This window comes from Sporosarcina sp. P16b, assembly GCF_002743065.1.
Taxonomy (GTDB): domain Bacteria; phylum Bacillota; class Bacilli; order Bacillales_A; family Planococcaceae; genus Sporosarcina.
Genome location: NZ_PDYO01000008.1, coordinates 1 through 115343 on the forward strand (window position 1 = coordinate 1; position 115343 = coordinate 115343).

Below are 115343 nucleotides of genomic sequence, written 5' to 3' on the forward strand. Positions count from 1 at the left end.
CGTTCCCATACCGAACACGGAAGTTAAGCTCTTCAGCGCCGATGGTAGTTGGGGGTTTCCCCCTGTGAGAGTAGGACGTTGCTAGGCATGCGAAGCCATTCCCTTTGGGGAGTGGCTTTTTTGTGTTTAATTATGTAAATGAACTAAGACCGAATTTGCGAGGTCATGGATCTTTGTCAGTCGCTTAATTAATCAGAGCAAGCGCTCTATCGTCTCACTTATCTGCTCCACGAAGCAAATCAAGGGCTCTTTCGCACTGCCAAACCGCCCAATAAAGCACGCGAGGTGCTCTATTGCACCGCTTATCCGCTCAATAAGTCACGACTAGCGGCCATATTAGTCCCAGGCAAAGTAACATCAACCAATTACTATCCACGCGCTCAAACTTTTCACTATTTCTTCTAATAAACAATAAATTTCAATATAAACATTCCATTTAACCTAATAGTCTATAGCTTGTTGGGGTATATTGATAGTAAGACACGTACGATAGCAGAGGAGGGGATTCTATGATCATGACGATAATTAAACGCTTCTTTAAAGAACGCTTTTTTGATCAAGCGGCGCAGAATGCTTATTACTTATTGCTTTCAGTATTACCCTTTTTGCTTGTAGTGCTGTCTATTGTGCAATTCCTGCCTGTGGAAGAGGCTAGTATTTTAGCGTTATTACGTCCATTTGTGCCAGATGAATCTTTTCAACTGATCGAGCAAAGCGTCCAGTCCGTACTCTATAAAAGTCATGGTAAATTGCTTGCACTCAGTGTGCTAGCTGCATTATGGACGACATCGGTCGCGGTACAATCATTTGCCCGTTCATTGGACATTGCGAATCGGAGGCTTCCTCAGCAGCCGCTATGGATGAGTATAATCCGGAATCTTGGCGTAACAATTCTTTTCATGCTAATCGTACCCATGTCGCTATTTTTACCGTTGATTGAAAATCTCATGCATACCGTTATCGCATATTATGATGTACTAGACGCATGGGAAGGTTGGTTGTACATTTGGCCTAATATAAAATGGGGGCTAGGTACATTCTTTTTACTTTTGTTCTTCTTGTTATTTTATCAACTTATGCCGACCGGAAAGATGAAATGGAAAGAAGCGTTGCCGGGTGCATTACTTTCAGCATTTGGCTGGCAGTTCGTGTCCTTATTATTCGGTGAGTATGTATCACGGGTGGATTATTCAAGGCTATATGGACAATTAGCCGGAATTATCATGCTCGTGTTATGGTTTTATTTAACGGCAGTGATTATTATTCTTTCAGGGTTGTTGAATGCAGAGTGTAAAAGAAAGGGACGGTCTAAATGAAGATCTTAGTAGTAGATGACGATATACATATTTTGGAGTTAGTCAGTATTCATTTACGACAGGCAGGGTATACCGTTGTGAAGGCGATGAATGGATTTGAAGCGCTTGAGGTGGTAGATAAGGAATGGCCAGACTTAGCGGTGGTAGATGTGATGATGCCGGGCATGGACGGCTATACGCTAACGAAGAGACTCCGTGAGGATACGGAAATTCCAGTTTTGTTGCTGACGGCTAAAGGTGAGATGGAAGATAAGGAGCGTGGCTTTTTGGCCGGATCGGATGATTATCTTGTGAAGCCGTTTGAGCCGAAAGAGTTATTGTTTCGGATCCATGCCATTTTACGACGGTATGACAAAGCAGTGGATCGGATGATTCAGGTCGGTCCTTTGGTGATCAATCGACAGAGTTATGAAGTGGTGCTTGGTTCGAAGTCATTGCTACTTCCATTGAAGGAGTTTGAATTGTTGTCGGTACTGGCTTCTCGTCATAGTCAGGTGTTTACACGGGAAGTGTTAGTAGAGCGTGTTTGGGGCTTTGATTATGAGGGGGATGAGCAGACGTTGAGTGTGCACATCAAGCGTTTACGCGATAAGCTCGAGAAGCTTACGAATCAAGTGAAAATTGTAACGATACGTGGTGTTGGTTATAAGCTTGAGGTTTCGGAATGAAGTCGCTGTATGGGAAGTTTCTTGTTATAACGGTTGGTACTATGCTGGCGAGTGCGATTGTAGCATTTCTGGCCGTCAATACATACTATCATCGATACTTAAAGGGTGAGAACGATGCGAAGAATGTTAAAGTTGCCGAGGAGATTGCATTGTTCATTGAAGCGAATGATGGTATAGATTTGCCGGCATACTTCGATATGCTGGCTGGAGTGGGTTATAAATTGCTAGTCAAATCGCCCAACGACAACTCGGCTGTCTATGGAGAAGCGTTTCGCGATGATAATCTTGAAGATCAAGCGATTCAGAAGGTCTTTAGTGGTGAAGTCTACCATGGAATGCGGGAGCAGAAGGCAGAGACATTTGTAACGGGTTATTTCTCCAATGAGTCCGCTAATACAGTAGGTGTACCTTTTATGTACAAAGGCCAGACGTATGCACTATTTTTGCGACCGGATATTAAAATGCTTTTTACGGAAATTCACTATTTACTTGGCGGCATGGTCATTGTCATGGCGATTATTAGTATTCTCACGATGCTAGTTGTGGCACGTAAGTTGATTGCACCAATTATCGTGTTGACAAGGGCGACGAAGAAGGTCGGTGAGGAGCAGTTTACGAGCGAGCTGTCGATTGAACGACGTGACGAAATTGGGCAACTGGCAAAAAGTTTTCAACAAATGGTTGATCGTTTGAGTGACAACGACCAGATTCGAAAAGCATTTGTAAGTGATGTGTCACATGATTTTCAGTCACCCCTATTGAATATTAAAGGCTATGCAGACTTATTATCGGACGAAGAGCTGCCAGCTAATGAACGCATACATTATGCAGGAATTATTCAATCAGAAACAGAAAGACTTTCAACTTTGACAAAGCAGTTATTATTGCTGACGTCACTCGATCAACTAGTCTCACCACTGCAGAAAAGAGTATTCCGTGTTGATCAGCAAGTAAAGGAAACAGTTCGTAAGTTCCAGTGGTTATTGCAAGAAAAAGAGATTTCCGTCATGCTCGAAACTGAAGAGGTCACGTGTAAAGGTGATCCTGCCTTTCTTGAGAAAGTATGGGAGAATTTATTGTCGAATGCATTGAAGTATTCACCGGATGGAGAAACAATTGATATCCGACTGACTGAGAAGGCAAACGAAATCTGTTTCACTATTGAAGACACAGGAATCGGCATGTCATCTGAAACAAAGAACCGAATATTTGATCGTTTCTATCGTGCGGATCACTCGAGAACGCGTGAAGTAGAAGGAACAGGCTTGGGATTATCTATAGTTGAACAAGTAGTGCGACTTCATGACGGCCGAATAGAAGTAATCAGTGAGTTAGGTTTAGGTACAACATTTATCGTGTATTTACCTACACTGTAACAGTCCGTTCATCTTCCGTTCATCTTGGAGTGTTAAGATAAATGTAGTAAAAGAATGACAGGAGGAAATATAACATGCAAGAAAAGTGGAGTTTACGATTGATTCGTATTGCGGCGATTTTTGGTTTGATTGGAACAGTACTCGGTTCTCATATGGCGGGGGCGGGTTCATACGCATTCCGGCCGATTCACGCGCATATTTTACTCGTTGGTTGGTTGTCAGTGTTTTCATGGGGTGTGTTTTACAAGATTTACCGAGTCCGTGCTAGAAAGCTACTAACATTGCAAGGCTGGACAGGGATCATCGGTGCAATTGGTTTAACAGCGGGTATGTGGTTGCAGTTCATGCAACCCTTCAATGTTAATGAAGTATTCGCACTTATATTATACATCGTTGGTGGCACTGTATTATTAGTAAGTTTTGCTTTATTCGTAGTTGTAACCTTTATGATCGAGAAAACAACTGCTACACGTCAATAAAAAACCAGGAATCCGGTTAGCGCCGGGTTCTTGGTTTTTTTGTCGAATTATATAGAAATGTTTTTAAAAATAATCAGTTGTTTCAACAAATATTTTATTACTCCTGTGACATAATTGAGCGACCTAACAGATGAAGGAGCGAAAGACTATGACTGCTCGCAATCGGTTTCACCTCATAATGATTTGTTTTACTGTCTTAATCGCTGGGACGTTGTTAATTAAACAAACGGCGAGTTCAGAACAACAGAAGATTGAAACGATAGGAATAGATTATGCGCAGATGAATCAATCTGTAGAAAAAGTGCTAAAAGATATGCCTGAAATAAAAGGAGAGCTGGCGTCTATTCAATCCGGCATCCATACTAGCCAGCTAGACCAATCATTTTCAACAAATAAGACGGAGTTCCGTTTACGCGTGAAAAACAATTTAACTGGACAAGAGCACTCTTCTCCATTTCTAAGGGGGATCGCAGAGAAGCAAACGGATCACTATCAAGATGCTTTGGCAATCGCGGAAGAAGCTTATGGGATTACAGTGACAGAAGATGAAATTGATGCATACATTAAAGAAAATGTTTCAACGATTTGGGATGCGGAAAAAAGAAAGTACGCGAAATCGCTACAATTAACATTAAATGAACTGGACTATCAGTTTGATCGAGACATCTATGTGATGAATGTTCTATGGGAAAGGGTATTACCTATCGTGATGCAAGAGTTTCCGAGGCAGCGTGGTGAAAGTGGACATGCATATGGAAAACGATTGAAAGAAGAATTTTTTAGTGGCACAGAAGATTCCGTGTAGAAATTCAATAGTAATGTCATTCCGTAAAGATAGTTTCTGATTAACTCCCCATACCATTACCATGTCTAATATCAATTGAAAAACATTGGTTATTGCTATATTATTTCTCGGGAAATTTATTTGGGAAAATTACTATCTATGTAACTCAAAGAGAAATAAAACGAAAACTGTATAGATTACCTTCTTTTTTCATATATTATCACACACTAACAGGTTAGAATAACCGGACGACAATTGATCCATGAGTATTTCCTTTACTTTGATCAACATGCAACAATTGCAAGATTCTTTATAATATGTATGATAAATATGAATAGACCTTTAACTTTTATCATTTTTCATTTTTGAAAGTGTTCTGATTGCATGTTGAATTCTCTTCTCGATGAAATTCATAGAAATGACGGTGAGAATTCGGGCTGTATGCTATATTAAAGACTACTTTCAAATGAAATGGAGCGCAAAAAATGATGGGAATGGAAGGGATGTTGATTGGTATACAATTTGGTCATGTCCTTACGCTGCTCTTATCTATTGTTACGATACTCAATATCTTGCTATTATCATGGGTTTTGTTTATCGAAAGAAGAGATGTAGGAAATACATGGGCGTGGATTATGGTTCTAGTATTCATTCCCATCGTCGGTTTCTTTATTTATCTATTCTTTGGACGCAGTTTAAAACAGAAAAATTTCTATAATCTTTCCATTGCAGAAAGAAAGGCTGAGAAAACGGAAGTTGATAAACAATTACTGCCAGAAAACTTAGCTAGACTTGAAAACAACACCTTACTAAGAAAATATGCGGAATTAATCCATATGAATCTGAAGTCATCTCATGCATTGCTTTCTAAAGATAATCATATTGAAATCTTTGATGATGGACATAAAAAGTTTGCTGCATTGTTTGAGGATATTCGGTCGGCTACAAAAGAGGTCAATGTCCAGTATTATATTATTCAATCTGATTCCCTCGGAACCAAGCTGCGTGATCTATTAATTCAAAAGGCGAAAGAGGGAGTTAAGGTCAGACTCTTGTATGATGAAGTAGGCTCCAAGAAAACTCCCCCCAGATTCTATAATGAATTACGTGCAGCAGGAGGTGGGGTGGAGGTATTCTTTCCATCACTGTTTCGTCTGGTAAACTTTCGGGTCAATAATAGAAACCACCGGAAGCTTTGTATCATTGACGGAGAAATCGCGTATATAGGTGGTTTCAATGTCGGAGACGAGTATCTAGGACTTGATAGGAAGTTTGGTTATTGGCGCGATACGCACTTCAGGATTATAGGCGGTGCGGTCAATCATATTCAAGCAAAATTCATTTTAGATTGGCATCAGGCCAGTAAAAAGGAGCCGGGGGATTGGGGAGATTATTTATTTCAAACCGAAAAACATATAGGCACAAGTCCAGTGCAAATTGTTTCAAGCGGTCCGAATTCTGAGACAGAACATCTGAAGAATATGTATATCAAGTTATTATTGTCTGCTAAAAGGAGTGTCTACATTCAGACGCCGTACTTTATTCCAGATACAAGCTTTATGGATGCCTGCAAAATTGCATTGCTGTCAGGCATCGATGTACAGATAATGATTCCATGTAAGCCTGATCATCCGTTTGTCTACTGGGCTACTTGGTCGTATGTCGGTGATTTGCTTGATTATGGAGCAAAGATATTATTATATGAGAATGGTTTCTTGCATGCGAAAACGATTGTAGTTGATGAAGAAGTGGCGGTAGTAGGTACTATGAATATTGATTCACGTAGTTTCCGATTGAACTTTGAAGTGACTGCGATTGTCTATGATGACAAAGTAGCAGCGCACCTGACTGAGCTGTTCCGTCAAGACTCGGAACGTAGTTCTAAGTTGACGAGGGAACGTTATGAAGAGCGGTCCTTACTGATTAAGTTTAAGCAATCGATTTCACGGTTGTTGTCTCCCGTACTCTAAAGCCGTTAGAAATATAATATACGTAATGAGAATATAATAAAAAAGAAGCAGCTTTGTGCTGCTTCTGTATCATGTCAGTATATGATTTACATAAAGACCAAGTTCAGTTTCCCATCTTTTAACTCCAATGAAGCATCAAACTTTTTTCCGTCAGCGGAAGTGAAGCCTTTGATGACATTTGTTTGCCCCTTAGTACATAATAATTTCACTTGAGGCACAGTGAGTTTCTTTTTCAGGAAGAGTCCTGGGAAGGTTTGCTTGCAACCATTTTTATAATTACTACAGCCGTAGAATTTAGGGTGTTCAATAATATTGCCTTTGCCGCATCTTGGACAAGGTGCGACTTCAGTTCGTGTGTACGAGCCTTTGCCTGAAGGAGACCGAGGAGGCAGCACAATATCAATCGTTTGTTTCTCCAGTTGGACAGGTACGTCTTCAATCAGTTTTTGAATAAATTTCGATACACTGCTTAGAAAATGTTGACCTGTCCCTTCACCAGTACCTATTTTCTTCAAGTATGTTTCCCATTTCGCTGTCATGGAAGGGCTGGCAAGCAGACTACCTTCGATGGTCTGACAGAGCACACGACCTTTGTCAGTAATCGATACAATATTTTTTGTCACGGAAATATACCCGTGTTTTTTTATCGTCTCAATAATACCGCTTCGTGTAGCTTCAGTACCGAGCCCTTCAATCTCCTTTAGAATATCCGTTTCGCTTTGATCTTCCACCAACTTCCCGCACGTTTTCATCATAGCGATCAACTGGCCTTCTGTATAAGGTTTTGGTGGCTGTGTCGCACCTTCTTTAATGCCAATTTCACTTTGCACACGTTCCTCTTTTTCAAGTGGTGGTAAAGCCGACTCCTCGGAATCCGTTGCCTTCTTTGGTACAGCAAAAAGTTCTTTCCAGCCTTTGTCGCGTTCTGTTTTGCCCGTTGTGAAGAATGGCAGACCGTTGACGTCGGTCGTTACTTTCGTTTCTGTATATAAGTAATCCCGATGGAACATAGCTAATGTCGTTCGAATGACTTCTTCATAAAGATTGCGCTCAAGCGGTGACAACTTTGTCAGTGCTGCAGGAGTCGGTAGCTTTTTTGTCGGGATGATGGCATAGTGTTCCTGTACTTTTGAGCTGTCAACATATCGTTTTTTCGGTGTGTGTGAAACGATTTCAAATGGATGCTCAATTAGTTTTTGATAGTCTTTCACAGCCGCTATCAAGTAGTTGAATTCACTTGGTGTGATATGACGTGTATCGGTCCGCGGATACGATACAAGCTTCTTTTCGTATAAAGTCTGCATTGTTTTCAATACAGTCGCAGGGCTTGCCTTCCATCGTCTGTTGGCAGTTGCTTGTAATGTTGAAAGTGAATGCAACTGTGGCGGTGGCGTACGTTTATCTGTATGGGTCAGCTCACTAATAACCCCAGGCGTCCGTTTTGTAATATTGCGGCTGTTGAGTGCTTCCGCAATTAATTCACGCTTAGGCTCCTTAAGTTTTGCTTTTCCTTTATACGTACCGCGTTCCGCAGTAAAAATGGCTTCCGCTTCGAAAAAAGGTTCCGATACGAACGTCTCGATTTCGCGCTGACGTTGATAAATCAAATAAACGGTAGGTGATTGCACACGACCGATAGGGAATACTTCTTGAACTCCTTTGGCTTTCAACAGAAGTGTATAGAGCCGAGAACCATTCATCCCAACGAGCCAGTCACTTATTTGTCGCGCCTTGGCTTCTTCATACAGTTGTAGATCTTGTCGATTATCCCGTAGGTTCTCGAAGCCTTTACGTACTTCATCCGATTCCAGCGAATTAATCCATAGTCGCTCAATCTTCTGATTGCGAGCACCCGTCATATAGTAGATGGAATAAAATATATTTGAACCTTCGCGATCCACGTCACATGCGTTGATGACGTGATCGGTTGCGCGAATAAGCTTTTTAACGACCTGAAATTGCTTGTACTTCCCTGGCGCAACTTGAAATTCGTAGCGTTCCGGTAAAATTGGTAAACTGCCGAGTGACCAGCGTTTCCAAGCGGGATTGTATGTATGCGGCTCTTTTAATTCCACGAGATGCCCGACGCCCCATGTGATGAAGGCTCCTTGAGGGAATATGTCGCACGGTTGAATTTCAGTATAGCCGTCGTGTTTACGTGTAGTGAATGCATCTGCATAGGCCTTTGCTTGGCTAGGTTTTTCAGCTAGGATGACCGGTTTCATGCAATCGCCTCCATTTCGTTCGTAGTACGTTCGTTCTGTTAGTCGTATTATCTCATATTTGGGGGTGGGTGGCTATTAGGCATGTAGTGGAAAAGAGAGTTTTGAGATAAACAAAACAGGTAGAAGATCAATATAAGATCTAAAAAGATGTATGTACCTGTAACCTTTTACCGTCTCATACGAACTATTGTATAGAACCCATAGTGAGGAGCGGATTTTTTATGAAAATGAATAAAGTTGTAACCTTTGCGATGTTAGCTTTGCTTATTGGCGGCGTAGCAGTACCTCAAGCGGTTAGTGCGAGTGATGAAGAGAAGGCTGAAGTGACATCTGATGAAAAAGCTTTTATTAAAGTAGAAGGAACAATCGAAGGCATAGAAAAGAACGATGAGTTAACACTTTACACGATTAAAGGAGAAGAAGAATCGCCCGTATTGGCCATTACAGAAGAAACACTGCTATTCGATAATACCGGAAAAAAGATAGAATTGAAGAAAGGTGACAAAGTGTCTGCTTATACCCGTGCGGATAAACCAAGGATTATGATTTACCCACCACAGTACACTCCGGATGCTGTCATTGTGGAAACAGATATAAAGACCACCGCAGTAGTTGGAATATTTGATGACGAATTGGTGGATTCGTACTTGAAGCTACAGTTGAATATAGATGACGATACAGACATTTCCAGCGCTTCAGGTAATAAAGTGAAAGCTGATGACTTGAAGAATAAAGACTTGCTAGTATTCTACAAAGAAACAACGCGAAGTATACCAGCTCAGACAATGCCAGAGAAAGTAGTTGTACTAGACGAAAATCCAGTAGATGAAGATGCTACTGTAGAACAGATCATAGAAGATGATCATTATATGGTTGACGGTGTGAAGATGGTACCGCTTCGTTTGCTTGCCGAGAAACTAGGCTATGTAGTGGATTCAACTGGTGTCGGTGCGATTGTATCAAAAGGTGCTCCATCTTATACGATTACTCGCGGACAAAAGGAATATGACTACAATAAATCATTGATGAAGTTCGAAGCGGCACCGGAGCTACTGGAACCAAGGAAAACCTATGTACCGGTAGGGTTAATTGAAGAAATGATGAAGTAATGAAACTATATAAAAACAAGGCAGGCATCCGTGGACATCTGCCTTGTTTGCCATTTACATCAAGACTTCTTTTTCACTTGTTTCTTTTCTTTCGGATAGAGGTTTGTAAAGTAATCGTTCGTAATGTCCCGTACTTGTCCACTTAAGAATAGGACCGCAATCACGTTAGGAATTACTACGATTGCGAGTAATAGATCAAGGAACTTCCAGACGAACTGCAATCCACCAAGTGCTCCGATGATGATTGCCGCGATATATGCCACGCGTATTACGATGGAGAAGTTGGGTCCGAATAAGAACTCCGCTTGCTTTTCTCCGTAATAAATAATGACTACAATCGTTGTAATCACGAACAAGAATAATACAATGGATATAATAATTCCGCCTAGGGAAGCACCAAATATTGTACTATACGCTTCTGTCACCATGTTCGCCGCGTTGTCTGCGTCAATGACTTTCCAAACGCCTGTAGTTAGTATGACGAGCGCAGTCATAGTACAAACGATCAATGTATCCACGACGACTTCAAAGACGCCCCAGAAACCTTGTTTGGCAGGATGACTATTCACTGCAGCTGCGTGTGCAATCGGTGCTGTACCGATACCGGCTTCATTGGAATATAATCCGCGGGCGAGTCCCCATCGAATAGCCGCTGCGACACCGGCCCCTGCGAAGCCGCCTGCCGCTGATATCGGTTGAAATGCATGTGTGAAAATCAAGCCAAATGCTACGGGCACTGCATCGACATGAGCTCCGATAATAATGAGTGCTGTTAAAATATAGACCACGACCATGGATGGAATTAGACGTTCTGTTACACGCCCAATCGCTTTAATTCCTCCAAATGAAATGAGTGCAACCAGTAACGCGACGAGAATACCTGTTACGATTGGAGATAAACCAAATGAACCTTCAAGGGTCGTAGCGATGGAGTTAGATTGCACCATAGTACTCGCCATAACTTCTAACATGAGGGCGAATGCAAAGATATACGCAACCTTTTTCCAACCAAGTCCCTTTTTTATGTAATACATCGGACCACCGACATAATCACCGGCAGCATTCTTTTCACGATATTTGATACCGAGCACGACTTCGGAATATTTCGTACCGATTCCGATCAGTGCCACAATCCACATCCAGAAGATCGCGCCAGGTCCACCTAGCGCGATGGCTACAGGAACTCCGACGATATTTGCTGCTCCCATCGTAGAGGCAAGTGCAGAGGTTGTTGCTTGAAAAGGGGTTAGCGTACCGTCCCCAGAACCTTTAGACATAATCCTTCCGAAGGTTTGACGAAAAATGTGAGGCATATAACGGAACTGGAAGAATTTCAGACGAATTGTAAGAAACAATCCGCCTCCCAGAAGTAAAATGATGATGGGTAATCCCCATAAAAAATCCGAGACGATTTCTACCCATTTCGTAAACGTATTCATTGGCAACGACTCCTTTTGTAGTTTGATACTATTCAAACATCTAGTTGTTTTGTTTCGGTTTACGAATTAGTTGTCTACTATACTAGTGAATGTATGGAAGAAATGTCAAATGAAATTAGAAATGTGCTCATTTTTAGTACTTGAGTCATTGTTGATAGATACACGATGAAACGTACATTTGAAAGAGATACGATAAGCCATTTTGCCGTATACTACTGTGCAAAATATATAGAATTATTTGAAATCTGTTGACAGACGGCTAAAGACCATGTAGTATTACGTTCAATATTACATTGCAGACTAAGAATGGAACTAGTAAAAATGTTTATGTCTATGCAGAGAGCTGATGGTTGGTGGAAATCAGCAGACGTACATTTTGAACTCATCCATGAGTCACTCCCTGAAAGTTCTACAGTAAGGGAAGTCGGTTTCCTCCGTTAACGGGATAGACAGTAATTGCTGTCGATAAGTGGATTTGCCAAGTATGGTGAATCAATTAGAGTGGTACCGCGAGTATAACCTCGTCTCTATATTTCAATATAGAGATGGGGTTTTTTGTTTTTATTTTTTTAAAAAAAGGAGTGCAAAGGGATGAGCAGAAAAATTTGGGTTTTTGATACAACATTACGTGATGGAGAACAGGTACCAGGCGCTAAACTAAATCTTTATGAAAAAGTAGAGATTGCACAGCAATTAAAGAAGCTTGGCGTCGACATTATCGAAGCAGGTTTTCCTGCTTCATCCCAAGGTGACTTTGAAGCGGTGAAAGCTGTTGCGCAGCGGGTAGGTAACACAAATGACATCATGATCACAGCATTGGCACGCGCGGTTCAGGCTGACATCGATTCAGTTTATCATGCAGTAAAGTATGCAGAAAACCCGATGATTCATATGGTGCTAGGTACTTCTGATATTCACGTGGAGAAAAAGTTCAACAAATCAAAGGACCAGATCCTTCAACTAGGCGTAGAAGCGGTGAAATATGCAAAAACCTTAATGCCTCAAGTTCAGTATTCAACGGAAGATGCATCACGCTCGGAATTCGAGTATTTATGGCATACAATCGAGTCTGTTATGAATGCGGGTGCGACAATGATCAATGTGCCTGACACAGTGGGCTTTTCAGAGCCTGAAGAATTCGGTGCGATGATTTATAAATTAAATGACCGGATGAAAAACTTGAATCCGGATGTCTTATTAAGTGTTCACTGTCATAATGACCTAGGAATGGCGACGGCAAACACTTTAGCAGCGGTCAAGAATGGCGCGGATAAAGTAGAGTGTACAATGAATGGAATCGGAGAACGGGCAGGAAATGCTGCGCTTGAAGAGGTAGTCATGGCATTGAAAACAAGAAGCTCAATTTATAACGTGCGTACGCAAATCAACACAAAAGAAATTATGAATACTTCCCGTCTTGTATCTAGCTTTATGGGATTGGATGTGCAAGTGAACAAGGCGATTACAGGTGATAATGCTTTTGCGCACTCGTCGGGTATACATCAAGATGGCTTATTGAAATCCCGTGATGCGTATGAAATTGTTCATCCGGAAGACGTTGGATTAGATGATATGGAATTGATTTTGACAGCACGGTCAGGACGACATGCTGTGAAAAACGCTCTTGAAAAGCTAGGCTTTACTCATATGAAGCCAGAGGAGTTTGAAGGGGTTTTTGAAGGATTCCTAACATTGGCGGATATGAAAAAGGAAGTATATGACCATGATTTATATATAATTGTGGAAAACTATTATGAAAAGCATGATAAGGAGAACGTGACGAATTACAGCAGTCATTTCTTTGAATTTGAAGACTTACAAGTCGTCAGCAATTCTAGCTTCCCTTCAGCCAGCGTCAAAATTCGCAAAGGGGAAGAAATCTTCCAGTCGAGTGCTGTTGGTACGGGTCCAATCGATGCGCTGTATTCAGCAATTGCAGAAATTACAAAGATACAAGTTAAATTGATTGGCTATGATATTAGCAGTGTTTCTCGAGGGAAAGACGCATTAGGAAAAGTGAAAATTACTATTGCACATGAAGGAGAAAATTATATCGCGAAGGCAGCTGACACTGATATTTTGAAAGCAAGTGCACTGGCGTACATCAATGCAATCAATAGTGTAATCGTAGCGAAAATAAAAGGAACTTCTGCACATAAGTTAGCCGTGAATATTTAATTTAAAATAAAGAGGCAGCTGTTCGTTTTTGAATAGTTGCCTTTTCTTATGTGTAAATTTGAAGTAAACCAAAGAAGAGTCCTAAAATTTTTTAATAGTATGGAATAATTAAACATAGTTCATTAAATCAATCTAACTACATAAATAAGATTTGCGGTATTATATTTATAGACTCTAGTAGATTGTACATAACGAAATAGTAAATACACTACTTTTTTAATAAAACCAATTACTATAACGTAATCTGCACGGCTAACTATTTATCGTTATCAATAAATATATTAATTTTAAGAAATAGAAGTTACAAGTAGACTATTTTACATATTTATTCTTTTGTTTGCTAAATTACTACCTAGTGAAGGACGCCTGAATAGAATATTCTGAAATTGGTGTTGACTTAATGAAAAATATGTATTAATGTATTGCTATATATAACGAATAAAGGCAACGTCGTTCAATACGCGTTATATTCGTATGAAGTAATATGAGAGAAAAGGGAGGATTTATCTATGTACAACCCAGAAATTGAAAGCGCACCCATTTCCGAAAAGCGAGAATTACAGCTTAAAGGATTAAAAAAGACAGTGGAAAACGTATATAAGAATGTAGGGTTTTATAGACAGAAATTTGATGAATTGCAAATTAAGCCTGAAGACATTCAATCGTTGGAGGATATTAAAAAGCTACCATTCACAAAGAAAAAAGATTTCCGTGATCAGTATCCATACGGACTATTTGCTATTCCTGTGGACGATGTTGCAAGAATCCATGGTTCATCTGGAACAAGTGGAAAGCCAACTATTGTCGGCTACTCAGAGCGTGATCTTAAGAACTGGGGAATTTTAGTGGCACGTGCTATCGTTGCTGCTGGCGGTAGAAAATCTGATGTTTTTCATAATGCGTATGGGTATGGATTGTTTACAGGAGGACTTGGTCTTCATCAAGGTGCCGATGAATTAGGTGTAGCTACAATACCGATTTCTGGAGGGAATACAGAACGTCAAATTACAATCATCAATGATCTTAAGCCACGTGGAATATGTGGTACCCCGTCTTACGTCTTGAGTATCATTGAGAAGATGGAAGAACAAGGAATGGATCCACGTGAGACAAATCTTGCTTACGGCATATTTGGAGCAGAGGCTTGGTCTGAAAGCGTGCGTCAAAAGTTAGAACAGAAACTAGGAATAAAAGCTGTAGATATCTATGGATTAAGCGAAATTATGGGACCTGGTGTTGCGTCTGAATGTCATGAAGCGCAGGATGGATTACATATTGCAGATGATCATTTCTTTGTTGAAGTAATTAATCCCGATACACTTGAACCCGTTGCCGATGGAGAATTAGGAGAATTAGTATTTACTAGTTTGCAAAAGGAAGCGCTTCCAGTTATCCGTTACCGTACGGGAGATATTGCATCAATTACTCATGAGAAATGTAAATGTGGAAGAACAACTACTCGTATGTCACGTGTTAAAGGACGAACAGACGACATGATCATTGTTCGAGGAGTAAATGTTTTCCCTTCCGAGATTGAACGGGAATTACTTCAAATAGAAGGATTGTCACCTGTTTATCAAATCCAATTAGTTCGCAAAGGCGTTATGGATGCAATTGAATTACATATTGAGATCGAGATTTCTCTATATGAACAAGTTGGCTGTGACCTACTTCATGAATCCATCACGAGTATGAAGCGGAAGATCCAACATAAGTTGAAGAATTCGTGTTTAATTTCAGTGGATGTTGTGTGTAATGAACCGAAAGCACTTCCAAGATCTGAAGGAAAAGCGACACGTGTTGTAGATAAGCGTGAAAATTCACCTGTAAGCGTATGACAATAACAACTGGATAAGGGCGTGAAGTGAGTGCAAGATTTTTTACAGTTCACATTAACGGGAATTACGATTGGAAGTATTTATGCAATTGTCGCCCTCGGTTTTGTTACCATTTATAGTGTGACGAAAGTTATCAACTTGGCTCAAGGTGAATTCGTCATGCTTGGTGGATTGACCATGTTTTCACTCGTTTCAGTAGGCGTGCCATATTGGCTTTCCTTTATTGCTACGATACTTTTTGTGACATTCATCGGGTGGCTAATGGAGTTCCTTTTGATACGTAGAGCCAAAGGTGCTGACGCGATCAGCTTAATCATTTTGACTATTGGAACTTCGATCTTCATCCGTGGAATCAGTAGTATGGTATGGGGAAAAGATCAACATACAGTAGCACCTTTCATGGATAATACTCCTGTTACAATTGGAGGCGCAGCCATTACCCCCCAATCCATTTGGGTCGTTTTGATTATGCTGTTAGTTGTCGGTCTTATGTATATGTTTATCGACAAAACAATGCTAGGAAAAGCATTCCAAGCATCCTCTGTAAACCCGATGGCTGCAAGATTAATGGGAATAAGTCCAAAAAGAATGTCTTCCTTTTCCTTTGTTTTAAGCGCTTCTCTTGGAGCTATTGCGGGCCTTGCGATCGCGCCAATTATTTTCCCGGCATATGATATGGGTGCTATGTTAGGCATTAAAGGATTTTCAGCAGCAATTCTAGGGGGACTAGGTAGTGCCCCCGGAGCTGTCATTGGTGGTTTGCTAATTGGACTATTTGAATCCATGGGTGCCGGCTATGTTAGTTCAGGAATGAAAGATATTATTACATTTTCAATATTTTTGCTTATATTGATTATTAGACCCAATGGTATTTTGGGTGAAAAAACTATTGGGAAAGGAGGGTTGTAATGAAGTTACAAGGCGTACAGCAGACGAAGTGGTGGGGCGTAGTTGTATTCATTGCTGCCATCCTCATATTTCCATTGGTAGTTACTCAGTCATTTTTTATTACACAGGCAACATTTGCAGGTATATACGCAATTATAGCCATCGGTTTAGGCTTGTTAATGGGTTATGCCGGACAAATATCTTTAGGACAGGCAGCATTTTATGGAGTGGGAGCATATACCACTTCGATTTTGACAGCTACGTGGGGATGGAGTCCTTGGCTTAGCTTGCCTATAGCTTTACTCGTTCCGGCTCTTCTAGCTTTTTTTATGGGATATACGATGTCACGTTTAAGTGGATATTACTTAGCTATGGCAACATTGGCTCTTGGTATAATCGTTCATGGTCTTTTGGTTGAGGGTAAAGGAATCACAATGGGAGCATCAGGATTTTATGGGATCCCCCAGCTGTCATTGTTTGGCATGACAATCAACCAAGGAGTTCCATATTACTTTCTAGTATGGTTTTTTGTTTTAATAGTTTTAATTCTATCACTGAACATTGTTCATTCTCGGGTTGGACGTGCACTCCGTTCTATACACGACTCAGAAATAGCCTCCAGCTCGATGGGGGTTAATACGGGCAGGTATAAAATGCAGGTGTTTATATTGAGCGCTGCATTTGCGGGGCTTGCCGGCTGGTTGTTTGCCCACATGAGTTACAGTATATCTCCATCTGCCTTTACATTTGATGCATCCATTCTTTTCTTAGCAATGGTCGTTCTCGGAGGAAGTGGAAGTGTATGGGGGGCATTAATAGGGGCTTTACTAATTCGTATGATCGGCATTACCGTTCATACACTTGGTGAGCAATTCTCGTTTATCACTAGTGATTCGGAACACGTGATTTATGGATTAATCTTAATATTAGTCGTTATCTTTATGCCAAAAGGTCTGTTTCCAACAGTAATAGACTGGTTTAAAAATACATCCATAAAAAGAGTAGAAAAAAAATCATCTGTACCCGTCACACCGATAGAACGAAGTGTTTCAGAATGAGAGGATGATGACATTGTTGCAAGTAGAATCAATTACAAAAAGATTTGGCGGAGTTGTAGCAAATAGCGATGTCAGCTTCTCTGTCGATGAAGGGCAAATTGTTGGGCTAATAGGACCGAACGGAGCAGGAAAAAGCACAATGTTCAATATGATATCTTCTATATTTCCACCGAGCGAAGGAAATATTTTGTTTTGCGGGAAGAGGATTGATCTCCTCCCTTCATATAAAGTAGCTCCATTAGGCATATCACGGACCTTCCAAAACTTACAAGTGTTTAAAAATATGACAGTGATTGAGAATGTCATGGTAGGCCAGCATATGAGAACGAAGCAAAATCTTTCAGGAGTTGCTTCCATGTTACTTGGCATTGCAAAAAATGAGCGCAAAGTGTATGAAGAGGCAATGGATATCTTACGTTTCTTCAATCTAGAACTACTATACGATCAAAAGGCATCTAGTTTGTCATTAGGTAAATTGCGACTATTGGAATTTGCCCGTGCTTATGCCACAGAACCTAAACTTCTTCTGTTGGATGAAATTGCAGCGGGATTAAATCATAGTGAGACGTCTGAAATGAGTGAGTTGATTAAAAGAGTAAGAGACTCTGGAGTAACCATTCTAGTCGTCGAGCATGATATGGATCTAGTCATGAGCATTTGCGATAAACTCGTTGTTTTGGATCAGGGCATGAAGATTGCAGAAGGAACCCCAAAAGAAATTCAAGCGAATGAAGCGGTCATTGCGGCTTACTTAGGTGCTGAGATCGAGGAGGAAGTCGTATGAGTGAACAAAAGCTACTTGAGGTACTCGACTGTTCTGTAAGCTATGGACCGATTCAAGCATTGAATGGCGTATCACTGTCTGTTAAACAAGGAGAAATTGTCGCTTTGCTAGGTGCAAATGGAGCGGGTAAGACAACTCTTCTACAAACCATGTCTGGACTACTTCGACCGACAAGCGGCCAAGTTATCTATCAAGGCACGGATATTACAGGAATGGAAGCAGAAAAGATTGTTGAGAAACACCTAATTCATGTACCTGAACATCGTCAAATTTTTTCTACAATGACTGTGTTGGATAATTTATATTTAGGTGCTTACCATCATCGTAAAACTACTAACAAGCAGGCAATAGAAGAAAACATCAAAAGAGTTTTCAAATTATTCCCAATATTGAGTGACCGAAAAGATCAAATGGGTGGAACGATGTCTGGCGGTCAGCAACAAATGCTTGCGATTGCAAGAGGTATGATGGCAGAGCCTGACTTATTGTTATTAGACGAACCTACATTAGGACTAGCTCCACTTATAGCGAAGGACGTATTAGAACTAGTCGGTAATTTACGTAAGCAGTTTGGAACAACGATTTTATTAATAGAACAAAATTTACATGCATCCCTTAAAGTTGCTGATCGGGGGTATGTCATTTCTCATGGTGAAATCATTAAGAGCGGCAGTTCAAGTGAATTATTGAATGATCCGGAAGTAAAAGAAGCTTATTTAGGCCACACAGTACATTGATGATGGGGGATGAGAAGATGTTCAAAAAATTAACTATGCTATTTCTAGCAGTTATCATTTCATTGATGCTAGCCGCATGTAGCGACACAGACGCGAAGTCCGAAAGTGGGGAACTGACAGAGTATAAGATCGGTGCCATTTATTCAAAAACGGGTCCAAACAGTCCGTTAGGCGAACCTGAATGGAATGCAGCAAAACTACTAGAAGAGAAAATCAATGCAGATGGTGGAATTAATGGCATTCCGCTAAAGATCATCTTGGCGGATGATGAATCCAGCCAGGAAAAAGCAACACAAGAAGCTAATCGATTAGTGAACGACGAAAAAGTATTAGCGTTACTCGGGTCTTCAGGTAGTGGTGAAAGCCTTGCTATGAAAGGAATCGCCTTGCAACAAAAAGTTGCTATGATCTCGGCTGCAGCGAGTGCGCATGTCGTTGAACCTGTTGAAGATGCAGAATGGGTATTTAAAACACCGCAATCGGATAGACAAGCAGTTGAACGGGTTTATATGTATTTAAAAGAACAAGGAATTAAGAAAATTGGTACGATTAGTGATTCCAATGCGTTTGGCTCAAGTGGCTTGGAGCAATTGGAAGCTTTGGCAGATGACTATGATATTAAAATCGTAGCAAAAGAAAGCTATAATACACAAGATCCTGATATGAGTACGCAAGTGACGAAGATTAATAGTGCAAAAGCAGAAGCAATCGTCGTCTGGGGAACGAATCCCGGACCTGCCGTCATCGCAAAGAATGCGCATGATCTAGGAATTAGTTTACCGGTATTTGGAAGTCATGGCATTGCAAATCAAAACTTTATCTCTTTAGCGGGAGAGGCTGCAGAAGGTGTAGTAATTCCAACTGGAAAGCTATTATTCCCAGACCAGATTCCTAAAGATGATATACAGCACAGTGTATTATCAGAGTTCTACAATGAGTATACAGAAAAGTACGGCAGTGAACCGACTAACTTTGGTTCTTATGGTTATGACAATGTGATGTTGACAGTGGAAGCATTAAAGAATGGTGCTACTGATCGTGAAGCAATTCGAGATTATTTAGAAGAGAATATTAAAGACTGGATTGGTACGACAGGAGTTTATAATTACACAGCTGAAGATCATAATGGGCTTGGACCGGAGAGCTTTGTAATGGCGACTGTGAAGGATGGAAAATGGACATATATTGAATGATGTAAAAAGCACTGCGTCTTAGCAGTGCTTTTTGTATGAAGAGTTTTTAAACAACTACATATCTACTAAGTAAAATACGTCCGTGACGCAATGCTCTAGAATCTCGAAATGAAAATAAATTATTCTGAATATATTCTTGACAACGCTTACACATTGATTTAAGATACTAAGTATAACAAGAAAAGCGAACAACGTATTTTATGCGTTATACTTGAAAGGATCGATTTTCTTTCGATAGAGAGGAGAAGCCAGCATATGAGTAATGAACAGAAAGTTTATGATATAACAATAATTGGTGGCGGCCCTGTGGGTTTGTTTACATCCTTTTATGCAGGTATGCGTCAAATGTCGGTAAATTTGATTGAGAGTCTTCCGCAACTTGGTGGTCAACTAACAGCTTTGTATCCAGAAAAGTATATTTACGATATTGCAGGTTTCCCAAAAATCACTGGACAAAAACTTATTGACAATCTAGTTGAGCAGATGTCTCAGTTTGAACCAACTATCACACTTGAACAAGAGGTACGTGAAGTGACTAAGCAAGAAGACGGGAACTTCAAAATCAAAACGAATAAAGAAACACATTATTCTAAGGCAATTATTATTACTGCAGGAAATGGTGCATTTCAACCTAGAAAGATTGAAATTGAAAACGCTGAACAATACGAGGGTAAAAACTTACATTACTTTATTAAAGATTTACAATACTTCGCAGGAAAGAATGTTCAGGTTTTTGGCGGTGGAGATTCTGCGGTAGATTGGTCTCTAATGCTTGAGCCGATTGCCAACAAAGTAACACTCGTTCACCGCCGCGATAAATTCCGCGCACATGAAGCTAGTGTTGAGAACTTAATGAATTCCAAAGTTGAAGTTAAAACACCATATATTCCATCATTATTTATTGGTGAAGATCATATTGAAAAAATCGTTCTAAGTAAAATGAAGTCAGACGAGGAAGAGGAAATCGCAATTGACGAAGTGATAGTCAACTATGGTTTCGTGTCTTCACTTGGTCCTATCAAGAATTGGGAACTAGAAATAGAAAAGAACAGCATTGTCGTTAATTCGAAAATGGAAACGAATATTGAAGGTATTTATGCTGTAGGCGACATTTGTACGTATCCAGGAAAAGTTAAACTTATAGCTAGCGGGTTTGGAGAAGCACCTACGGCTGTTAGTAATGCCAAGGTCTACATTGATCCAACGGCTAAAGTTCAAGCAACACATAGTACGACATTAATGGAGAAAAAGGAAAAGCAAGATCAGAAAAAAGTCCCGGTCAACTCTTAAACATTTGACTAATTAGAATAAAGGAGGACACCTTTTATGGCTACACATACTATTGTTGATCAATCAACTTGCATAGCGTGCGGTGCTTGCGGAGCAAGTGCACCTGACATTTTTGAATATAATGATGAAGGTTTTGCATTCGTACATCTAGATAATAATGAAGGTTCAGCAGAAGTCGATGAGGATTTATTGGATGATTTGGATGATGCGGTTGAGGGCTGCCCAACTGACTCCATTAAAGTATCAGAATATCCAATCGTTTTGGAAGAGGTCTAGTATTTTTTTGAGACCGAGTATAACAAAATTTATGAAAAGACGTTAAGTTTGTTATATTTGATCGTTTAAATACGTATCTTGTGGTATTAACTTTTCAAAATCTAAAGGAGGAATTAGATAAATGGTAATGATGACAGCGATGACCGCAGATGAAAAGATGGAGTATTTCATGGAACGTATAGAAAGTGGCGAAAAGATCCAGGCAGATGATTGGATGCCCGAAGAGTATCGTCAAACGTTAATTAAACTCATTTCCATGCACGGAATCAGTGAAATTATGGGAGCGCTCCCTGAGAAAGAGTGGGTACCTAAAGCGCCTTCACTATACCGCAAACTTGGAATTATGGCGAAAGTACAAGATGAAATGGGTCACGGACAACTATTATTACGCGTAGCAGAAGATTTAATGAAGCCATATGGTAAAACTCGCGGTGATATCATGCAGGATCTATTCAATGAGGATCTGAAGTTTCATAATGTATTTCATATGGAAACAAAGACTTGGGCAGATGCAGGATTGATAGGTTGGTTAGTAGATGGGGCTGCAATCATTACACAAACGAATATGCTAGATGCATCTTATGGGCCGTATGCAAAGGCCTTACAACGTATTTGTGCAGAAGAAGTATTCCATGCGCAGCACGGAGAGTCGATTATCATGGCACTTGCTGAAGGAACAGAAGAACAGAAAGCAATGGTGCAAGACGCGCTTAACCGCTGGTGGCCAGCACTGCTTATGTTTTTTGGACCTCCAAGTAAAGCTACGACAGGTGCATCAAAGCAAGAAGCTACTATTAAATATCGTATTCGTAAGAACACAAATGAAGAATTACGCCAGAGCTTCTTGGACAAATACATTCCGAGAATTCTATCGCTCAGTTTAACAATCCCGGATGATACATTGCATTTCGATCAGGAGAAGAAACATTGGGTTTATCAGCAACCCGACTGGTCAGAATTCAAAGAAATTATTAAAAATAATGGACCAAAATCACAAGCGCGTCTTAATCTTCGCCGTTCATCATATGAGAACAATGCGTGGGTACGTGAAGCGTTAAGTGCAATTGTTGAATAAAGGAGCGGAAGAGAATATGTCAGAGAAAACATTTTATCAAGAGTTTGAAGTATTTAGTAAACGCACCCATGCTGCGTCATTCCAGCACCAATTCGATTTACTAGCACCAAATGAAGATATGGCACTTATGATGGCACAAGAAAACTTTATGCGTCGTGAGCCAGTCGTTGATATATGGGTCGTAAATAAAAAAAATATCCGAAGTATGGATGAAGAAGAACGTCTTTCTTTGAGTCGTTTAGATAACAAAGATTACCGTACTACAAAAGGTTATGGTTACTTACGTAAAAAATGGCGTAAATACGAACAAGAAATGCTCGATGAGAAGGAAATCCTATCTTGGGCAGGAGGTAAAGAAAAATGAGTAATGTTGAAAAAATGATGAGTACGGAAGAGAAAAAAGCAGTAGAAACGCTTTTGTTTCAGTTAGCAGATGATGATTTCCTGTTTTCATATCGTGGCTCTGAATGGTTGGGTCTAGCTCCGCATATAGAAGAGGATGTTGCATCATCTTCTATCACACAAGATTCTATGGGTCATGCAGCTATGTATTATAAGTTGCTAGAGGACTTAGGATTAGGTAATGCAGATGATCTAGCTCACTTACGTCCTGCAGTAGAACGAAAAAATAGCGTTTTGACTGAACGTATTAATGGTGACGGCTATTATATGGACACACCACAATATGATTGGGCTTATACAGTAGTTAGAAGTTACTTCTATACACAAGCGAAACGAGCGAAGATCAATTCACTCAAAGAAAGCTCATATGAACCACTCCAAGAGATTGCTGTAAAAGTCAGTATGGAACTCTATTATCATGTGATGCATTGGAAGTTATGGTTCAAACAATTACTAAGCTCCACAGAAGAAGCGAAAACTAAAATGATGAGTGCAATTGAATTAGTTGTTGCAGACATAGGAGATCTATTCTCTTATGGAGAACAAAAAGAACTGATTGAACGCTTTGACTTGATAGATTCAGAAGAAAAAATACAAAATGCTTGGCTTGAAGCATTACGTCCAACATTTGAAAAATTGCAATTGGATTTACCGATAATTCCTGAACCTAAGTTGAATGGACGTAATGGACAACACACAGATGAGTTGCAAGCAGCTATCGATACACTTTCTGAAGTGTACAGACTCGATACAGCCACTAACTGGTAATAGATAGAAAGAGGTGTTTTGAAATGGTGGCTCTTATAAAAAACTCACAAAACTTGGAAGTATGGAAGGTGCTTGAAAGCGTCAAGGACCCTGAAATTGATACAGTCAGTATAGTGGATCTTGGAATGGTGGAGAAAGTGGAAGTTGAAGCCGAACAGATCAAGGTAACGTTATTGCCTACGTTTTTAGGTTGCCCGGCACTTGAAATCATCCGAACGAATACTAAGAATGCTGTGATGGGGCTATCTTTTGCCAAAAACGTCGAAGTAGAATTTATTTTCAGTCCTCCTTGGACATCTGATCGTGTGACGGAAAATGGAAAAAGAGGATTGAAAGAGTTTGGAATCGCTGCTCCACCGCGTCATCTGGAAGAAGATGGCTCGTGGCACGTAGATTGCCCGTATTGTAATTCAACCTACGTCACGATGGAAAATATATTTGGACCAACTGCTTGTAGAAGTATTTTATATTGCAAGAGTTGTAAAACGCCGTTCGAAGCAATGAAACCTGTATCAACAATAATGTAATTGGAGGATTTTAAATGGCTAAATTAATCGCACTATACAAACACCCTGAAAACAAAGAGGAATTTGACGAGCATTACTTCAATGTTCATTCACCACTCACAGCGAAGATTCCTGGCTTGCGTGAAATGAAAGTAACGAAATTCACTGGTAACCCAATGGGTGGAGAACCACCGTATTACTTGATGTGTGAAATGATTTACGATGATGCTGCATCATTAAAAGCAGGTTTGAGCTCTGATGAAGGAAAAGCTTCTGGAAAAGACTTGATGGGCTTTGCAGGTAAGCTAGTTACTTTAATGATAGGTGAAGACAGCGAATGACAGCCTTCAAATTCATAGAAACATCGGTTGATCAACAAATCGGCATCATTGAATTGAACAGACCTAAGCAATTGAACTCTTTAAATCGTTGTATGGTAGGTGAAATTCTTGAGGCGCTGCAAGCGTTTGATCGAAATGAGGAAGTACGTGTAATTTTGCTAGTTGGCAAAGGAAAAGCTTTCTCTGCTGGTGCTGATATAGAGGAGATGGCCGGGGCAGATTCAATGAGTCTTGAATTGTTGAATCAGTTTGCTGACTGGGATCAGATTCCTCTTATCAAAAAGCCCATCATCGGTGCAGTTCATGGATTTGTTTTTGGTGGAGGTTTTGAACTTGCCCTTTGCTGCGATGTCCTATTAGTCGCTGATGGCACAGAGTTTGCATTCCCTGAAGTGACGTTAGGTGTTATGCCAGGAGCTGGCGGGACGCAACGCTTAACTAAGTTAGTTGGACGTGCGAAAGCGATAGAGTGGCTGTGGACAGGTGAGCGAATCAAAGCTAATGAATTACAAAAATACGGAGTGATCAATCGAATCGTCTCTCCAGAGCTATTGCGCGAAGAAGCTTTACGGTTTGCAAATAAGATCGCTAGCATGCCGCCACTTGCTATCCGAATGATTAAGGATTCAGTGAACAAGGCGGTTGACTATCCACTGTATGAAGGTATGCAGTATGAGCGAAAGAACTTCTATCTCTTGTTTTCATCGGAGGATCAAAAAGAAGGAATGCAAGCTTTTGTCGAAAAGAGAAAACCGGTATATAAAGGAAGATGAGGAGACGACTTTCTATGTTTGAAACAATTCAATACGAGTTGAAAGATGGTATTGCTTGGCTTACATTGAATCGTCCTGATAAATTAAATGCATTCGTAGCTCAGATGAATCATGAAATTAAAGATGCGTTGCGTATGGCATCAAAGGACGACAATGTAAGATGCATCGTCGTGACGGGTGCAGGTAGAGCGTTCTGTTCAGGCCAAGATCTGTCAGAAGTTGATGAACAAATGGATCATGGGCAAGTACTGAGAGATCACTACGGTCCAATGATTTTGGAAATAAAGAAATCGGAAAAGCCGATTATTGCAGCAGTCAATGGAGTAGCGGCCGGAGCGGGTTTTAGTCTAGCTTTAGCATGTGATTTTCGTTTGATGTCTGAGAAAGCCAGCTACATAAATGCATTCATACATGTAGGACTCATTCCTGACTCTGGCAATCTGTTTTATCTATCGCAATTAGTTGGTTCAGCAAAAGCAGCAGAAATTTCAATTCTAGGTGAGAAAATCTCTGCAGCGCAGGCATTGGATTTGGGTCTAGCAACAAGAGTTTATTCTCAAGAAGATTTTGAGGTAGAAGTGAAAGAGTTCGCAAAAGGTATTGCCACGAAGCCAACTAAGGCTATTGGTCTAATTAAAAGAGGATTGAATGACGTTCAAACACTACCGTTTGAAGAATATCTTCAACGCGAAGCAGAAAGTCAGCGAATTGCTGGCTTAACTGAAGATCATGTAGAAGGTATCGAAGCATTTAAAAACAAAAGAAATCCTGAGTTTATTGGAAAGTAAGAGGAGGAAATAAAATGACAAATGTTCAAGAGCAAGAAGTAGCACAAACGATGAAGCGTGATTTCTATAAATTGTTTATTAACGGAGAGCAAGTAGAGAGCAGCAATGGTGCTCGGACAAAAGTCTATAATCCGGCAACAGGAGAGCTCTTAGCGGAAGTCGCAAAAGCAACTCAAGAAGATGCACAACGCGCTATTGAAGCAGCACGTAATGCATTTGATAACGGAAAATGGAAAATTACTCCGACGGGGAAACGTGCACGTGTACTTAATAAAATTGCAGCGATCATGAGAAGTCGTTTTAGCGAATTAGTAGAACTAGAAGTACTGAATACAGGTAAAACTATTTCGGCAGCACAAGCACAGATTAATCAGGCTGTAGAAGATTTTGAGTTTTATGCAGGGGCACTAGTTTCACACCGCGGCTCTGTAAATAACGTACCTGGCCAATTCCACAACTACACAGAAAAAGAGCCGGTTGGCGTATGTGCGCAAATCATTCCATGGAACTATCCTTTAATGATGGCAGCTTGGAAAGTTGCACCGGCACTTGCGGCAGGGTGTTCTGTAATTATTAAACCTGCATCTCTTACACCGCTGACAGCAATTGTTTTAGGAGAAATTTGCCATGAAGCTGGAGTTCCCGAAGGTGTAGTAAACATCTTACCAGGATCAGGTTCCGAAATTGGAAACTATCTGGTTGAACATGATTTGGTAAACAAAGTAGCTTTCACAGGCTCTACACCGATTGGTAAAGATATTATGGCACGTGCTTCTGGCACATTGAAGCGTGTCACATTAGAGTTAGGCGGAAAATCACCAAGCCTAATCTTTGAAGACGCGGATATTGATCAAGCAGTAGATTGTTCTATCTATGGTATTTACAATAACACTGGACAGTCATGTGACGCACGTTCACGAATTTATATACATGAAGATGTGTATGATGAGTTCGTTAAGAAATTCGTTGAAAAAACTAATCGTATCGTTCTGGGTGATCCGTTCAGTAAAGGGACACATGTGGGAGCAGTAATTGACCAAGGACAATTGGATACTGTAAAAGAATATGTACAATCGGCAATTGATGAAGGGGCAGAAATTTTGGCCGGTGGTGAGCAAATACACCCTGAAGGTTTTGAGAAAGGTTTCTGGTATGCACCGACAGTTATCGGTAACGTGACGCAAGAAATGCGCGTAGTACAAGAAGAAATCTTTGGTCCTGTTGTTGTGCTTTCCAAGTTCTCGAATGAAAAAGAAGCGATAGCATTGGCGAATGACTCGGTGTTCGGTCTTGCATCATCTGTTTGGTCTAAAGATGGCGCACGTGCAACACGTGTTGCAAATCAAATCCAAGCGGGCATCGTCATGATCAACTCACCATTCTCTGCTTTCCCTGGAACACCATTCGGTGGATACAAGCAATCAGGATTTGGACGCGAGTTAGCTATTGAAACATTGGATCTTTACTCCGAGACGAAGAGTATCATGTCTTACTATGGATCTCGCCCATTAAACCCATTCGGACTGTAAAAAACATTACCTTAAAAGGAACAGGGGCTAGTTTGCATGCCTCTGTTCTTTCTTACTATAAATATGAAATAGCTATTTAAAGGGGGAAGTAAAATGATTAAAAATATCGTAGTTGTTGGTTCTGGCGTGATGGGTAGAGGTATTGCTTATGTAAGTGCATTAGGTGGATATTCTGTCACTATCGTAGATATTAATGAACAAGCATTGGTTAACGCAGAGAAAGAAATTGAGTTGATCATTACAAAAGGCGTGGATCGACAAAAAATCACGCAACAGGTAGCGAAAGAGCTTCGTACAAATCTTCATTTCGAAACGGAGTTAGCAATCGCGGCAAAAACAGCGGATCTAGTTATTGAAGCGGTACCTGAAATTGCAGATATAAAAAAACAAGTATTCCAAACGATTGAAGAAAATGCACCTACATCCTGCTATTTTGCAACCAATACGTCAACTATGAGCCCAACTGAAATTGCATCGTACGGTCAACGTCCTGAACGCACTATTGCCATGCACTTTTTCAACCCTGTACATAAAATGCCACTTGTAGAAATTATACGCGGGCTAGAAACAAGTGATGAAACAGCAGAAGTCATTAGAAATGTAGCTGTGAAAATGGGGAAAGAAACAGTTGTCATCAATGAATTCCCTGGTTTTGTCACGAGCCGAATCAGCGCACTAGTCGGGAATGAAGCTTTTTACATGTTGCAAGAAGGCTTAGGCTCACCTGAAGAAATCGATAAAGCAATTAAATTGGGCCTAAACTATCCGATGGGACCATTTGAATTAGTAGACTTAGTCGGACTAGATGCACGCTTGAATAACTTGAAATATCTCCACGAAAAACTGGGTGAAAAATATCGTCCTTCCCCTCTGCTAGAACAGTACGTTAAAGCTGGACGTCTTGGCAGAAAGAGTGGAAAAGGAGTCTATGACTACACGGATAACAAGGAGATGGTGAAATCATGAAGGAAGTTGTAATCGTTGATGCAGTTCGTACACCATTTGGAAGATATAAGGGGGCGCTAAAAGCAGTTCGTCCAGATGATTTGGGTGCAACAGTAATCAAGGCCTTAATTGATAGAAATCCAAATCTTCCAACTGAAGACATTGAAGAAGTGGTCTTTGGAAATGCGAATCAGGCAGGCGAAGATAATCGTAATGTGGCTCGTATGTCAGCCTTACTCGCCGGCTTGCCTATAGAAGTGGGTGGAACAACTATTAACCGCTTATGTGGATCGGGAATCGATGCAGTTATGTATGCAGCTAGAGCAATCATGGCAGGCGAAGGGGACGTCTTCATCGCAGGCGGTACGGAGAGTATGACACGCGCGCCATTTGTGATGGGGAAGCCTGAAGTAGAGTACCCACGTGGAGATATGAAAATGTATGACACGACTATTGGATGGCGCTTTACTAATAAGGAATTAGAAAAAATGTACGGATCTGACACTATGCCGAAAACAGCGGAAAATGTAGCACAACGTTATAACATTTCGCGAGAAGAGCAAGATGCTTTTGCATATGAAAGTCAACGCCGAGCAAAAAAAGCAATTGAGGAAGATGTATTCAGTAAAGAAATAGTACCAGTTGTATATAAAGATCGTAAAGGCAATGAAATCATTGTGGATCGGGATGAACATCCACGTCCAGAATCATCTGTCGAGGCATTGGCAAAACTACGACCGATATTTGAAGGCGGCACAGTTACGGCGGGTAATGCATCAGGGGTAAATGATGGAGCAGCAGCTCTATTATTAATGAGTGCGGAGAAAGCGAAAGAACTCGGACTAAAGCCACTCGCAAAGTATGTTACAGGGGCAGTGGCGGGTCTTGAGCCGGCGGTGATGGGACTAGGTCCAATTGATGCATCGCGCAAGGCTTTAAACCGTGCAGACTTATCAATTGACGACATAGGCCTAGTAGAACTAAATGAAGCATTTGCTTCTCAATCGCTTGAATGTATTCGCCAATTGGAATTGGATACGGAGATAGTAAATGTCAACGGCGGAGCCATTGCGTATGGACATCCACTAGGAGCAAGTGGGGCACGTATTTTGATGACTTTAATATATGAAATGAATAAGCGTGATAAGCAATACGGTCTAGCAACTATGTGTATAGGTGTGGGGCAAGGTATAGCAATGATCGTAGAAAAACCAGAAGTGTAAAATCTATTACGCTTTACGCATAAAGGAGCTTGTATAATGAAACCAGTTTTATTAGAAATTGAAAACCGTATCGCTTATGTAACAATTAATCGGCCGGAATCTTTGAATTGCTTTAATTATCCAGCCTTAAAAGAACTACAAGAAATCGTAGAGACTCTCCATATTGCTCCTGATGTCAGAGTTGTAATCTTCAAAGGGGCAGGGGAAAAGGCATTCAGTGCTGGAGCAGATCTGAAAGAGCGTAAAACTCTTAATGAATCGGAAGTACGCCGTAATGTAAAAGCTATTCGTGATGTGTTCAATAGTATCGCAGAATTACCACAACCTACAATCGCTGCAGTGAATGGCCATGCGCTAGGTGGCGGTTTTGAATTGATGCTAGCTTGTGATTTCTCGATCGCGGTGACACATGCTACGTTAGGTTTGACTGAAACTAGTTGGGCAATCATTCCGGGAGCGGGAGGCACACAACGTCTGCCCCGATTAGTTGGAGTGATGAAAGCGAAAGAACTGATATTTACTGCCAAGCGCCTGACTGCAGCTGAAGCATTGGAGCTGGGTATTATATTAAAAGTAGTTGCATCAGATAATTTAATGGCATCTTGCGAAGAATTGGCAGAAGCTATTATGAAAAATGGTCCTGTTGCAATTAAACAAGCTAAATATGCAATTAATGAAGGTTTAAATACTGATCTTCGTACAGGACTTGCAATCGAGACGAAAGCATACGAATTAGTCATCCCGACCAAAGATCGCGTTGAGGCTTTACAAGCATTCAATGAAAAGCGTGAACCGGAATTCCAAGGCACATAAGCTTGTCATCATTATTGGCCAAAGGTTATAATAGAGAGAAGGAACCGAATAATTTAATTGAAAGAGTGGTTTTTTCTATCTCTAATACAAAGTCTATGATATTTACGATTTTCGGTGATTATGTTCGCCACTATGGCAATAAAATTTGGATCGGTAGCCTGATCCAGTTGATGAAAGAATTTGGCCATAATGAACAAGCTGTACGCGTTGTTCTATCTCGAATGATGAAGCAGGGATGGTTTGAAACAGAGCGTGTAGGAAGAAAGAGTTACTATTACTTAACAAAACGTGGGGTATCTCGTATCGAGGAAGCTGCATCGCGTATTTTTAAATTAGAGCCTCATGAATGGGATGGTCAATGGCGTATGTTGATTTACAACATACCTGAAGATAAACGGCAACTCCGCGATGAATTGCGGAAAGAGCTTTTATGGAGTGGATTCGGTACCTTTACGAATGGTTGTTGGATTACGCCAAATGATTTGGCGAAAGAAGTACGCTTATTAATAGCAAAATATGAGATTGAAGATCACGCCGACTTATTTCTCTCTGAGAACAGAGGACCCAGGTCAAACCAAGAATTGGTTGCCAAAAGCTGGCCTCTTGGAGAAATTGAGAAAAAGTATGAAGAGTTTATTTCGATATACAGTCATAAATTCGTCGTGTCTACAAGTGCAATGGAAAGTGGTTTGTTATCGGATGCCCAATGTTTTGTAGAACGCACCAATTTAGTGCATGAATATCGTAAGTTTTTGTTTGTTGATCCCGGTTTGCCAAAAGAACTTCTTCCTGAGATGTGGAGCGGAACACACTCAGCTCATTTATTTGCACAATATTATAAGTTACTTGCAGAACCCGCTAATCGATTTTTCGAACATATATTTGAAAAAGATAATGATATAAGTAGAAAAGACGCTACGTACGATGCTGAAGACAACCCAATGATTATAAAATGATAGAAAAAAGCCGTGAGCATTTTATTTTACGCTCATGGCTTTTCTTAATGATAACCTATCAAGCATTCAATTCGTTCTGTAAAATCAGGTTGAAGTCTTTTCCTTTCTCAACGTACGTATCTATAGACAGCTGAATCAGTTCAAGATCTTGGTCATTTAATTGTCTAACGACTTTTCCAGGAGATCCAATCACTAAAGAGCGCGGTGGAATAACTTTTCCGGAAGGGATTAAAGTGTTTGCGCCTATAATGCACTCTTCCCCGATGTCTGCATGATCAAGAATGGTTGAACCCATACCAATAATAGAACGTTTTCGGATTCTACAGCCATGTAATACTACATTATGTCCAACAGTTACTTCGTCTTCAATTTCAACAGGTGCATTTTCATATAGATGAATTGTAGAATTATCCTGTATACTGCACCGCTTGCCAATTACAATAGCACCCTCGTCCCCTCGTAATACAGAGTTGAACCATATCGTAGATTCTTCTCCAACTGTTACGTCGCCTATTAGATAAGCACCGGGGGCAATGAAAGCGGATTCATTAATCAAAGGACTTTTGTTATTGTAAGGTATAATCATGAATTTTCTCCTCCTATCGATATAAATATATGATAAAGTATAACATAAAAGGGAGTGCATTGTATGAATAGGTTATGTAAGGAATTGTCTATACGATATCCAGTCATTCATGGTGGGATGGGAAATATCAGTAGCGTAAATTTGGCGGCAGCTATTTCTGAAGCTGGGGGTTTAGGCACAATAGGTTGTGGAACATCCGGATTAGATGAGGTAGAGCAAAAAATTACCGATTTGAAATCTATGACTACACGTCCTTTTGCTGTAAATATTGCTATTAATGTAGCACCTCAAGTCGAAGAATTACTAGCATTAGTTATTAAGCACCGAGTACCTGTTGTATCGTTATCGGCTGGCAATCCGTCGCCATACATTCAAACCTTACATGATAATGAAATAAAAGTTATGGCTATCGTAGCTTCTGTAAAGCATGCATTAAAAGCGGAAGCGGCCGGAGCGGATATTATAGTGGCGGAAGGGTTTGAAGCTGCTGGTATCAACTCGCCTCTTGAATTAACTACGATGACGTTGATTCCGCAAATTACTAAAAGTATTCAAATTCCTGTCGTAGCAGCGGGTGGAATCGGGGACGGAAAAGGTTTAGCTGCAGCACTTGCTCTAGGAGCTGAAGGTGTGCAGATGGGCACTCGCTTTATAGCCACTCAGGAAATGCAAGCGCACGAACTCTATAAGCAACGTCTACTAGATGCATCTGACATAGAAACGAGAATCATTGGTCGTGAAGTGGGTCGTGTGAGAAGAGTACTAACTAACGATTATGTAATGAACCTAGAAAAGCGTGTAAAAGAGGGAATGAAGCTAGAAGAGTTTAATGAAGCGACTACCGAGGTACAGCATGTGTTAGGTGCCATAAAGGGAGATATGCAGAACGGCTATATCAATAGTGGTCAGGTCGCTGGATTAATAGAAGATATTCCAACGGTCCAAGAACTATTGGAACGTATGATGATAGAAGCGAAGGAAGCGTGTAAACGCACTGCAAATTTACTGTGAATCAATAAAGACAGATATAAAGCACTTGCTTATAATTGTTGGATAGCAAGAGCTAGTATATCTATTGGTTATTCAAAGATAGCAAGACAAAATACCTTAGTTATTCTATTCACTTATATGATCTGCGAAGAAGGTATGGTTGTTCGATTGATCACCCCATGAAATAGAAAATAGAATCTCCAGGGAAAATCCTATAAAAACAATAATAAAAGGCTACCGCTCGGCAAAATGTTACTCGTGCCGAGTGATGCCTTTTTATTATTGTCAAATTTATGATAATAGTTTTCTTACTCTTCATCCCGACAATAATCACGAATCAATCGGGATGCTTTCGACTGGCTGATCTGGAGGTCTGATGCCACACCTCTCGTAGAACCAAACTTCTGATAGGATCTTCTAACCATGGTAGCTGTTACATTATCCAATGCCTGGTCGAGAGAATTGGAATAGGCGAGTTCAGGTATATCTTTTACTTTTTCCAAGATTACTTCGGGTAAATCTTCTAAAGTGATGACTGCATCACTTGTAATTACCAGTCGCTCTATCAAGTTTTCTAACTGTCGCACATTGCCTGGCCACGAATAATGATAGAGTACATTCAAACAATCTTCAGAAATTATTTTAGTAGAGTTGTACTTGTTGTTAAAATTATTCAGAAAGCTATAAGTTAAAGGGATAATATCTTCTTTGCGTTCATCCAACCGTGGCAGTTCGATGTCAATGACATTGAGTCGGTAGAATAGATCTTCGCGGAAAGTCTTATTTTCTACCATTTTCGGTAAGTCTTGATTTGTTGCGGCGATAATACGGATATCCACTGTCTTGCTGACGTTGCTGCCAATAGGAATAAACTTTTTGTCTTGTATGACTTGAAGAACTTTTGCCTGAAGGGGCAAAGCCAACTCGCCGATTTCATCCAAAAAAAATTGTGCCGTTATCTGCTGCCTCGAACAAACCAATTTTACCGTCTTTTTTAGCACCAGTAAATGATCCTGCCGTGTAACCAAAAAGCTCCGATTCTAACAGATCTCCGGGAATAGCTGCACAATTTACATTAAGGAAAGGACCATCCTTTCTTTTACTCAATTTATGCAATTGATATGCGATGACCCCTTTTCCAGTTCCCGATTGACCATGGATTAAAATAGTAGAATCTGTAGGTGCCACCTTTTCACAAAAGCGCAGTATTTTTCGCATTTTTGCGTTGTTCGTTATAATCGTACTTGCAAAAACTTCATCTGCCGAGTTTGTAAGGTTAGGTTCCTCCTTTTTGATGAGCCGTTTAAAATCTTGTATTTCGGTTGCTGTGCACACAATGTATTCAATCTCATTGTTCGAGTTCAATATAGGGAAAGCCCTAGTCAGCAATTCAGCACCAATATGAGTTTGTTGGCGTACTGAAACGGGAGTTTTCTTTTCCAGTACGAGTGGAACTACGGAAGGCGTCCAGTATCCATCGTTAAAAAAGTCATCATTATACTTACCGACAACATCATCTTTTGTCATTCCATAATGCTTTTCACAATTTCGATTTACATAGACGATCCTTATCTCTTTGTCCAATACATAGATTTCATCTGATGAATAATCCAGAATTTTAAGCAAGGATTCTAAAGATAAACTCATTTTTTCCTGTTCGTTCTCATAGGACATATTGTTTCACCTTCCTACTAATTATTTTGAGTTAATTTTGAGAATATTTATATTTTACTGAGTCTCCATTGACTCAATTGTGAATCAATTGTAACAGCGTTTTATAAAAAAGACGAGAACAATCGTATTCCCATGCAAATCTCAAAAGTTGGCATGATACTTGCAATAGTATTTAGTAACGCGGCAAAGATAAGGGAATACCCTGATCGCCCCGTAACTATACCTTTAATATAAATGATAATGAGGAGGCACAATATGAACAGATCAGCCGAAGTTAGTGACATAACAATTATTGGAGGTGGACCAGTCGGCCTATTTACTGCATTTTATGCAGGACTTCGACAAATGTCTGTAAAAATTATTGAAAGCTTACCCCAACTAGGCGGTCAACTTTCTGCATTGTATCCTGAAAAATATATTTATGACATTGCAGGGTTTCCTAAAGTCAGAGCTCAGGAGCTAGTAGATAATCTAGTCGAACAAATGAATCAATTTGAGACTACTATCTGCTTAGGTGAGACGGTAATGGAAGTCTTAAAAGAACATGACGGTGTTTTCAAGTTGACTACAAATAGTGGAGTACATTATTCACGAACAATTATTATCACTGCCGGTAACGGTGCTTTTCAAGCAAGGAAGATGGAAATCGAAAGTGAAGAGAAATTCCAAAATCAAAACATTCATTACTTCGTTCAGAACATGAATCAGTTCCAAGGCAAGAAAGTGGCTTTGTTTGGTGGCGGGGATTCTGCAGTAGATTGGGCATTGATGCTTGAGCCGATTGCTGAAAAGGCTTCCATTATTCACCGGAGAGATAAGTTTCGTGCACATGAACACAGTGTAGAATTATTGAAACAATCCAAAGTGAACTGCTTGACGCCATATGTTCCAGTTGAATTGGTGGGAGACGAGAAAGTTGAAAAGGTCATCATCAAGCATTCGAAAACAGGTGAGTTGGAAGAGCTTGAAGTCGATGACGTATTGATCAATTACGGTTTTGTCTCATCGCTCGGTCCTATCAAAGACTGGAGTCTTGAAATAGATAAAAACTCCGTAGTGGTTAATTCAAAAATGGAAACAAATATTGAAGGAATATACGCGGTGGGCGATATTTGTACTTATGAAGGAAAAGTTAAGCTGATTGCATCTGGTTTTGGAGAAGCACCTGTTGCGGTGAGTAGCGTAAAAGTATTAATAGATCCGACTGCAAAAATGCAACCGCTACACAGTACGAGCGTTATGGGTGAAGCGGAAGAAGTGCCAAAGAAAGCGAAGGTTGGAGTCAACTGATTAATTTTTAGATAGGAGGCTAGGAAATGGCGCAATATACAATGGTGGAGCGAAGTACATGTATTGCTTGCGGGGCATGTAATCCTGTTGCCCCCGAACTATTTGACTACACAGCCGATGGATTTGCTTTTGCTTTATTGGATGACAATGAAGGAGTTACGGAAGTTCCAGAAGATCTGATTGAGGATTTGGAAGATGCATTTGAAGGTTGTCCAACCAACTCTATCAAAATGGCAGAGACTCCGTTCTCTTGTCAGAAAATTATAGCTAGTTAATAAAATGATTGATGAATTACAAAATATAACTCTGAAGGAGAATGAAAAATGGCTTATAATAAAGTACAGAACGCAACGAATAGAACTTTTGAAAGAACGATGCCTTACAACCTATTTACGGATCCAGAGGTATTGAAAAGAGAAAGAGAATTGATTTTCGCAAAGAGTTGGCAATTAGTCGGCCATGTTAGCCAAGTTGAGAAAAAAGGTGCATTTTTTACTGCTGAGGTTGGCGATGACCCACTTATCATTATACGTGGAACAGATGAAGTTCTACGCGCGTTTTATAATGTTTGTCCTCACAGAGCGACGAAGCTGGAGAAAAGTGATTCGGGCAAAAAGAAAATTCTACAATGCTCGTATCATGGCTGGACATTCAAAACGGATGGCGCTTTAAACAAAGCACCGAACTTCCGTAGTGAAGAAGATGCTGCTTGCGTTCAAGATGCGTGCTTGCGTTCCGTCAGAATGGAAGTAATCGAATCTTTAATTTTTGTTAACTTGGATGACAACGCAAAGCCATTGGCTGAATCATATGGCGATTTCTTCGATCGTCTAGGGAAATTTGAATTCTTGAAGAACTTGCAGTTTACTCATAAGAAGTCCCGTCATATTAAAGCGAATTGGAAAGCATTTATTGAAAACTACCTCGAATGTGATCATTGTCACGTAGCGCATCCAAGCTTTATTGACACATTAGATATGGATGATTATCAGATCATTACGTGTGAGAACTATTCAATACAAGGTTCCATGGTGAAGCCTGATAAGCAATATGGAGAAGTAAATCTAGATGAAGCAGAAATGCAAGGTGGCTCATTCTTCTGGTTATGGCCGAACTTGATGTTGACAATTTATCCGGGACCTGCAAATATGGCAACTATTCAATTAGTTCCGATCGATGAAGAAAATACTGAAATCGTTTACACATACTACTTCAGCGAAGACAGCTTGGAAAAATTGACTCAGGAAGAAAAAGACTTGATGACGTTCGCGGAGCAAGTTCGCTTTGAAGATATCGAATTGGTTGAATTAGAGCAACTCGGCTTCAAATCACGTGCATTCGAGAAAGGTCGCTACTCACAATCTGAACAAGCAATTGTACAATTCCATGAAATGGTTCTGGAGGCGCTCAATGAATAAATTACTTGATAGAACAACTAATAAACAATTAATGATTAATGGGGAATATGTAGAAGCACCAAACTACGCTCCACTATATTCTCCATATTCTAATGAAAAAATTGCTGACATTGCTATGGCGGATCAAGCACTGACGGAACAAGCGATTGAAGCTGCGTATAATGCCAGAAAAGTTATTGGTAACATGCCAGCATTTCAACGTGCTGAAATATTGGAAAACGTTGCAAGCATACTAGCAGAGAGAACGGAAGAAGCAGCGACAGTCATTTCAAGTGAATCTGCGAAGCCCATCATGTTTGCTAGAGCGGAAGTTTTAAGAACAATTGAGACATATAAATTCGCCGCGGAAGAAGCAAAACGTATCCATGGAGAAACGATTCCATTTGATGCTGCTTCAGGCGGTGTCGGACGCATCGGTTATACATTGCGTGAACCGATTGGCGTAATCGCAGCCATTACGCCATTTAACTTCCCAATGAATTTAGTGGCGCATAAAGTTGGCCCGGCAATTGCTGCAGGGAACCCGATCGTTTTGAAACCGGCTTCCCAAACACCTTTATCTGCTTTATTCATTGCGGAAGTATTTAAAGACGCTGGTCTTCCACCGGGCGTGCTAAATGTCATCACGGGACCGGGCGGTGTGATCGGCGAAGTTCTTGTCTTAGATGAACGTGTTAAAATGGTTACGTTTACTGGAAGTCCAAGTGTCGGAATCGGAATCAGCAATAAAGCTGGATTGAAGAAGACAACATTGGAATTAGGATCCAACTCTGCGTTGATTATAGATAAGGACATCGAAATTGACTCTATTATCGATCGCTGTATTATGGGAGCCTTCTCGAATCAAGGTCAAGTGTGTATTTCAACACAACGAATTTACGTTCACGAAGATCTTTACGAAGAATTCACAACTAAATTTGCTGCTGCTGCTAAACAATTGAAGTTAGGTGATCCGTTTGCGGAAGATACGTATATCTCATCGTTGATTTCAAAGAAAGAATTGGAGCGCACACTTAGCTGGATTGAAGAAACAAAGAATTACGATGCAGAAATTCTTGCAGGTGGCCATGCGCAAAACGGTGTCCTGGAACCTACAATCATTGCAAATGCAGATCATGCGCTAAAAGTTTCTTGCCAGGAAGTGTTTGCACCAATTGTCGTGGTGAATAAAGTAGATTCCGTGCAAACAGCTGTTGAGTTAGTCAATGACTCTCGTTTCGGTTTACAAGCGGGAATCTATACAAATAATGTGCAGCATGCTCTGTATGTTTCGAAAAACTTGGAAGTCGGCGGCGTGATTATTAATGACGTACCTACCTACCGTGTAGACCAAATGCCATACGGCGGTGTAAAAGAGAGCGGAACAGGACGCGAAGGCTTGAAATATGCCATTGAAGAAATGACAGAAATGAAACTCGTAGTCTGGAATCAAGGATGAAAGTGGTGGATCCGAAATTGAAAACATATAAAATTGCAGTTATTGCAGGAGATGGTATCGGTCCCGAAGTTATTGACGAAGGGATTAAGGTATTAAAGAAAACTGCCGAACTAGACGGCGGCTTCGCATTTGATTTCACTTATTTCCCTTGGGGTTGTGAATATTACACGCAACAAGGACGAATGATGGCTGAAGATGGAATTGAACAACTGAAGGAGTTTGACGCGATCTATTTAGGAGCTGTCGGATTCCCGGGTGTTCCGGATCATATCTCGTTATGGGATCTCTTGTTGATCATCCGTAAAAGTTTCGATCAATATGTCAATATTCGTCCTGTGACGTTGCTGGCGGGGGCATATACTCCACTGCAGAATATCGAACGCAAAGATATTGATATGCTGTTCATTCGTGAAAATACAGAAGGTGAATATTCGGGAGCTGGAGATTGGCTGTTTAAAGGTCAGGAGCATGAAGTGGTTCTGCAGAACGGTGTATTCTCCCGCAAAGGTACAGAAAGAATTATTCGCTATGCTTTTGAAACTGCTAAAAAACAAGGCCGTAGCCTGACAAGTATCAGTAAAGCGAATGCATTAAACTATTCGATGGTCTTCTGGGATCAAGTATTCGAAGAAGTAAGTGCAGAATACCCGGAAGTCAAAACTGCATCTTATTTAGTGGATGCTGCTGCGATGCTAATGATCACAGATCCAAAACGTTTTGAAGTAGTAGTTACTTCGAATTTGTTTGGTGATATTTTAACCGATGTCGGCGCAGCAATTGCAGGCGGAATCGGCCTGGCTGCAGGTGCAAACATTAATCCGGAGGGTACATTCCCATCCATGTTTGAACCTGTACATGGGTCGGCTCCCGATATTGCAGGCAAAGGAATCGGTAATCCTTTAGCTACCATCTGGTCTGCGAGTCAAATGCTCGATCACTTCGGTTACGAACAATACGGTAAAATGGTTGTAGATGCTATCGAGCAATTATTGGTGGACGATGAAGTGCTCACGCCTGATATGAAGGGCAGCGCTTCTACTTCTGAAGTGGGAGACCGGATTGTAGATATCATAGGGAATTTGCAGTCAGTTAAAGCTTAAATTCGATTTAATCGGTGTTATGCAAATAACACCGATTAAAATTTAACAAATGCCCGCTCGTTTGGCTGTGTGTGGGGATACTCGACACATCCACACAAGTGGGTCTTTGAAATAGGAGCGGTAATATGAGAGATAAAAAAACAGTGTTTTATTCTTCATTGGCTGTTAGCTTAGTTTTAATAAGTATCGGTATTTTTGCGCCGAAGCAGCTAGAAAACTTCTCAAATTCCTCACTTAGTTTCATCTATAATAATCTAGGTTGGTTCATTTTGGGAAGCGTTTTCATTTTCTTCGTTTTTTGTATTTATATCGGGATGTCCAAATTCGGTCATATCCGGTTGGGAGATGATGATGATCGGCCGGAATATAAGACGGCCACTTGGATCGGTATGCTATTTAGTGCTTCTATAGGAATCAGCCTGGTCTTCTGGGGAGTTGCAGAACCGGTTTCCTACTACATAGACCCTCCGTTTGGAACGGGTTATTCGGAAGAATCTGCAAAAACGGCAATGCAATTCGTTTTCCTGCATTGGGGTGTTTCGGCATGGGCCTGCTATGCGTTGGTCGGTGTATCATTAGCTTTTTTCCAGTACCGGAAAAAACTACCCGCTTCTTTAAGTTCTGTCTTTTATCCGTTGGTCGGCGATAAAATTCGAGGAACTTTCGGCAAAACTATCGACGTCATCGTCATCCTATCCATCGTCATTGGGATTGCGACTTCGCTCGGCTTCGGAACATTGCAAGTCAATAGCGGCATGAATTATCTCTGGGACGTGCCGATCGGTATTTCCACACAAGCGATCATCATCATAGTCGTTAGCATTATTTACGTGGCATCGACAGTTTCCGGTCTTCAAGGGGCTATGAAGCATCTATCCAACTTGAATATGTTACTGGCGTTCGTTTTATTGGGGTTGGTGCTTCTCTTGGGTCCGACACAGATGATTATGAAAATCTTCTTCCAAGGAATAGGTGATTATGCGCAGAACTTCATCAGCATGTCATTCCGTACGGATCCATATGGGGATGGTTCGTGGATTTCAAGTTGGACGTTGTTCTATTTCGGCTGGTGGATTGCATGGGCTCCGTTAGTCGGCAGCTTTGTAGGCAGGATTTCAAAAGGCAGAACGATAAAGGAATTTATGTTCGGTGCGATTTTTATCCCAGTATTGGGATCTTTCATTTGGTTTTCGGCCATGGGTGGCTCGGCGATTACGTTCATCCAGAATGCAGGCGCGACTGCACTTGCAACCGCGGTGGAATCAGATGTTACTTCAGCACTGTTTCAGTTTTTTGAATACTTGCCAATGACAGTATTTTTGAGTATTTTAGCCATGGTGCTAGTCCTAGTTTTCTTTATCACTTCCGCAAACTCAGCAGTATTTGTACTTGGTATGATCAGTGAAAGTGGGAATCCGAATCCATCACATCTGACGAAGATCGTATGGGGAGTGATCATCGCAGCTATCTCTATCGTGTTGATCATGACAGGTGGCTTAGCAGGGCTGCAATCTGCACTCGTTGCCACAGCTATTCCAATCGCAGTCATGATGCTCTTCATGTGCTACTCAACATTTATTGGGTTAAAAGAAGAGGCTGCAATCATTTCTGGAGAAAAAGCGAAGGAGAAGGCGGAACCTTCTGAACCGGGGAAACCGGAACTTTCTAAACCAGTAAAGTCCGGTCTTTCTAAACCGATAAAGCCGGTAGAGACGAAGAAAGAACCAGCACTTTTGGCAGACGTGGAAGGGACACGGGAAGAGGAAATGGTAGTCACGAGTAAATAATTTCTCTAAAAAACAATGGGTGAGCCATAAATGTTGTAAGCAGTAACATCGATTGATAAAGTAAGAGATTAAATGAAAAGGGCTGTTCCGGGTATTCAATACAAGGAACAGCCCTACTTCTGTTGCTTGGGGATCAAGGATAGTTATCGGACATAGCAGCGGTTATTACTGCATTGTCTCTGGTCTTCATCATCTTATCAATGATGGCTTCGTTTATAAAATGGGTGTGTCAGTATGTAAAAAGATGGAATCCATATTTATGAAGGGATACCTTATGACGAACTGGAAGAACAGATGGTGGAGATCACAATTGAAAAAGGAACAAGGAATAAAAAGACGACTACTGTCATGGAGAAAGAAAACTTGATTTAGACGTGCGGTTTTCAGTTTTAAGAATGTAAAAGGCAACTTCCCTTTCAGAGGAAGCTGCCTATTTTTCATGCGTAAATATGAAATATATATTCTTGTCCGTTCTTGACAGGATCTTGTGCAAATTTGTAACCGTGAGCAATTGCTTCTTCGGGTACGTTGCGGAAAGAGCCGGGGCAATCGGTGATGACTTGCAGCAACTCGCCTTTATTCAACCCTTCGAGTGTTTCTAATGTGTAAATAACAGGGTAGGGACAAGACTCACCGCGAAGGTCGAGTGTGAAGTCCGCTTCTAATTTAGCTTGCATGTACCTTCATTCCTCTCTTAACTGCTAATTTCTGATGGTAGCGTTTTTCTCCATATACTGTTAATGCATATAGCCCGCCAAGCATGAGGAGTGTGATGGAAATGGCTCCAATGGTTCCGAGTGTTTCAAGTAGATTGATTTTCGCGCCATTCTTAACTAATACATTATAAACACCGAGGTGATCCCATGCGTAGGCAAGGAACGTAGCACCGATAATATTGCCCAAAAATACCGGCAAAAATAATAATTGACCTTCCATCAAGCGATACATCATACCTGTTTCACAGCCTGATGCCATAACAATACCAAGTCCGAATAATGCGCCGCCGACAAACGTGCTAAGTGCCGCAATTTGTGTGATCGGTGTTACATCATAAATAGAAATGACAATGATCGTCAAAATAGAACTGACGGACATTCCGAGAATAATCGCTTTTGCCATGACACTGCGTCCAACGAGAAATAAATCACGGAATGCAGAAGTAAAACAAATTTGTCCGCGTTCGATTAGAATACCAAATGCGAGACCAAACAGTGCGCCTAAACCAAGCAATTTTTGTCCTGACGCGAAGAAGTATATAATGAGTCCGATATAAAGTACGGCGATCCCTCCGCCGACGTACGGTTGGATAATACGTTTGTTAAGTCGTGTAGGCTTTGCACTCCCTCGAGTCAACGAAGGCTTGCCTTTCCACCAGCGTGTTTTAGTCAGTTTAGCACCGAAGAATGTACCTATACCTGTCGCCACAATGAAGATCCAAGAATGGAAAGAAAATTGCGGAACGCCTGTGAAGAAAGCAGCCAAGTTACAACCGAGTGCCAAACGAGCACCAAATCCTGCGATGATTCCACCAATTAACCCCTGAACATAGCGTCGCTTTTGCTGTGGAAGACGGATCTTGAAGCTATTACTGAGCAACACCATAATGAGCGCGCCTACAAACATCCCCCAGACAATCCAGCCATCCGGTCTATTCCACGTTGCTCCTTGTAGATGTACCATATCAAAGTATTGCCAGTCTGAAATATCTACTCCGAATAACAATAAAATATCGCCACCAAGCCGAGTAAATTCACCGGTAACTGCCCAAACAGTTGATGTTAAACCGAAATATAGTGCACTCAGAATACCCGCCATCAATAAGACAAGATAGGGATTCCAATAGCGTTGAAAAATAGATTGTATGCTTGATTTCATATGATAGCCCCTTAAAAAGTTCTTTTTCTAGTGTAAACCTAAATGACGAGAAATCAAGTGCAATATAAATAAAGTTCATACAAAAACTCGGCATACTAGACATCGGGTATTCGATTAAAAGTCATGATGTGTAGAATATGTACTTCACTTTAAGTAAATAGAAATAAAGGTTATTAACAGATTAATTTGATATATATGTTAAGTTGACAATTTTAAAACAAGGTTATAGTCTGTAACGTAGGTTCTTTTGAGGTAGAGCATAACAAGAAATTGAATGTGTCTGGAATGATGAAATCTACTATAGCACGGGAACTTTTTTCTTTATTACGTTCCGATACTTGAACTAACAATCACTAGATTATGACAGGTAAAGAGGGCTTTAGAAATAGAATGGAGTGGAAGTATAATAGAAGAGTATTGGCAGTTCATACGTAGAAAGATTGATTGGCCGGTGTTTGTATGTAGTGGAGGGGTATTGTTGGCGTTTGTATTGTTTTCACTTTTTGAAGTGGAAGCGGTAAATGCATTTGTAAATAAGGGATTTGAATTATCTATTCGCTATTTCGGGGTATATTGGCAATTCCTAATGATTGCGACATTTGTAGTCGGAGCAGTTTTAGCCATATCAAAGTACGGAAAAGTACGTTTAGGAGATTCCCCAAAACCTGAAATGAGTTATTTTAAGTGGGTGGCCGTTATTTTGACTACCGGACTTGGAGCAGGTGGAGTTTTTTGGGCAGCAGCAGAGCCTATGTATTACTTTTTGGACGTTCCTCCGATGCATAAAGGAATCACAGAAGGAACAGAAGAAGCAATTGGACCTGCGCTTGCCCAAAGTTATATGTCATGGGGGTTTACTGCATGGTCAGTGTATGGAGCGATCAGTGCGATCATCCTCATTTATGCGCATAAACATAAAGGAATGCCTTTGAAACCACGCACTCTTCTTTACCCTATTTTGAAAGAAAAAATCCTGACAAGTAAATGGGGCACAGCAGCAGATGTGTTTTGTATAATCGGGGCAGCAGCGGGAACAATTGGTCCGATCGGCTTTCTAGGTTTACAAGTCAGCTATGGACTCAGTTCTATTTTCGGAATCACCGATCAATTTACTATACAGCTCGCAGTCATCGCTATTTTGACTGGAGTTGTTCTGATATCTACACTTACGGGCATCAATAGAGGGATACAATTTTTAAGTAAGCTGAATGTCAATATGGTAGCTGTGATTGCTGTATTTCTATTGTTGTTCGGGCCGGGATTATTCATCGTCAATTCTTTCCTGACCTCTTATGGAACATACGTCAGTGAATTTATTACTATCAGTACGTTTCGCGGAGACAATGCGTGGCTTGGTTCATGGATGTTATTTTTCTTCGGTTGGTTTATCGGATTTGGACCGTTAGTGGCGCTATTCGTAGCCAGGATCTCTAATGGAAGGAAGATCAGAGAGATATTTGTTGTAGTAGCCATTATTGCACCAGTTGTAGCCAATCTTTGGTTCACAATCCTCGGAGGTAGCGGTATATTCTATGAGCTGAAAAATGCGGGGTCAGTGAGTGAACCGTTAACTGAAGGCGGCTTGCCTAGTGCAATTATTGCAATAGCAGAGCAGATGCCGCTTGGAACTATCATGCCATCCGTTTTCTTGATACTGACCACTTTGTTTGTGGTAACTACGGTGGATTCAATGTCTTACTCGATATCCATGGCCGTAACAGGTGTGGGCAATCCACCAAAATCAGTTCGTGTATTTTGGGTTATGATCATGGCAACAATTGCTACGATACTTATAAAGATTGGCGGGGGTGGAATTGGGGCCTTACAATCCTTTGTAGTCATCGCAGCTGTCCCAGTATCCATTCTATTACTTCCTGTTATCTGGTATGCTCCTAAGGTAGCCAAAGAGCTAGCGGTCGAGCAAGGAATAGTCAAAAAGTAAATACTATATGTACTAAACTGGATTTCGATGAATGAATAAATGAGCCCCTCATTTCTTGCTTGCTGTTCACGGACAAGCAGGCAATGAGGGGCATTGCTATTTTATTGGAAATCATTCATTGATAATTATAAGTAACTCCTCTATATTCTTCCTTTCCTCAGCTTTAGGAATATGTGCAGGATAACCAATCATCAATGTCCCAACAATTTTTTCATCAGGTGCTACATCGATTGCGTTTTTAAATACTGGATCATGCGTCCAATCATTGGTACGCCAGATCATCCCAATACCGCGTTCCCATGCGGCGAGCTGGAAGTTTTGAATCATTGCGGAAATTGCAGCATAGTCTTCATCCCAGCGTTTTTTACGGGAGTCTTCTGGCATGATGGCGACTAAGTGAAGGGGAATGTCGCGGAAATATGCTGCTTTGTTCTTAGCTTTATCTGGTAAGGCACCGTCTAGTTCTTGTGAAGCCAGAAACGCTTCCACGAATTTTTCCTTGCCAGCGTCTGTGTATAACTGAAAACGCCAAGGTTGAGTCAATTTATGGTTAGGTGCCCACTTCGCAACATTCAATAATTCAATCACTTCATCTATATCAACCGGATCTTTTTTAAACTTCTTAATAGAGCGTCTGCTCATGATTGATTTTTCTACATCGTTTTTTCCTTCGTAGCCCATAATGTAAAACTCCTTTACTTAAATAGAATCACTCTAAATGAAAACTATTATCAACTACTATCGTATCATAAAAAAACCCGAAAGAGCAAAGAATGCTCTTTCGGGGTACTGATCGTCTTATTTCAAGTAATAAATAGGGGAGCCAGGTCCAAGATCAATTCCTAGCAACATCCAAATAATTAACGTGGCGCTCCAGAATAGTAAGAAGAACATGGAATAAGGGAACATAACGGAAACGAGCGTTCCAATCCCCATTTTCTTATCGTACTTCTGCGCAAACGCAATAATGATCGCAAAATAGGTCATGAGTGGTGAAATAATATTAGTTGAAGAATCTGCCACACGATATGCCATTTGCGTCAGTTCAGGGGAATAGCCGAGCTGCATCATAATCGGTACGAAGACTGGTGCCATCATGGCCCATTTTGCAGATGCACTACCGATGAACAAGTTGATGAACGCTGCAATTAGGATGAACATCAGTAACAATGGAATTCCCGTTAAATTAATGCTGTCAAGGAAGTTTGCGCCGTAAACACCTAACACTAAGCCCATGTTTGACTCTGAGAAAAAGGCAACAAACTGACTTGCCGTGAATGACAAGACGATAAACATTCCCATTGCAGACATCGTCGTGGACATCATAGCGGCTACGTCTTTGTCATTACGAATCAGTTTCGTTACTCTACCGTAGACAAGACCCGGTACAAAGAACAGGAATGCAATAATCGGCACGAGCGATTTCATGAATGGTGATTTGATGATTGGCATATCCGCTTCATCCCCACGCAATGGAGCACCCGGGAATACGACAAGAAGGGCAACCAATGCTCCTGCAACAACGACAGAAACACCTGCTAAAATCAACCCTTTCTTTTCAAGACGAGTCAGCTTTTTAACTTTCTCACGGAATTCACCATTATATTCGCCAAGACGTGGTTCTACGATTTTTTCTGTGACCCACGCACCAACGATAGTCAGAACGATAACAGAAAATGCGATGAAGTAGTAGTTCATGGCAATATTCATACCTTCTGCGTATTCAGGATTGATGATTGCTGCTGACATGATCGTCAATTCGCCAAGTAATGCATCGGTACCAGAAAGTAACAAGTTTGCACTGAATCCACCGGAAACCCCGGCAAAGGCAGCTGCTAGACCCGCAAGAGGGTGTCTACCAAGTGCTGCGAACAATACCGCACCTAGTGGAGGCAAGACAACATAGCCCGCGTCAGACGCTACACTCGACAAAACACCTGCAAATACTAGTCCAAGCGTGATCATTCGTTTTGGAACAGACATTACAAAGCCGCGAAGTAAAGCACTGATCAAACCTGAACCTTCCGCAACACCAATACCAAGCATCGTGATGAGTACAACACCAAGCGGAGCGAAACCGATAAAGTTATCGGTCATATTCGTAATGATGTAAAGAATACCTTCACTACTCAGTAAATTATTTACTTCAATCATTTCGCCTTCTTTACCCGGATGTTCAGCACTTACGCCGAAGTAAGAGACAACTGCCGAGATGACGACTACCAATAAAGCCAAAACAGCAAATAATGTAACCGGATGTGGCAATCGGTTACCAGTTTTCTCGATCATATCCAAAAACTTCTGGAAAAATCCTTTTTTCTGTTGATCCATGATAATTTCCTCCCACTTAAAAAAACACTATTCAATCTATCACAAAAAGGTATAAATTTTTTAGACAGTATCAAGTATATAGAAGAACTCTGTTGAGTGAAATGCTTTATTGAAATAATTAAATTGGAAGATAGTTGCGACTCTTGCGAGGAGGTTGAATAGTCTAAAACAAAAAGAAACCTACCGAATAATAGGCAGGCAGGGGCTGATTAATTATTATAACTTTACATAGAATACATTTCACGTTGATTAAAATCCTTTGGCAGCAAGTAAAATGACTGCGAAATTGCCTCTCTTATAGACTGTGAGAACAATTTATTTTGGTCGCCTTTCCTTGAATCCACGCTTAAAAACCTCTTGTACATTATTGATTGTGACATATGCATCTTCGTCTACTTTCTCTAAAATACGTCGCAATTGAACAATTTCCGTCTGGTTAATAATAATATATAAAATTGCTTGTCTCTCGAGCGTATAGCCGCCGCGTCCATCGAGAATCGTGACACCTCTGCCCATTGTAGTGAGCAATTCTTGGCGAATGTCTTCTTGGTGTTTCGAAATAATCATCACGGCTTTACGATCATCTGCACCGTCGACGATTTTATCGATCACTTTTGCACCCACGTAGACAGCAACGAGTGTGAACATTGCTTTTTCTTTACCGATAACAAAAGCTGACAATAAAATGACGGAAATATCAATGACGAGCATCGCTTTCCCAACGCTCCATCCGAGCCACTGCTGAAGCATCCGTGCCACTGTTGTCGCACCTCCGGAAGTACCGCCAACACGAAAGATCATTCCGAGACCACCACCAACAAATAAACCGGCAAACAACGCAGCCAGTAATGTGTCACTGCCTAACTGTTCTCCCCAATTCTTCGTAAGCTCAAGGAAAACGGACGAGAATATGATGGTGATGACCGTATAGATTATCGTCCGTTTACTGAAGAATTTGTACCCGATTGCAACGAGTGCTAAGTTGATTATGAAACTGACGAGTCCAGGAGACCATTCGAATAAATAGTATGTAATGATAGTAATCCCAATAACGCCACCTTCAGATAGCATATTCGGAATCGCAAAATAGTTAATTCCAAGTGCAAATATAAAGGATCCCAAGAGTAAAGCGGCGTAATCTACTAGTTTTCGTTGCATGCAATCCTCTCTTTCCGAAAAAAGCGACATACTATAGTATGGCGCTTCAAATGACTTCTTTGTAGTTTTTAGTCCACATCAATGAAAATTCCTTTAATAACCGGTATATCTTCATCGTTTTTCCCTACATACGTACCGTAAACGGAAACTTCAGAGCCTTCCAAAATATCCATACGTTCTCCAAGTCGAATATCTTTCACATATACGATTTCATCCGAGGATTCATCAGCGTTGCTTTGCACAGTTAATGTTCCTTCGATAACAGCCGTCACAGTTCCAAGAAACTTTACTTTGGAATTGACAGGTACTTGGTCATCAGCAAACGCAACGTATTCATGCTCTATTGTATCTGCTTTTAGCCCTTTTTCTACTTCATCGCCTGCTTGTTCTTTCGGTACTGTCTCTTCAACTGGTTCTGTTGATTCAATCGGATCTTTCGGTTCCTCATTGCTACAAGCTGCTAGTACAGCAGTAGTTATCATTATTGCGAATAGCTTTTTCAAGTAAATCGCCTCCAATAGTAATCATAAGGAACTTTTGCAAAAAAGAAAACCTTTGTCTTTGATTGTAGTCAGAAAAAGGATAGCGGGAATAGACTACATCAAAATGGTAAATACAGTGGAAAGGATGGGGGAGTGAACAAGCTATTCACGAAATCTTCCTTGGCGTTGGTAATGTTAGTAGGGATTTGGGGTGTCAGTTGGCCAATTTACAAACTATCGATTGTGTATGCACCACCACTAGTATTCTCGGGAATGCGTGCATTACTTGGCGGTTGTTTGATTGCATTGCTAATTATAAAACTACGTGACAGGTTGCAATGGCGTCAACATTGGCGGAAGTATTGTATATCGGCTCTTTTCAATACCATCCTGTTTTTTGGATTACATACAATTGGACTGCACTATTTGCCGGGCGGGTTATTCTCTGTACTTGTATATTTCCAGCCCGTTCTTCTTGGTCTATTTGCCTGGATGTGGTTGGGTGAAAGTATGACGGCAATTAAAGTAACCGGCCTGTTGATTGGGTTCATCGGAATAGTTGTAGTTAGTGTTGAACATTTCAGTAACCAGATTTCGTTGCTCGGCGTGATACTAGGTGTATTGACCGCTTTCTTTTGGGCAATTGGGGTTGCCTATGTGAAAAAAGTAAGTGAGGAAATTGATGCGTACTGGATGGTGGCGATGCAATTTACTATAGGGGGTGTCGTGCTGCTAATAGTCAGTGCCATTACAGAGAGCTGGTCTGCAATAGAGTGGCATCCTATGTATATTTTCGGACTTGGATTCGGTGCAACGATGGGTATCCCGGTTGCGTACATCATTTATTATTCACTCATTCGTGCGGGAGAGGCAAGTAAGGTGGCTGTTTTTACCTTTTTAGTTCCCGTAATTTCTGTGTTGATCAGTACAGTATTTGTCAGAGAGCCCATGACGCATACGTTGTGGGTAGGCTTGTTGCTTGTCGTTGTCAGTATCTGCTTCGTCAATTACCGCAAGAAGGTTCCTGTTACACTGATGGATATAAGTGAAAAAGGATAATGAATAGATTTGATACTATTTTCAGCCATTCGATATATTACTATAATAAATGGCTATCTAACTGTACCCGTACCGTTTAATACCAAAACTGTACATTGGTTTTTGGGTTGCTATAATACGTGTACAATTACTTATTTTATTAGGAGTAGAAACTTATGAATATAAAATTAATGTGGCGTCAATTCTATCAATCGGAAGCGGCCAGAATGGTGTTTATTGCAATCGTGACAGCCCTTACCGGTGAATTGAAAGTGATGCCGTTTGACGGAGAAATATTTCGTTTTGCGCTTGGCGGTATTTTATTCTTTTTACTGTTTCTGATCTATCCACCTGTTTCTATTTTGCGCACGGGATTTCTTACGGCAGTTACCGTAGTTGTATTTCGCGTAACGAAAGAGCTATGGCTGGGCGCTGCTTTATTTGAAAGTTTACAGATGCATGTACCGGTTTTTTTATTTTACTTTATCATCGCGGTCGGCTGGCACTTTGTTGGACTTGAAAAGTATAAATCTTTCCCACTTCGACTTGGTGCGTTGGCCTTCTTATTTGAAGTAATTAGCAACACGTCTGAGCATGCACTGCGTAACTGGTGGCTGCATAGTTCACTACTTAATAGTAAAGAATGGGGAATACTCGTAGGCGTCGCGTTATTACGTAGTTTCTTCACAGTGGGGTTATATAGTTCCGTGGCATTATCAAAAGAGAAGCAGCGTGTAGAAGAGATGCTCGGAGTAGGTTCGGAACTATATGCGGAAGCGTTATATTTGCAAAAATCCATGAATCATATAGAACAAATCACCGCGTCAAGTCATGACTTATACCGCAAGCTCAAAAAAGAGAATCAAAAGGAGCTTAGCAGCCAAGCGTTACACATCGCGCAGGAGATCCACGAAGTGAAAAAAGATTCCCAGCGTATTTTAGCAGGATTGTCAAAGTGGACAACTCGGCAACAGATAGAGGCATTTTACTTATCTGATTTACTCGACATGGTCGTCACTGCGAATGAAAAATATAGTGAAATGATTGGTAAGGAATGTGTATTGGAAACTACAATTCACGAGGACTTCCAAACGGGTCAGCACGTACCTTTACTTGCCGTGTTAAACAATTTGACAGCGAATGCGGTAGAAGCGATTGAAGAGAAAGGCCATATATTCATTACAATTGACAGTGATGAGGAATGGGTGTGTTTTAGTGTACGCGATACAGGAAAAGGGATTCCTATTGAACATGAAGACGTAATTTTTGAACCGGGTTATACAACGAAATTTACGGATCAAGGAACGGCAGCAACAGGTATCGGGTTATCGCATGTTTCCACTATTATTGACGCGATGCAAGGTACGATTGTTGTAGAACGTTTGGATAAAGGTCTGATCGTAACCGTGAAAATCCCTATGAAATCCATCATGAAGGAGATAGAAACATGAGATATTTTATCGTAGATGATGACAAAGCAAGCCGTGTGATGCTGAAAAACATCTTGACTGAGGCGGAAGGGATGGTAATTGGAGAGGCGGATAGCGGAGTAAAAGCTATTCCTCAAATCTTATCCTTGGCTCCAGACGTTGTATTGATTGATTTACTAATGCCGGAACTTGACGGAATTGAAACGATTCAACAATTGAAAACAGAAGGCTACAGCGGCCAATTCATTATGTTGAGCCAAGTCGTCAATAAAGAAATGGTTGGAGAAGCTTATCAAGTCGGGGTAGAGTTCTTCATACATAAACCAATCAATCAAATAGAAGTCCAAAGTATAGTGCGACGTACAGCAGAACAGCTCCGCCTGAAAAACTCCTTACTTACGATTCGGGAATCATTGGCACAATTCGCTTCCGTCGAGCAGCCAAAAGTACAGCAACCGGTAAAAGATATTGTACTGAAAAAGTTACACGATATGGGAATCTACAGTGACAGCGCGAGCCGCGACATCATAGCCATCATGGAAGTCTTGACTGAACAACGAGCTATTCAGCTACCGCCTTTAAAAGGATTATATGAAGATGCCTTAACTAAACTAGGTGTACCTGATCAAGACATCCAAAAGGAAAGTAAGGCAATGGAACAAAGAATTCGTCGGGCGATCCTTACTGCAATGGAACACTTAGCATCACTTGGCGCAGTGGATTATACAATCGATGAATTTGAATACTATGCACCGCGATTTTTTGATTTCCAAGAGATTAGTCTGCGAATGAAACAGATTCAAGAAGAAACTTTCGATAATAAGCCCATCAAAGTGAACAGTAAGAAGTTCTTGCATGTTTTATATATGGAGACGGTAGATAAACGAAAATAGTTTTTGTAGGATGCCGTAGAATTTTGTAGGCCCCCCGTAAGATATGAATAAGTTACTGAAAGAAAGCGTTTTCAGAGAACATTAAAGGGGGATTATCAATGAGAAAGATATTTAAATTGTCTTTAGCTTACCAAATATTGATTGGATTGGTTTTAGGTATTGCAGTCGGTGCAATCTTCTACGGTAATCCTAGCGTAGAAAGATATTTACAACCAATCGGCACGATGTTCATCAATATGATTAAAATGATCGTAGTACCTATTATTATTTCAACGTTGGTAATTGGAGTAGCAGGTACAGGTGATATTAAGAAATTAGGAAAACTTGGCGGTAAAACGCTTTTATATTTTGAAATTGTTACAACGATTGCGATTATTGTTGGTCTAATGTCAGCTAATATTTTCAAACCGGGTGAGGGCATTGATATGTCTTCTCTTGAAAAAGGTGACATTTCGCAATATGTTCAAACAACGGAAGAAGTGCAGAATGGCGGCTTCATGGATGTGTTGGTTGGCATCGTACCAAGTAATATCGTAGACTCGATGGCGAATGGTGATATGTTGCCAATCATTTTCTTCTCTGTATTATTTGGATTAGGCGTAGCGGCAATCGGAGAGCGCGGCAAACCGGTACTGGATGTCTTCCAAGGGGTCGCAGACGCGATGTTCTGGGTAACGAATATGATTATGAAATTTGCACCATTTGGTGTATTCGCGTTAATTGGTGTAACCGTATCCAAATTCGGTTTGGAATCACTCATCCCGATGGGTAAATTAATGGTTCTTGTATATGCAACGATGATATTCTTCATCATCGTCGTGTTAGGTGGAATCGCGAAGATAGTCGGCGTGAACATCTTCCACCTCATGAAAATCCTAAAGGACGAGTTAATCCTAGCGTTTTCTACGTCCAGTTCGGAAACGGTGTTACCGAAAGTGATGGAGAAAATGCAAAAGTTCGGTTGTCCAAAAGATATCGTATCTTTCGTTGTGCCGACCGGCTATTCGTTTAATCTAGACGGATCTACACTTTATCAGGCATTGGCTGCAATGTTTATTGCACAAATGTATGGAATTCAGTTGAGTATTACGGAACAAATCACATTGGTTTTGGTGTTAATGATTACGTCTAAAGGAATTGCGGGCGTACCTGGCGTTTCTTTCGTCGTGTTACTTGCAACGCTTGGAACAGTAGGCATTCCGCTTGAAGGATTGGCGTTCATCGCGGGTATCGACCGTTTGCTAGATATGGCACGTACAGTAGTTAACGTAGTCGGAAACGCACTTGCAACAGTTGTATTGTCGAAGTGGGAAGGTCGCTTTGGCGAAGAAGCTGAGAAGGTAGAACGCGAACCACAATTTGTCTTTGCAGAAGAGAAATTAGTTTAGCCGAAGGCTGTCCTCGTGAGTGAGGGCAGTTTTTTTGTGGTGTTGATGATGTCGGACAAGCATTATGACGGCATTCAATTGTAGGAATGCTTGATTTGTTATATGATTAACAGTATGGAATAACAAGAGTGCGGTTTTTACTAAGGAGGAAATGAAGTAATGAGCAATCAGCAAAATGATTTTACGAAATGGTATATCGACACAATCCAGAAAGCGGATTTAATGGATTATACACCAGTGCGCGGATGTATCGCGTTTAAACCGGACGGCTATGAAATCTGGGAGCATATTCAAGATGAAATGAATCGTCGTTTTAAAGAAACGGGTCACCGTAATGCATATTTTCCAATGCTAATTCCGGAGTCGTTTTTTGAAAAAGAAAAAGATCATATCGAAGGATTTTCTCCAGAATTGCCCTGGGTAACAGAAGCCGCGGGCGAGAAATTGGAAGAACGTTTAGCGCTACGTCCGACGTCAGAAACGATGATTGGTCATTTGTATTCCGACTGGATCAAGAGCTATCGTGATCTTCCTGTATTGATCAACCAGTGGGCAAACGTATTCCGCTGGGAGAAAAAGACGTTACCATTCATTCGGACATCAGAATTTTTATGGCAAGAAGGACATACTGCACACGTAGATGAAGAAGAAGCGCGCCATGAGACGATGCAAATGTTGGAAATCTACAAAGAAGTTGTAGAAGACCTACTTGCAATTCCTGTATATGACGGTCAGAAAACACCATCGGAGCGTTTTGCGGGTGCTATTGATACATTCTCGATTGAAGCGATGATGAAAGATGGTAAAGCAGTACAAGCCGGAACTTCACATTACCTCGGAACAAAGTTTGCGGAAGCATTTGATATCAAATACTTAACAAAAGAAAATAAGCATCAGTTCGTGCATACGACATCGTGGGGGACATCCACACGCTTGATCGGTTCTGTTATCATGGTACATGGTGACGAGCAAGGTCTTGTATTACCACCGCGCATTGCACCGACACAAGTCGTGCTGATCCCAGTGGGTCCTTGGAAGAAGAATCCTGCCATCATGGAAAAGCTAGACGAAATCTACGCTGAATTGAAATCTAAAGGCATTCGTGTTCGTTTAGACGATTCTGACCAGTCTCCAGGTTTCAAGTTTAATGAATATGAATTAAAAGGTGTTCCAGTACGTCTAGAACTAGGACCACGTGATCTTGATAACAATCAAGCATTAATGAAAGCGCGTGACGGCGGCGAGAAAGTAGCAGTTGACCTGACTGAAGCTGTAGCGAGCATCGAGCAAGAACTACAGACGATGCAGAAGCGATTGCTTGAAAATGCTCGTATGTTCCGTGACGAACATTCCCATACGAACATCGATACGCTGGATGAGTTGCAGAAGCATATTGAAGATAGTGTGACAAACGAAGTAACTCCAGGCTGGATCCTTGCAGGCTGGTGTGGAGATGACGCATGTGAAGAACATGTCAAAGATGAAACGAAGTTTACAACACGTAATATTCCATTCAACCCACCGGCAGAGAAATCCACATGTATTAATTGTGGAAATGAGTCGAAGCATACGGTTTGGTTTGCAAGAGCTTACTAATAAAGAAATTAAAAGCTGTCCCACGAAGTTTTGTGGGACAGCTTTTTTAGTGATTTAAAGTACAAATACTGTAGAGAGTGAAGTGGTGTTGTGTTGGGGATTGAAGCTCCAGTTGGCGGACGCTTTCCCATGGGCCCGCGGTGAGCCAACCAGTTCGCTGCGCTCTCTTTTGGTTGTCTCACCTGATCGGGCTGATCCATCGGGAGTCGCCACCAACTTCCGCTTCCATCCTACATTGACAGTGCGGGTACTTAGATCACTCACTGTAAGTAGTATGTGAATTATTTTTTTGCCTTAACTCATTTAGATTCAAGTACTGAAGTTCAAAAGCTATTACAGCATTTACTTTAATGCACAACCAAAAGTATCAATCACTCATATTGTAAGGGATTGGCGCGTAGGAGGGCTTTTGCGAGTTAAAGCGAAGCGTTAGGAGCACATCTTTGCACTCAATCCCCACCTCAACACAATAGCCAGCATTTTTTGATATTAGTCGTCCAGCTTTAACCCTTTCAAAGCATCTGCAAATGGATTATTGACAGGCTCATCATCATTGGTTTTCTTTAAATACTTCTGCACATCGCGCTTGTTGACCTTACCTTTTGAATCCTTTTCACGTCGCGCTTTGAACGTAGAAAGCTTTTCTCGATAACCACACTTACACGTAAAGATCTGCCCGTCGCCTTCACCCCGTAGCTCCATCTTCTTCTTACACTGTGGACAGCGTGCGTTCGTGACACGGGAGACGTTTTTACGGTGACCACACTCACGATCCTGACAAACGAGCATCTTGCCGTGCTTGCCATTTACTTCAAGCATCGGCTTACCGCAGTCTGGACATGTTTTTGTAGAAATATTATCATGCTTAAACTTCGCTTCGCTCGCTTTAATCTCTGAAACAATTTCCTTTGTATAGCCCTTCATTTCATTAATGAAATCTTCTTTTTTCAGCTGACCTTTTGCAATCTTCTCTAGTTTCAATTCCCACTCCGCTGTCAGCAAAGGAGATTTCAATTCATCCGGTACTAATTCGAGCAACTGTTTTCCTTTGTTCGTGACGTGGATGTCTTTTCCACGTTTTTCGATCAGGAAGGAGTTAAAGAGCTTATCGATAATATCAGCACGCGTTGCCACGGTTCCTAGTCCGCCTGTAGATTTCAATGTATCAGCAAGTTTCTTATCCTGTGTACCTATATATTTCGTTGGATTTTCCATTGCAGATAATAATGTAGCTTCATTGAATCGGGCAGGGGGCTTCGTTTGTCCAGATGTTTCTTTGATGAGTTTGATGTCTAGCTTATCGCCTGCTACGAGCTTAGGCAATAATTGTTCTTTTGTGTCCTGTTCAGTTTCTTCTTCATCGAATTGGTTATTATAAACTTCTTTCCAACCAGCGGCCAAAATGGTTTTTCCGCGTGCTGTGAATCGTTCGTCTGCAATTTTTGCATGAACCGTTAGTTGTTCGTATTCATGTGCTGGGAACAGAACGGCTAAGAATCGCTTAACAACCAGATCATAGATTTTCCGTTCGCGATCGGACAATTTGTCGAGTAATACGATTTCTTCTGTCGGAATGATTGCGTGGTGATCGGATACTTTGCTATCGTCAACAAAGGACTTACTCGTCTTCAGCGGTTTCTTCAATATTTTATTCGCAAGTGCACGATATTCGCCTATACCGACAGTTTTCAAGCGCTCGGGAAGTGTTGCAACGAGATCGCTTGAAAGGAAGCGAGAGTCGGTGCGTGGATAGGTAAGTATTTTATGTTGTTCATATAATTTCTGCATGATGTTGAGTGTATCTTTTGCCGAGTAGCCAAACATTTTGTTGGCATCACGCTGTAATTCAGTTAAATCGTATAGACCTGGTGAGAATGTCTTTTTCGCTTTCTTCTCGACATTTTCAATTACAGCTTGCTTGCCATCCAATTTTTGGACGATGGCAGATAGTTTATCACGGTCAAATGAACGGGTATCGCCTGTTTTTGCATCCTGCCATGTCAGTTTTAATTTGGAGTCAGACTGTGCTTCGATGCCGTAAAATGTTTTAGGACGGAAGGTATTAATCTCCTCTTCACGCTGTGCAATAATTGCAACGACAGGTGTCTGCACACGTCCGCAGTTCAGTTGTGCGTTAAATTTGGTTGTCAGTGCACGCGTGGCATTAAGACCGATATACCAATCAGCTTCAGAGCGGGCGACTGCAGCTTCAAATAAATTTTCATAAGCTGTACCAGGTTTTAACTGAGCGAAACCATCTTTAATTGCCTTGTCCGTTACGGATGAAATCCATAGACGTTTAATCGGCTTCTTAACATTCGCTTTTTCAATAATCCAACGTGCGACTAATTCTCCTTCACGTCCAGCATCTGTCCCGATAATGATATCTGAAACGTCCGTGCGAAGTAGTTGTGCTTTTACGGCATTATATTGTCTGCTCGTTTGTTTAATGACGGTAAGTTTCAAGTCCTTGGGCATCATCGGTAGATCATCTAGTTTCCACGTCTTGAATTTCGTATCATAATTTTCTGGATCAGCGAGTGTCACCAAGTGTCCAAGAGCCCATGTCACGATATATTTATCGCCTTCTAAATAGCCGTTACCTTTTTTATTGCAGTTCAGCACGCGGGCAATATCCCTCGCCACGGAAGGCTTTTCCGCGAGTACTACACTTTTTTTCATATAATGAACTCCTTTTTTATACATGTCGAAAAACTCCTCCAATAGATAAGGTTTATGGCCTTACGCTAAATGAAGAAGTTGCTTACTAAAAAGTGTAAACCAGACCGCTACTTTCGTCAATTAAGGCGGAGTGACAATACAAGACTGAACGCAGGATTATTTTGTATACTGTAAGTAACACTATAGAAACGAGGGATTTCAATGTCAGAACTAAGAGATCGTTTAATGGCCGATATAAGGACAGCAATGAAGGAAAAAGACACAATGAAGAAAGGTGTCATCAATTTATTGAGGGCAGGTCTACAGAATGAATCACTTGATTTAAAGCGTGAACTGACGATTGAAGAAGAAATCAAAATCGTTCAGCGTGAGCTTAAGCAAACCAAACAATCGCTTGAAGAAGGTCAAAAAGCCAATCGTGAAGATATCGTGGAGGCGGAAAAAGCGAAGATCGCCATTGTTGAATCGTATTTGCCGAAACAGATGAATGTGGAAGAAGTAAAAGAATTGATAGCTTCTTTAGGCATTCCAACCGATGCATCAATGGGGCAGACAATCGGCGTTGTCATGAAGGAAGTTGCTGGTCGTGCGGAAGGAAAGACTGTTTCGCAGGCAGTAAAAGAGTATTTGCAGAATTGAATTACCAATCGGGATCTGGGCGACAAGTCGTGTACTTGTCATCCAGTTCTTTTATTTCTCAAACGAAGCCCGTAATACGTAAACCACATCGTATTCTTTTAATTCGTCCAAGTAGCCTTCTTTTTGTTCATAAAAATCGTTAGATAACGTACTAGTTGGTGAACCTTCTGTCGTAGATGTGTAGATGATACCGGCCAACAACATGTTGTCCGAGAGAAGTAAACCTTCTTGTGGATTGGTATTAAATAGAATCGCCATGTCATCCATACTCTTAAGTTCTTCTTGATTACTCACACTCGCAGAGCCTTTAGCGTCACTAACACTTGCGGAGAATAATAATTCTTCCTCGAGAGTTTGTGTGACCGTCAAAACGATGCTTCCCTTCGTCGACTCACCAGGCAGTGGAGTAGATAACTCGCTGATCGGTTCTGCAACCTTCTTACCTTTATTGTACTTTTCTACCCATAAAGTTACCTTTTTGTAGTTTTGATCGGCTGTATAATCAAAGACAAATGCAGTATTAGCAGCTGTTTCAAGTATTTGTTTTTCACGATCTGTAAGTTCAGGCATCGTCAATTTATTCGTATCGGTTGCTGCACAAGCACTTAGAAATAATATGCAACTTAAGAGAGCTATACTCATCCATTTTTTCATCGCATATGCCTCCTTATCTATATATTTATTATAACATTTAACAGTATTGTCTGAAGCCATTGGGCGTTCCGAATATGTAAAAGAAACCTATCTATTATTATTAAATATGTACTAGTTAACTAAAAAGGGGAGATGAATTGTTGCGAGTGTCAAGTGGCCGTAGTAATATGACGGGTTAGGTAGAGAAGTTCATACGCGACGGGCGTGCACGCGTTATGATGGGGTCAACAACCAACATGTTGCGTGGATGGATTAATTAAATAAACTAAAAACAGTCACCAGCATTTTTCTGCCAGCGACTGTTTTTAGTTTTATAGAAGCCTTGGTAAGTAGGAGAGGGCTGTTCCGTTTCGCTCATTAAACCGTATAAGCGATCATAATGTTCGATTAACCGCTCTAAGGCGGTGTCCAGGCGCTCTATCAGCGTGCACACGCGCTCTATCATGCACCGCACGCGCTCATACTTGCCATGTAACCGCTCAATACGTACAACAACGGTCACACCTTCCGAACTACTCCAACAAACCTTGTTCTATCAAAAATGCCTCTGCTACTTTTTTCGCACTAGCACCTTCTGCGTTCACTTGATAATTCATTTCACGCATCTCATCGTCCGTCACGATTCCAGCAAGGCTATTTAACGCATCCTCAAGTTCGGGATATTTATTTAATGTCTCTTTGCGAAGCAATGGCGCGCCTTGATACGGAGGGAACAGTTCTTTGTCGTCCTCGAGAACTGACAAATCATATTCGCGTAGCTCGCTATCTGTCGAATAGGCATCCATCAAGTTGATTTCGCCTGCCTCTATAGCCTGATAGCGCAGCTTCGGTTCCATCGTTTGGATGGAAGGGAACGTAATGCCGTATAGCTTTTGAATGCCTAGGTATCCATCTTCACGGTCATTAAACTCTAGAGTAAAGCCTGCTTTTACAGCCTCTTCTAACGCGGCCAAATCAGAAATTGTTTTGAGTCCGTATTCTTCCTGGAATGCTTTAGAGACAGCGAGTGTGTACGTATTATTAAAGGACATCGGTGGCAGAAACGTCATATTAAATTGTTCGTCTAATCCTATTCGCGCTTGCTCATACACTTCGTTTCGGTCATTGCTGACGGCTTCATCCTTCAAAAACTCGGATATGGCCGTACCTGTAAACTCCGGATATAAATCGATGCTTCCAGATTTCAGTGCATTGAAGACGAACGACGTTTTACCGAGTCCCGGTTTTAATTCCACGGAGAGATCCGTTTGGTCTTCAATCAATAGTTTATACATATTAATAAGAATTTCAGGTTCAGCACCAAGTTTGGCACCAATGACTATTTCTTGTTTGGAGTTACCGCCTATGAATGGAGCTGCAATCATCAAGACTGCTACAATAACGAAAATGACAAATGCGGTAATAGCTTTCCTGAACGAAAGCCCTTCGAATATCTTTAGTAGGTAATCGAAGAATAGTGCTAGTAACGCTGCAGGTATAGCGCCTAGGACAATTAATGATGGATTATTACGATCGATACCAAGCAATATCAAATCACCTAGACCACCTGCGCCAATCAAAGCTGCTAATGTCGCAGTACCGACGATTAGTACCATCGAAGTACGAATACCTGCCATGATGATTGGCATTGCTAGCGGTAATTCAACTTTCATCAGCCTTTTTCGGGTATTCATTCCCATCGCAGTCGCTGCTTCTTTAAGTGAAGGATCTACTTCTTTAATGCCCGTGTATGTATTACGTAAAATGGGCAACAACGCATAGACGACTAACGCTATAATTGCGGGTATTTTCCCTATACCGAATAAGGGAATCAATAGACCGAGCAGTGCAAGTGAAGGAATCGTCTGCAATACAGCACTTGCACCGATGACAGATTCCGCCATTTTTCGCCGATTTGTCAAATAGATGCCAAGTGGAACAGCAATCAGTGCTGCAATTAATAAGGAGATTAATGAGATTTGAATATGTTCGATCAGAGCTTCCAGTAATTGAGCGCGCCGACTTTGAAGAACATCTAGAAAACTATTCATTAGATATTCCTCCTTTCAGTGACTGCTTCGCTAGAAAATGTAGGATTCCTTTTCGGGTAACCATACCAATAACTTCTCCATCTTGTTTAATCGCAACTTGATCATCAGAAGCCAAGAACTGCAAGAGTGGCCCCCATTCAGAATCAATTGGAATTGCAAAAGCGAGCGATAGATCTGTCGGGATCTCTTCTATATGATCCGCAATGGAAAATGTGCGGGCTACGGCTGATGCTGTAAATTCGCGCACGAATGGTGATGCAGGTTTGGTGAGGATTTCTTGCGGTGTTGCAACTTGCTCAATCTTACCCTCATTCATGATACAGACACGATCACCTAATTTAAATGCTTCTTGTAAATCATGCGTGACGAATACAATAGTTTTTTGGATTCTTTGCTGTAAATCCAGTAGATCATCCTGAAGTTTCAAACGACTAATTGGATCCAGTGCGCTGAATGGTTCATCCATCAATAGAATATCTGGGTCTGCCGCCAGTGCACGTACGACACCTACTCGCTGTTGCTGACCGCCTGATAATTCATCCGGTTTACGCTTTCGGTACACTTTGGGATCTAGCCCGACCATTTCAAGTAGTTCCGTTACACGTGCGCGGATGTCTTTCTTTTTCCAACCGACCAGTTCGGGAACAATTGCAATGTTTTCTTCAATTGTCATATGGGGAAATAAGGCGATTTGTTGTAAAACGTAGCCGATTTGCCAACGGAGCTCATGGATTGGATAGTCACTGATTCGCTTGCCATCGAGCCAAATCGTACCTTTTGTAAGTGGGATCAGTCGGTTGATCATCTTAAGCGTGGTAGTCTTCCCGCAACCACTGGGTCCGACCAGTACAAGAAACTCCCCGCGCTGAATCTCTAAATTCACCGATTCCACGACTAAGCGTGACATATCATAACTCTTTGAAACATCTTCAAAACGAATCATCGAAATCCCTCCCTTTTTATTATGATTTTCACATAGTGTCAGAAAAATAGGAAGTTATATACCTTTAAAAAGAATAAAGCATTGTAATATGCCGTTCATTCTCCGTTCATCTTCGTAAGATAATATATGAGTATAAAGAATAAAACGGAGGCGTTAATATGAAAATCGCATGGAAAGAAATGAAGAAGAGTAAAACTAAGTTTCTGATTCTCGGGTCCATTATATTCCTCGTTAGCTTCTTGACGTTTATTATTTCAGGACTGGCAAACGGATTATCGCAGGATAATGCAGCGCTAATAAAAGATTTACCCGAAGGACAATTTTATCTAAGTAAAGCTGCAGACAGTACCTACAATCTCTCAAAAATAGACGAAGAGGTTCAAAAGCAAATACTTATAGACAACCCTAATGCAACTGCATTTTCGGTTCAGATGGGATTCGTCAATGACGCAAAAGATAAGCAGCACAGTGTGGCATTCGTTGCTTCTACTGAGTCCGAGCTATTTGAAAACGTCAAAGATGGAGAAATCGTTCTGGATAGTTCTTTAAAAGAAGATGGTATCCAAGTTGGTGACGTCTTAACTAATAATCAATTCAGTGGAGAGTTCGTTGTCAAAGGGTTTGTTGACCAACAAAAGTACAGTCACGCACCCGTTGCTTTCATTGGAATGACGAACTACCAAGAAATCTATCGTGTGATGGAAATGCAGACGATTTTCATTCCAGGTAAAGATGCACCAACACTTAGTGCACTCGATTCTTTCTCGAATAAAGAGTTCTTACATGCAATTCCGAGTTACAGTGCAGAGCAGATGTCATTGAATATGATTGTCTGGTTCCTTGTCATCATCAGTGGTATGTTGTTTGCGATTTTCTTCTATATGATGAATGTTCAGAAGATCGGGTTGTACGGCATATTGAAAGCGATTGGTATGAAGACGATTTCGTTATTCAAGATGATTTGGTATCAGATGCTTGTCATTACCGCTATTTCACTCGTATTGTCAATTGCGCTCAGCCAAGCATTCAGTTTTGTTGCCCCTGAAGGCATGCCGTTCCACTTAACGATGGATACAGTATGGATGCTATCCGCAATATTTATGGCGGTCGGTTTTATCGGTGCGACCATTTCAGGAATTCAAGTGAAAAATATTGAACCGCTTCAAGCGATTCAACAAGGAGAGATGTAATATGTCTGCCTTTACTATTGATCAAGTAAAAAAGACGTTTTCCAATGGAGAAATTGAAGAAGAGATACTAAAAGGTGTGAATTTGTCGTTGAAAGAAGGGGAAATTACCGCGTTGGTCGGCCCTTCAGGCTCTGGGAAATCCACTATTTTGACGATTGCAGCAGGGTTGCAAAGAGCCTCTGGCGGTGAGATATTATTTGAGGGAAATGACATGACGAAGATGAGTCAGGAAGAGGTTCGTCAAGTTCGTGCAACAGACTTCGGATTTGTTTTTCAGTCTTCCCACTTAGTTCCTTTTTTGACGGTGGAAGAGCAACTGCAGTTGATGCTTGACGTAGCGGAAACGAAAACGAGTAAAAAGGAACAGGCCAAAGCTATAGATAAGATGTTAAAGTTAGTTGAAATGCAGCACCGCAAAGATGCGTATCCTTCTTCTTTATCAGGAGGAGAGCGTCAACGTGTGGCGATTGCTCGTGCGATCATCCATCATCCAAAAATATTGTTTGCAGACGAACCCACTGCAAGTCTTGATACGAAACGCTCAAAAGGTGTGATGGAATTATTGCGGGAACTAACACGTACACTACATTTAACGACATTGATGGTGACGCATGATGAAGAGATGCTATCGTATGTTGATCGGGTTATTACGATGCGTGATGGTTATATAGTAGAATAAGCAGTCGACGGCATCTTGCCGTCGGCTGTTTACTTTTTGTCATAAAGTATTTGGGCTTTAGAATTACTTACACCATAAATTTTAAGGTTAAATGACATCCCTCTATCAGTCATTAATTGAATAGACTGATAGAGGGATGTGTGGTAGGTTAAATATGGAATATATAAGATGGTGAAAAAGGAGGAGTGGACATGAAAAGAGCAACGGGACTAGCCCTAGGCTTTATTGTCGTAGTTTGTTTGGTTGTCATAGCATTTATGGGCAACCAAATGCGTGTTAACAAAGACCAGGCAACAGAAGTTTCTGAAGTAGAAGCACCGACAGAAGAGATTGCCGGGATTCAACACAACCCGCCTTCAATGGATGACGTTCCAGAGGGAAAAGAAGGGGAAGCAATCAAACGCGGCTTCGATTTATTCGATGATACGTCTAACGTATTACGTTCTGAGGCAGCTACGGTAGAAGACGGTCTTGCACGAGTGAATGAATTATCTTGTACAAGTTGTCACGCAGGTGCAGGAACTGACGAAGGCGTTTCATCCATGGTCGGAATGTCTGCAGTTTATCCGATGTACATCGGACGATCAGGCCAAATGGTTACACTAGAAGAACGTATTAACGGTTGTATGGTAAGAAGTATGGACGGACAAAAATTTGCTGCCGATGATGAGGACCTAGATGCAATGGTCGCATACATGACGTATATCTCCGAAGGTATTCCAGTAGGCGCTGAATTAGATTGGCGCAACAAGAACACTCTGGATGACTTACCGACACCGAACGTAGAAAACGGTGAAAAAGTGTATCAGCAATCTTGTATCGCATGTCACGGTGAGAACGGTGAAGGGATTGGTTCTAACACGGGTCCTAAACTTTGGGGTGAAGGATCATTTAACGATGGAGCAGGAATGGCACGTATGACTAAAATGGCGGGATACATTCAGAACAACATGCCTGTTGGTCAAGAAGACACAATTACTGATCAAGAAGCTAGTGACTTGGCGGCGTACATCCTTTCAAAAGATCGCCCTGAATGGAAAAATCATGACAAAGACTGGCCGGATGGTGGTCGCCCGAACGATATAATAACGAAAGAACGTCGTGATCAAATCAAAGATGGAACTATCAACTGGGATGAAGTATTAGCGAAGCCAGAAAAGAAATAAGCTGTTCAACACGTCTGTCGCATATAGTGGCAGACGGTTTTTTCTGTGGTAAACTAATGGCTAAAGAAGAGAAAAGGGGAGAATGACTGTGAAATCACCATTTACATTTACACATACAAAGCCAGAGAAGTCAGAAGAAAAACAACCAGCGCTATTTTTACTTCATGGAATGGGAAGTCATGAAGATGATCTACCACAATTAGTTCAAGAATTTAAAGAAACACATCATATTTTCAGTTTGAGGGGTCCTGTCGTTCATGCGCCAGGCTATGCATTTTTCACAATTGAAGAAGAAGGAAAGCCGGTCCGTGAAGTATTTGATAAAGTGCTCGTCTACATCCAATCATTTATTCGTGAAGCCATCCAAGAGTATGATCTAGATCCTGAGCGTTTGACGGTCATCGGTTTCAGTCAGGGAGCCGCCCTTGCACAGGCGCTGGGTGTAACGTTGATACCTTCACTCCATGGAGTGGCGGCACTTAGTGGATACGTACCTGATTTCGTCAAGAGTGAATACGCAATACAGTCCGTGGAAAATCAACACGTATTCATTTCCCATGGTGACTATGACTATATAATTCCATCCCAATCTGGAGTGGAAAGCAAGGAATACTTTGAATCACTCGGCGCGGATGTAACGTTCAAAACATATAATGACGGACATGGCGTAACGCCAGAGAATCAACAAGACTTGGTGACATTTATTCGGTCGCTATAAGGAGTTGGCCGGTTGAACATCAAACCGTTTTGGCCACTTATGCAACTACCGTTCCCTGTCACTTCATTGCGTAGAGTAGATAGGTCGGAATATGAAACAAACGAGACTTCACTAAATTAGTGGGGTCTCGTTTAATCTATCATTTATTTGTATTTTGCTAATGAAGAGAGTGACCAGTTGACCGAAAATGAAGCGAGTACGTCTCGGACGCCGATCAATTTTACGTTTACTCGGCTCGTCTTAACCGCAATTTCCTATTCATCGCAAACCGTTGCAACATAGCCGGCCACGTCATCCCGAACAAAACGAGGAAAATGCCAAGAAACTGCAATAACGTTAATCTTTCGCCGAGCAACAACATCGAAGCTATAATTGCTACGGGCAACTCAACAGCGCTTAAAATAGAAGACATGCCTGCGCCGACTTTCGGTACTCCGATAGAAAATAAGAAGATGGGAAGAACAATGCCAAATACACCTAAAATGGTGCCATAAATCCACAATCCATCACCTAACATCCCGTTCCATAAAATTTCGGGAGATTGGAAAAAAGTGATTGCGATCGCTGCATAAAACGACATTAAGAACAACCGCGTCACTACATCCATACCTGGTACTGGCTGCTGATTCGCTGTAACGAACGCTGCGAAACTAAACGCTGCAGCAAGTCCCCATGCCCATCCTTGCCATGGAATCCCGCTTACATCCACGTCAATCAATCCTGCAGCTAAAATCGTTCCACCGAATAGAAAGACAAGCGATACCCCTTCGGATTGTTTAGGCAAACGCTTGGATAATACACATTCATAGAGCATGCCGATCCATGTAAATTGAAAGAGTAATACGACTGCTAAGGAAGCAGGCATATATTCAACGGCTTTCCCATACACCGTTCCAGTAATTGCTGTGAATAATCCCGCAATTAGAACGGGGAAGCTTCCACGGATTGTCGGTAAGCCGCGTTTAACTAGAATAAATATAATAAGAGCTAAAAGAAATCCTGTATAATATTGGCTCGTCACTGCCTCTGAAGCGGTGAAGCCATCTTGAATAGCTAATTTGATAATCGTTGATAAAATTCCATAACATGCAGCCCCAAATACAACGAGCAACGGATACATCCACAGTTTCATCGGTACAACCTCCATTTCCATCGGATCATAGTATATCATGAAAATGGTTTTTCAAACTGCGCAATACTAACCGTATTTCCCGGGAAATAGCGACAATAACTGCAAATAAACGGGGAAAAGCTGTACAGTGGAATTTTCACTGTACAGCTTTTATCGGTAGATCAGTGGGGAGCGCCGTAGTCATTCGACAAGCTGCCACCACTAAAACGGGGGGAGTGGTTGATTTTTTCTTTCATAAGCGCTTTTCGCTGATCGGGTAGAGAGATGGAATCGACTGTTTGCATATCTTCATGCAAATCGAACAAACTAACGGTGTTAGTCTGCAGATTTTCAGGATGTGTCTGAATTAGACGATACGTATTCGGATGATATTTGGGACTTGGATTTTTCGTTGACGTCACGTCTAATCGCCTCCTATTATGCTTGACGAACCATTTTTAGAAGCATATGTGCCAAAGAGTGTTGTTCTTCTTTAGAGCCTGAATCCCAAAGCTCTTGTAATAAATATTGCTCACGGTTTCGAGGTTCTTCATGACGTGACAAATAATCGGCAATAAATGTCGTAGTTTTCGCCAATTGTTCATCATTCATTCCAAGGATTTCACCTTTTTTTACCTTATCAGCGAGATACCCTTTAAAATGATTGAAGTTCTGCAAAATCTGATCTTTCTTTTCATTACCCATGTTTGAAACTTCAGACTCCAACTTATTTTTCATATCCACCAATCAACCACTCCTTTTCATTGTGATACAACTAGCTTGCACAGGAAGTAATGAACTATGCATGTGAAGATATAGGTAATGTATTTTGAATTATGTGTGAAAAGAGGCTTCAGTGGGTAGGAGTATAGCATAGTGAAAGGGAGGTGCAATAATGGCTAATAAACAATACGTGGGTACATTTCATTCTGTGGATAATGTTCTTTATAAAATAACTGAACTTGAGGCAAAAGGATTTAAAAAATATCATATGTGTGTAGTTTCCAATGTGCGGGATGATCTAAAAGTTTTGGAAAGTGATTCTGAAATAGAGATAATCGGTATCCAGGAAGGGCCGCTCTGGGATCATACGCGCCGTTTATTCAACAGTAAAGATGAAATGTTGACGATTTTCATTAAAATGGGTTTTACGAAACTAGAATCCAAAACATTTTATAATGATTTAAAAGAAGGCGGCATGGCTTTGTTTGTCGATCAACTAACAGACGAAGAACGAGCCCAATCTGTAGATCCTCATGACAGTGCTCGACAGCAAACAGAAAGCGGTGAAAATCTGGATAGTGATCCGAATGAAGGAGTGGGGAACCCGATTCCAAACAGCCCGAGAATAGGTACAGATTAGTTGTAAAAAAGAAGAGGCTGGGACAAAAAGTTTTCAGCAACCAAAAAAGCCGAACTATTATTAGAAATGCTAACATGGCATTCTAAAATAGTTCGGTTTTCTGTATTTAGATAATAAAAACGTATTTATCATTCGGTTTTGGACAAAGCTAAATTAGTTATGTCCCAGCCTCTTCTTTTTTATATTCGTACTACACGTATTACTTGCTAGGGTGTGCTTCATCATCACTGAAGTGTTCTTTCGCTTCACCGATTTTTTCTTGTGTGGCACCTTTTGCCTTATCCCATTTACCTTCAGCCTGCATTTTAGTGTTATTTGTTAAATCGCCTACAGTGTCTTTTACATTGCCTTTGACTTTGTTGCCAATACCTTTTCATTTATCTTCTGTACCGTGATCTTTGTTACTCATATTATCTCCTCCATTTCGTTTGTTAGTATATAAATACCCACTTTCAAAAAGAGAAAACATCTGAAGTATTGTTGGAACGGTTACAGCATGATTGTGCCTGCCACATTCTACTGACCGATTATTTCATAACCTCATTTCACAAGATACCAGTTATTCAAAGTATGAGTTACGGATGACTTTTGGATGAACAGTCGGAATGGGGGCATGATATTGCACGATATATTGTGACTAAACAAGTGAAAAACCGGAAACCTTTAGAGGCTCCGGCTTTTCGGGTGTTTACAAATGTCTGGCATTACGGAGTACTGTTCATTCCAGAAAGGTTACTAATTTGCTCCATAAGCTTTTCCCGTGACTGCTTATTTCGCATGAGGTAAAGTGCACCAAGTCCGACAGCTGTCATCGCCATTTTGTTCATTTGTCTAACACCTCCAAATGGTAGGATGGCTCTTTATAGAAAGAATATACAATGGATTTCAATTTGTCTCCTACAATTTCCTGTTAAACTTTTAGTGTAGTGATATAATTTCATTATTCACATTTAATGGACTGGAAGTGTCATCATGAATTTACAAGCTAAATCAACGATTCGCGAGCTTCGATTTTGGCGTATTGTCATCGGGCTAGGCATTGCTTCAGTGCTGATTTTTGCCGCGATGTATGCTATACAGCCTTTGCTACCTATTTTAACAAAGCAATTCAATGTCTCCGTGTCCACTGCCAGTCTAGCCATGTCTGTTAATACAATAGGTCTAATTTTCGGTTTGGTGATTCTTGGGTTTTACTCTGACCGGCTAGGTAGATCAATTTTTGTGAAAATCTCAGTTTTGGTAACAGCACTTTTATTTATTCCTATGTTTTTAACGCATTCTTTTACGGTGATCCTCGTATTGCGTTTTATACAGGGCTTTGGGATGGCGGGTGTATTGGCTGCAGCTCTAGCCTATATCAATGAAGAGATCAATGAGCGGGTAGTGAGTGTGGCGACTGCTCTGTATATTTCATTCAACGGCACCGGCGGGATGCTTGGTCGTTTTATAACGGGGTATTTGGCAGAACGCTGGTCTTGGGAACTGTCCCTTCAACTTCTAACGGGCGCAGGTGTATTGGTATTTATCTTCTTACTATTTACGTTACCTAAATCCAATTACTTCGAACCGAGTGTGGCTTCGATAAAGAAAGACATGGAAGGTTTCGGTGTACATTTAAAGAATCCGGCCTTGCTAATGGTCTTTGGGCTTGGTATTGTACTCCAGCTGAGCTTTACCGGCATGTGGACGTTTCTACCTTTTCATTTGACTACTTCACCATTTTCGATGACGCTTGATGAAGTTTCCTATATCTACTTCGCTTATGCATTTGGAATTATCGGTGCACCGCTGGCTGGCTCGATTGCCAGTAAGGTAGGTATGAATCCTTTTCGTTTAATAGGCGTACTATTACTGGCAGTCGGTTGTCTTCTAACAGTTCCAACTATATTGCCACTGATTATTATTGGTTATTGCGTGATCTGTCTTGGCTTTTTTTCTGCCCATTCTTTAACTGCTGCATCTGTCAGTAAAGAAGCAACGCATCATAAGGGGAGTGCATCAAGCCTGTATCTCGTTTCTTATTATATTGGTATGGCGGCGGGAAGTACGCTAGTAACACCGCTTTGGCAGTTTGCAGGGTGGTCGGGTCTCGCTGTGTTTTCAGCGGTTGTGCCAGTTGTCTATGTACTGTTGATCCGACTACGACGTAGCGTGTTAAAAGCGTAGTACATAATAAACCAGCTGCCTGGAATGATACCCGGCAGCTGGTTTTTTTTAGTTTTTAAATATTTCCGGAATAGTCTGCAAATCGATACCCCATAATAATGGAAGCAAGAAGTAAATACAAAGCGTCACGAGCACAACTCCGACTATATTGAGCACGAATCCGGCTTTCGCCATATCAGGAATCCGTAGATAACCCGATCCGAAAACGACCGCGTTCGGTGGGGTGGCAACCGGTAGCATAAACGCACAAGATGCTGCTACACCCGCTGCAATCATTAATGCATACGGATGGAAATTTAGTGCCAATGCCAACGAAGCCATGATTGGATACATCATAGAAGCTGTTGCTGTATTCGATGTGATTTCCGTCAAGAAAATGACCAATGTGGTGACGATCAAAATAATGACAATGAGAGGAACACCTTTCAACCCAATCAGTTGAGTACCGATCCATTCTGACAGACCACTACTGACAAAGCCAGCTGCAATAGCTAGTCCGCCACCAAAGAGAAGTAAGATACCCCAAGGTAATTTCACTGCTGTGTTCCAATCTAGCAAGTGATCACCTTTTTTATTTACAGACGGGATGATAAACAAAATCATCGCAAAAGCAATAGCAATGACACCGTCACTTAAGCCGTCAATGAATTTCGATAGGAAGAACGAGCGTGTAATCCATGAGAAAGCAGCAAGCGCGAAGACGATGAAGACCATAATCTCTTCAATTGAAGGTCGTCCAAGCAACTTCTTTTCGTTATCAATGACTTCACGTCCGCCAGGTAATGTTTTGACTGGTGATTTGTAGACGATCTTCACTAAGTACCACCATGTCAATAAGATAAATACCCAAGCAAACGGTACACCGAACAACATCCATTTACCAAATGATAACTCGATGCCATAAATTTTATTGATAGCGCCGGCAAGCAATGTATTCGGAGGCGTACCGATCAATGTCGCAATCCCGCCTAGTGAAGCAGAGTAAGCAATACCAAGCATCAAGGCTTTTCCGAATCCAAAGTTTTCTTTTGATGTATCGATAGAGGGGTCGTCCTTTAATGCAATCGTTACTTGTGTAATGATCGCCAAACCAATTGGCACCATCATCATGGCTGTGGCAGTGTTAGAAATCCACATAGAAAGAAATCCGGTAGCTACCATGAAACCGAGAACGATTTTGTCCATGTTTGTTCCGATAGCAGAAATAATAGTCAGTGCAATTCGTCGATGCAAATTCCACTTCTCAAGCGCGAGTGCGATCATAAATCCACCCATAAATAAGAAAATCGTTTCATCTCCATAGGAAGATGCAGTGTCTTTCATTTCCAATCCGCCTGTCATGGGAAACAATATGAGTGGTAGCAAGGAAGCGACCGGAATGGGAATAGCTTCCGTAATCCACCAAACCGCAATCCATACCGTACTAGCTAAAATAGCGACGCCGGCTGCGGATAAATCTGCAGGTTTGAAGAACAGTAAAATAAGGGAAAAGAGTAATGGACCAAGCACCAATCCAATGAGCTGTGTAGCTGAATAACTGCGGGAGTCTCTACCTCCCCCTTCATGATTTATGCCAATCTTCTTTCCACCTTGTCCGCCTCTCACCATTTCAGAGGAATCAGGCGCAGTGAAAAAACGGAAGACATCTTTCACTTGGTCATGCAACGACCAAAGACGATTCCAAGTCTGTTGTAACATTAAGATCCCTTCATTTCTACGTTGTATTTCTTGAAGAGTAGCAATCTTCCAAGACACCACCATTTTACCTATTAAATACAACTTGAACAAGAGGAATTAAGACTTTTTCGTATAATTAGACAAATATTGTTGCAATACAGTGTTTAAATCAAGAATTATTATATAGCAAGCGACAAAAAGAATTTTTCGACACAGTTCGTTCAACCGCGTATACTAGAACTAACTATGTAAATTAAAATAGAAGGGAAGTGAGTATTTGACGAAAAAGGCGTGGTTCCAGGTAGGTGTGGGTATATTGCTAGCATTGTTGATCACGAAATTCTTTTTAGAAGTAAATTATATCTTTAGACCAGTGGGTATCATTATACAAACGATTATCATGCCATTAATTTTCGGTGGCCTGCTCTATTACATAACGGTACCTATCCAACACTATTTGGAAAAGAAAAAAATGCCGAGATGGGGAAGCATCATTACGATTATGCTCATACTCGTAGCCGTTTTATGGATTTTAGTCGCAATTATTGGACCGATGGTGACGAAACAAGTAAATAATTTGGTAGACAATGGACCAGCTCTCACACATCAGCTCGAGCAACTGAAAGATAAAGCGATTAATCAAAAAGAAAACTTACCAGAAGGTTTGCAGGACTCCTTAAATTCAGCAATCGAATCCGTCCAAACTTTTGCGGTAACATTCGGCAAATGGTTCGTACAATTTGTACAATCATTCGTTCAAGCAGTAGTGTTACTGTTACTTGTACCGTTCTTCTTCTTATTTATGTTGAAGGATCATGAAAAACTTGCTCCGAGAATATATAATCTATTTTCCGGGAAGCGGCGCATATGGGTAAAGAAGACATTGGAAGATATTGATCAAGTCTTACGTTCTTATATCCAAGGACAATTATTAATTAGTGCTATTTTGGCACTGCTTATTTTAATTGGTTATTCAATCATCGGTTTGGAGTATTCTCTGTTACTAGCAATTCTCGCGTTATTCATGAATATCATTCCGTTTATTGGACCATGGATTGCGGTGGCTCCAGCCTTAATCATTGCGTATTTACAGGAACCCAAATTAGTTATTTGGGTCGGAGTTGTTACGTTAGTCGCGCAACAAATCGATAGTAACCTGATTACGCCGAACGTGATGGGGAAATCACTTGATATCCATCCACTGACGATCATTACGGTATTATTAGTAGCGGGAAGTCTTGCAGGATTCCTTGGTATTTTGGTAGCTGTACCTGCTTATGCTGTTGGTAAAGTAATTGTGCAGAACATCTATGAAATGCGACGAGAAATTAGTGAAGCCGCCACGAAGAATGTCTAGTGGTAGTACCAACCTCTTGGTCTTTGAACTGAGAGGTTTTTTGAATGGATAAATAAAGTAAAACCGCACATCCTAACGAAAATGAAAGGGTGTTAACGGATGTTGACGGAGTTTCCAGTTATTCATACCAATGTATGGGATGCGATATGGGGGGTACCAGTTGTTTTGGTCGTAGTACTGATCATTAAGTGGCTTTTTAAATTGTCGCCTGCCTGGCTTTCAACAGTAGCCACAGTAGTTGCGCTTGCTATGTCAATATTCATTAGCCATCCAAAGAATTTGTCTGCCGGAATTTTCATGGGCTTTTTTTATAGTGGTGCGGCAATGGGTATTATTTATTCGACTAAACAATCTTTTCATGCATATCGTAAACGTTAAAAGCAGGCCTTCGCGTAGTGAGCGAAAGCCTGCTTTTTTAGTGTAATGGACAAAATCCGCAACGCATCAACCCGGGTACATCTTTAGAGAAGCAGCAGGTTTTGCGAACAGTCGTATTCAATAAAGCGGATGGTTCGGAGCCGTTTAAATAGCTTGCAAAACGTGAGTGATCAGCGATACCTGTCCATAAGGTGTCGTTTTTTAGCATTTCTACATCTTCCCTTGCTTCCATTTCCGATCCCGGATCAGACAATAGTACATGATATTGCCAGAGCCAGAACCCGAAGACATTCTCCCATAAGGTAAGAGGGGATATTGACACTACGCTACGCAACGATGTAATGACTGCATGTGCATCATCCAGTACACGTTTAATCTGTGCTTGCCGGTCTTCGTCATCTATCATTTCCCAGTCTGCGCTATTTATAAATAGGCTGACGGTTTTATTGCCAAACTCCTCTCGCGCTCCGAACTGAAGATCTTCTGCCAATCCGTTCCACATTTCGTCGTATGCCGCTAAATTATACAGTTGCATGGCGAAGAACATACCGAGGCGACGTACGAAGAACGAAGCGGCAACGACTTCATTTGGACTTTGGCTGATAGTCTGAGTGACTTCGACGATGGTCTGTACTTTTGAAGAATCCAGCACATCTGCTAGCGTAAAGACTGGAATTGCCGGCGGTTCCAAGTAGACACTGTAACTATTCAATTCTCTGATTTGGTCTGCTGTAAGTGTAGTCATGACTTCAGTATAGTCAAACTACTTGGTGGAAACAACCTGAACGTGATACCTGCCCAACCAGTTTACTAGGCCTTTACATACAATAGGCAGTGAAGAGGTGGTGAAGAGTGGAAACTCAAGAATTGGCTCGCAATAAATCATTCGAGGTAGAGCAAAGGGAATGGAAGCTGCGGCAACGCAAGGAACGCGGCAAGCAACTACTGACAATTGTGTCACCGTTATTCCTGCTAGTGCTGTGGGAAGTGATGTCGAGAACAGGTATCTTGGATATTCGCTTTTTCCCGCCGCCCAGTACGATTGTGCAAACCTTTTATGACATGGTTGTGAGCGGCGTGATGGCGAAACATGTTGGCGTCTCATTGTATCGGATTTTCATCGGATTTTTAGCAGGTGTCATTCCAGGCATTATTGTCGGTTTATTGATGGGATTATATTCTCCAATCCGGCATTTCGTTCAACCAATTGTTATGGCAATAATGCCAATTCCAACATTGGCATTATTGCCAATCATCATTATTTTATTCGGAATTGGAGATTTGTCGAAGGTCGTGACGATTGCAGGAAGTGTATTTTTCCCAGTTGTCATTAATACGGCGGCGGGTGTATTGAATATCGACAAAATTTATTTGGATGTTGCTAGTAACTATCAAACGAGTCGGTGGAATTTCTTCTTTAAAATCGCTCTTCCCGGAGCACTTCCTGTCATGCTCGAAGGAATTCAGATGGGGCAGGCGATTGCGTTATTGACAATTGTGGCGGCAGAGATGATGGGAGCAACTTCTGGGATCGGTTATTTGATATGGACGTCCTATAAAGCCTTCTTATTGCCTGAAATGTATGTGGGATTAATACTCATCTCCTTTTTCGGTTATTTATTCTCGCTTATACTGCGTGCGCTTCAAAATAAATTATTGCCATGGAGGTGAAAGAAATGGAGGGGAAGCCTAAGATTACGGTGGATGGACTAATGAAAGCATTTTATAAGAAACAGGGAAGTGTCATTGCGCTCGAAGATATTTCCCTAACGGTAGCGGAAGGTGAATTTGTTTGTCTCGTTGGGCCGAGCGGATGTGGCAAGACGACACTGTTGCGTATCCTAGCGGGACTTGAACAGCCGAGTGTCGGCAGCTTTACGATTGCGTCTGAAACGAATAACCGGCCGTTGCAATCGATGGTATTTCAGGAACGTGGTGTCATTCCGTGGCTGACGGTACGTGAAAATGTAGCCTTCGGTTTGAAGATGCGCAACTTGCCGACAGCATTCATAAATGAACGAACGGACTTTTATTTGAAGAAGACCGGGTTGGAACGGTTTGCTTCGCTGTACCCAAAAGAGTTGTCTGGCGGTATGAAGCAGCGCGTAAGTATTGCGAGGGCTTTTGCGAATGATCCCGAGATTTTATTGATGGATGAACCGTTCGGTGCGCTCGATGAACAGAATCGTTTTATTTTGCAGGAAGAGTTATTGAGTATTTGGGCAGAGACGAAGAAGACCGTATTGTTCATTACACATAGTATTGATGAAGCGTTGTTGCTGAGTGACCGAATTCTGTTGATGGGCGCTCAACCGGGGAAAATCATTGAAGAAATCATTATTGATATGCCAAGGCCGAGAAAGATGGAGGATGTTCGGAAAGATCCAGAAATGGCGACGAAATTCATCGAGATATGGCGTCACTTGCAGGAGGAAGTACAGAAATCGAGAGAATAAGGGATAAAAGGAGAGATGATGTGGGGAAATGGGTGAAGAAGGCAAGTTTGTTCGGCGTATTGTCGGTCGTATTAATGATGGGGGCATGTTCTCCGAAAGAAGTTACGAAGCCTGTAACGAATGACGAAAAGCCGGCATCGGGTGATTTGGCTCCGCTTGAGAAACAGGCGAAAGTATTTATAGCGGAAGATGGTGCTGCTTCCGGTGCAGGTTTCTACATTGCGAAAGAAAAGGGGTATTTTGAAGACTATAATATACGTGTAGATTTTGCGGATTTTGCAAACAGCGATGATATGTTGCCCGCACTAGCCGCTGGGGAAGTGGATATCGCGGGTGGTGTTTCCACTGCATCATTCTTTAATGCGATCGCTCAAGGCATTGATGTACGGATCATCGCGGATAAAGGTCATAATATGCCCGGTAAATCGTACTTCAGTTTTGTCATCGGTAATCATATGGTCGATGAAATCAAAGAGTACAGCGACTTTAAAGGAAAGAAAATCGCGGTATCGTCCCGCAACTCCATTGATGGCTATATCTATGAAGAGATGTTAAAGCATGCAGGTTTGACGGAAGACGATGTAGAGTATGTGCACATCGCAGACTTCGGTGCAATGCTTGGAGCAATTGATTCAGGAACGATTGATGCCGCATTGAATATCGAACCGCTTATCGCGCAAGGTATCAGTAAAGGCTTTCATGTTCGCTTTGGAGATGCCACCGATTATGCGCCTGAATCACAAATCGCCATGGTATTGGCTTCACCGAAGTTCATGGCCAATGAAGATTTGTCGCTACGTTTCATGGCAGCCTATTTAAAAGGAGTGCGTGACTATAACGACGCATTCTTTAAAGATCAAGGTAAAGAAGAGATCATAGACATTATGGTCAAACATACGGCATTGAAAGATCCTGAGTTATGGGAGAGGGTATTCGTAACGGGGCTCGATCCGAACGGCAAGATGTTTGTAGACGATATTAAGAAACAGTATGAGATGTATAAGGCGAATGGGGCTATACGTGGTGAGATCGACTTCGATAAGTCTGTTGATCCGTCACTTGTTGAGCGTGCTATTAAGGAAATAGGGGTGTACGAAGATTGATAGTTAGTGGAGTTGTCCTAGAAGTCATGACGTTGGTGATTTCTAGTGATGGCTCCTTTTTTGCTATGTAGGGTATGCTAGGGTAGGGATTTGCTTTCCGGAAGCCGTCCCCAGCTGGAGCTTTAATCCATTGTGGATGCTATTTCATTTACAGAGTCAACATGTATTACGAACGCTTTTCTTCTAATGGAAGAGGAAGTATGCTTTATAAATTCAGCTATAATCAGACCGGAAATCATGCTAGAATAATAGGACTGACTATTCGGAAGTTTGGTGAAGGACATGAGGAAATACATAGGTGAGATCGGGTTGACGATCACTGCTATTATCTGGGGAAGCGGCTTTGTGATGAGTGCGCTCGCTTTGGAATATTATACACCGTATCAAATTTTGGCCGTACGTTTTGTCATGGGGGCGCTGCTACTTAGTATCGTCTTCCATAAACGTCTGCTTCGGATGGAGCAGTCGATTTTATGGAAAGGTGCATTGCTTGGTGTTTTGCTGTATGGGGCATTTGCTTTGCAGACGGTAGGTTTACAGTTTACAACGCCTTCAAAGAATGCATTTTTAACCGGTGTAAATGTCGTGATGGTCCCGTTGATCGCATTCATTTTGTATAAGCGGAAGCTCGATACATTTGAATGGGTTGGTGCAGTACTGGCACTAATCGGAGTGGCGGTTTTATCGTTGCAGTGGTCTACTACTATTAACATTGGCGATGTACTGACACTTGGTTGTGCTGTGATGTTCGCTTTTCACATTTTGTACACGGCACGATTTGTCCGCACGGAAGACGCCATTTTGCTCACGCTATTACAAATGGTTGTCGCGGCCGTGATCAGCTCCGTGACCGTTATCGCAATGGGCGAAACGTCATTCTCCGTGGAACCAAAGGGTGTAAGTTCGGTGCTGTACTTAGCTGTGTTCTCCACGACTCTTGCATTCTTGATGCAAACAGTTGGACAGAAACACTTATCAGAGACAAAAGCGGCCATTATATTATCGATAGAATCAGTTTGGGGCATGATTTTCTCAGTGGCCCTCGCCTATGAATTGTTGACGTTCCGCATGTTCCTAGGTGCACTGATTATCTTCATTGCGATTTTATTGTCAGAAGTTAGACCGCAACTATTGAAAAAACGAATCCCGACGCAAGTAGAAGAGCGTAACATTTGAAAAAGGGTTGTCTAGCAAGTCATCAACTGACTCTGGGACAACCCTTTTCTATATTTTCTTTGCTGCCAATGAAGTTTGATAACTATGCAATGACATGCCCCCGATAATCACGAGCACGCCGACCAATGAAAGAGCACCCGGTAAGGGCATGCTTAGCAATAGCATCTCGCCAAGCATGGCAAAAATTAATCCGACAGACTGTGTAGCTTCGACAGCAGCCAGTTTCCCTTGATCATGTTGTACCATATCCGTCGCCATGAAGAATAGTGAAGTAGCGATCACACCTGAACTGACTGCAACAATCAATGACTGCACGACTTGACCCATAGAAGGCAAGCCGACAGTTGCTGTTGCATAAACCGCTAGCAGTAACCAAATCGGTATCGTCATCCATGTCATAGCCAGTACACGCTGGAACGTATCAAGCCTTCCACCTACTAGATTCATCATTTTTCGGTTGCCAAGTGGGTAAGAGAACGCAGCAATGACAAGTGGCAATGTACCAAGCAGAATCGTTTTCGTCGATACGCTCGCTGCATGTGGAATCTGGATTAGCACAACACCTACTAAGATGACCAATGAAATTACCAATGAGACCGCTGGAATTCGGTGACGGATCATGCGTATTTCACCAGTTTCCGTCTTGGATTGAAACGTAAAGAAAGGGGCTAGCAACACGCCGGCGACGATTGTCATCTGCCATGTTCCAGCAACGAGCCATCCCGGACTATAGCCGGCTGAAAATGTTAGTGGACCATAAAACAGAACGAAAGCTACGAAACTCCAGATGAAAAAAGCCCAAGGTGCCGCGGCCATCTCCCGTTTTACACCTGGTAGACCACCGCGCATAGCTACGATGATCACTAGGAAGGGCACCATGAAGAAATAACGCAACGATGCACTCCACATCCAACTTCCGCCATCTAGTTCCATCGATCGGTTCAACACAAAAGTCACTGCAAAAAACAGGGCGGATAGTATACCAATTCCAATTGCCCTCATACACTTACCCCCGCTGTTCCAGAAGTTGTAGCGCTTCAATAATGACTTGTGTAGCTTTCACCATATTATCTGCTGAGATGTATTCATATTTACCGTGGTAATTTTCACCGCCTGTGAAGATGTTTGGCGTTGGCATGCCCATATAAGATAGTTGTGACCCATCCGTACCACCACGAATGGGTGCGATGTTGGGTTCGATATCGAGACGACGATAGACGTCCGCCATTACGTCGACAATTTCCATGACAGGTGCAATTTTCTCCCCCATATTGAAGTACTGATCGGTTACTGTCAGCTCTATCGCATGTTCACCGTGCTTCTCTTGAAGACGTGTAGCGGTATCTTGCAAGAGCTGTTTGCGAGCTTCAAAAGAATTCCTGTCAAAGTCACGAATAATATATTGATAGGATGTTTTTTCTACAGAACCATCTACGTGCATCAGGTGAATGAAGCCTTCATAGTTTTCTGTTTCTTGAGGGATTTCATGTTTCGGCATGGCTTGATGGAACTCTGCCGCGATCAATAGTGAGTTGACCATTTTACCTTTTGCAGTTCCCGGATGGACATTCGTTCCGTGAAACGTTACGTCTGCGCCTGCAGCATTGAAGCTTTCATACTGAAGTTCTCCAAGTGGTCCGCCATCCATTGTATAGGCGAAATCTGCACCGAATTGTTCTACGTCAAACTTAAGCGGGCCACGCCCGATTTCTTCGTCAGGTGTGAAGCCAACGCGAACTTTGCCATGTTTGATTTCCGGATGTTCCACTAAATACTGCATAGCTGTCATAATTTCTGCGATACCGGCTTTATCGTCAGCACCTAGTAAAGTCGTGCCATCCGTCGTGATCAGTGTATGACCGATATAGTTGTGGAGTTCGGGAAATGCTTGTACGGACATGACTGTTGTTTCATTCAATGAAATATCTTTGCCGTCATAGTTGTCGATGCGCTGAGGGTTGACGTTTGTCCCCGTGTAGTCCGTTGCTGTATCGACATGTGCTAGAAAGCCGACTGTAGGCAGTTGTTTGTCGGTGTTAGCCGGTAGTGTGCCGAAGAGATAGCCGTTTTCGTCCACCGAGATTTCGTCGAGACCGATGTCGGCCATTTCTTTTTCGAGCACACGTAGCAGATCCCATTGTTTTGCGGTAGACGGTGTCGTGTCCGAAGTAGCATCGGATTGAGTGTCGATTTTAGCGTAGCGGATGAGTCGTTCAATCAGTTCTTCTTTCATGTAGCAAGCTCCTCTCCAAGATACGAATTAATGTTTTCATTCTAACAGAGGTGTGTGAATATTTCGCTTAAAATGAAAAAAGAACCGAGAGTTTCGGTTCTTGGGAAAAGGTGTAGGGTTAATTGGTGTTAGGGTTGGGATTGGCGCTACGGAGGGGACGCTTTCCTAGAGGGCTCGCGGTGAGCCAACCAGTCGCAAGCTCCCTTGGTTGTCTCGCCTGTCGAGCTGATCCTCTGGGAGTCGCCCCTCCTAGTGCAAAGATGTGCTCCCAACGCTTCGCTTATGCTCGCAAAAGCCGTACTTCGCAACGGCTCTCGCACCAATCCCTTGCAATGTGAGGGTTTAATACTATTTGTTGCGCATGAAAGTTGTACTTGTAAATAAATCCACAATTGAATTAGATCTAGAAATGCCCTTGAACTTACTAAGTTCAAGGGCATTTCTAATTCACGTACTATTGTCAATGAGTGTTTTAATTCTATCCACTATTATAGTAGGATTGAAGCGGAAGTTGGGGGCGGCTCCTGGGGAATCAGAGTGATCTTGAGACCCTGGACAGGTGCCTTAATTTCTGCAGAGTACACAGAAATACGGCAAAGCGAACCCTTCGCTGTTCGCTTGGCTCAAGATTGCTCCCCCGGAAAGCGTCCCCCAACTGGAGCTTCAATCCCCACGCACACACTAATTAGCATTCATGTTTTAAGCATTTGGCTTACGAAAATCAAGCAAATATATTAATCGTTGTAATGATGATCGGCATCGAGACGACGTCTATGAGGAAGGCGCCTACGATAGGGACGATCAGGAAGGCTTTACGTGAAGGGCCGTAGCGTCCCGTGACGGCTGCCATGTTTGCCATTGCGTTTGGTGTTGCACCTAGACTATGACCCGCGAAACCAGCGATCATAACTGCTGCGTCGTAATCCTTACCGAGCAAACGGAACAGGATGAAGATTGCAAACAATATGACGAAGATCACTTGTACAAAGACAATCAGTAACAATGGAAGCGCCAAGTCTGCGATTTCCCACAGCTTGATGCTCATTAACGCCATCGATAGGAATATACCGAGTGATACGTCGCCGATCAAGTTGATGCTCGTCATATGCACCGCGTCTTCTTTCACGCGATCCACAATGTTTCGTACGATAACCGCGACGAACATCGCGCCTACGTAGCCAGGCATTACGAAGCCAGTAGCGTTTGAGAAAAGATCTCCTATTAGCGTACCGCCAGCAATACAAAGTGTAATCAATAGAGTTTGTGTTAGGAAGTTGTCGGTATTGATTGGTTTTTCTAATGACTCCACGGAGTATGCTTCTCCATGCTCGACTTCTGTAGATTTCAAATCATGTTTATTGATCAAGTATTTAACGATTGGACCACCGACTAGACCACCTGCTACGAGGCCAAAAGTAGCCGCTGCGATACCAATGGATAGTGCTGAATCAATGCCGAGACTTTCTAATGTTTCACCGTAAGCAGTAGCGCCGCCGTGCCCGCCTTCCATGGAGACAGCGCCAGCCATCATACCAATCAACGGATGTAGACCAAATATATAGGACATGGAGACACCTATGACGTTTTGAGCTAGGGCTAAGAAGCCACAAGCTGCCCAGTAGATCAGCAATAATTTTCCGCCAAGACGGATTAGACGAAAACTAGCACCGAGACCGACTGTGGTGAAAAATGTCAGCATGAATAAACTTTGTAGTGATGTATCCAACGAAAAACTTAGTAAATCGAAGTACTTTAAAATAGTCGCTACAAACGCGAATAGTAAACCACCGACAACAGGGGCAGGGATACAGAACTTCTGTAGAAAGCCGATTTTACGGACTAACACCGTACCCAGTGTGAGGAGGGCTAACGCTAAAAATAGCGTAGTGATTTGATTTAGCTCAATTGTCATGTGATTCGACCTCCCAGCAATGCAAAGATTGCTTCATTTGTTAGATAAGCTCCCAGCTTAACCGTTTGATTAGTATGATCAAGTGACGGATTTATTTCGGAAATGTCGAATGAAAGGGTTTTCTCATGCGATGCAATGGTCTGAATGAAAGAGCGTACAATCAACGGATTCAATCCGAAGGGAGAGGGCGCACTTACACCAGGAGCATATGCAGAGTTCAGGACATCCGAGCACAATGTTAACAAAACAGCGTCCTGTTTTTCAATGAATAACTGTACTTTTTGCAATATCTTGTCTAAAGGACTCGTTATTATCTCTTGTTCCATGACATATGTCACGCCTTTTGCATCGGCTTCTGCAAACAATGCTTCCGTGTTGCCGAACTCCTGTATACCTAGCACAAGGTAGTCAACATGCGGATCAGCATCTAGCATCTGCTTGAACATCGTGCCAGAAGAAGGTTGTTCTTCGTAGCTGCGAAGATCGAAATGGGCATCAATATTGATGACACCAAGTTTTGCATCTGGACCAAGAAAGTTTCGAACTCCTGTATAATGACCGTAAGCGGTCTCATGTCCACCGCCTAAAATGACAGGCTTTGTATGATTTTGAAGGCTCTTTTGAACGACTGCCCCTAGTTCGTCTTGCGCTTTTTCTAACTGATCATCTTCACATACTACGGTACCTATATCAATTAGCTGACAGTCGGCCGGTAAGCGCCAAGGTAGTTTAGCTAGTTCGCTTCGGAGTGCATTCGGTCCTTCTGCAGCACCGAGTCTGCCATTATTTCGACGTACGCCTTCTTCAGAAGAAAATCCGATTAGGGTACAAGTTTTGTTGGTAGCGCTTTCTTTTAATTCGGAAAATTGGATGATTTGGTGCATTCGGAATGCAGCTCTGTCGGTCTCGCTATCGGTGCGACCTGACCAGTATTTTTCATTTGATGGGATTAACAATATACTTCACCCTTTCCAACGTGATATTCTTACTATACTGGCTTGTACTTATTAATTCTAATACATGTTTTTCATATATTCATGCATACAGGCTATAAGTGGAGGCGAGATGAATGGAATTGAAGCAATTGCAGTATTTTGTCATGGTGGTGCAGCAATCGAGTTTTTCCGAGGCGGCAAAAAAACTTCATCTAACGCAGCCTTCGCTCAGTAAGACGATCAAGAACTTGGAATTTGAAGTAGGCTTTCAGTTACTTGAACGTACGACCAAACGTGTCCAACTGACAGAATCGGGCAATGTGGTTTACGAGCGTGCATTGAAGATTCTGCATGAAACAGACATTCTACAGCAAGAAATTAAAGAAGTGAAGTGGATAGGTAGTGGAAGTGTAAAAATCGGTATGATTGAATCAGTAAAAAACTGGATTCCTTCTATATTACATGCGTATCGTCAGGAGTTTCCATCCATGCATGTGAAGTTAATTGAGGTATTAGGCCGTGGAGATGTTGAGCGAGCGCTTCGTCAATATGCGGTCCACGTCTGTTTGACAAATCAATTTATAGAGGCATCGGATATCGCAACAATTCCTTTGTATCAAGAGCAATTAGCAGTTGTCATGCATCCTGAACATCGACTGGCAAGCAAGGAATCCATTACGCTAGCTGACCTAGAAGATGAGGCATTCATTGTCACGAGTGTTGGATTGCAAACTAGACAGGATATTTTTGCTGCATTTGCTGAAGAAGGAGTACGAATGAATATATGTTATGAAGTAGAGCGTTTTGAAACGATTGTGGAGCTGGTACGAATGAATATTGGCATCTCAATTATTCCACAAGAATATTTTGCACATGAACCCGATCCAACACTTGTAATTAAAACAACCAATTCGAAGACGCTGACACGTACAGTCTATCTCACGTATTTGAAAAAACGGTATATGCCACCAGCTATTGAGATGTTGGTGGGTAGGATGCAAATGCAGCATGACTCCTATGTGAAGTGGAAAGAAGGGGGAGGGCTGGGTGAATAAGTTATTATTCGGTGTTTTAGTTGTCATTACGACTGCTTTAATGGGGTCGTCGTTTGCTATTGGAAAAATCGGATTGGAATACTCTTCACCGTTGTTGCTAGTAGCATTACGTTTTACGATTGCAGGAGCGATCATGGCGGTAATTGTGAAAGTAATGAAAAAACCCCATCCTAAAACAGTAGGAGAGTGGAAGTGGCTTGTACTGATCGGTTCTTTGCAGACCGCTGCAGTCATGGGTTGTATTTTTATAGCACTTCGCACCATTACATCAGGTGAAACATCTATTTTAACGTTTACGAACCCATTGCTTGTCGTGGTTCTCGGGACGTTAGTATTGAAGATTCATTACCGCTTGCAACAGTGGATTGGTGTCATTTGCGGATTGTTTGGGGTATTTATTACAATGGGCGGTCATTTGAATTTGAAGATTGGTACGGTATTAGGATTTTTATCTGCAGTAGCATGGGCTTGCGCAACTTTGCTCGTCAAAGTACATGGTCACCGTTTTGATACGTGGGTGATGACAGCATATCAAATGTTATTTGGTGGATTGATCCTATTCGTGGCAAGTTATCTACTTGAAGAACCATTTTTCCTAGCGAATCCCTTATCATTGGCAATTTTAGGGTGGCTTGCGATTGCCGCATCTATTGTGCAATTTTCCATTTGGTTTTATTTATTGCAGACAGGAAATCCCGAAAGAACGAGTGCGTTTCTGTTCTTGGCACCGTTCTTTGGGACGTTGTCGGGATGGGTTCTGTTGGATGAGAAGTTGTCTATGTCATTGGTTTTAGGAGGAATGCTCATTAGTTTGGGAATATTCCTCGTGAACTGGCGCAGCAAACGAGAGTTGAGTAGTGACTTATTGCCATAGACGGCAATAGGCTTGGAGTTCGCTGAGGAATGCTTGTACTTCCTTCGTGTTGGAATGGGTTCCTGCATAAAGAGTACGTTTGATTGGAGCTACTTTATAATCGAGTACAGTTAGTTCACCTCTTGCAAGTTCGTGTTTGCAACTATGACGCGACAAAATAGCGATGCCTAGTCCACTTAGAACAGCTTGTTTGATGCTTTCTGGCGAGCCCATGATAGTGGGCTGTACTTGTACTCCATATTGTTGAAGCGATTGATCAATTAATGGACGGCTAGGATCTTTCGTGTCAGGCAGGATCCAATGTGTATTTTGCAAATCTAGGATGGATGGGCTTTTTTTATGTGCAAGCGGATGATGAATGGAAGCAAAGAGCAATAGTTCGTCTTGCATAAATGCTTTAGACGTTGGTAAATTGTCTAGTTCACTACAACCGATATCGGCTTTCTTGCTTTTTAGTAATTGCATAATTTCAGAGGAAGGTGCGGTCGTCAGTTCCAGTCGCATGTCGGGATATTTTGCGTGTAGCCGAGTAAGGACGTCCGGTAAAATGGCTTGTGAAATAACCGGCGAAGCGGCAATACGTAAGATCCCTTTACGTGCCGTTGATTGCGTTAAATCTACATTTGTACGATCAGTCAAATCAATCATCTCCCATGTGCGTTTATATAGTAATCATCCTGCGGGTTTCACGATATCCAATAAACGGGCTAATTTTGTATGAAAAAATAGCCTTGCATTATTCTGCAAGGCATCGAGCGTACAATTATTGAACTGTGTAATTTTTGTGTGCGACGACAGTCATGTTGGAAGCTGCTCCAATGTTTTCCGCGTCTTCTTCAGAAATTTTCACAATGACGGAGTTTTCGAGAATCTTGTGTATAGTTCCGGAAACTTCATGTTCATTACGGTTGAAAGATATGACTTCGTCTACATACCGTGATGCTACAAAATCAGAAACTGGACGATCTTTTCGTGGGAATGCCAATCGAATCAACTCCTTCAGTAGTATGGATTCTAGTTTGTCGTAATTTGTCATGAAAATCAGACAAAAAGTACATACAATAGCTTACTAGAACTAGTATAACACATTTTGAGAAATTATTCATCATACTAGAATTATGTCGAATGGGCAAGTTTTGCGTAGAATCATTTCTTGAATGTGACTAGTTCCACTGCCAAAAATAGAAAGTATGGATTACGTGCAAATCAATTCGTTGACATTATACCTCCGGGGGTATAATATAAAGTTAACAGTTAGGAGGTCGAGCGATATGGAATACGATGATAAAGTCAAAAATCGGTTAAAGCGTCTAGAGGGTCAAATCAAAGGTGTCTTGCGTATGATGGAAGAAGGCAAGGACTGTAAAGAGGTGGTTACGCAATTATCAGCCGGTCGTTCTGCTATTGATCGTACAATTGGCGTAATTGTCAGTTCGAATTTGATTGCCTGTATAGAGAATCTAGATGAAGCAGATGAACGCACGCATGAATCCATCATTAATGAAGCGGTGGATCTTCTAGTAAAGAGTCGATAAGCAACATCGCTTGACTCTTTTTTTTACAACGTATAATATACCCCTATAGGTATTTAATAAAGTGATTTTTAAAATAGAAGGGAACGAGAACATGACGGAGCAAAAGAAAACGACGATCGTATTATTTAGTGGAGATTATGATAAAGCGATGGCGGCTTATATTATCGCGAACGGCGCAGCGGCGTATGATCATGAGGTAACCATTTTTCATACATTCTGGGGATTGAACGCCTTGCGAAAAGATGAACCTATTAAAAATACTAAAAGTTTTATTGAAAAGGCGTTTGGGAAAATGATGCCACGTGGAGCGGATAAACTGGGATTATCTCAAATGAACTTTGCAGGAATGGGTCCAAAGATGATTAAGCACGTGATGAAAAAGCATAACGCGATGACATTACCACAACTAATCGATATGGCAGTGGAGCAAGACGTGAAGTTGATCGCATGTACGATGACAATGGATTTACTAGGCCTAGGTGAGAAAGAACTCTTGGAAGAAGTTGAGTATGGCGGTGTAGCGGCTTACTTAGGAGAAGCACAAGACGGTCACGTGAACTTATTTATTTAATTTTTTTGCGAAAATAAATACCCTAGGGTGTATAGGAGGAATACAATGATTCAGTCAGATAACGTGTTGGATGCAAAAGGTCTTGCCTGTCCGATGCCCATTGTGAAGACAAGAAAGATGATGAAAGATATGGAAGATGGTCAAGTGCTCGAAGTACAATCTACAGATTCAGGTACAACAGCAGATTTGCAGGCATGGACGGAAAGTGTGGGACATCAATACGTTGGTCATGTGAAGGAGGCAGATGTCTGGCGCCACTTCGTACGAAAATCGGGCCAGGAAGATCAGTCACAAAAAGAATATCCGGTTACAGTTGACAACAGCCAGTTGATGGACCGACTGCAACAACCTGACGCGGTGTTACTAGATGTCCGGGAAGAAGCCGAATATGCATTTGCTCATATTCCCGGCGCCCTATCTATACCGCTTGGTCAGTTGGAGGAACATATGGCGTACTGGGATAAGAACAAGAAGTTTTACGTTGTATGCCGAACAGGCAACCGCAGTGATATGGCGTGTCAAAAACTAGTCGCAAATGGATTTGAAAGTGTCACGAATGTCATTCCTGGCATGTCGGAGTGGAACAGCGAGACGGAAACTACAGTAGGGGGTATTAATCAATGAGAATCATTCAATCAAGTGAAGTAGCAAAGAGCGTAATTACGAAAGAATCATTATTTATTTTAGATGTACGAAATACAGATGCATTCGAGGATTGGAAAATCGAAGGGGAGCGAGTACGCCATTTAAACGTGCCATACTTTGATTTATTGGATGGCATTGAAGAATTTGAAGATCAATTGCCAAAAGATGAAGAAATCTTGGTTGTCTGTGCAAAAGAAGGTTCGTCCATCATGGTGGCAGAAATTCTTGAAGAAGCAGGTTTCTCAGTAGGTTATCTTTCAGGTGGAATGAAAGCATGGAGCGAGTATCTTGAGCCTGTGAAAATTGCCGATTTGAAATCGGGCGGCGAGCTATATCAATTCGTTCGTCTTGGTAAAGGATGTCTTTCCTACATGGTCATGTCGGGTGGAGAAGCAGCAATCATTGATGCTACACGTATGACAAATGTGTTCACGGACTTTGCTGAGCAGCGCGGTGTGAAGATTACAAACGTATTCGATACTCACTTGCATGCGGATCATATTTCAGGTGGTCGGCAGATCGCAAAAACTACGGGTGCAACGTATTGGCTGCCACCGAAAGATGCCGAAGAGGTAGTATTTGAATATGCTGCATTAGAAGGCGATATGTCCATTCAGATAGGTGATACGAGAATCGATATTCAAGCGCTTTATTCGCCAGGACACACCATTGGTTCGACTTCATTTATCGTAGACGACAGTTATTTGATGACAGGTGATATTTTGTTCATTGATTCGATTGGACGTCCTGATTTAGCAGGTTTAGCAGAAGATTGGGTAGGCGACTTGCGTGAGTCATTGTATAGCCGCTATAAAGAATTGTCGAAGGATTTAACTGTCTTACCAGCTCACTTCATGATTATAGACGAGTTGAATGAAGACGGTAGCGTGTCGGAGAAGCTCGGCGTATTGTATGAGCAAAATCACGGCTTGAACATTGAGGATGAAAAAGAGTTTAGAGAGTTAGTCGCGGGGAACTTGCCTCCACAGCCTAACGCGTATCAGGAAATCCGCCAGACGAACATGGGGAAAATCCAGCCTGACGAGGAAACGCAACGCGAGATGGAGATTGGCCCGAATCGCTGTGCGGTACGGTAAATAGGTAATTTAATTCATATGAAAAAAATTTAAAGGAGAAGGTATATATGAATACAACAACATTTTTAGATGCAAAAGGCCTGGCATGTCCAATGCCAATCGTACGGGCAAAGAAAGCAATGAAGGATATGCAAACAGGAGAAGTTCTTGAGATTCATACGACAGATAAAGGATCAGTATCCGACCTGACAGCATGGGCTGCTTCTGGCAATCATGAAATAAAAGATCAGCAACAAGAGTCTGATGTCTTTAAATTCTGGATCCAAAAAGGTTAAACTAAGGATAGAGGGAATGGCTGTCTCCCTCTTACGTCGGGAAGAAGGGAGGACATCATGACAATTCCATTTATTATCACGATCTTCCTCATTGGATTCGTCGGCTCATTCCTTTCCGGTATGATTGGAATCGGTGGCGCAATTGTCAAATATCCAATGTTGCTATTTATTCCTGCATTACTTGGTTTTGCTGCATTTACACCACATGAAGTAGCCGGAATTACTGCAGTGGAAGTTTTCTTTGCATCACTTTCAGGTGTTTTAGCGTATAGAAAGAGTAATCTGATCTTGAAGCCACTCGTCCTTTATATGGGAATCAGTGTATTAGTCGGCAGTGTACTTGGCGGTGCTGGGTCTAGTATGCTTTCAGAAGCTACCGTCAACGTAATCTACGGTATTCTAGCCGTCATGGCGGCTATTATGATGTTTATACCAAAAAAAGGACTCGACAATCAGCCGATCGATGAGATTACATTCAATCGCTTCATTGCTTCAAGTGCAGCCTTTATCGTCGGCTTGGCGGCTGGAATCGTCGGAGCTGGCGGCGCATTTATCGTGGTACCGATTATGCTCGTGATACTAAAAATCCCCACACGCGTCACGATTGCTACATCCCTAGCAATTACGCTGTTGTCATCGGTGGGCTCGGCATCAGGCAAGCTCTTAACAGGCCAAGTACCCTATGGACCAGCTGTTGTTCTGATTATCGCTAGCATCATTGCCGCTCCGATCGGTGTAAAAGTGAGCCGGATAGTAAACACCAAAGTACTACAAAGCATTCTAGCCGTACTCATCATGGCTTCCGCTGTGAAAATATGGTGGGACATATTCTAACCAATCACAACCGCCAGCACATCGTTCAATGAACTTGTGCTGGTGATTTTTTGTGTGAAGTCATAAGTGGAAAAATCATTAAATTCACTTCTACTCTGGCAGGTGGCTCCAGTTTAGTAAATATGGAAGTCTTTATACGTAACTACAATTGGCATAGTAAACTAGTTGATCAGCGTGGAAGGCGGCGACTCCCGATGGATCAGCCCGACAGGTGAGACAACTAAAGGGAGCTTGCGACCTAGTTGGCTCACCGCGGGCCCATGGGAAAGCGTCCGCCTGGAACGCTGATCAACGGTGCCTTCACTTTACTTAATTTAATCAAATGTATTAAAAGTAATACGGATTTCAAAACATTCAATTAAATTACCTTGCAATAGACTAGGAATAGCCGTATACTATTTTTCAACGATGGAAAACGAATAGACATACTCTTATCAAGAGAGGCGGAGGGATTAGGCCCTGTGATGCCCGGCAACCGGCGAAAGCAAAGGTGCTACTTCCTACAAACTTTCAATAGTTTGGAAGATAAGGGAGGAATGAGCGAAAGCAGAGCCCTCTTCTTATTATGGAAGATGGCTTTTTCTGTACTTAGCGAATCGTCCTCTTGTGTTTTTCTTGTCTAGTTCTAGGAGGAAGTTGTCCGAGGAGTTTCGGTGTTCCATCAATACATAAAAAAGGGGAATGGTTATGACGAATTTACAGCCAGAAACGATATTATTACACGGAGGGCAAAAGCCGGATCCAGAAACAGGCTCACGTGCCTTGCCGATTCATCGTACGACTTCTTATGTATTCAGAGACACGGAGCACGCACAAAACTTATTCGCCTTGAAAGAAGCCGGCAATATCTATACAAGAATTACGAACCCGACAGTAGCTGTCTTTGAAGAGCGTGTCGCACAGTTAGAAGGTGGAACAGCTGCAGTGGCATTGTCTTCTGGAATGGCGGCGATTGCTTTCTCTATTATGAACATCGCTGAAGCGGGCGATGAAATCGTTGCAGCCAGCAATCTCTACGGTGGCACATATAACTTATTTGCTGTGACATTACCACGCTATGGCATCAACGTGAAGTTTGTTGATGCGTCCGATCCAAAGAACTTTGAAGCAGCTATTACGGATAAAACGAAAGCGTTGTTTGCAGAAACAATTGGTAACCCAAGTTTGCAAGTTCTTGACGTGGAAGCTGTTGCGAACATCGCACATGACAATGGAATCCCATTGCTAGTAGATAATACATTCCCGTCTCCTTATGGATCAAATCCTATCGAGTACGGTGCAGATGTAGTGATCCACTCAGCGACGAAATGGATTGGCGGACACGGTACGACCATCGGTGGTGTAGCTGTGGATGCAGGGAAATTCGATTGGACGCAAGGGAGATTCCCAGGCTTTACAGAGCCGGACGAATCCTATCATGGCTTACGTTACGGAATCGATACAGCCGCTGCAGCTTTTACAACGAAACTGCGCGTACAATTGTTGAGAGACTTCGGCCCTTGTCTATCACCGGATAGTGCATTCAACTTGTTACAAGGTTTGGAAACCCTTCATTTACGCGTACCACGCCACAATGAAAATGCACAAAAAGTCGCGGCATTCTTGCAAGAACACCCAGCAGTAGAATGGGTGACCTATACTGGCCTAGAAGATCATCCAACAGCGGAACTAGCAAATAAATATTTGAAAAACGGCTATGGTTCAATTATCGTATTCGGTATCAAAGGTGGACGCGATGCAGGAAGACAAGTAATCGACAATGTAGAAATTTGGTCTCATGTAGCGAATGTGGGAGATGCGAAGTCATTAATCATTCATCCGGCATCCACAACTCATCAGCAGTTGTCTGTGGAAGATTTGAAAGACTCAGGCGTTAGCGAAGAGCTAATCCGCTTATCTGTAGGGTTGGAGTCAGCAGAGGATATTATTGCAGATTTGAAACAAGCCATCGAAAAAGCAGCAAACTAATATATATAAAGAACACCGTCGCATTTGCGACGGTGTTCTTTTCTTTACTATCGTTGTATTCGATTTTTCTCATCTTTGAGTGATTTGAACAGCGAAACAACCATCATAATGAGTATGATTGAGAATGGCAAAGCGGCAATAATGATGACGTTTTGCAGTGCATCCAATCCTCCAACATATAATAGAATAATGGCGATGGCAGATTGAATGACGCCCCATATCACTTTCAAATTATTCGGTGGAGTCAATGAACCGTATGACGACTGCATGCCGAGTACAAATGTAGCTGAATCTGCTGATGTGATAAAGAACGATGTAATCAATAAGATTGCAATGATCGATATGATGAATGATAAAGGTAATTCGCTGAACATTTCAAAGATCGTCAATTCAGTTGCACTCGCAGCCAAGTCGATGATGCCAGCTTTTTGCGTTTCGATTGCTGTCGTCCCAAATGCTGTGAACCAGATCATACTGAGCACAGTAGGAACAACTAGTACGCCAATCATAAACTCGCGAATCGTTCTACCTTTTGATACGCGGGCAATGAACATCCCGACAAATGGTGCCCAAGCTATCCACCAAGACCAGTAGAATAGAGTCCAACCATTGAGCCAAGCACGATTTTCCGGGGTAAGTGGTGCGGTTCGGAAACTCATACGAATGAGATTTTCCAAATAGCCACCGATGGAATCAGTGAACATGTTGAAAATCAATAATGTGGGTCCGAGCGCAATAATGAAAACTAACAATGCCAATGCCAAAAACATATTGGCATTAGATAAAATTTTAATCCCTTTACCAAGTCCACTCCATGCGGATGCAAGGAATAAAACCGTTACCACTGCAATGATAAAGAACTGGGACCAGAAGCCGATTGATATACCAAATAAGTAGTTGAGTCCGGCGTTGATTTGGACAGCTCCAAATCCAAGTGATGTCGCCACACCGAAAACAGTGGCAAAAATAGCGAAGACGTCAATGACTGTCCCGAGCTTTCCGTCTACGCGATCACCAAAAATTGGACGAAGTGTAACGGAGATTAATCCGGGTTGTCTTTTGCGGAACTGGAAATATGCCAATACTAAAGCGGTCATGCCATATACAGACCAAGCATGGAAACCCCAGTGGAAGAAGGTCGACTGCATTGCTTCTTTATAAGCAGCTTTTGTTTCAGGAGCCTCTGTTGCAGGACTTACTGCGTAATGCGAAAGAGGTTCGGCCGCACCGTAGAACACGAGTCCAATTCCCATACCAGCGGAAAATAGCATCGCCAGCCAGGAAAACATGGAAAACTGCGGTCTGTCATTATCCTTTCCTAATCGGATTTTACCGGTCGGACTGAATATCAAGTATACCGAAATGAAGAATAACATGGAGACGGTTAGTAAGTAATACCAGCCGAATGAATCCGAAATATAGACTTGGACAGTGGACGTGATTTCTTCAAAGTGCTTGGGGGCAATGACGCCGTATCCCACTGCCAATATGACGGCCACTAATGTAATGTAAAATGTTGTAGATATTTTTTTCATAGGTCCTCCTATTTAGAATGTAGTCTGAGAAAAGAGCATAGTACATAACCGAAACAGTAAAATAAAATTGCATATATACAGTTAATAGTACCCGTTTAACCGCCCAGATAAACGTTAAATAAACGACAGTCTATTGCCAAATGCATCAAAAATACAAATGAAATTGACGAAAAAATTTGCTTCTCGTCGCATATGTAAGTTGTTTCCGTAGTACCATTCATGTGATTGCTCAAAAAAGTCGCCTTGCGCTTGTGACAGTATACATGAAACGCATGGGTGATTTCTACCTTAACAAACAATCTCCTTTCACACAACAGGAACAGTGGCCATGTTATACTATTGAAACAAAGGTAATGAGGAGGAAATTTTCATGCAATATTCACAGCCTAAGATGCTTCAGCTCGTAAAGCATAGCCCAGAGCTAAACAGAAAATTGAAAGCGATTATGAAAGAGCATGAGCTAGAGAAAAGCTTTGCATTGAAAGCACTTTATCATGCAGAAGTGAAAGACGGCGGAGTCTATCAGCGGGATTATCAGGAGCTGTAAGTAGACGCACACGTATATAGCGGGCGTTGTACTAGACATTATTCACAAAAAGACCGATGAGAGATTCTTTTCATCGGCTCTTTACACTACGGGTTGCTGTATGAGTAGCCACGTTAACTGATGTACCTACTACACAAAAGAGCAGCCAGAATTGGCTGCTCTTTTTTGTGATGAATGAAAAGCGAATGATTATATTCGATCACGATGCTTTCTCCTTTAAAAATCATGAAGGATTAAACGGTTGATTACCTTCCGTCTGCTTGTTCTTCTTCGAGTTCGCATTTTTATTCTTAGCCGCATCGTTCTGTCCAATGACATCAAAATCGTCAGGACTCAAATCATATCCAAAACCATATTCCTCGCGCATGTTCTCATTTTTCTTCTTATTGTTCTTTTTGTTAGACATGTTCGTCACCTCCATTATAGAAGTGTGGCATTCTTATTGGAGATTATACATCTGCTAGGAGCGGTTGTGACGTTGTATAGAGCGGTTGAATATGTTCTATGAGCACCCGTGGATTTTTAAGAGCGGTTGAAGCGATTTAAATGAGCGCAAAAGAATTCATTCGAAACGATCTTAAGATTTTCTTCATATTTATCCTCAGTCTTTGTTAAGAGTGGGGTGGTAGAATGAAGGTATTAGTGAGACGGGGTGACGTACATGGCAGATTTTACAGTGCTTGTAGCTGATGACGATAAAGAAATTCGTGAGGGAATTGAGATTTATTTGAAAAATGAAGGATATCGTGTATTGAAAGCGAAAGATGGGCAAGAAGCGTTGGAGTTGCTTTCATTGAATGAAATCCATTTATTAATTTTAGATATTATGATGCCGAATATGGATGGGATCACAGCAACGTTCAAGATACGAGAAGCGCAGAATATCCCGATTATTATGTTGAGTGCGAAAGTGGAAGACTCGGATAAAATCCACGGGTTATCAGTAGGTGCAGATGATTATGTCACGAAGCCATTCCATCCGCTTGAACTGATGGCTCGTGTGAAGTCACAACTTCGTCGGTATGTAATGCTCGGGACGTATGAAGGACAAAAAGTCATTGAAGTAAACGGACTGGTCCTGAACGAAGAGGAGAAGGAGCTGACGGTGGACGGGACACCCGTTCGGCTAACTCCGATTGAATTCAAAATTACGGAACTACTGATGAAACACCCAGGACGCGTATTTTCAATTAATGAAATATATGAACGTGTGTGGAATGAGCAAGCGTATAATGCAGAAAATATCGTAGCGGTGCATATCCGAAAGATTCGGGAGAAAATCGAAGCGGATCCTAAAAATCCGCGGTATGTGAAGGTGGTGTGGGGCGTTGGCTATAAGATCGAAAAATAGAAATGGCTTGGTTGGGTCGCTCATTGCGATTACGTTAGCTCTAGGAAGCCTAATGTACTGCGCCTCATTTACGGTTGATCTTTTCCTCGACGGATGGGAACGATTAAACCTGGCAGCCCATTACTTTGGACGAATTATTAGAGGAGGAACCGTGTGATGAACAAAACTATAAAATTGGCTATCTGGTCTGCACTCGTGACACTAGTACTGATCGCATTGCCGTCCATCATTCATTATGCTCCACAGCTTGTTGGCAAGTCGTTTACCGACCAAGAAGACTTTACCTATAGAATGGAACAAGTATACGATAATTTGTCGGCTACTGTACTCAATCCAATCGACTTGAAAAAAGCGGAGAAGGAATTAACGGTTTCACAGGATGAAATTGAAGAATACCGACAGCGATACGGTACACTTTCTGAACAGCTTGATACTATCCAGCAACAGTATACAGAACGAATTGCGGAAGCGAAAAGCGAGAAAAATGAAATGTTGCTATTGGCTCTAGTTAAAGAGCGAAATACGAAACTAGAAGAGATCCAAAAGAATTTTGATAGCGATAGTTATGTAGAAGACAAAATCCGTTCGGAAAAGGTAAAAGCTTTAGCTAGTCAAATTAGGGAGACAGAAAATAATCGAGAAATGAATATTCCCATTTCCTATGATCTCGTGAATGTTGAAACGGGTGAGCGATTTACGCGTGGAGATGTCGAGGTTACGTCACTCTTCCAACAACAATTTACTGAAGCAACAGGATATTTCAGAGCGAACTCAGCTGTGTATGACAATGGCTACTCTGATTATTCAATGGAACAAGGGTCGACGTTCACAGATGACAATGCGTTGGAAATTAGTAATCCCGCGCAATATTTCAAAGGAACAGTGATTATTCCATCAGATGCTACAGTGTCGGGGCAATTGGCTAAGGAAAACGATCAATTCATCCGTGGAAAATATATGATGTATGCCTTGTGGGTTCTCGGTGTGCTAGCGCTCGTGGCATTGTGTACAGTGATGAAGTTTCAGAAAGAATGGGTGCGGCAGCCAAGATTGGCCGCAACGTATTCACGCTGGAAAATAGATGTGAAAGTAGTTCTTTTGCTACTGACCGCATTTATTCTGGCTCTTTATTTCGAATCGACTATATTCAATATCTTTAATCAGTTTATGTACCTTAACTTGGGAATTATTAGTAATATGGCGGTCAGTTTCTTGCTGATTGGCGTACTATTTACCGCATTATTGGCGTTTCAGGCTGTTCATGTATTTATGCTATACCGCGAGCCTGGGCGGCTGATGAAAGATTGGCATGAAAGCTTCACGATGCAATTTGTTAAAGATAGTAGAGACACATTCAACAATCGTACGATGGGTGTACAGTTCTCGTTGGTACTGATGATCTTTTTCCTTGCCGGCGTAGGCTTGGTTGGGGGAGTTATGCACCCATCGCTTTTGATCATTTATGTTTTCTGTGTACTGTTTGTCGCACTACCGGCATTATTCATTTTCGTGAAAAAAGCAGCCTATTTGAATCGTATAGTGGCAGCAACGAATGATATGGCGGCGGGTCATCTGACGCAGGCGATACCGGTCAAAGGTACATCGCAGCTTGCGAAGCATGCAGCAAATTTGAATAATCTCCGCGAAGGTGTTCGCGTATCGATCAATGAACAAGCGAAAAGTGAGCGGTTAAAAACGGAGTTAATCACAAATGTCAGCCATGATTTGCGGACACCGCTTACTTCTATTATAACGTATACGGATTTACTGAAAGATGAGACGTTAACTGCAGAAGAACGTGCAAAATACATTGGCATTCTAGATCAGAAGTCACAGCGCTTGAAAACACTTATAGAAGATTTATTCGAAGTATCCAAAATGGCAAGCGGTAATTTAGAAATGGTGAAGCAACGTGTGGATTTGAATCAGCTAATCCAACAAGCATTGGCGGAGCATGCGGAAGAATTCATTGAGCAAGATTTGCATATTCGAACTACTTTACCAGAAGAACCCGTCTTTGCGATGGTAGATGGACAAAAGTGGTGGAGAGTACTTGATAATCTGTTCATCAATGTATGGAAGTACTCGTTGCCAGGTACGAGGGTGTATGTCAATCTTCAACAAGTGGGATCGAATGCGCGTATCGTGTTGAAAAACGTTGCACAATATGAACTTGGTGACACGACAGATGAATTATTCGAACGCTTTAAGCGGGGAGACACGTCCAGGCAAACGGAAGGTTCGGGTCTAGGAATGGCTATTGCTCAATCTATTGTCGAACTACATGGCGGCCGGATGGAAGTGGAGGTTGATGGAGATTTATTTAAAGTGACGATTGATGTCATAGGGGGGTAAATTGGCGTGGAGTGGGGTGGGAGAAAACTCCCATCTTACTCTTTTTTTGAAATTGAAAGAGGAATCAGTTTAGTTTATGGCGAATACGGGTATGTATAGAGAGTGCGGTCTATTGATTAGGGGCAGCATGAAAGGGAGGAATGGTTATATGACAATCGTTGACGGAAAGTATCCAAACAAAAAAGATCTTACGCCGAGAGTGGAAGAGATCAATGAGGAGAAGTGTGTGGTAGAAGGCGTAGTAGTACCAGATGAACTACCTCTTGCCGATCCAGCAGATTCTGATTCAAGTGTAGCATTTAGAGAAAATGCACAGGATGAAACGGGAGAACATAAACCTTCCGCTTATAGTCAAAATAAATCCCCAAGCCAAAACTATCATGATCTGACACCCGGTGAAAAATTCCCGTATGGAGATCAGGAAGAATATAATCGTGAATACAACCATGAAGCGCATGACCAGTGGAATGAGCATAAGAACATTAAAAAGCAAGAAGAGAATCCTTCATAATGTCAGCCTGCCTACGTGCAAGGCTGTTTTTTAGATTACAAGAGAGGGTGGAATGAATGGGTGCATTGCAACAATTCTCCATGGCGAGAGGTTATACATTAAGTCTTTGTAAACGAACGGACGAATCCGCGTGGGATTTTCAACCTAAGGGTTTTTCAAATACTGTGCGGTGGAATGTAGGACATATCTATTCATTGACTGAAGACTTTCTTCATCGCGCAATGAATGACTATCCAGTCGATAAGTTGGAATGGGCAGAATTCTTCGCGACGGGAACGAGTCCATCTACTTGGCCGAGTAGCGCTCCAACTGAAGAGGAATTGATCGCAGCGATGAAAGACCAAGGTAAGCGTATTTCAAAACTAACTGAACAACAGCTGACGCATCGATTGAGTACACCCCTTTCTATTGGTACGTTTATTACGATGGAAACTGTCGATGAAGTTCTTCAGTTTCTTACTTGGCACGAAGGTTTGCATGCCGGTGTGATTGATGGGCTGCTTAGAGCGAATAAATAATATCCGATATAGCCGTTTGGGAGATCATAATTGATTTCTTGAGCGGCTTTTTTGTGTTACTGGCCTATGTGGGTAAGGAAGTATAAACTTTTAGGTTTTTATACTGAAGAACGCAGATCAACGGCACCCTCTAAGTCGAGATTTACTCACACTCAGCCTTAAGTCTGAGTCAGAAATCCGCTATGGGACCGTCGGAGAAAGCGGGGATTCATTATAAACTAAGGGTACAAATGAAGGGAGGACATCCACATGAAGACACTTGGATTAGTTTTACTAGGCATTGTAGCAGGTTTAGCATTTGTGCTAAACGTAGGTCCAATCATTGCCTTAGCCATAACAGGAGCGATCGCGCTTGTCAGTTATCACTACTGGAGAAAGAGCCAGTCGATGTTCGCGAAAGTATTCTGGATGACGATTTTGATCATCAGTGTAATCAGTTCAATTTCTAATATTGGTGCATTCATCGGGATCATCGCATTGATTGGAGTCTATTACGTATACCGTAAATGGAAAGAACGCAAGGCAAACCCGAACGTTCTATCCAATGACCCGTTCACAAACTTTGAACGTCAATGGAATGAACTGACAAAATAAAAGGAGAGATGTAATATGAACGCATTTTGGCATAAACTAAAATATACGCTACAAGAAGATTTGAATAGTTTGATGGATAAGTCGCAAAAGAAAGAAAATCCACTTGAATTACTGAATCAGTATTTCTTAGAAGCACAAAAGCAAACAGCAGAAATCGGGAAGTTGCTTGAACGCCAAGGAAGATTGAAGGAAGAATTGGAAGCCGAATGTCAAGAAGCGAATTCGATGGCGATAAAACGTCGTCGTCAACTGGAACTTGCTGAAGTGGCAGGAGACGCAGAGTTGATTGCATTCGCGCAAGAAGAAGTAGAGGCATATGAAGGACGAGTTGCCCGCTTATCTGCGAGCATCCAAGACGCCACGCAAGAATTGCTGTCATTGGAACGGAAATTTGAAGAGATGAAGCATCGTGTGAAAGATATGCGTGTTCGTCAGTTGCAATTGATGGGCAAAGAGAATGTAACGCGTGCGCAGGAAAAAATGAATCGATTCGTCAAGCCAGATAGTTCGTTTTCAACACTGGACGACTTGCATTCGTACATCGAAAATCTTGGCGGTGGAACGAGATCGACGCAATCACACTCGTCAATGGAGCAACGTTTGGATTCATTAGAGAAATCTAACGCAAAATCTCAAGATATTGTGTAAACTATAAGAGGGAGCATCACGCTTCCTCTATCGAGAAGGGAGAGAATGAAATGGGTAAGAGGGATTCCACTAAAGTTTCGGTATATTTACTTGCTCTTTTGGCGATTGCTTTCGTCGAATCCATAGTGTTTTCAAACGGTAATTTCATCTTCCTCCTTCTCGGTTGGGGATTCCTCGATTATGGTTATCGAAAACGTGGAAAATGGACAGCGATCACAGGAATCGTCTTTATAGTGATTGCGCTTCTGACATTATGGAGTGTACGTCTGCTGATTTTAGCCATTGTTTTGTATATTATCATGAAATTATGGAAAGGTACGCCGGCCAATGAAGTCTTTGGCGATTTGCAAAAGCCTCGTGTTAGACGATCGCAAGGTATGTGGAGGAACCGCTTGTTTTCGGTCCAATCTACTCCATTCTCGACGTATGAGTGGGAAGATATTCATATGCAAGGGTTTTTCGGTGACGTGCATGTCGATGTGACGGATACGGTATTGCCTAGAGGCGCTTCCTTTATTTCGATTCGGCAAATCTTCGGTAAAGTTCGTATTGAACTGCCGTACGATATTCCGGTACGCATTCATTATGCCACGTTATACGGTGAAGCGAATATGTTAGGCAAAGTTCCACAGCAACTATTTAATGAAACTATACAAGAACATGACGGCTATGAAACGAAACGGCCGAATGATCCCGAGTTGATTATTTCAGTATTTACTTGGATCGGCGATGTGGAGGTGCGTAGAAAATGAAGGTAATCATTGGTCGCACCATTCTGTTGACGTTGACGTTTAGTGTGATCGTCGCGGTCTTTTTCTATTTGTTCATTGATGTATCTATCGCTGACTATCAGAGGTTGCTACTCGATACGGAAGCCGCGGATATGCCGTTGTTGGTCTGGTTGTTCACGACGATTTTCGTCATGAGTTTAGGAATTGCTAGCTGGATCAGCCTACACAGTAGGATGAAAGAGAATATCATTATCGGAAAACTACAGGATTTGTATGCTAAACAGCAGTTTACAAGCTCGAATAAAATGAAAAAACAAACGAATCGTTCCATTGAACAGTTATATGAAGTACTTGAAGCACAGCGAAACAGTTTGCGTAAGATTACCGACGAGCGTGTCGAGACACAAGATAAAATCATTCAGGAACGTATCGTTCAAGAACGCCAAAGGTTGGCGAGAGAACTGCATGATTCTGTGTCCCAACAATTGTTCGCGGCCTCCATGCTGTTGTCGGCACTTGCTGAACAAGCGGAAGAAGGACCAATCCGTAAGCCGTTACTGCAAGTGGAACGAATGGTTCAGCAGGCGCAATTAGAAATGCGGGCATTGCTTCTTCATTTACGTCCGGCGGCACTGCATAACCAGACGCTTGCCAAAGGTCTTGAAGAATTATTGAGTGAATTACAGGAAAAAGTGACGTTCGATATTACGCATCGCTTGGAAGATATCGAGCTATCTAAAGGTGCGGAAGATCATTTATTCCGGATTGTGCAAGAAACGTTGTCAAATACACTGCGTCACGCAAAGGCAACGGAAGTGGAAATTTTATTAATCGAACGGGATGGATTGGCGATTTTACGTGTGCAAGACAATGGCGTTGGATTTAAGCAGCATGACGGCAAAGGCGGTTCGTATGGTCTGCAGAATGTGAAGGAACGTGCGATTGAGATCGGTGGCAGTTGCAAGATTGTCTCGGTACCGTCTCAAGGAACGATCGTAGAAGTGAAATTACCGATTTTGAAAGGGGAGCTGGCGGATGATTCGAGTGCTGTTGGTAGATGATCATGAAATGGTGCGCATTGGCGTATCGACATATTTGCAGATGCAACCCGATATCGAAGTAATTGCGGAGGCGGAAAATGGTCAGATGGGCGTCGTGAAAGCACTGGATTTACGTCCGGATATTATTCTCATGGACATGGTCATGCCTGTTATGAATGGTGCTGAGGCGACGGCTGCGATTATCGCCAAATGGCCGGAAGCGAAGGTAATTATCGTCACTAGTTTCCTCGATGATGATAAATTATACCCTGCACTTGAAGCGGGAGCTGTCAGTTATATTTTGAAAACGTCCAACGCAAAGCGCGTGGCGGATGCTATTAGAGAAACTATGCAGGGACAAACCGTGCTTGAGCCGGAAGTGACATCTAAAATGATGATAAAAATGCGCAGTGGCCAGACGCATGCCTTGCATGAAGACTTAACCGATCGCGAGCTCGAAGTCTTATTATTATTGGCTAAGGGTAAATCTAATCAGGAAATTGCGGATGAACTATTCATTGCGTTAAAAACTGTGAAAACTCACGTCAGTAATCTATTATCCAAATTAGAAGTCCAAGACCGCACTCAAGCGGTTATTTATGCGTTTCAAAATAAATTAACGGATTACTAGTCTACAAGTATAAGCCGCGGCATATCAATAGATCAATGATAAAACTGTGGATAAACAACGATAAAAATTAGAATAGTCTGAAGTTATGCACTTCTCCACAATCTATCCACGTACTATGTGCATAAGTATTCCGTTATATGTGAAAACAAAATGTATGCACATGTGGATAAAAATATTCTGCCGGAAACTTATCCACTGTTTGTTACGTCATGGTAGACTGGATAAAAGAAAATAGAATAGCAGAAGGGGAGCCTTCGCGGAAAGAGAGTCATATGGAATTATTTGATTTAATTAAAGCGCTAATTTTAGGATTCGTAGAAGGAATGACGGAATTCGCGCCCGTTTCTTCGACAGGTCATTTGATTATTGTCGATGATATGTGGCTGAAGACGGAAGAATTCCTTGGGAAATATCCTGCGATTACATTTAAGATAGTAATTCAACTCGGTTCAATTTTGGCTGTTGTCGTAGTATTTTGGAAGCGGTTATTTAGTTTAGTCGGTTTGTATAAAGTAGATAGCGGAGTCAAGATGAGCGAGCGTTTCAATTTATTACACGTAATCGTTGGGATGTTACCCGCTGTTATTTTCGGTTTTGCATTTAAAGACTTGATTGATGATTACTTATTCGGCGTGGAAACCGTTATTTTTGCGTTAGTTGCAGGAGCGGTGCTGATGATTGCTGCGGATAAGTTTGGGCCGAAAAATCCACGTGTACAGACGCTGGATCAAATTACATATAAACAGGCGTTTACAGTTGGACTGGTTCAGTGTTTGTCGTTGTGGCCTGGATTTTCACGATCGGGTGCGACGATTTCAGGTGGTGTATTGTTCGGGATGAATCACCGGACGGCTGCTGATTTCACATTCATCATGGCGGTTCCGATTATGATGGGTGCAAGTCTGGTGTCGGTGTTGAAGAACTGGGAGTATATGTCGATGGACGACTTAGGATTTTACGTGGTTGGGTTCTTGAGTGCGTTTGTGTTTGCGCTGATTTCAATTCGTTTCTTTTTGACGTTGATTTCGAAAGTCAAGTTGATGCCATTTGCGATTTATCGTCTCGTGTTGGCAGCGATCTTGGCCGTGATTGTGTTTTTATAAGAAGTGAGACGACCTTTGCGGGATGTGCAGAGGTCGTTTTTTGTGGAATGAAATAGGATAGGTTGACGGGGATAGAGGAGGGGATTTGCGCTTCGGAGGGGGCGCTTTCCTGCGGGCATGGCTTGAGCCTCCTCGTCCGCTTCGCTACCTGCGGGGTCTCAAGGCTCATGCTCATAACGCTTCGCTTTTAATCGCAGAAGTAATTGCTATTCCCGCGGGAGTCGCCCCTCCTACGCTCCAATCCCCAGCAATATGATTGGGAAATACTTATCAAAGTTCCTTGAAGTTTATGTTGTAATTGTTTCTGTATTTTAATTTAGTTAATTTAAAAGACCGTAATAACTCACCCTCATACTCACCAGTTTACTGTTCTGGCTTTAAATTACTGTATACCTTTTTCCTACTTCTGCAATTTCCACCAAACCGCTGAACGTTTTCTCCGCTTCATTCAATATCTCATTAATATCACCATGATGTGGCAGATGGGTGAGGACGAGTTGTCCCACGTCTGCTTGTCGCGCCAGTGTTCCTGCTTGGCTACCTGTTAGGTGACCTGGTGATTTGCCCAGGTGTTCTTCGTATAGATTGGCCTCGCAGAATACGATGTCGGCATGTTGCGAGAATGCCACGAGCTTGTCGCACCATTCCGTATCGGCAGTGAAAACCACGGACTTGCCTTCAACCGTAAACTTCATTGCGAGGCAGTAGACAGGATGGATGGTTGGACAGAATGTTACGGTAAATGGGCCGATTTGGATGGATTGATTTTCTTGAATTTCGATACCTTGTGTTTGCTCTTTATACGTCAACTTCGCAAACTGTTCTTCGTCCTGCGCGTGCCCGTAAATAGGCAGTGGTGGGGAAGGGTGTCCAAGGTAGTACTGAATCAACCGGCTATATTGCAAGCTTCCTATGTCCGCGATATGATCTGCGTGATAGTGGCTGATGACGACTGCGTCGAGCTGGTTGAGTGTGATGTAATTTTGCAAGGAAGATAGAACGCCACTGCCACAGTCGAACAGGCAATGGAATCCTTCGTGCTCAATGAGAAATGAAGAGGTGGCGCTGTTCGCTTTCGGGTAGCCTCCCCAGATGCCTAAAGGGATGATGTTCATTTGAATTCCTCCTGTATGGGTATTTTAGTACTTTCATTGTAAGTGAAAGGTTAGTAAAAGTCGTAAAAATAGATTTTTTGAGTTGCCGACTCTAAGCGCCTCCTTCCACTTTTGGTTCATCTAGTTGCAGCGGCTAGGATCTCGGGTCATAAGCCGTGCTGGTCGTGAGGCAAAGAGCGCCTCAAGTCCAGCCCGTCTTATGCCTGTCGATCCTGACGAGCCGCTTTCACTTTTGGTTCATCTAGTTGCAGGTGGCAGAGTCTCGGGTCATAAGTCAAAGCTGCTGTGCTGCAAAGAGCGCCGCTTCGCATCTTCGTCTTATGCCTGCCGACTCTAAACGCCACCTTTCACTTTTGGTTCATCCATGCGATAATAGAGAAAATACACTTTGAGGATGACGATATGAGTAAATTAGTTGAAATACAGTTAAATGCACAGGGCACGGTGGCTTTGAAGAAGGGATATCCTTTGATTTTGAAGGATGCTGTGATGACTAGCGAGATTCAGGCGAAGGAAGGTAGTTTGATTCGTTTGACGGATCGCTACCATAAATATTTGGCTACGGGTTATTATGGAATACAAAATAAAGGAATCGGCTGGGTGCTGACTTCGAATGAAAAAGAAGAGATTGACTTTGATTTCTTCGATCAAAAAATGGCGACTGCCTTTGAGCGTCGTGCGTCGTATGCTAACGATCCAGATACAACGGCTTACCGTTTATTTAATGGGGAAGGCGATGGAATCGGTGGGTTGACGATCGATTATTTTGATGGCTATTATATGGTCAGCTGGTACAGTGAAGGTATTTATGCGTTCCGTCACCACGTCTATAATGTTCTGGATAAGCGTGGGGAATATAAAGCGGTGTATGAAAAGAAACGTTTTGATTCGAAGGGGCAGTATGTCGAGCAGGATGATTTTGTAAAAGGAACGCCTGGTGATTTTCCGATTATTGTTAAGGAGAACGGCATGAACTTTGCAATTGATTTGAATGATGGCGCGATGACTGGAGTTTTCCTTGATCAGCGCGATGTACGTGAGGCGATTCGGGACAAGTATTCAGAAGGTCGCGAAGTGTTGAATACGTTTTCGTATACAGGAGCGTTTTCGGTTGCAGCTGTTTTAGGTGGAGCGAAGAAAACGACGAATGTGGATTTGGCGAAGCGTAGTGTCGCAAAGACAATCGAGCAATTCAGTGTCAACGGTATCGATTATGAGCAACAAGATATTAAAGTGATGGATGTCTTTGACTATTTCCGTTACGCGAAGCGTCATGACATGAAATTCGGACTAGTCGTGCTGGATCCACCGAGCTTTGCGCGTTCGAAGAAGTATACATTTAGTACAGCAAAGGATTATCCTATGTTGATGAAAGAAGCGATTGCGGTTACGGAGAAAAACGGCATTATCGTCGCTTCCACAAATAATGCGAGCTTCAGTATGAAGAAGTTCAAAGGCTTCATTGAGCAAGCTTTCAAAGAGACAGATATGCGTTATAAAGTACTGGAAGAATCCACATTACCTAGGGACTTCCGTACGCCACGGGACTATCCTGAATTTAACTATTTAAAAGTAGTGATTGTGCAGAAGTTACGTTAATTCGTCACAAAAAGTAGGGTGACAATGTCAATATTTCCTAGTACGATGGATTCAATGAAGTCGTGAAACGGGAGGTAAACATATGAAGCAAGTACTTGCGCTGATGGCCGTGGTGTCTGCTTTGGTACTAACTGGCTGTTCCAATGCATATAGTCAAGAAGACGGCTACCGCATGGCCATCATCAATCAAGGATTCCCTGTTCCGAAAGAAGCGTATGAAGTAAAAGCAGAAGATTGCATAGGGGAGATTTCTAAATCAGCGAAATATAAGTTGAAGGGAATCGGTGACTCGGAAGGCAATCCGCCAGATCATTATTTGCGTACTATTGAAGAATGGGGCTGGACGGAAATGGTGGAAGACCGCAGAGGATCTATCCATTTCTATGAGAAGCAAGGCAAGATCATGTCGCTCAATATTCGAGAGAACGTTTTTGATGTATTTGAAATGACGAGTGCAACGGAATCATAAATAAGGTGGCGAGAGTATGGAGACGAAAAAACCGAAGCTAGACATAAAGAAGCCTGCGGTTGCAAAAGCGTTCGATGTGTTGGTGATCGCTTTATTCGCTGCTGCTCTCGTCTATTTACTATTGCAGTGGAATCAATTGCCTGATCGTATTCCTGCGCATTTTGGAGCGAATGGGGAAGTGGACCGTTATGGTTCGAAAATAGAATTACTGCTGTTGTCAGTCATTGGCGTCGTTATGTGGGTAGGTTTATGGATAGTGGAGAAGTATCCGTATATGTTTAACTACATGAATTTGCGTCCTGACAATGTAGAAATCCAGTACCGCTATGGCGTGCTATTCATGAATGTCATCAAAAACCTTTCTACATTAGTAGTGATCTTTCTACTATGGCAGTCTGTCGATATCGCTTTGGCTCGAATCGGTTCATTGAACGCGCCTATCCTCATCACGCTACTTGTACTACTCTTCAGTGCGATAGGTGTTTATTTTTATAAAGTACTGAAATTATAGCCATGCCTGAATTGTATTTCTAAAATTCTGCCAATAAATGAATCTATTGATCACCTCCTATCGTATACTCATGATAAGAGGTGATTTTTTGTGAAATGGAAACTGTTACTTGTCACTTTACTAGCTTTCCTTGTTCTGCCGACGACAGTAGGGGCTGTAGATTTCAGCATTTCGGACGTAAAAATCAATGCACAATTGGAAACGGATGGCACCGTCCGGGTAACGGAACAGCATACCTATAATTTTGACAGCGAATTTAACGGGATTATTCGAGAAATTCAACCGAAACGAGGAGCTTCGATTGAGGAGTTTAAAGCCTTTGAAAAGGGTAAAGAGTTAAGGATTGAGAAGCGTAACTCGGAATATCGTGTATATCGCAAAGGAGACAGCGAAGTCATTGTCTTCGATTTGCAGTACACCATTAGAAATGGAATGGAAAAGTATGCAGATGGCGCGCAGTTTTACTGGCCATTTTTCGATCGCCGTAATGAAACTGATTATGGCAATATGACGATTACGATCGTGCCTCCTAGTAAAGCGTCTGACGTGATGTTCATCGGCTATGAAAGTGCGGAAGAAACAGGGAAAGTGCAACCGGATGGAACGGTCATATTTGCATTAGGGGAAGTCCGTGCGGGAGACAATGGGGATATTCGCGTGGTCTATGAGCCGACTTTATTTCCAGCAATGACCGCAGTAAATGGCGACATCCGTTCGACAGTGAAGAAGGATCAGGAAATAGCGGCTATGCTTCGGCAGGAGTTCATTGAGAACCAAAAGATTGTGGGCACTGTAGGTGGTGTGAGTGCAACGGCAGGTATTCTGGGCGTCGGTTTGATTGCATTTTTTGCGAATGCTAGGAGAAAAAGATATGTGAAGGAAGCGCACTATCAAATGGAATTGAATGGTTTCTACGTTCCAGTGAATGATATGAGTTTACCGGCAGTACTTCTCTTCAAGAATGGTGTAGCCTCGGTTGAGCTGATGTCTGCAGCACTACTTGATCTCGTTCGAAAAGGACATGTGAAACAAGTATCCGACGAGGAATTTGAGTTGGTCGATGCGAACGTCAAATTAGAACATGAGAAGGCATTGATTCAGCTGTTATTTTTCCAAATCGGCCATGATAAAAAATTCACATTGAATGAGTTGAAAAGTTACACAAAAGAAAAGAAGAATTATCAAGCATTTGATAAGAAGTTTAGCTTGTGGAAGGATCTTTTACAAGCAGAATTGAATCAATTTGAAGTGAAGGTCAAGACTACGAAAGAACGCATGATCCTGAGTTTGATCGGTGTGCTTGGAATCGGATTCGTCATCTCCTTTGTCTATTATGAATTGTATGTGCAACTAGTCATAGTGGCGATGTTGACTTTGGTTGCATTCGGATTCGCATTGTTCTACAGTCCGTACAATTATGAGGGGGCGCTACTGAGACAAGAATGGGAGCGAGTGGATCAATGGATACGAGAACTACATACGGAAAAATGGGAAGGCTTATCGCTTGATGATCGATTTCGTGTGTTGATTTATGGAGTCGGTGTGAAGCATCCTGAACTGGACGCGTATTATAAGGATTTCGCCAGTGTCCAGAAGCAACTTGATCAAAATCGCACTCGTTATGATGAAAGATATCGACAGGATACGGAGGACGTTCAGTACGGAAACGCCTATTACGGAGGCGTTGTCTATAATCCTATGTTCCTCGCCGGTTCTTTCAATCAAGCATCGGCCAATGTATCACACAACGCTCCGAGCAGTGATAGTAGTAGCAGTGGAGGCGGAACGGGTGGTGGAGGCGGTGGATCAGGTGCGTTTTAAGATAAGTAAAAGGAGTGAATAGAGTGGGTAAGACAATAGTTTGGTTCCGAAAAGATTTGCGTTTGCATGATCATCCAGCATTGGTGGAAGCGGCAGCACATGGTGAAGTATTGCCCGTCCTCATTTTGCCGGAAGCACGCCACGCAGCATCTGATTGGTGGTTGCATCACAGTTTGCTGGAAATAATCGAGCGCTTTGCGGAGCAGCAAATTCAGTTCGTGATCAGACAAGGACATCCTGTTGAACAGCTGATGAAGTTGCTGGATGAAAGCGGAGCCGATCAACTTGTGTTCAATGAATTATATGATCCGAAAAGTCGTGAAGTGGAACGTGGAGTAGCAGAGGCTTGTGAGAAAAGGCGTGTTCAAATGCGTTCATTCCAAGGGTCACTACTCGTTGCACCGGATGCGATTTTCAATAAAACCAATCAGCCATATAAAGTATTTACGCCGTTTTGGAAGCGGCTCCGCCAAGAACGAATTGCGACACCGCTCGCAACTCCTGAACTCGTACCGTCTACTGGTAAACTACAATCATTGTCTTCAGAGGAATGGGGACTATTATCGGATGAACCTTGGTATAACAAGTTTGCAACTTATTGGCAACCTGGGGAAAAAGCTGCGATGGACTGTTGGGAAACGTTTCGAGACGGTGGGTTGTGCGATTATTTAGTGGGACGAGATCTCCCTGCGCAATCTAGTGTTTCGCGTATGTCGCCTTACTTGGCTTGGGGGAATGTTAGCGTACGTTCGCTATGGCATGGTGCATTAGCTGCGGCGGAAGACGTCGGTGATCGGCAAGTGGAAGCTTTTATTCGGCAATTGGCGTGGCGGGATTTCGATAATTACCAGCTACTGTACTTTCCGGAAATGTTGACGAAACCTGTGCGACCGGAGTTTGAACAGTTCCCGTGGCAACCTGCCGACGCTCAGCTGGAAGCTTGGAAAACAGGGCGTACCGGTTATCCGTTAGTCGATGCCGGGATGCGTGAATTATGGGAAACAGGCTATATGCATAACCGTGTGCGAATGGTCGTAGCTTCTTTTTTGATCAAACATTTATTGATTGACTGGCGAGAGGGCATGGCGTGGTTTGAAGAGACGTTGCTCGACTTGGATCTAGCGAACAATGCGATGGGATGGCAATGGGTGGCGGGCAGTGGTTTTGATGCGTCGCCGTACTTTAGAGTGTTTAATCCCATTCTTCAGGCGAAAAAATTCGATGAAGATGCGCGCTATATAAAAAAATGGCTGCCCGAGTTGGGGGACATGCCAGTAAACTATGTATTTCAACCAGCAGACGCACCGGTTGATGTGCTGGAATCAGCAGGCGTTACGATTGGTACATCCTATCCGGCTCCGATTGTTGACCATCAAGCTGCCCGTGCATGCGCATTGGCAGCGTATGATACATGCAAAAATTTTTAAATGTCCTCAATTGATTCAAGTAGATGAATATGTTGTAGCTGTAGCCGATCCGCCCAAATGAACGATCCGTATCCACCTAAATAAAATTCGGTATGAGGGTGTTGGCCTGCAAACTCGTCCAATTCTTGTATTGTCTGCGGACTCTCTTCAAACGGAAATGTAGTCGACGCTGACAATAACACTTTGACCGGCTTGATTTTTTCTATAAGAGACTGAATAGCGCCAGGAGCAGGTAATGATCCAATCATCGCCGTACGCCAGCCTTTTAGCATCAGTTGCAGTAAAAAAATATGCACCGGAATTTCATGTGATTCATTCGGGAGACATGCGCCGAGCAATAGGGGCGAGTCTTCCCGGTATTGGAAGTTGCGCCGTAGTTGGACGAGTTGATCTCGTACGACCAGACTTGACAAGGCTTCCTGATATTCATCCCACTCTCCACTTGCCCAGTGATCACCTATTTCCTTCAAAAATGGAATGACGATTTGCTGGAGATAGTGTTCAAGTCCTAACCGATGATAGGCGGCTTGCAAGGAAAAGTTTAATTCTAATTCATCACAATTTTTACCGTGGCGCAATAAGTCGCTCAATATATCTTCTATAAAGGTATTTTCGGGATTCGATGGGAAAATGGAGTTTTTCTGGGATTTCGCCATCTCGGCTGCTTGTGAGAGCGCAAAACCATCCTCTGCATAACGTTTCATCAGCAAAAATAACCGAATATCTTCATCGTGATATACCCGATAGCCATTATCTAGTCGCTGTGGAATCACGATATCATAGCGTTCTTCCCACTTCCTCAAGACTTGCCTCGACAAACCTGTTTGCTCCGCAACTTGTTTAATTGTATACGTAGGGGTTTCAGATGACGGCTTCAAAATAATCAACCTTTCATTTTACTATAATTAGCGATCATACTTCGCCCAGTTCTATATGTTTAACATTATACATAGGTTTGACAATGTAAGTCAAACCTGCTATTTTTACATAGTGGGAAGGTGTCTAAATGAAAACGACATATATAGTACAAGGTACATGGATTGGTATCATAACGGGTGTTTTTCTCGCTATTTTCTTCAAAATCATACAGTCGATTACAGGTCACAAGGTCTATACTTTGTTATTGAATGTGGATTACATACCCATCGTAAAAGAATATGTATTTCCAGAAGTAATAGAAGTGTTTTTCCATCTGATTGTTTCAGTTATTCTTTGTATCATACTGGTGATTCTGTATGACAAGAGTAGTGGTTTCATTCGTCATCATGCGGTATTGTTCCCTTTTCTAGTGAATAGTATTATCGGGTTATTACTGTATCCGACGACTTCATTTTCTGATCGTACGCCAAGTGTCACAAATATCATTTCTTTGTCCTGGTGGCTCGTCGGACACGCTGTATATGGTTTCTTCGTAGGGATTTTGATTAGCAGGAAATCAAAAAATATAAAATAGGTCTATTCCGGTCAATTATTCTAGTATATATGGATAGACTATTGTATAATCAACTAACAATAACATTGTACAAAGCGTGGACATTGGAGAAAGCGGTAGTTTGTCCGTGTCAATTGAAGATAAAGGAGAATTTCAATATGTGGATCACTAAAAAACACAAGGCCCAATCATTAGTCCGCCCTATTTCCACTACCCCTGTCAAATTGCAAGTTCCTACCAAAGAAATTCAATTACAGTTAGATGCTATTCAGTTAAGGGAGCGGGATTTACAACTTTTACGCGCGTTAAAAGATCCAATGAATGACCGGATTGATGAAATTGTAGAAGCCTTTTATTCTAGTGTCACAGCAGTTCCTAAATTGTCCCAGATGATTAAAAAGTATACTACGACCGATTATTTACGCAAGACGCTAACTGTACATCTCGCGGGATTATTCGATGGTGTGATTGATGAAGCCTATTTACTCAATCGCAGTAAAGTAGCGGGTGCTCATGTGCGTATAGGCTTGGAACCTAAATGGTATATAGCGGCTTTTCAAAACTTGCATGCAACGATGCTCGATATATTATTTGATTTAGAATTGGACCGTGCAGAAGAACGTGAGATGATCGTAGCGTTAAGTAAGATTTTGAATTTCGAAAAGCAATTGGTTCTTGAGGCGTTCGAGAAGAGTACGAATGATGCAATTCATGCAAATCAGCAAGAAGTAAAAGATAGCGTCAAGCAACAAATTGGAAGTATTGCGCTTGAGATTGAAGAGAAGTCCGAGTCCACATATGCGGTAGTCAATGATTTAATCGAGCAATCTACTACACTCGAAGGAAAAATTCAGGAGAGTATTGTCCGTTCCGAAACGTCAGTCCATCAAGCACAGTCTGGAATTAAACAGATGTCACAGATGGTGATTACTTCGGAGACGATTGTCAAGGAAACGAAAGGCATGGCGGCATTGATTGAAGAATTAAACCGCGCATCCATTCAAATTGAAGAAGTCGTTCAACTAGTGAAAAATATTGCGGATCAGACCAACCTTTTGGCACTGAACTCTGCAATTGAAGCGGCACGTGCAGGTGTTCACGGAAAAGGTTTTGCGGTTGTTGCGGATGAAGTCCGAAACCTAGCTGATCAGACGAAACGGTCGACAGATAATATTGCACAACTCGTCGCGCAATCGAAGGCGAAGACGCGAGCTGTTCATGATGCGATAGATACTGTCACGAAGTATGCCGATATGGGCATGAAAGAAACGGAAACAACTAGAGAGACATTCCAGAACATAACTGAGACGGTTCATTTGACCATAGACGATATCCAGCATTTTTCAGACCATATGATAAATTTGCAAAGCGTCATTACATCAATTGGCGGCGTATCGAAGGAAGTTGTATCCACTTCTTATGAGTTGGAAGAAGCGATAAATGTCCTATAAAAGGAAGTGAGAATGAATGTTTTTAGCATGGAGCGAAATCAAAAAGAATAAATTACGATTTTTACTCATCACATCGATTTTACTATTGGTGTCATTCCTCGTGTTCTTCCTATCCGGACTGGCAAATGGATTAGCCAGCATGAACAGAGAAGCGATCGACTCGTGGAAAGTCGATGCAGTTCTTCTGACAGAGGAATCCGATAAGAGTTTGTATGAGTCGGCACTTGACAAGAAAATAGCCGATGAACTGGATGCGAAAGAAACGGCTGTTGTTAGCCAAATGGGCGCCATCGCAAACAATGGTGATACCAAACAAAATGTCATGCTCTTCGGTATAGATAGAGAAGAGTTCATCAAGCCTGAAGTTAGTGAAGGGGACCCGACATTTT

At 41.9% G+C, this 115343-nt stretch carries 114 protein-coding genes, 1 rRNA gene, 1 riboswitch and 1 other annotated feature (1 of these 117 running past the window's edge); of the genes, 83 read left to right on the plus strand and 32 right to left on the minus strand.

The window, feature by feature from the left end; translation table 11 throughout:
• From rrf to cls, 7 genes are all read left to right on the plus strand, one after another.
• A 5S ribosomal RNA gene (rrf, locus tag CSV77_RS10550) occupies positions 1 to 87 on the plus strand; the annotation flags it as partial.
• A 422-nt stretch (positions 88 to 509) separates the two neighbouring features.
• Positions 510 to 1316 carry a YihY/virulence factor BrkB family protein gene (locus CSV77_RS10555; RefSeq protein WP_099673391.1) on the plus strand — a complete coding sequence of 269 codons (807 nt, stop codon included), beginning with the start codon at positions 510 to 512 and terminating at the stop codon, positions 1314 to 1316.
• Positions 1313 to 1984, plus strand: coding sequence for a response regulator transcription factor (locus CSV77_RS10560; protein ID WP_099673392.1), 672 nt, complete (start codon positions 1313 to 1315; stop codon positions 1982 to 1984). Before CSV77_RS10555 ends, CSV77_RS10560 begins: the two co-directional genes overlap by 4 nt.
• On the plus strand, positions 1981 to 3360 hold the full coding sequence (locus CSV77_RS10565) for a sensor histidine kinase (RefSeq protein ID WP_099673393.1): 1380 nt from the start codon (positions 1981 to 1983) through the stop codon (positions 3358 to 3360). Before CSV77_RS10560 ends, CSV77_RS10565 begins: the two co-directional genes overlap by 4 nt.
• A gap of 74 nt (positions 3361 to 3434) precedes the next feature.
• Positions 3435 to 3839: a hypothetical protein gene (locus tag CSV77_RS10570; RefSeq protein WP_099673394.1), complete on the plus strand. Its 405-nt coding sequence runs from the start codon at positions 3435 to 3437 to the stop codon at positions 3837 to 3839.
• Between the two features lie 148 nt (positions 3840 to 3987).
• Positions 3988 to 4644, plus strand: coding sequence for a hypothetical protein (locus CSV77_RS10575; protein WP_099673395.1), 657 nt, complete (start codon positions 3988 to 3990; stop codon positions 4642 to 4644).
• Between the two features lie 494 nt (positions 4645 to 5138).
• Positions 5139 to 6593 carry a cardiolipin synthase gene (gene cls / locus CSV77_RS10580; RefSeq protein ID WP_099673491.1) on the plus strand — a complete coding sequence of 485 codons (1455 nt, stop codon included), beginning with the start codon at positions 5139 to 5141 and terminating at the stop codon, positions 6591 to 6593.
• Positions 6594 to 6679: 86 nt separating this feature from the next.
• Here the strand turns inward: cls and CSV77_RS10585 are convergent, their stop codons facing one another.
• The gene (locus tag CSV77_RS10585) at positions 6680 to 8818 is read right to left on the minus strand and encodes a type IA DNA topoisomerase (protein ID WP_099673396.1); all 2139 of its coding nucleotides are present in this window, start codon (positions 8816 to 8818) and stop codon (positions 6680 to 6682) included.
• Between the two features lie 221 nt (positions 8819 to 9039).
• On the opposite strand from CSV77_RS10585, the gene CSV77_RS10590 reads away from it, so the two are divergent.
• Positions 9040 to 9927, plus strand: a complete 888-nt coding sequence (locus CSV77_RS10590; RefSeq protein ID WP_099673397.1) for a stalk domain-containing protein — start codon at positions 9040 to 9042, stop codon at positions 9925 to 9927.
• A 59-nt stretch (positions 9928 to 9986) separates the two neighbouring features.
• Here CSV77_RS10590 and CSV77_RS10595 read toward each other — a convergent pair whose 3' ends face one another.
• Complete coding sequence (locus CSV77_RS10595) at positions 9987 to 11366, minus strand: alanine/glycine:cation symporter family protein (RefSeq protein WP_099673398.1); 1380 nt, start codon at positions 11364 to 11366, stop codon at positions 9987 to 9989.
• Positions 11367 to 11659: 293 nt separating this feature from the next.
• Positions 11660 to 11898, plus strand: a binding site (T-box leader).
• Between the two features lie 59 nt (positions 11899 to 11957).
• Between CSV77_RS10595 and CSV77_RS10600 the strand changes: the two genes are divergently transcribed.
• The 21 genes from CSV77_RS10600 (at position 11958) to paaX (ending at position 31727) form a co-directional block, all read left to right on the plus strand.
• Positions 11958 to 13544 carry a 2-isopropylmalate synthase gene (locus CSV77_RS10600; RefSeq protein ID WP_099673399.1) on the plus strand — a complete coding sequence of 529 codons (1587 nt, stop codon included), beginning with the start codon at positions 11958 to 11960 and terminating at the stop codon, positions 13542 to 13544.
• Positions 13545 to 14053: 509 nt separating this feature from the next.
• Positions 14054 to 15382, plus strand: coding sequence for a phenylacetate--CoA ligase family protein (locus tag CSV77_RS10605; RefSeq protein WP_099673400.1), 1329 nt, complete (start codon positions 14054 to 14056; stop codon positions 15380 to 15382).
• Positions 15383 to 15412: 30 nt separating this feature from the next.
• On the plus strand, positions 15413 to 16291 hold the full coding sequence (locus CSV77_RS10610) for a branched-chain amino acid ABC transporter permease (RefSeq protein ID WP_099673401.1): 879 nt from the start codon (positions 15413 to 15415) through the stop codon (positions 16289 to 16291).
• Positions 16291 to 17328 (plus strand): branched-chain amino acid ABC transporter permease, encoded by a 1038-nt coding sequence (locus tag CSV77_RS10615; RefSeq protein ID WP_099632051.1) that lies wholly within the window; start codon positions 16291 to 16293, stop codon positions 17326 to 17328. Before CSV77_RS10610 ends, CSV77_RS10615 begins: the two co-directional genes overlap by 1 nt.
• Positions 17329 to 17332: 4 nt before the next feature.
• Complete coding sequence (locus CSV77_RS10620) at positions 17333 to 18112, plus strand: ABC transporter ATP-binding protein (RefSeq protein WP_099673402.1); 780 nt, start codon at positions 17333 to 17335, stop codon at positions 18110 to 18112.
• Positions 18109 to 18849: an ABC transporter ATP-binding protein gene (locus CSV77_RS10625; protein WP_099673403.1), complete on the plus strand. Its 741-nt coding sequence runs from the start codon at positions 18109 to 18111 to the stop codon at positions 18847 to 18849. Before CSV77_RS10620 ends, CSV77_RS10625 begins: the two co-directional genes overlap by 4 nt.
• A 17-nt stretch (positions 18850 to 18866) precedes the next feature.
• Complete coding sequence (locus CSV77_RS10630) at positions 18867 to 20042, plus strand: ABC transporter substrate-binding protein (RefSeq protein WP_099673404.1); 1176 nt, start codon at positions 18867 to 18869, stop codon at positions 20040 to 20042.
• Between the two features lie 255 nt (positions 20043 to 20297).
• Entirely contained in the window at positions 20298 to 21332 is a 1035-nt protein-coding gene (locus CSV77_RS10635; RefSeq protein ID WP_099673405.1) for an NAD(P)/FAD-dependent oxidoreductase, read from the plus strand.
• A 36-nt stretch (positions 21333 to 21368) separates the two neighbouring features.
• On the plus strand, positions 21369 to 21608 hold the full coding sequence (locus tag CSV77_RS10640; RefSeq protein ID WP_099673406.1) for a ferredoxin: 240 nt from the start codon (positions 21369 to 21371) through the stop codon (positions 21606 to 21608).
• Between the two features lie 121 nt (positions 21609 to 21729).
• Complete coding sequence (gene paaA, locus CSV77_RS10645) at positions 21730 to 22683, plus strand: 1,2-phenylacetyl-CoA epoxidase subunit PaaA (protein WP_099673407.1); 954 nt, start codon at positions 21730 to 21732, stop codon at positions 22681 to 22683.
• Positions 22684 to 22699: 16 nt separating this feature from the next.
• Complete coding sequence (gene paaB / locus CSV77_RS10650; protein ID WP_099632044.1) at positions 22700 to 23047, plus strand: 1,2-phenylacetyl-CoA epoxidase subunit PaaB; 348 nt, start codon at positions 22700 to 22702, stop codon at positions 23045 to 23047.
• The gene (gene paaC / locus CSV77_RS10655; RefSeq protein ID WP_199203737.1) at positions 23044 to 23853 is read left to right on the plus strand and encodes a 1,2-phenylacetyl-CoA epoxidase subunit PaaC; all 810 of its coding nucleotides are present in this window, start codon (positions 23044 to 23046) and stop codon (positions 23851 to 23853) included. The genes paaB and paaC overlap by 4 nt, the downstream gene beginning before the upstream one ends.
• A gap of 23 nt (positions 23854 to 23876) precedes the next feature.
• On the plus strand, positions 23877 to 24380 hold the full coding sequence (gene paaD / locus CSV77_RS10660; RefSeq protein WP_099673408.1) for a 1,2-phenylacetyl-CoA epoxidase subunit PaaD: 504 nt from the start codon (positions 23877 to 23879) through the stop codon (positions 24378 to 24380).
• Positions 24381 to 24394: 14 nt separating this feature from the next.
• A complete protein-coding gene (locus CSV77_RS10665; protein WP_099632042.1) occupies positions 24395 to 24700 on the plus strand; it encodes an EthD family reductase in 306 nt (101 codons plus the stop codon).
• Positions 24697 to 25473, plus strand: a complete 777-nt coding sequence (locus CSV77_RS10670; RefSeq protein ID WP_099632041.1) for an enoyl-CoA hydratase/isomerase family protein — start codon at positions 24697 to 24699, stop codon at positions 25471 to 25473. Before CSV77_RS10665 ends, CSV77_RS10670 begins: the two co-directional genes overlap by 4 nt.
• Positions 25474 to 25487: 14 nt before the next feature.
• Entirely contained in the window at positions 25488 to 26261 is a 774-nt protein-coding gene (locus tag CSV77_RS10675; protein ID WP_099673409.1) for an enoyl-CoA hydratase-related protein, read from the plus strand.
• 14 nt (positions 26262 to 26275) lie between these two features.
• Positions 26276 to 27790 (plus strand): aldehyde dehydrogenase family protein, encoded by a 1515-nt coding sequence (locus CSV77_RS10680; RefSeq protein ID WP_099673410.1) that lies wholly within the window; start codon positions 26276 to 26278, stop codon positions 27788 to 27790.
• 93 nt (positions 27791 to 27883) lie between these two features.
• Positions 27884 to 28756: a 3-hydroxyacyl-CoA dehydrogenase gene (locus CSV77_RS10685; RefSeq protein WP_099673411.1), complete on the plus strand. Its 873-nt coding sequence runs from the start codon at positions 27884 to 27886 to the stop codon at positions 28754 to 28756.
• On the plus strand, positions 28753 to 29958 hold the full coding sequence (locus CSV77_RS10690; RefSeq protein WP_099673412.1) for a thiolase family protein: 1206 nt from the start codon (positions 28753 to 28755) through the stop codon (positions 29956 to 29958). Before CSV77_RS10685 ends, CSV77_RS10690 begins: the two co-directional genes overlap by 4 nt.
• A gap of 36 nt (positions 29959 to 29994) precedes the next feature.
• Positions 29995 to 30771, plus strand: coding sequence for an enoyl-CoA hydratase-related protein (locus CSV77_RS10695; RefSeq protein WP_099673413.1), 777 nt, complete (start codon positions 29995 to 29997; stop codon positions 30769 to 30771).
• Between the two features lie 95 nt (positions 30772 to 30866).
• Positions 30867 to 31727, plus strand: a complete 861-nt coding sequence (paaX, locus tag CSV77_RS10700; protein ID WP_099673493.1) for a phenylacetic acid degradation operon negative regulatory protein PaaX — start codon at positions 30867 to 30869, stop codon at positions 31725 to 31727.
• Between the two features lie 58 nt (positions 31728 to 31785).
• Here paaX and CSV77_RS10705 read toward each other — a convergent pair whose 3' ends face one another.
• Positions 31786 to 32313: a gamma carbonic anhydrase family protein gene (locus CSV77_RS10705; protein WP_099632035.1), complete on the minus strand. Its 528-nt coding sequence runs from the start codon at positions 32311 to 32313 to the stop codon at positions 31786 to 31788.
• 63 nt (positions 32314 to 32376) lie between these two features.
• Here CSV77_RS10705 and CSV77_RS10710 point away from each other — a divergent pair, with 63 nt between their 5' ends.
• Complete coding sequence (locus CSV77_RS10710) at positions 32377 to 33324, plus strand: NAD(P)H-dependent flavin oxidoreductase (RefSeq protein ID WP_099673414.1); 948 nt, start codon at positions 32377 to 32379, stop codon at positions 33322 to 33324.
• A 287-nt stretch (positions 33325 to 33611) separates the two neighbouring features.
• Here the strand turns inward: CSV77_RS10710 and CSV77_RS17375 are convergent, their stop codons facing one another.
• Together CSV77_RS17375 and CSV77_RS17380 are read right to left on the minus strand one after the other, a co-directional pair.
• Positions 33612 to 34226: an AAA-type ATPase lid domain-containing protein gene (locus CSV77_RS17375; protein ID WP_369802759.1), complete on the minus strand. Its 615-nt coding sequence runs from the start codon at positions 34224 to 34226 to the stop codon at positions 33612 to 33614.
• 10 nt (positions 34227 to 34236) lie between these two features.
• A complete protein-coding gene (locus CSV77_RS17380) occupies positions 34237 to 34950 on the minus strand; it encodes a sigma 54-interacting transcriptional regulator (RefSeq protein ID WP_369802760.1) in 714 nt (237 codons plus the stop codon).
• Between the two features lie 282 nt (positions 34951 to 35232).
• Here CSV77_RS17380 and CSV77_RS10720 point away from each other — a divergent pair, with 282 nt between their 5' ends.
• The 6 genes from CSV77_RS10720 (at position 35233) to CSV77_RS10745 (ending at position 42010) form a co-directional block, all read left to right on the plus strand.
• Positions 35233 to 36267 (plus strand): NAD(P)/FAD-dependent oxidoreductase, encoded by a 1035-nt coding sequence (locus tag CSV77_RS10720; RefSeq protein ID WP_099673415.1) that lies wholly within the window; start codon positions 35233 to 35235, stop codon positions 36265 to 36267.
• A gap of 26 nt (positions 36268 to 36293) precedes the next feature.
• Positions 36294 to 36542 carry a ferredoxin gene (locus tag CSV77_RS10725; protein WP_099673416.1) on the plus strand — a complete coding sequence of 83 codons (249 nt, stop codon included), beginning with the start codon at positions 36294 to 36296 and terminating at the stop codon, positions 36540 to 36542.
• A gap of 48 nt (positions 36543 to 36590) precedes the next feature.
• The gene (locus tag CSV77_RS10730) at positions 36591 to 37685 is read left to right on the plus strand and encodes an aromatic ring-hydroxylating oxygenase subunit alpha (RefSeq protein WP_099673417.1); all 1095 of its coding nucleotides are present in this window, start codon (positions 36591 to 36593) and stop codon (positions 37683 to 37685) included.
• Positions 37678 to 39123: an aldehyde dehydrogenase family protein gene (locus CSV77_RS10735; RefSeq protein WP_099673418.1), complete on the plus strand. Its 1446-nt coding sequence runs from the start codon at positions 37678 to 37680 to the stop codon at positions 39121 to 39123. The genes CSV77_RS10730 and CSV77_RS10735 overlap by 8 nt, the downstream gene beginning before the upstream one ends.
• Before the next feature lie 17 nt (positions 39124 to 39140).
• Positions 39141 to 40223 (plus strand): tartrate dehydrogenase, encoded by a 1083-nt coding sequence (locus tag CSV77_RS10740; protein ID WP_099673494.1) that lies wholly within the window; start codon positions 39141 to 39143, stop codon positions 40221 to 40223.
• A gap of 125 nt (positions 40224 to 40348) precedes the next feature.
• Positions 40349 to 42010 carry a BCCT family transporter gene (locus CSV77_RS10745; RefSeq protein WP_099673419.1) on the plus strand — a complete coding sequence of 554 codons (1662 nt, stop codon included), beginning with the start codon at positions 40349 to 40351 and terminating at the stop codon, positions 42008 to 42010.
• 437 nt (positions 42011 to 42447) lie between these two features.
• On the opposite strand, the gene yedF is transcribed toward CSV77_RS10745, so the two are convergent.
• Positions 42448 to 42687 carry a sulfurtransferase-like selenium metabolism protein YedF gene (gene yedF / locus CSV77_RS10750; RefSeq protein ID WP_099673420.1) on the minus strand — a complete coding sequence of 80 codons (240 nt, stop codon included), beginning with the start codon at positions 42685 to 42687 and terminating at the stop codon, positions 42448 to 42450.
• Positions 42677 to 43885 (minus strand): selenium metabolism membrane protein YedE/FdhT, encoded by a 1209-nt coding sequence (gene yedE / locus CSV77_RS10755; RefSeq protein ID WP_099673421.1) that lies wholly within the window; start codon positions 43883 to 43885, stop codon positions 42677 to 42679. Before yedE ends, yedF begins: the two co-directional genes overlap by 11 nt.
• Before the next feature lie 427 nt (positions 43886 to 44312).
• Here yedE and CSV77_RS10760 point away from each other — a divergent pair, with 427 nt between their 5' ends.
• On the plus strand, positions 44313 to 45827 hold the full coding sequence (locus CSV77_RS10760) for a BCCT family transporter (RefSeq protein WP_233212224.1): 1515 nt from the start codon (positions 44313 to 44315) through the stop codon (positions 45825 to 45827).
• Positions 45828 to 45938: 111 nt separating this feature from the next.
• Here CSV77_RS10760 and CSV77_RS10765 read toward each other — a convergent pair whose 3' ends face one another.
• From CSV77_RS10765 to CSV77_RS10780, 4 genes are all read right to left on the minus strand, one after another.
• Entirely contained in the window at positions 45939 to 46508 is a 570-nt protein-coding gene (locus CSV77_RS10765; RefSeq protein WP_099673423.1) for a nitroreductase family protein, read from the minus strand.
• 117 nt (positions 46509 to 46625) lie between these two features.
• Positions 46626 to 48158 carry an AbgT family transporter gene (locus CSV77_RS10770; protein ID WP_099673424.1) on the minus strand — a complete coding sequence of 511 codons (1533 nt, stop codon included), beginning with the start codon at positions 48156 to 48158 and terminating at the stop codon, positions 46626 to 46628.
• Between the two features lie 315 nt (positions 48159 to 48473).
• On the minus strand, positions 48474 to 49316 hold the full coding sequence (locus tag CSV77_RS10775) for a YitT family protein (protein WP_099632023.1): 843 nt from the start codon (positions 49314 to 49316) through the stop codon (positions 48474 to 48476).
• Between the two features lie 68 nt (positions 49317 to 49384).
• Positions 49385 to 49819 (minus strand): hypothetical protein, encoded by a 435-nt coding sequence (locus CSV77_RS10780; RefSeq protein ID WP_099673425.1) that lies wholly within the window; start codon positions 49817 to 49819, stop codon positions 49385 to 49387.
• A 132-nt stretch (positions 49820 to 49951) separates the two neighbouring features.
• Between CSV77_RS10780 and CSV77_RS10785 the strand changes: the two genes are divergently transcribed.
• The 5 genes from CSV77_RS10785 to proS all read left to right on the plus strand — a co-directional run bounded on the left by CSV77_RS10785 (position 49952) and on the right by proS (position 56143).
• Positions 49952 to 50857: a DMT family transporter gene (locus CSV77_RS10785; RefSeq protein WP_099673426.1), complete on the plus strand. Its 906-nt coding sequence runs from the start codon at positions 49952 to 49954 to the stop codon at positions 50855 to 50857.
• A 155-nt stretch (positions 50858 to 51012) separates the two neighbouring features.
• Positions 51013 to 52287 carry a sensor histidine kinase gene (locus CSV77_RS10790; protein ID WP_099673427.1) on the plus strand — a complete coding sequence of 425 codons (1275 nt, stop codon included), beginning with the start codon at positions 51013 to 51015 and terminating at the stop codon, positions 52285 to 52287.
• A complete protein-coding gene (locus tag CSV77_RS10795) occupies positions 52284 to 53159 on the plus strand; it encodes a response regulator (RefSeq protein WP_099632019.1) in 876 nt (291 codons plus the stop codon). The genes CSV77_RS10790 and CSV77_RS10795 overlap by 4 nt, the downstream gene beginning before the upstream one ends.
• Before the next feature lie 98 nt (positions 53160 to 53257).
• Positions 53258 to 54547, plus strand: a complete 1290-nt coding sequence (locus CSV77_RS10800; protein ID WP_099673428.1) for a cation:dicarboxylate symporter family transporter — start codon at positions 53258 to 53260, stop codon at positions 54545 to 54547.
• A 159-nt stretch (positions 54548 to 54706) separates the two neighbouring features.
• Positions 54707 to 56143, plus strand: a complete 1437-nt coding sequence (gene proS / locus CSV77_RS10805; protein ID WP_099673429.1) for a proline--tRNA ligase — start codon at positions 54707 to 54709, stop codon at positions 56141 to 56143.
• A gap of 489 nt (positions 56144 to 56632) precedes the next feature.
• Here proS and CSV77_RS10815 read toward each other — a convergent pair whose 3' ends face one another.
• Positions 56633 to 58825: a DNA topoisomerase III gene (locus CSV77_RS10815; protein ID WP_099673495.1), complete on the minus strand. Its 2193-nt coding sequence runs from the start codon at positions 58823 to 58825 to the stop codon at positions 56633 to 56635.
• 201 nt (positions 58826 to 59026) lie between these two features.
• On the opposite strand from CSV77_RS10815, the gene CSV77_RS10820 reads away from it, so the two are divergent.
• Positions 59027 to 59464 carry a GatB/YqeY domain-containing protein gene (locus CSV77_RS10820; RefSeq protein WP_099632016.1) on the plus strand — a complete coding sequence of 146 codons (438 nt, stop codon included), beginning with the start codon at positions 59027 to 59029 and terminating at the stop codon, positions 59462 to 59464.
• Between the two features lie 51 nt (positions 59465 to 59515).
• Here CSV77_RS10820 and CSV77_RS10825 read toward each other — a convergent pair whose 3' ends face one another.
• From CSV77_RS10825 to CSV77_RS10835, 3 genes are all read right to left on the minus strand, one after another.
• Positions 59516 to 60118 (minus strand): hypothetical protein, encoded by a 603-nt coding sequence (locus tag CSV77_RS10825; protein WP_099673431.1) that lies wholly within the window; start codon positions 60116 to 60118, stop codon positions 59516 to 59518.
• Positions 60119 to 60630: 512 nt separating this feature from the next.
• Complete coding sequence (locus CSV77_RS10830; protein ID WP_099673432.1) at positions 60631 to 62148, minus strand: ABC transporter permease/substrate-binding protein; 1518 nt, start codon at positions 62146 to 62148, stop codon at positions 60631 to 60633.
• Positions 62141 to 63091 carry an ABC transporter ATP-binding protein gene (locus CSV77_RS10835; RefSeq protein ID WP_099673433.1) on the minus strand — a complete coding sequence of 317 codons (951 nt, stop codon included), beginning with the start codon at positions 63089 to 63091 and terminating at the stop codon, positions 62141 to 62143. The genes CSV77_RS10830 and CSV77_RS10835 overlap by 8 nt, the downstream gene beginning before the upstream one ends.
• Positions 63092 to 63249: 158 nt before the next feature.
• Between CSV77_RS10835 and CSV77_RS10840 the strand changes: the two genes are divergently transcribed.
• The 4 genes from CSV77_RS10840 to CSV77_RS10855 all read left to right on the plus strand — a co-directional run bounded on the left by CSV77_RS10840 (position 63250) and on the right by CSV77_RS10855 (position 66844).
• Positions 63250 to 64281 carry an ABC transporter permease gene (locus CSV77_RS10840; protein ID WP_099673434.1) on the plus strand — a complete coding sequence of 344 codons (1032 nt, stop codon included), beginning with the start codon at positions 63250 to 63252 and terminating at the stop codon, positions 64279 to 64281.
• 1 nt (position 64282) lies between these two features.
• A complete protein-coding gene (locus tag CSV77_RS10845) occupies positions 64283 to 64960 on the plus strand; it encodes an ABC transporter ATP-binding protein (RefSeq protein ID WP_099673435.1) in 678 nt (225 codons plus the stop codon).
• Between the two features lie 191 nt (positions 64961 to 65151).
• Positions 65152 to 66126, plus strand: a complete 975-nt coding sequence (locus CSV77_RS17315; protein WP_099673436.1) for a c-type cytochrome — start codon at positions 65152 to 65154, stop codon at positions 66124 to 66126.
• Between the two features lie 88 nt (positions 66127 to 66214).
• Positions 66215 to 66844, plus strand: coding sequence for an alpha/beta hydrolase (locus CSV77_RS10855; RefSeq protein WP_099673437.1), 630 nt, complete (start codon positions 66215 to 66217; stop codon positions 66842 to 66844).
• A 226-nt stretch (positions 66845 to 67070) separates the two neighbouring features.
• On the opposite strand, the gene CSV77_RS10860 is transcribed toward CSV77_RS10855, so the two are convergent.
• From CSV77_RS10860 to CSV77_RS10870, 3 genes are all read right to left on the minus strand, one after another.
• A complete protein-coding gene (locus CSV77_RS10860) occupies positions 67071 to 67976 on the minus strand; it encodes an EamA family transporter (RefSeq protein ID WP_099632008.1) in 906 nt (301 codons plus the stop codon).
• Between the two features lie 161 nt (positions 67977 to 68137).
• Entirely contained in the window at positions 68138 to 68377 is a 240-nt protein-coding gene (locus tag CSV77_RS10865) for a hypothetical protein (RefSeq protein ID WP_099632007.1), read from the minus strand.
• 16 nt (positions 68378 to 68393) lie between these two features.
• Complete coding sequence (locus CSV77_RS10870) at positions 68394 to 68693, minus strand: DUF3243 domain-containing protein (RefSeq protein WP_099632064.1); 300 nt, start codon at positions 68691 to 68693, stop codon at positions 68394 to 68396.
• 157 nt (positions 68694 to 68850) lie between these two features.
• On the opposite strand from CSV77_RS10870, the gene CSV77_RS10875 reads away from it, so the two are divergent.
• Positions 68851 to 69318 carry a general stress protein gene (locus CSV77_RS10875; RefSeq protein ID WP_099673438.1) on the plus strand — a complete coding sequence of 156 codons (468 nt, stop codon included), beginning with the start codon at positions 68851 to 68853 and terminating at the stop codon, positions 69316 to 69318.
• A 199-nt stretch (positions 69319 to 69517) separates the two neighbouring features.
• On the opposite strand, the gene CSV77_RS10880 is transcribed toward CSV77_RS10875, so the two are convergent.
• Together CSV77_RS10880 and CSV77_RS17285 are read right to left on the minus strand one after the other, a co-directional pair.
• Positions 69518 to 69685, minus strand: a complete 168-nt coding sequence (locus tag CSV77_RS10880) for a CsbD family protein (protein ID WP_233212225.1) — start codon at positions 69683 to 69685, stop codon at positions 69518 to 69520.
• 337 nt (positions 69686 to 70022) lie between these two features.
• The gene (locus tag CSV77_RS17285; RefSeq protein WP_255397303.1) at positions 70023 to 70145 is read right to left on the minus strand and encodes a hypothetical protein; all 123 of its coding nucleotides are present in this window, start codon (positions 70143 to 70145) and stop codon (positions 70023 to 70025) included.
• A 145-nt stretch (positions 70146 to 70290) separates the two neighbouring features.
• Here CSV77_RS17285 and CSV77_RS10885 point away from each other — a divergent pair, with 145 nt between their 5' ends.
• Positions 70291 to 71484 (plus strand): MFS transporter, encoded by a 1194-nt coding sequence (locus tag CSV77_RS10885; RefSeq protein WP_099673439.1) that lies wholly within the window; start codon positions 70291 to 70293, stop codon positions 71482 to 71484.
• A gap of 48 nt (positions 71485 to 71532) precedes the next feature.
• Here the strand turns inward: CSV77_RS10885 and CSV77_RS10890 are convergent, their stop codons facing one another.
• A complete protein-coding gene (locus CSV77_RS10890) occupies positions 71533 to 73182 on the minus strand; it encodes an SLC13 family permease (RefSeq protein ID WP_099673440.1) in 1650 nt (549 codons plus the stop codon).
• Between the two features lie 256 nt (positions 73183 to 73438).
• Here CSV77_RS10890 and CSV77_RS10895 point away from each other — a divergent pair, with 256 nt between their 5' ends.
• Complete coding sequence (locus tag CSV77_RS10895) at positions 73439 to 74518, plus strand: AI-2E family transporter (RefSeq protein ID WP_099673441.1); 1080 nt, start codon at positions 73439 to 73441, stop codon at positions 74516 to 74518.
• A gap of 99 nt (positions 74519 to 74617) precedes the next feature.
• Positions 74618 to 74896: a hypothetical protein gene (locus CSV77_RS10900; RefSeq protein WP_099673442.1), complete on the plus strand. Its 279-nt coding sequence runs from the start codon at positions 74618 to 74620 to the stop codon at positions 74894 to 74896.
• A 37-nt stretch (positions 74897 to 74933) separates the two neighbouring features.
• Here CSV77_RS10900 and CSV77_RS10905 read toward each other — a convergent pair whose 3' ends face one another.
• Positions 74934 to 75641: a hypothetical protein gene (locus tag CSV77_RS10905; protein ID WP_099673443.1), complete on the minus strand. Its 708-nt coding sequence runs from the start codon at positions 75639 to 75641 to the stop codon at positions 74934 to 74936.
• 107 nt (positions 75642 to 75748) lie between these two features.
• On the opposite strand from CSV77_RS10905, the gene CSV77_RS10910 reads away from it, so the two are divergent.
• The 4 genes from CSV77_RS10910 to CSV77_RS10925 all read left to right on the plus strand — a co-directional run bounded on the left by CSV77_RS10910 (position 75749) and on the right by CSV77_RS10925 (position 79631).
• Positions 75749 to 76567: an ABC transporter permease gene (locus tag CSV77_RS10910; RefSeq protein ID WP_099673444.1), complete on the plus strand. Its 819-nt coding sequence runs from the start codon at positions 75749 to 75751 to the stop codon at positions 76565 to 76567.
• 5 nt (positions 76568 to 76572) lie between these two features.
• On the plus strand, positions 76573 to 77352 hold the full coding sequence (locus tag CSV77_RS10915; protein ID WP_099673445.1) for an ABC transporter ATP-binding protein: 780 nt from the start codon (positions 76573 to 76575) through the stop codon (positions 77350 to 77352).
• Positions 77353 to 77426: 74 nt separating this feature from the next.
• Positions 77427 to 78455 carry an ABC transporter substrate-binding protein gene (locus tag CSV77_RS10920; RefSeq protein WP_199203741.1) on the plus strand — a complete coding sequence of 343 codons (1029 nt, stop codon included), beginning with the start codon at positions 77427 to 77429 and terminating at the stop codon, positions 78453 to 78455.
• 282 nt (positions 78456 to 78737) lie between these two features.
• Positions 78738 to 79631, plus strand: coding sequence for a DMT family transporter (locus CSV77_RS10925; protein ID WP_099673446.1), 894 nt, complete (start codon positions 78738 to 78740; stop codon positions 79629 to 79631).
• A gap of 48 nt (positions 79632 to 79679) precedes the next feature.
• On the opposite strand, the gene CSV77_RS10930 is transcribed toward CSV77_RS10925, so the two are convergent.
• The 4 genes from CSV77_RS10930 to hutG form a co-directional block, all read right to left on the minus strand.
• On the minus strand, positions 79680 to 80633 hold the full coding sequence (locus CSV77_RS10930; protein ID WP_099673447.1) for a DMT family transporter: 954 nt from the start codon (positions 80631 to 80633) through the stop codon (positions 79680 to 79682).
• A 4-nt stretch (positions 80634 to 80637) separates the two neighbouring features.
• Complete coding sequence (gene pepT, locus CSV77_RS10935) at positions 80638 to 81864, minus strand: peptidase T (RefSeq protein WP_099673448.1); 1227 nt, start codon at positions 81862 to 81864, stop codon at positions 80638 to 80640.
• Positions 81865 to 82585: 721 nt separating this feature from the next.
• On the minus strand, positions 82586 to 83776 hold the full coding sequence (gene gltS / locus CSV77_RS10940) for a sodium/glutamate symporter (RefSeq protein ID WP_099631993.1): 1191 nt from the start codon (positions 83774 to 83776) through the stop codon (positions 82586 to 82588).
• Positions 83773 to 84732 (minus strand): formimidoylglutamase, encoded by a 960-nt coding sequence (hutG, locus tag CSV77_RS10945; RefSeq protein WP_099673449.1) that lies wholly within the window; start codon positions 84730 to 84732, stop codon positions 83773 to 83775. The genes gltS and hutG overlap by 4 nt, the downstream gene beginning before the upstream one ends.
• A 113-nt stretch (positions 84733 to 84845) precedes the next feature.
• Between hutG and CSV77_RS10950 the strand changes: the two genes are divergently transcribed.
• Complete coding sequence (locus CSV77_RS10950) at positions 84846 to 85766, plus strand: LysR family transcriptional regulator (protein WP_099673450.1); 921 nt, start codon at positions 84846 to 84848, stop codon at positions 85764 to 85766.
• Positions 85759 to 86640: a DMT family transporter gene (locus tag CSV77_RS10955; protein WP_099636113.1), complete on the plus strand. Its 882-nt coding sequence runs from the start codon at positions 85759 to 85761 to the stop codon at positions 86638 to 86640. Before CSV77_RS10950 ends, CSV77_RS10955 begins: the two co-directional genes overlap by 8 nt.
• Here the strand turns inward: CSV77_RS10955 and CSV77_RS10960 are convergent.
• Both CSV77_RS10960 and CSV77_RS10965 read right to left on the minus strand, forming a co-directional pair.
• Positions 86629 to 87279, minus strand: coding sequence for a LysR substrate-binding domain-containing protein (locus CSV77_RS10960; protein WP_158232063.1), 651 nt, complete (start codon positions 87277 to 87279; stop codon positions 86629 to 86631). The two genes, CSV77_RS10955 and CSV77_RS10960, sit on opposite strands and share 12 nt — an antisense overlap.
• Positions 87280 to 87403: 124 nt before the next feature.
• The gene (locus CSV77_RS10965; protein ID WP_099631988.1) at positions 87404 to 87625 is read right to left on the minus strand and encodes a DUF2187 family protein; all 222 of its coding nucleotides are present in this window, start codon (positions 87623 to 87625) and stop codon (positions 87404 to 87406) included.
• Between the two features lie 286 nt (positions 87626 to 87911).
• Here CSV77_RS10965 and CSV77_RS10970 point away from each other — a divergent pair, with 286 nt between their 5' ends.
• The 7 genes from CSV77_RS10970 (at position 87912) to CSV77_RS11000 (ending at position 93565) form a co-directional block, all read left to right on the plus strand.
• Positions 87912 to 88175 (plus strand): metal-sensitive transcriptional regulator, encoded by a 264-nt coding sequence (locus CSV77_RS10970; RefSeq protein WP_099673452.1) that lies wholly within the window; start codon positions 87912 to 87914, stop codon positions 88173 to 88175.
• Positions 88176 to 88266: 91 nt separating this feature from the next.
• Positions 88267 to 88746: a DsrE/DsrF/DrsH-like family protein gene (locus CSV77_RS10975; protein ID WP_099673453.1), complete on the plus strand. Its 480-nt coding sequence runs from the start codon at positions 88267 to 88269 to the stop codon at positions 88744 to 88746.
• Between the two features lie 45 nt (positions 88747 to 88791).
• Positions 88792 to 89370 carry a sulfurtransferase TusA family protein gene (locus CSV77_RS10980; RefSeq protein ID WP_099673454.1) on the plus strand — a complete coding sequence of 193 codons (579 nt, stop codon included), beginning with the start codon at positions 88792 to 88794 and terminating at the stop codon, positions 89368 to 89370.
• Positions 89367 to 90488, plus strand: a complete 1122-nt coding sequence (locus CSV77_RS10985) for an MBL fold metallo-hydrolase (protein WP_099673455.1) — start codon at positions 89367 to 89369, stop codon at positions 90486 to 90488. The genes CSV77_RS10980 and CSV77_RS10985 overlap by 4 nt, the downstream gene beginning before the upstream one ends.
• 47 nt (positions 90489 to 90535) lie before the next feature.
• Positions 90536 to 90763 carry a sulfurtransferase TusA family protein gene (locus tag CSV77_RS10990; protein ID WP_099673456.1) on the plus strand — a complete coding sequence of 76 codons (228 nt, stop codon included), beginning with the start codon at positions 90536 to 90538 and terminating at the stop codon, positions 90761 to 90763.
• 57 nt (positions 90764 to 90820) lie between these two features.
• Positions 90821 to 91597: a sulfite exporter TauE/SafE family protein gene (locus CSV77_RS10995; RefSeq protein ID WP_099673457.1), complete on the plus strand. Its 777-nt coding sequence runs from the start codon at positions 90821 to 90823 to the stop codon at positions 91595 to 91597.
• Between the two features lie 428 nt (positions 91598 to 92025).
• Positions 92026 to 92129, plus strand: a riboswitch (SAM riboswitch).
• A gap of 155 nt (positions 92130 to 92284) precedes the next feature.
• Positions 92285 to 93565, plus strand: coding sequence for an O-acetylhomoserine aminocarboxypropyltransferase/cysteine synthase family protein (locus CSV77_RS11000; protein ID WP_099673458.1), 1281 nt, complete (start codon positions 92285 to 92287; stop codon positions 93563 to 93565).
• A gap of 47 nt (positions 93566 to 93612) precedes the next feature.
• Here CSV77_RS11000 and CSV77_RS11005 read toward each other — a convergent pair whose 3' ends face one another.
• Positions 93613 to 95100: a glycine betaine uptake BCCT transporter gene (locus CSV77_RS11005; RefSeq protein ID WP_099673459.1), complete on the minus strand. Its 1488-nt coding sequence runs from the start codon at positions 95098 to 95100 to the stop codon at positions 93613 to 93615.
• A gap of 370 nt (positions 95101 to 95470) precedes the next feature.
• On the opposite strand from CSV77_RS11005, the gene CSV77_RS17040 reads away from it, so the two are divergent.
• Positions 95471 to 95647, plus strand: a complete 177-nt coding sequence (locus CSV77_RS17040; RefSeq protein ID WP_099627696.1) for a hypothetical protein — start codon at positions 95471 to 95473, stop codon at positions 95645 to 95647.
• Positions 95648 to 95870: 223 nt separating this feature from the next.
• On the opposite strand, the gene CSV77_RS11015 is transcribed toward CSV77_RS17040, so the two are convergent.
• Positions 95871 to 96053 carry a hypothetical protein gene (locus CSV77_RS11015; protein WP_099631978.1) on the minus strand — a complete coding sequence of 61 codons (183 nt, stop codon included), beginning with the start codon at positions 96051 to 96053 and terminating at the stop codon, positions 95871 to 95873.
• Positions 96054 to 96308: 255 nt separating this feature from the next.
• Here CSV77_RS11015 and CSV77_RS11020 point away from each other — a divergent pair, with 255 nt between their 5' ends.
• From CSV77_RS11020 to CSV77_RS11070, 10 genes are all read left to right on the plus strand, one after another.
• Positions 96309 to 96998, plus strand: a complete 690-nt coding sequence (locus CSV77_RS11020; protein ID WP_099673460.1) for a response regulator transcription factor — start codon at positions 96309 to 96311, stop codon at positions 96996 to 96998.
• A 156-nt stretch (positions 96999 to 97154) separates the two neighbouring features.
• A complete protein-coding gene (locus CSV77_RS11030) occupies positions 97155 to 99353 on the plus strand; it encodes a histidine kinase dimerization/phospho-acceptor domain-containing protein (protein ID WP_099673461.1) in 2199 nt (732 codons plus the stop codon).
• Between the two features lie 148 nt (positions 99354 to 99501).
• The gene (locus CSV77_RS11035; protein ID WP_099631974.1) at positions 99502 to 99864 is read left to right on the plus strand and encodes a hypothetical protein; all 363 of its coding nucleotides are present in this window, start codon (positions 99502 to 99504) and stop codon (positions 99862 to 99864) included.
• Between the two features lie 56 nt (positions 99865 to 99920).
• Positions 99921 to 100382, plus strand: coding sequence for a DinB family protein (locus tag CSV77_RS11040; protein WP_099631973.1), 462 nt, complete (start codon positions 99921 to 99923; stop codon positions 100380 to 100382).
• A gap of 249 nt (positions 100383 to 100631) precedes the next feature.
• Positions 100632 to 100976, plus strand: a complete 345-nt coding sequence (locus CSV77_RS11045; RefSeq protein WP_099673462.1) for a lmo0954 family membrane protein — start codon at positions 100632 to 100634, stop codon at positions 100974 to 100976.
• 15 nt (positions 100977 to 100991) lie between these two features.
• Positions 100992 to 101624, plus strand: coding sequence for a PspA/IM30 family protein (locus tag CSV77_RS11050; protein ID WP_099673463.1), 633 nt, complete (start codon positions 100992 to 100994; stop codon positions 101622 to 101624).
• 50 nt (positions 101625 to 101674) lie between these two features.
• The gene (gene liaF, locus CSV77_RS11055; RefSeq protein WP_099673464.1) at positions 101675 to 102376 is read left to right on the plus strand and encodes a cell wall-active antibiotics response protein LiaF; all 702 of its coding nucleotides are present in this window, start codon (positions 101675 to 101677) and stop codon (positions 102374 to 102376) included.
• Entirely contained in the window at positions 102373 to 103416 is a 1044-nt protein-coding gene (locus CSV77_RS11060) for a sensor histidine kinase (RefSeq protein WP_099673465.1), read from the plus strand. Before liaF ends, CSV77_RS11060 begins: the two co-directional genes overlap by 4 nt.
• Positions 103391 to 104026, plus strand: a complete 636-nt coding sequence (locus tag CSV77_RS11065) for a response regulator (protein WP_099631968.1) — start codon at positions 103391 to 103393, stop codon at positions 104024 to 104026. The genes CSV77_RS11060 and CSV77_RS11065 overlap by 26 nt, the downstream gene beginning before the upstream one ends.
• A gap of 272 nt (positions 104027 to 104298) precedes the next feature.
• Positions 104299 to 105129: an undecaprenyl-diphosphate phosphatase gene (locus CSV77_RS11070; RefSeq protein WP_099673466.1), complete on the plus strand. Its 831-nt coding sequence runs from the start codon at positions 104299 to 104301 to the stop codon at positions 105127 to 105129.
• Between the two features lie 377 nt (positions 105130 to 105506).
• On the opposite strand, the gene CSV77_RS11075 is transcribed toward CSV77_RS11070, so the two are convergent.
• Positions 105507 to 106244, minus strand: a complete 738-nt coding sequence (locus CSV77_RS11075; protein ID WP_099673467.1) for an MBL fold metallo-hydrolase — start codon at positions 106242 to 106244, stop codon at positions 105507 to 105509.
• Between the two features lie 402 nt (positions 106245 to 106646).
• Between CSV77_RS11075 and CSV77_RS11080 the strand changes: the two genes are divergently transcribed.
• The 5 genes from CSV77_RS11080 (at position 106647) to CSV77_RS11100 (ending at position 112071) form a co-directional block, all read left to right on the plus strand.
• Positions 106647 to 107843 (plus strand): class I SAM-dependent rRNA methyltransferase, encoded by a 1197-nt coding sequence (locus tag CSV77_RS11080; protein ID WP_099631965.1) that lies wholly within the window; start codon positions 106647 to 106649, stop codon positions 107841 to 107843.
• Positions 107844 to 107925: 82 nt separating this feature from the next.
• A complete protein-coding gene (locus CSV77_RS11085; RefSeq protein ID WP_099673468.1) occupies positions 107926 to 108312 on the plus strand; it encodes a hypothetical protein in 387 nt (128 codons plus the stop codon).
• Between the two features lie 16 nt (positions 108313 to 108328).
• Entirely contained in the window at positions 108329 to 108823 is a 495-nt protein-coding gene (locus CSV77_RS11090) for a DUF1648 domain-containing protein (RefSeq protein WP_099673469.1), read from the plus strand.
• Positions 108824 to 108913: 90 nt separating this feature from the next.
• Positions 108914 to 110644, plus strand: a complete 1731-nt coding sequence (locus CSV77_RS11095) for a DUF2207 domain-containing protein (protein WP_099673470.1) — start codon at positions 108914 to 108916, stop codon at positions 110642 to 110644.
• A 23-nt stretch (positions 110645 to 110667) separates the two neighbouring features.
• Positions 110668 to 112071, plus strand: coding sequence for a cryptochrome/photolyase family protein (locus tag CSV77_RS11100; RefSeq protein ID WP_158232064.1), 1404 nt, complete (start codon positions 110668 to 110670; stop codon positions 112069 to 112071).
• Here CSV77_RS11100 and CSV77_RS11105 read toward each other — a convergent pair.
• Positions 112068 to 112949: a MerR family transcriptional regulator gene (locus CSV77_RS11105; protein WP_158232065.1), complete on the minus strand. Its 882-nt coding sequence runs from the start codon at positions 112947 to 112949 to the stop codon at positions 112068 to 112070. The two genes, CSV77_RS11100 and CSV77_RS11105, sit on opposite strands and share 4 nt — an antisense overlap.
• Positions 112950 to 113077: 128 nt before the next feature.
• On the opposite strand from CSV77_RS11105, the gene CSV77_RS11110 reads away from it, so the two are divergent.
• The 3 genes from CSV77_RS11110 to CSV77_RS11120 form a co-directional block, all read left to right on the plus strand.
• The gene (locus CSV77_RS11110) at positions 113078 to 113524 is read left to right on the plus strand and encodes a hypothetical protein (RefSeq protein ID WP_099673473.1); all 447 of its coding nucleotides are present in this window, start codon (positions 113078 to 113080) and stop codon (positions 113522 to 113524) included.
• Positions 113525 to 113661: 137 nt separating this feature from the next.
• Positions 113662 to 114954, plus strand: coding sequence for a globin-coupled sensor protein (locus CSV77_RS16930; protein ID WP_233212221.1), 1293 nt, complete (start codon positions 113662 to 113664; stop codon positions 114952 to 114954).
• A 16-nt stretch (positions 114955 to 114970) separates the two neighbouring features.
• Positions 114971 to 115343, plus strand: the 5' end (the start) of a protein-coding gene (locus tag CSV77_RS11120) for an ABC transporter permease (protein WP_099673475.1). It continues 698 nt past the right edge of the window; only the first 373 of its 1071 coding nucleotides appear in the window; its start codon is at positions 114971 to 114973; the stop codon falls past the right edge of the window.

Coding starts and splice junctions, on each gene's coding strand:
- CSV77_RS10555 (WP_099673391.1), top strand. CDS start 510: ATGATCATGACGATAATTAAACGCTTCTTTAAAGAACGCTTTTTTGAT.
- CSV77_RS10560 (WP_099673392.1), top strand. CDS start 1,313: ATGAAGATCTTAGTAGTAGATGACGATATACATATTTTGGAGTTAGTC.
- CSV77_RS10565 (WP_099673393.1), top strand. CDS start 1,981: ATGAAGTCGCTGTATGGGAAGTTTCTTGTTATAACGGTTGGTACTATG.
- CSV77_RS10570 (WP_099673394.1), top strand. CDS start 3,435: ATGCAAGAAAAGTGGAGTTTACGATTGATTCGTATTGCGGCGATTTTT.
- CSV77_RS10575 (WP_099673395.1), top strand. CDS start 3,988: ATGACTGCTCGCAATCGGTTTCACCTCATAATGATTTGTTTTACTGTC.
- CSV77_RS10585 (WP_099673396.1), bottom strand. CDS start 8,818: ATGAAACCGGTCATCCTAGCTGAAAAACCTAGCCAAGCAAAGGCCTAT.
- CSV77_RS10590 (WP_099673397.1), top strand. CDS start 9,040: ATGAAAATGAATAAAGTTGTAACCTTTGCGATGTTAGCTTTGCTTATT.
- CSV77_RS10595 (WP_099673398.1), bottom strand. CDS start 11,366: ATGAATACGTTTACGAAATGGGTAGAAATCGTCTCGGATTTTTTATGG.
- CSV77_RS10600 (WP_099673399.1), top strand. CDS start 11,958: ATGAGCAGAAAAATTTGGGTTTTTGATACAACATTACGTGATGGAGAA.
- CSV77_RS10605 (WP_099673400.1), top strand. CDS start 14,054: ATGTACAACCCAGAAATTGAAAGCGCACCCATTTCCGAAAAGCGAGAA.
- CSV77_RS10615 (WP_099632051.1), top strand. CDS start 16,291: ATGAAGTTACAAGGCGTACAGCAGACGAAGTGGTGGGGCGTAGTTGTA.
- CSV77_RS10620 (WP_099673402.1), top strand. CDS start 17,333: ATGATGACATTGTTGCAAGTAGAATCAATTACAAAAAGATTTGGCGGA.
- CSV77_RS10625 (WP_099673403.1), top strand. CDS start 18,109: ATGAGTGAACAAAAGCTACTTGAGGTACTCGACTGTTCTGTAAGCTAT.
- CSV77_RS10630 (WP_099673404.1), top strand. CDS start 18,867: ATGTTCAAAAAATTAACTATGCTATTTCTAGCAGTTATCATTTCATTG.
- CSV77_RS10635 (WP_099673405.1), top strand. CDS start 20,298: ATGAGTAATGAACAGAAAGTTTATGATATAACAATAATTGGTGGCGGC.
- CSV77_RS10640 (WP_099673406.1), top strand. CDS start 21,369: ATGGCTACACATACTATTGTTGATCAATCAACTTGCATAGCGTGCGGT.
- paaA (WP_099673407.1), top strand. CDS start 21,730: ATGGTAATGATGACAGCGATGACCGCAGATGAAAAGATGGAGTATTTC.
- paaB (WP_099632044.1), top strand. CDS start 22,700: ATGTCAGAGAAAACATTTTATCAAGAGTTTGAAGTATTTAGTAAACGC.
- paaC (WP_199203737.1), top strand. CDS start 23,044: ATGAGTAATGTTGAAAAAATGATGAGTACGGAAGAGAAAAAAGCAGTA.
- paaD (WP_099673408.1), top strand. CDS start 23,877: ATGGTGGCTCTTATAAAAAACTCACAAAACTTGGAAGTATGGAAGGTG.
- CSV77_RS10665 (WP_099632042.1), top strand. CDS start 24,395: ATGGCTAAATTAATCGCACTATACAAACACCCTGAAAACAAAGAGGAA.
- CSV77_RS10670 (WP_099632041.1), top strand. CDS start 24,697: ATGACAGCCTTCAAATTCATAGAAACATCGGTTGATCAACAAATCGGC.
- CSV77_RS10675 (WP_099673409.1), top strand. CDS start 25,488: ATGTTTGAAACAATTCAATACGAGTTGAAAGATGGTATTGCTTGGCTT.
- CSV77_RS10680 (WP_099673410.1), top strand. CDS start 26,276: ATGACAAATGTTCAAGAGCAAGAAGTAGCACAAACGATGAAGCGTGAT.
- CSV77_RS10685 (WP_099673411.1), top strand. CDS start 27,884: ATGATTAAAAATATCGTAGTTGTTGGTTCTGGCGTGATGGGTAGAGGT.
- CSV77_RS10690 (WP_099673412.1), top strand. CDS start 28,753: ATGAAGGAAGTTGTAATCGTTGATGCAGTTCGTACACCATTTGGAAGA.
- CSV77_RS10695 (WP_099673413.1), top strand. CDS start 29,995: ATGAAACCAGTTTTATTAGAAATTGAAAACCGTATCGCTTATGTAACA.
- paaX (WP_099673493.1), top strand. CDS start 30,867: ATGATATTTACGATTTTCGGTGATTATGTTCGCCACTATGGCAATAAA.
- CSV77_RS10705 (WP_099632035.1), bottom strand. CDS start 32,313: ATGATTATACCTTACAATAACAAAAGTCCTTTGATTAATGAATCCGCT.
- CSV77_RS10710 (WP_099673414.1), top strand. CDS start 32,377: ATGAATAGGTTATGTAAGGAATTGTCTATACGATATCCAGTCATTCAT.
- CSV77_RS17380 (WP_369802760.1), bottom strand. CDS start 34,950: ATGAGTTTATCTTTAGAATCCTTGCTTAAAATTCTGGATTATTCATCA.
- CSV77_RS10720 (WP_099673415.1), top strand. CDS start 35,233: ATGAACAGATCAGCCGAAGTTAGTGACATAACAATTATTGGAGGTGGA.
- CSV77_RS10725 (WP_099673416.1), top strand. CDS start 36,294: ATGGCGCAATATACAATGGTGGAGCGAAGTACATGTATTGCTTGCGGG.
- CSV77_RS10730 (WP_099673417.1), top strand. CDS start 36,591: ATGGCTTATAATAAAGTACAGAACGCAACGAATAGAACTTTTGAAAGA.
- CSV77_RS10735 (WP_099673418.1), top strand. CDS start 37,678: ATGAATAAATTACTTGATAGAACAACTAATAAACAATTAATGATTAAT.
- CSV77_RS10745 (WP_099673419.1), top strand. CDS start 40,349: ATGAGAGATAAAAAAACAGTGTTTTATTCTTCATTGGCTGTTAGCTTA.
- yedF (WP_099673420.1), bottom strand. CDS start 42,687: ATGCAAGCTAAATTAGAAGCGGACTTCACACTCGACCTTCGCGGTGAG.
- yedE (WP_099673421.1), bottom strand. CDS start 43,885: ATGAAATCAAGCATACAATCTATTTTTCAACGCTATTGGAATCCCTAT.
- CSV77_RS10765 (WP_099673423.1), bottom strand. CDS start 46,508: ATGGGCTACGAAGGAAAAAACGATGTAGAAAAATCAATCATGAGCAGA.
- CSV77_RS10770 (WP_099673424.1), bottom strand. CDS start 48,158: ATGGATCAACAGAAAAAAGGATTTTTCCAGAAGTTTTTGGATATGATC.
- CSV77_RS10775 (WP_099632023.1), bottom strand. CDS start 49,316: ATGCAACGAAAACTAGTAGATTACGCCGCTTTACTCTTGGGATCCTTT.
- CSV77_RS10790 (WP_099673427.1), top strand. CDS start 51,013: ATGAATATAAAATTAATGTGGCGTCAATTCTATCAATCGGAAGCGGCC.
- CSV77_RS10795 (WP_099632019.1), top strand. CDS start 52,284: ATGAGATATTTTATCGTAGATGATGACAAAGCAAGCCGTGTGATGCTG.
- CSV77_RS10800 (WP_099673428.1), top strand. CDS start 53,258: ATGAGAAAGATATTTAAATTGTCTTTAGCTTACCAAATATTGATTGGA.
- proS (WP_099673429.1), top strand. CDS start 54,707: ATGAGCAATCAGCAAAATGATTTTACGAAATGGTATATCGACACAATC.
- CSV77_RS10815 (WP_099673495.1), bottom strand. CDS start 58,825: ATGAAAAAAAGTGTAGTACTCGCGGAAAAGCCTTCCGTGGCGAGGGAT.
- CSV77_RS10820 (WP_099632016.1), top strand. CDS start 59,027: ATGTCAGAACTAAGAGATCGTTTAATGGCCGATATAAGGACAGCAATG.
- CSV77_RS10825 (WP_099673431.1), bottom strand. CDS start 60,118: ATGAAAAAATGGATGAGTATAGCTCTCTTAAGTTGCATATTATTTCTA.
- CSV77_RS10830 (WP_099673432.1), bottom strand. CDS start 62,148: ATGAATAGTTTTCTAGATGTTCTTCAAAGTCGGCGCGCTCAATTACTG.
- CSV77_RS10835 (WP_099673433.1), bottom strand. CDS start 63,091: ATGATTCGTTTTGAAGATGTTTCAAAGAGTTATGATATGTCACGCTTA.
- CSV77_RS10840 (WP_099673434.1), top strand. CDS start 63,250: ATGAAAATCGCATGGAAAGAAATGAAGAAGAGTAAAACTAAGTTTCTG.
- CSV77_RS10845 (WP_099673435.1), top strand. CDS start 64,283: ATGTCTGCCTTTACTATTGATCAAGTAAAAAAGACGTTTTCCAATGGA.
- CSV77_RS17315 (WP_099673436.1), top strand. CDS start 65,152: ATGAAAAGAGCAACGGGACTAGCCCTAGGCTTTATTGTCGTAGTTTGT.
- CSV77_RS10860 (WP_099632008.1), bottom strand. CDS start 67,976: ATGAAACTGTGGATGTATCCGTTGCTCGTTGTATTTGGGGCTGCATGT.
- CSV77_RS10870 (WP_099632064.1), bottom strand. CDS start 68,693: ATGAAAAATAAGTTGGAGTCTGAAGTTTCAAACATGGGTAATGAAAAG.
- CSV77_RS10875 (WP_099673438.1), top strand. CDS start 68,851: ATGGCTAATAAACAATACGTGGGTACATTTCATTCTGTGGATAATGTT.
- CSV77_RS17285 (WP_255397303.1), bottom strand. CDS start 70,145: ATGAACAAAATGGCGATGACAGCTGTCGGACTTGGTGCACTTTACCTC.
- CSV77_RS10885 (WP_099673439.1), top strand. CDS start 70,291: ATGAATTTACAAGCTAAATCAACGATTCGCGAGCTTCGATTTTGGCGT.
- CSV77_RS10890 (WP_099673440.1), bottom strand. CDS start 73,182: ATGTTACAACAGACTTGGAATCGTCTTTGGTCGTTGCATGACCAAGTG.
- CSV77_RS10900 (WP_099673442.1), top strand. CDS start 74,618: ATGTTGACGGAGTTTCCAGTTATTCATACCAATGTATGGGATGCGATA.
- CSV77_RS10905 (WP_099673443.1), bottom strand. CDS start 75,641: ATGACTACACTTACAGCAGACCAAATCAGAGAATTGAATAGTTACAGT.
- CSV77_RS10915 (WP_099673445.1), top strand. CDS start 76,573: ATGGAGGGGAAGCCTAAGATTACGGTGGATGGACTAATGAAAGCATTT.
- CSV77_RS10920 (WP_199203741.1), top strand. CDS start 77,427: ATGATGGGGGCATGTTCTCCGAAAGAAGTTACGAAGCCTGTAACGAAT.
- CSV77_RS10925 (WP_099673446.1), top strand. CDS start 78,738: ATGAGGAAATACATAGGTGAGATCGGGTTGACGATCACTGCTATTATC.
- CSV77_RS10930 (WP_099673447.1), bottom strand. CDS start 80,633: ATGAGGGCAATTGGAATTGGTATACTATCCGCCCTGTTTTTTGCAGTG.
- pepT (WP_099673448.1), bottom strand. CDS start 81,864: ATGAAAGAAGAACTGATTGAACGACTCATCCGCTACGCTAAAATCGAC.
- gltS (WP_099631993.1), bottom strand. CDS start 83,776: ATGACAATTGAGCTAAATCAAATCACTACGCTATTTTTAGCGTTAGCC.
- CSV77_RS10950 (WP_099673450.1), top strand. CDS start 84,846: ATGGAATTGAAGCAATTGCAGTATTTTGTCATGGTGGTGCAGCAATCG.
- CSV77_RS10970 (WP_099673452.1), top strand. CDS start 87,912: ATGGAATACGATGATAAAGTCAAAAATCGGTTAAAGCGTCTAGAGGGT.
- CSV77_RS10975 (WP_099673453.1), top strand. CDS start 88,267: ATGACGGAGCAAAAGAAAACGACGATCGTATTATTTAGTGGAGATTAT.
- CSV77_RS10980 (WP_099673454.1), top strand. CDS start 88,792: ATGATTCAGTCAGATAACGTGTTGGATGCAAAAGGTCTTGCCTGTCCG.
- CSV77_RS10985 (WP_099673455.1), top strand. CDS start 89,367: ATGAGAATCATTCAATCAAGTGAAGTAGCAAAGAGCGTAATTACGAAA.
- CSV77_RS10990 (WP_099673456.1), top strand. CDS start 90,536: ATGAATACAACAACATTTTTAGATGCAAAAGGCCTGGCATGTCCAATG.
- CSV77_RS10995 (WP_099673457.1), top strand. CDS start 90,821: ATGACAATTCCATTTATTATCACGATCTTCCTCATTGGATTCGTCGGC.
- CSV77_RS11000 (WP_099673458.1), top strand. CDS start 92,285: ATGACGAATTTACAGCCAGAAACGATATTATTACACGGAGGGCAAAAG.
- CSV77_RS11005 (WP_099673459.1), bottom strand. CDS start 95,100: ATGAAAAAAATATCTACAACATTTTACATTACATTAGTGGCCGTCATA.
- CSV77_RS17040 (WP_099627696.1), top strand. CDS start 95,471: ATGCAATATTCACAGCCTAAGATGCTTCAGCTCGTAAAGCATAGCCCA.
- CSV77_RS11015 (WP_099631978.1), bottom strand. CDS start 96,053: ATGTCTAACAAAAAGAACAATAAGAAGAAAAATGAGAACATGCGCGAG.
- CSV77_RS11020 (WP_099673460.1), top strand. CDS start 96,309: ATGGCAGATTTTACAGTGCTTGTAGCTGATGACGATAAAGAAATTCGT.
- CSV77_RS11030 (WP_099673461.1), top strand. CDS start 97,155: ATGAACAAAACTATAAAATTGGCTATCTGGTCTGCACTCGTGACACTA.
- CSV77_RS11035 (WP_099631974.1), top strand. CDS start 99,502: ATGACAATCGTTGACGGAAAGTATCCAAACAAAAAAGATCTTACGCCG.
- CSV77_RS11040 (WP_099631973.1), top strand. CDS start 99,921: ATGGGTGCATTGCAACAATTCTCCATGGCGAGAGGTTATACATTAAGT.
- CSV77_RS11045 (WP_099673462.1), top strand. CDS start 100,632: ATGAAGACACTTGGATTAGTTTTACTAGGCATTGTAGCAGGTTTAGCA.
- CSV77_RS11050 (WP_099673463.1), top strand. CDS start 100,992: ATGAACGCATTTTGGCATAAACTAAAATATACGCTACAAGAAGATTTG.
- liaF (WP_099673464.1), top strand. CDS start 101,675: ATGGGTAAGAGGGATTCCACTAAAGTTTCGGTATATTTACTTGCTCTT.
- CSV77_RS11060 (WP_099673465.1), top strand. CDS start 102,373: ATGAAGGTAATCATTGGTCGCACCATTCTGTTGACGTTGACGTTTAGT.
- CSV77_RS11065 (WP_099631968.1), top strand. CDS start 103,391: ATGATTCGAGTGCTGTTGGTAGATGATCATGAAATGGTGCGCATTGGC.
- CSV77_RS11070 (WP_099673466.1), top strand. CDS start 104,299: ATGGAATTATTTGATTTAATTAAAGCGCTAATTTTAGGATTCGTAGAA.
- CSV77_RS11075 (WP_099673467.1), bottom strand. CDS start 106,244: ATGAACATCATCCCTTTAGGCATCTGGGGAGGCTACCCGAAAGCGAAC.
- CSV77_RS11080 (WP_099631965.1), top strand. CDS start 106,647: ATGAGTAAATTAGTTGAAATACAGTTAAATGCACAGGGCACGGTGGCT.
- CSV77_RS11085 (WP_099673468.1), top strand. CDS start 107,926: ATGAAGCAAGTACTTGCGCTGATGGCCGTGGTGTCTGCTTTGGTACTA.
- CSV77_RS11090 (WP_099673469.1), top strand. CDS start 108,329: ATGGAGACGAAAAAACCGAAGCTAGACATAAAGAAGCCTGCGGTTGCA.
- CSV77_RS11110 (WP_099673473.1), top strand. CDS start 113,078: ATGAAAACGACATATATAGTACAAGGTACATGGATTGGTATCATAACG.
- CSV77_RS16930 (WP_233212221.1), top strand. CDS start 113,662: ATGTGGATCACTAAAAAACACAAGGCCCAATCATTAGTCCGCCCTATT.